This window comes from Aestuariivivens sediminicola (assembly GCF_022662015.1).
GTDB lineage: Bacteria > Bacteroidota > Bacteroidia > Flavobacteriales > Flavobacteriaceae > Aestuariivivens > Aestuariivivens sediminicola.
In genome coordinates, this window is the sequence record NZ_JAKMCM010000001.1 from 288,358 (window position 1) to 403,700 (window position 115,343).

Here is a 115,343-nt window from a genome sequence, read left to right on the forward strand (position 1 = left end):
GAAAACATGATCCGGTTCCACACTTTTTCCGGAATAATGACGTGTACAATACCAGAGCCCACAAACCCCAATAATAAGGTCATTAATAATCATGACTGCACACTCATAATTCTGCACTACCATCTCCGAAAAACGCTCTTCCAGCACATCAAAAGGAATCTCTTTCTGGTTTAGTTTGTACACTAACGGAATAATTTCATTAATCCGCTCTTTTTCTAAAATTTTAAATTCAAGCATATGGCCTATTTTAATACGTTACCAATTACAATACGAAAGGCAGAAGCAGCAATTTTAAAATTATAGCATTATCGTTGTATTAACAAATAATATTTATGAATACAAGGCCTATAAAATTCTGGTTCATAGTTGGAATTGCCACAGCCTATATATTTCGTTAAATCATGGCGTCAGCGAGACGTAAACCCGTATTCCGGAGGAAAGCAGACCATTTACATGACTTCTGATAAATAAAAACAGATCTGAATTATAAAAAAAAGGCCCTTTAATAAGGGCCTTTCTCAGAGTGACTAGCTCTAAACTAATTATAACTAATAATTATTCTTATTTTTTCTTCGACATAGCTTCTTCTAAAATCGCATGTGCTTTTTCAGCTTTATGAATTTCCGCATATTTCAAAGCGGTCATCCCTTTATCCGATTTTACTTTCAGTTCAGCACCATTCGCTATCAACAGTTTTAAGATTTCACATCTGTTAAACTTGGCGGCATACATAACCGGTGTCATACCGTTAGACTTGGCATTGACATCAGCTCCTAAATTGATAAGTTTTCTCACGGTCTCTATATCGCCTTTAGCAATAGAAACGCAGAAAGGGCTGACCTTATAGACAGCTGTTTTGGTGTAAAGATCTGAATTTGTGTTTACGGATTTGGCATTCGCGGTTACAACCGAAAAACATAATGCCATAGCAGAAATGATTAACGTTTTTTTCATGATGAAAGATTTAAATTGATTAATGATTCGTTTTTTGATACAATAAAGAGACGACAATATTTTTAATCTGTTACATAAAAAATAGAAAATAACATGTTTTTAACGTTTCTTTTGCATTTCTTTAATACAACCAAATCATTATTAGCAATATCAAAAAAATCTTTGAAACACTATATTCCTTAAGCCTTTAAAGAGGTATCTGGTGTATCTTTCTTATCTTTGTTGTATAAAATAATGGCATCAATTATGAATAAAAAAGTTATCCTGATGATTCTTGATGGATGGGGGCATTCTCCAGATCCTAAGGTATCTGCTATCGATAATGCTGACACACCATTTATAGATTCACTATATAAAAAATATCCCTCTGCTCAATTACGAACCGATGGTTTGAATGTAGGTCTTCCGGAAGGCCAAATGGGCAATAGCGAGGTCGGACATATGAATCTGGGAGCCGGAAGAATTGTATATCAGGACTTGGTTAAGGTGAATTTAGCCGTTGAAAAAAATACGCTTGAAAAGGAACCTACCTTGATTAATGCCTTCAAATATGCCAAAGAAAACGGGAAGCAGGTGCATTTCCTTGGTCTTTTAAGCGATGGCGGCGTTCATTCCCATATTAATCATTTATTAGGGCTAATTGATGCTGCTAACGAGTATGGCCTGGACCAAACTTTTGTGCATGCCTTTACTGATGGTCGCGATGTAAGTCCAACATCCGGTTCTGGTTTTGTAAGGCAGCTGGAAGACCATATTAAAAACAGCAATACCAAGTTAGCCAGCATTACCGGCCGCTATTATGCCATGGACAGAGATAAGCGTTGGGAGCGGGTGAAATTGGCATATGATGCCATAGTTAACGGATTAGGAGAACACTCCAGTAATGCCGTTCATACGATTGAGCAGAATTATAAAGAGGGGATCACGGACGAATTCATTAAACCAATAATTATGGTTGATGCTAATGACGAGCCTGTTGCTACAGTTAAAGATGGCGATGTTATTCTATTTTTCAACTTCAGAACAGACAGGGGTCGAGAACTTACGGAAGTGTTATCTCAAAAGGATTTTCATGAGTATAATATGCATAAATTGAATTTACACTATGTAACGCTGACCAATTATGATGACACCTATGAAAATATTAAAGTCATATTCAATAAGGAAAACTTAACCGAAACCTTGGGAGAAGTCCTTGAGAAGCATCATAAAACACAAATTAGAATAGCGGAAACTGAAAAATACCCTCATGTTACGTTCTTCTTTTCAGGTGGTAGAGAAACACCTTTTGAAGGTGAAAAACGCATTTTGAGAAACTCTCCGAAAGTAGCGACTTACGATCTTAAGCCCGAGATGAGCGCTTACGAATTGCGTGATGCGCTAATCCCTGAACTACAAAAAGGTGAAGTAGATTTTGTCTGTCTTAATTTTGCTAACGGCGATATGGTCGGACATACGGGAGTCATGGAAGCGGCCGTAAAAGCGTGTGAAGCCGTAGACGCCTGTGTTAAGGATGTGATTACTGCAGCCTTAGAAAATGATTATGCAACTTTATTAATTGCCGACCATGGTAATTGTGAAACAATGATTAACCCCGACGGATCGCCTCATACAGCACATACAACGAATCCCGTTCCGTTCATTCTGATTGATAATGAATTAAAATCTATAAAAGATGGAATTTTGGGTGATGTCGCCCCTACTATCCTCAAACTCATGGGTATCGAGCAACCAAAAGCAATGACGAGGCATTCCTTAATTTAAAAATTTGTAGCTTTACTTATACAAAATGAAGCTCCATATTTATGCTTTTGAACCAATCCATAATTATTGCAGTCGATTTTGATGGTACTATAGTCGAAGATGTATACCCAAAAATTGGAAAACCTGTACTATTTGCTTTTGAAACATTACGAAAATTGCAGGATCAAGGCCATAGACTGATACTTTGGAGTTATCGCTCCGGAAAACGTCTGGAAGAGGCTGTGGCCTTTTGCGAAAACCATGGCATTGTATTTTATGCCGTAAACAAGAGCTATCCGGAAGAACAATATACCCATGACCAAAGCCGAAAAATTCACGCTGATATATTTATAGACGATCGCAATATTGGAGGGTTCATGGGATGGGGGAAGGTCTATCAAAAACTTGTTGGTGCCGAAATTCCTGCCTTTAAAAAACAGAAAAAAAGACACTTTTTGGATTTCTTCAGATGATCAATTATCAAAAGGGTTTATAAGGAGAACTGTTTATTTTAAGTATCTTTGCCATTATTTTAATAGGATGATTGTAGTTAAAACCAAGGAGGAAATAGAGTTAATTCGAGAAAGCGCCTTAATCGTCTCAAAGACGCTGGGTCTTTTAGCCGCAGAAATTAGGCCCGGGGTGTCTACACTGCAATTGGATAAAATCGCAGAAGAATTTATAAGAGATCATGGTGCGGTACCTGGATTTTTAGGTCTTTATGATTTTCCGAATACGCTATGTACAAGTCCAAATGACCAGGTGGTCCATGGCATTCCCAATAATGAGCCCCTAGAGGAAGGGGATATCATATCAATAGATTGTGGTGCCCTCAAAAATGGTTTTTACGGTGATCATGCCTACACGTTTGCTGTTGGTGAAATTGACCCCGAGACTCAAAAACTATTAGACATCACCAAGGAATCCTTATACATTGGCATTCGCGCTTTTAAGAAGAATAATCGTGTCGGCGATGTAGGTTATGCCATTCAGAACTATTGCGAATCTCATGGTTATGGGGTCGTTCGCGAATTGGTGGGACATGGTTTAGGAAGGAAAATGCATGAAGATCCGGAAATGCCCAACTACGGTAAACGTGGAAAGGGCAAAAAGTTCATCGAAGGCATGGTGGTGGCAATTGAACCTATGATTAATATGGGAACCCATCGTATAAAACAACATTCCGATGGTTGGACCATTACGACTTTAGACCATAAACCCAGTGCCCATTTTGAACATGATGTCGCTTTAGTAGACGGTAAACCGGAATTGCTCTCCACCTTCGCTTACATTTATGAGGCATTGGGCATTGAAAGTAATGAAGAAGCGGAATTTAGACAACAACAACTTGTTTTATAGTTATGAATCATCTGTTTTCAGAGATCCCGGAAAAACAACTTGCCAAAGGCATATCAGGAAAATATATTCATACCGAAAATAACACGGTGGGACTTATTACTATTGAAAAGGGGGCCGTGTTACCTGCACACGCCCATATTCACGAACAAATAACCCAGGTCATTTCGGGAAAATTAGAAATGACAATCGATGGGAACACACTTGTTCTTGAACCAGATTCCATAACGGTCATCCCCTCAAACGCTGTTCACAGTGCAGTCGCACTTACGGATTGTACAGTCATCGACACTTTTCATCCCGTTCGTGAAGATTATAAATAACCACCTTTGAAAACACTTTTTAAAGCGATTCTTAACTCTATTCCCAGACCTCTTCTCATTAGGTTGAGCTATGTGGTACGCCCGGTATTGGTTCTGCTTTTAAGAGGTAAAACCGTTACAGACCCCATTGACAATAGAAGTTTTAAAAGCTTTTTACCCTATGGGTACGCGACCCAAAGAAATAATGTTTTATCGCCTTCAACATTTTCCCTGGAGCGTCACAGGCTATTGTGGTTATATTTGAAAAATGAAACCCATTTTTTTAAGTCCCATCTCAAGGTATTACATTTTGCACCGGAGCAAGCGTTCTTCAAACGATTTAAATCGCTGAAGAATATAGATTACACGACAACCGATCTCAACTCTCCATTAGCTAGTGTTAAAGCGGACATCTGTAATCTTCCCTTCGCAGATAATTCGTTTGATGTGATCTTATGTAACCATGTTTTAGAACATATCCCCGATGATCAAAAGGCATTACAGGAACTTTATCGTGTCATGAAAGTCGGTGGTTGGGGTGTGTTTCAAGTTCCGCAAGATATGTCCGGAGAAACCACCTTTGAGGACAACAGCATTACCGATAAAAATCAACGAGCCGAACTGTTTGGTCAATATGATCATGTACGCATCTACGGGATGGATTATTTCGACACACTAAGATCCGTTGGATTCGAGGTTGAAGAGGTTGATTATACCCGCACTATGACCGATGAGATGATATCGAAATACCGTCTTGCCAAGGGTGAAATACTCCCGGTGGTACGGAAGAAATAAGCAAGGCAGTAAGGTTCAGTGGACATCAGATGACCATTAACCACAATTAATTAAAAGCCATCCCGTATCCACCAGAGATTAGATTGCCCTTAACTCTCAGGAAAACCATTTAAAGACAAGGTTTCCAGACCCTGTTGTTCATTCTCAAAAATTAAAAACACCTTTAATTCCGGATGAGCGCTCAAAAAGGTCCTTATTCTTTCAATTCCCATGGTTTTAAAAGCCGTGGCATAGGCATCTGCAGTCATACAATCACCGGCTATAACGGATATACTCAACAAATTGGTCTTACTTGGATATCCTGTTTTTGTATCTATAATATGGGCATACCTATTTCCATTGTCGTCCACTTTAAATTTTCGATACGTCCCCGATGTTGCCAGAGCCTCATCTTTTAAAACAACGATCCTGTTTATGGACTGGGTGCCATCAAAATTTGGATTTTCAACACCCACTCTCCAGTTCTTTTCCTTTTCAACATTCATACCTCCGGCTCTTATTTCACCTCCAATATCAACCAAATAATTGGCAATTGATCGCGATTCCAAAAACTCCGAAATGACATCAACAGCATAACCCTTGGCGATGGCATTAAAATCTAAAAACGTTCCCCTGGGCTTCAGTAAACGACCAGAATCAAGTTTCACCTTATCCATGCCCACCCACATCATTAAACTGTCAATTTTAAGACTGTCTAAATTTGAAATACTGCCTTCCGGACCAAAATCCCAGGCATTGACTACCGCACCAATCGTAGGATCGAAAGCCCCCTGGGTGGCCCTATAGATGTCTTTGGCGGCCTGAAATACCTTAAAAAAATGTGTATCTACACGATTTGATTCATTTCTATTCAATTTAGAAATATCCGAATTCACCTGATAGGTAGACATCGATTTATTGATTCTGTAAAACAAACTATCAAACTGTTTCTGATAATCCTTTTCTGAGGCATAGGTCACTCTGTAATAGGTTCCAAATACAGCACCCTGACTTATGGTGTTTGAGGTAGGTTGTTGACACGATACACATAATAAGATCGTGCCGAAAACAATTATAAACCGATGCATTTTTTTAAAAGCTATTAATTTAGATGCGTTTCAATAACTTGAATCCCGTTGTATTCCAGTAAATATTCTTCATTTAAGTAAATGGGTAATCGCTTTCCATTTACATTCCCCAGACCAACACCAGCATAAAGTACTTTAGCATTCTGCTCTCTCGCATGCTTTTTGAAGGACTCCATCCATACGACATCATAGTTATTCGGGTTATCCGGCAATATGACCACACGAACGATAACAAAATAATATTGATTGTCCTTATCTACGCACACAAATTGCGGATGTTTTTTAAGCTTACTGTTAACGGCAATAAATTCGTATCCGCTCTCTTCTAATTCCTTGCCCACATGGTTCATGGCAAGGTTATGGAGTTCCTGTTCTGTAAGTGGTTTTCCCATATCACAAAATTACCATATATATCTGTTGAATTAAAATCGTGTACCTCATTATTAGCATCCCCAGGTTTAAGAACTGACAAACCCCAACAATTTCATGCCGGGGTTTGTTATATTAAGATTCCTGGAGCAACCCTTGGAAAACCATTTAAATAAGGTTGGTTTTATCTAACCTCCAAAGTCGTCAAATCGAATATGCTCATCAGGGATACCAAAATCTTCACCCATTTTTTGAACTGCCTTATTCATTAGCGGCGGCCCACAGAAATAGAGTTCGATATCCTCCGGCGCATCATGCTTACTCAAGTAGTTGTCGATAACACAATTATGGATGAAGCCCACGAAGCCATCCCCTTCTTTATCATCAATATCCTTCTTCACTTTCCAATTATCTTCCGGTAAAGGCTCGGATAAGGCCAGGTAAAACTTAAAATTTGGAAAATCTTTTTCCAATTGTTTGAAATGGTCCAAATAAAATAATTCACGTTTCGAACGACCACCATACCAATACGTCACCTTCCTGTTGGTCTTCAAGGTCTTGAACAGGTGGTATAAATGCGAACGCATCGGGGCCATACCTGCTCCACCACCAACATAAAGCATCTCACTTTCAGATTCGTTTATAAAGAATTCGCCATAGGGCCCTGAGATGGTTACTTTATCTCCCGGCTTCTGTGCAAATATGTAAGAAGAAGCAACACCCGGATTCACATCCATCCATCCATTTTTAGCCCGATCCCATGGTGGTGTTGCAATACGCACATTCAACATGATTTCACGCCCTTCGGCCGGATATGAGGCCATCGAATAGGCCCGCTCAACCGTATCGTCATTTTTCATCACCAATGGCCAGAGTCCAAACTTATCCCATTCGGCCTGAAACTTATCCGGTGTTTCATGCTCCTTGGGATGTGCTGTAATATCAATATCGGAATATTTGATTTCACAAGGTGGTATTTCAATTTGAATATAACCTCCGGCTTTGTAGTTCATATCCTCAGGAATTTCAACTACAAATTCCTTGATAAATGAAGCTACATTATAATTTCTTACCACGACAGCTTCCCACTTCTTGATACCAAACACCTCCTCAGGTATGGTAATATTCATATCTTGCTTTACCTTGACCTGACAGGCCAATCTGGCACCATGCTGTAATTCCTTTCTAGTAAAGTGCGGTGTTTCTGTAGGTAATGCTTCGCCTCCGCCAGATAAAACATGACACTCACATTGAATGCAGGTACCTCCACCGCCACAAGCCGATGGCAAAAATATTTTCTGGCTTCCCAGAGTAGACAGTAAACTCCCTCCAGAGGCAACTTCTATTTCCTTCTCACCATTAATGGTAATTTTAACGGGTCCTGATGGTGATAATTTTTCTTTTACAACCAACAATAAGGCCACCAACAGCAATGTAACGACTAAAAACGCTACTACAGTTATGGCTATTGTTCCTCCTGTACCTACGGCTAAAATCATATTACTCATTTCCTTTTGTGTTGTTAGCTATTTTTTGACTATCCTCAGTATTCGTGTCTTTATTCTCCTGAATCGCGCTGGCTAAATTCTGATCTAAATCAGTCTGCTGTTTAAAATCGGATTGAACCATCGTTTGTTCTTCTTTCGCTCCACCGTCATCACCCCCGGTAAGCATGCCTCCAAAACTCATAAATCCAATAGCCATTAATCCTGTGATGATAAATGTAATACCCAATCCTCTTAAGGCTGGCGGCACGTTAGAATAACGAATCTTTTCGCGAATGGCAGCAATTGCCAGAATGGCCAAAAACCATCCGATGCCCGAACCTATCCCGTATGTTGTTGCCAATCCTAAGGTAGGGATCTCACGTGATTGCATGAATAAAGACCCCCCTAAAATAGCACAGTTCACTGCTATTAGGGGTAAGAATATGCCCAAAGAGTTATACAGAGCGGGTGAAAACTTTTCGACCACTATTTCTACCAACTGTACCATGGTAGCTATGGTGGCAATAAACATAATGAAGGACAAGAAACTCAGATCATAGGAGGCATAAGATTCCCCCAACCAGGCTAAGGCACCCGGTTGCAACAAGTATTGATCAAGCAACCAGTTCAATGGCACTGTTATTGCCAAGACAAAAATAACCGCGGCACCAAGTCCGACAGCCGTACTCACTTTTTTGGACACAGCCAGGTAGGAACACATTCCGAGGAATGTGGCGAATACCATGTTATCTATAAATATCGATTTAAAAAATAATTCTATATGTTCCATACGTTTTATTTTGATGCTATCCTGATTCAGGATCAGGCCGGCAAATCAATTAATGATCTTCTACTAATGCTTTATTTCGTGTACGTTGCACCCAGATAATAATACCAACTACAATCAGGGCCATGGGAGATAATAACATGAACCCGTTGTTTTCATAACCAATGGCATATATCCCGGTTTTCTCTATTGGATCTCCAAGAACTTTAAAACCGAGTAATGTTCCTGAGCCCAATAGTTCCCTAAAGAACCCTACGATAACTAATATGATACCATAGCCGGCGGCATTTCCAACACCATCCAGGAAAGAACGCCATGGTCCATTCCCCAAGGCAAAGGCCTCAAAACGACCCATGATAATACAATTGGTAATAATCAACCCGACAAAAACCGATAAGGTTTTACTTAATTCATAGGCAAAAGCCTTTAAAACCTGATCTACTATAATTACCAGGGTAGCCACTACCACCAATTGAACGATAATTCTAATTTTGGAAGGAATGATATTTCGCATCAGGGAAATAACCACATTACCCAGCCCCAATACAAAGAGTACCGAAATAGCCATAACGATAGAGGCATTTAACTCTGCAGTAATGGCCAGAGCAGAACAAATTCCCAAAACCTGTATGGTAATCGGGTTGTTATCCGTTAACGGGTCTAATATTAACTTGCTGTCCTTCTTAGATAAAAGTGCCATATTTTAAAGTGTTTACAATTTTAAGTACTTGAAATGCCTAGAGTTTATTAGCAATCGATGTGAAAATAGCCATAAATTCTTTTATCTCTTTCCTTATAAAGTCCATTTTATTTTTATTTATCCAATTAATTTCTTCTATAATTTCCAACCAATATTCGGTCTCACTGGCTTCTCCCAAACAAATTTTAATCTTATTCTTAAAATCTTTTTTACTCCTACTTCTATTGGCTTCTCTATAATTTGCACCTATACTTGTTCCAGATTTGGTTAGTTGATTTTTAACAACTAGCGACTCTGTTGTATGCGGTAAACTTGCCGACAGATTAATGATCTGTATTGCAAATTGTGTTGTTCGCTTTTCCAATATTTCAGCGAATTCTTTATTCGTCATATTAACTTCAAGTATTCAAGGCACCTCAGTGCACTTTCAACTCAAACCTATTTTTTTAAATTGTTAAAGAATGGTACATAAAGCTTTAAATCGCTCTTAATCATAGCTGCTACACCGTTTCCTGTGATCGTAGCTCCCGCTATGGCATCTACCTCATTATCTGTCTTGTCTTCATTTTTAGGATCGGCATTACTTTTGGCAACATCTATTCCCACAAACTTTCCATCCGATTTTAGGTGCTCACCAATAAAGTCGTCCATAAAAAATCGCTGTTTTATATTCGCTCCTAAACCAGGGGTTTCCCCTTTATGATCAAAATAAGCCCCCTGAATAACCATATCTTCGTCCATAGCGACATAGGCCCAAATCGCATCCCATAATCCTTTTCCATAAATCGGAGCTATATAATAAGTCTTACCGTCCTTTTCACCAATGAACACAGGTAATTTCCTTTCTAATCCGGCCTTGGCATTGGCCTGTTCTTTTTTAACATCGATTAAGTAGGCCTGATCATCCTCTGTGATGTCATTGCCCTGAATGACCAGTTGTTTGGTAATGTATTGATCGAATAACTCCGGCGCAACATCCGTCGATACAAAATTGGCACTGCTTTCGTCATTTTCATTCACACCCATTGCATACAAGATGTTTTGTTGCTTCTCAAGGCGTTTATTCTCATCTATAGTGGGTTTTAACGCGGATGCCGCAAAGGCCAGCAGTGATCCAACGACAATCACCATTCCAATAGAAAACAATATAGTGTAGACGTTTTTTTCGGTTCTCTTTTCCATAGTTAAGCAGTTTTAACTTTTAATCGTTTCATTCTCTTCTTTACGTTTCCTCTAACGACATAATGATCTATTGTTGGCGCAAATACGTTCATTAACAATATCGCCAACATTACACCTTCCGGATAGGCAGGGTTGAAGACCCGTATCATTATAGAAATGAACCCAACTAAAAATCCATAGATCCATTTACCCTTATTCGTTTGAGACGCAGTAACAGGGTCTGTTGCCATAAACACCGTACCAAATGCAAATCCGCCGATAATTAAATGATGCCACCAAACGGTGCTCATCAAGCCATAAAATTTACTGCCTTCTGTAATGATACCGGCGTCAACGACACTATTAAATATCAATCCCATTGCAATTGCTCCAAGCACAGAGGACAACATGATTCTCCAGCTGCCAATTTTTGTAAATATGAGAAATAAACCGCCTAACAGAATCAGTATGGCCGATGTCTCCCCAACAGAACCAGGAATGAACCCAAGGAACATCTCACTTATGGAATAATCGTGTTGTAATCCTTGTGCTAAACTTCCTAAAATGGTTTCACCGGATACGGCGTCCAAATTAGCACCAGACGCAATCTCATTTGCACGTTCTACAGCGCCATGAACCCATACCTTATCACCACTCATCCAGGTAGGATAGGCAAAAAACAGGAACGCACGTATGGTTAGTGCTGGATTAAGGATATTCATTCCTGTTCCTCCAAAGACTTCCTTTCCAATCACCACACCAAACACAACGGCCACAGCCAACATCCATAATGGTGTATCCACCGGAACGATAAGAGGCACCAGCATACCGGTAACCAAATACCCTTCTTCCACTTCGTGACCCTTAATTATTGCAAATATGAATTCTATACCCAATCCGACACCGTAGGAAACAATGACCAGTGGTATTATTTTCCAAAAACCGACTAAAAAGTTTTCCATGGTCCAGAATTCAGGACTGAAGAATCCTTGTGATACCGCCTGAATTTCACCAAATGCCAAATGATGTTGATATCCGGCATTGAACATTCCGAAAATCAAACATGGTATCATCGCCATGATAACAATATTCATGGTACGCTTTAAATCGTCAGCCGCCTTTATATGGGTACCACCGTGGGTGGTTTCGTTAGGCATGAATAAAAACGTGTGAATAGCAGAAAAAGCAGGCAACCATTTTTTACTTCTATGCTTTTCCTTGAAATTATGTAACTTACTTTTTAAACTCATTATCCTATCTCTTTAAGCATTAAATCCAATCCTTCTCTTATTATTCTTTGATGTGGTTGTTTCGACACACAAATAAATTCCGTTAATGCAAAATCTTCCGGAGCCACCTCATACATGCCCAGAGCCTCCATCTCGTCAAGGTCTTTATACATACATGCTTTTAAAATTTGCATCGGGTAAATATCAAGCGGGAACACTTCTTCATAATTACCGGTGACTACAAAAGCGCGATGTTCCCCATTTGTATTGGTATTTAAATCGTATTTCTTACCGGGATTTAACCAGGAGAAGGTCAGCGCCCTAGACGTCGACACTTTATCGAATATCGGTTTATTCCAGCCAAAGAACTCGTAGTCATCGCCTTCCGGAATTACAGAAATAACATTACTGTAATAGTCTAATGCCCCATCCGGTGGCACCTGCTTGCCGGTCAAGACATTGCCGGAAATGACGCGCACGTGTGCATCTTTCGCAATGCCCTTATCATAAATCATGGTAGAAACTTCACTCCCTATGCGTGTTTTAAAATATCTGGGGCTTTCAACAGAAGACCCTGCCAAAGCCACAATACGCTCTGCATTAAATTTCCCGGTAAGCAGTAACTCTCCAATAATAACCAAATCTTGCGGATTTACAGTCCAAACAATTTCTCCTTTGTTTACCGGATCGATCTTATTGATTTGTGTCCCAACATTACCTGATGGGTGAGGCCCTGACACCTTATGTAATGTCATACCGGACAGTCCTTCGAACGGGGATTTTGATTGTTTACCCACTGAAACATGAACCTGACCTTCAGTAAGTTTGCCTAATGCCAAAATAGCTGTTTGCAATTCCTTTGTCTTACCCTGAAGTGCAAAATCCAGATCAGCAGCCAATGGTGCACTGGCATAAGCAGATACAAAAATGGCCTTCGGCGTCTTATCCGGTTTGGCAATAACATCGTAAGGACGTTGTTTTATGAATGGCCAGCATCCCGACGCCAACAAATGTGCTTTCAAAGCTTCCGGCTTAGCCGTGTTGACATCAAACACACCAAAATCGTAATAATCCTGGGTTTTATCTGCCTCAATTTTTATGGCATCAATACGTCTCTTTGGTCCACGAACCACTTCCATTACCTTGCCGGAGACCGGGGATGCAAATTTAATGGCTTCGTTCGCCTTATCATAAAATAAGGTTTCCCCAGCTTTTATTTGAGTCCCTTCTTTTGCAATAAGTTTTGGAATTGTTCCGTGAAAATCTTCTGGTCTTACGGTGCAGTAGTTACTGATTATAGCCTGTTCTAGTGTTTTCTCAGCTTCACCCTTTAGTTTAATATCCAGACCTTTTTTAATACGAATGTCGTTTGACATATTTATTATATTGAATATGAGTTGTCTAAAAATCGGTGCAAAAATACAAATTTAATATACAGTTATTATAATATTAACCTATAAATTTATTCTCAAATTTTCTCATTCGGCTTTCGGAATGAATTTTGTTTATATTTACCAAAAATCATCAGAATTAATGATTCTTAAATATGCCTTGTGTCTTATCCTGCTGTTCCCGTTGATCGTATTCCCTCAGGTGGAAGAAGTTGATCCACCGGATTATATTGGCACTGTGAATTTTAAAGGAAACACCCCTGAAAGCCAATTGCCAGTGCTGCGTTTAGGTGAATATCTGGTATTGGAATTTGACGCACTCAACGGCAACGAAGACGATTATTACTACAAGATAAAACACTACGATTTTGACTGGACGCCCTCTATTTTGGTTCAATCTGAATACATGGAAGGCTATGATAACCAGCGCATAAGAAATTACGAAAATTCATTTAACACTTACCAGATATACTCCCATTATAAACTTACCATCCCGAACAACCAAACTCGAAAACTAAAAGTCTCCGGCAACTATCTGATCAGTATTTACGATAGCTATGGTGATTTGGTATTCTCAAGAAAATTTATGATCTATGAGGATAAAGCTAATGTTGGGGTAACCTTAAAGCGCTCTAGAGATCTTGATTACATTGAGGAAAAGCAGAGGGTTGAACTGGTTATTTCGCCAATTAATATGCGACTTAATAACCCCAAGCAAACGGTAAAAACAGTAATCGTTCAAAATAACAATCTTAAAACTGCCATAACAGATCTGAGACCGCAATTTACTGTTGGCAACCAGCTCCTGTATAAATATGATTCGGAATCGAGTTTTTGGGGTGGCAATGAATTTTTATTTTTTGAAAATAAGGATGTCAGGGCAGCGAGTACAGGTGTTGAAGCCATTGATTTAAAAGAGATCTATCATAATTATCTATTCACCAATTTTGAAAGGGCATCGCGTCCCTACACCTATAACCCGGATATCAATGGCAATTATGTGATCCTTAATATGGACGCCGATAATCCTTCGATAGAGGCCGATTACGTTTGGGTGCATTTTTCATTGCTGCCCAATGAAAGCATGGAAGGACACGCGATACATGTTTATGGCAACTTCAATAATTATGCTATCAATGAAAGCACAAAACTGATCTACGACGAATACACCGATCGTTACCACTGTGCCCTATTGTTGAAACAAGGCTTCTACAACTACAAATATGTTGCAGTTGATAAGAGCGGCGCGCTAAATGAAGGCCTCATTAGTGGTAATTTTTATCAAACTGAAAACAATTATAAGGTTCTGGTTTATTACCGTGATTTGGGAGCGCGTTACGATAAAATTATAGGTTTGGGAGAGGGAAGTTCGGTTAACATCTCCAATTAACTGCATTTTAACGGTTTTTGTAATTTACTGAAGCTAAAATTTATTATTTTAGCCAACCTAAATGCATTGTTTATCAGTCATTAACATGGTTCAACAAGTTACTAAAGGCATAAAAATTTCGGTTGAAACAAACTATGAAGGGTCATTTTATAAAAATTATAAAATACAATTCGCCTTTGGTTATACCATAACCATTGAGAATCAGAGTAAAGATTCGGTGCAATTATTGGCGCGTCACTGGAATATATTAGATGCCTTGAATAATGTTGAAACTGTTAAAGGTGATGGCGTAATCGGCAGAAAACCTGTTTTAAAACCGGGCGAGTCGCATACCTATACCTCGGGCTGTTTATTAACCTCACCCTTTGGGGCCATGTTCGGACATTACAACATGGTTAACTTTACCACGACTAAAAAATTCAAGGTATCCATCCCAACTTTTAAATTAAGTGCACCCTTCGCCATTAACTGACGGGTAACGTTCGGGACTATGAGCTCCCATGACCCGGTTTTCCAAGTATCACTATACCAAGATTGAGCGTCCCTTTCTATCCTTTTAAGTTTTAATTTGCCAGGCAAGATGGCTCCGTTAACATTAGCTTAAAACGTATTTTCTATCGAATCGAAACACTTTTCCGTTTTGTTTGACATGGAAGAATTTACAATTAGAATAGTGTACGAATTCAAAATCTAAGCTGTAGTCAAAAGAATGATCACCTACAATAAAGGTATCCTGAACATCGATATTGCCATTAGGGGAAATGCGTTTAAAATCAAATTCCCTGTCATGCCCATTCTTGTGTAGCTCAAACCACGCTCCGGCAGCAATTCCAGAGAGCCATTGGGCCTTTACATGTAAGTTTTTTACGCTTTTAGGTTCCAGGGTCCCTACAAAATTAGGTTCATGGCTTTGTAATCTATCCAAAAAGCAGCGTATGTTTTCGCTGCTACGAGAACCTTGAAATTGCGAAATCACTCCAGTTTCGGAAACTTCATATACATAATTTTCGGTATCGGCCAGTACGACGTTACCAACCGTACTAGGCGTAAACCATTTCGATTTTTGTAGCTTTCTTTTAATGCCCATATCGGTGACTGAGGCAATCAAACTATCGGTAACGAAGCGCGCGCAATTACAGGCGTCCTTGATAAAAGCAGCATATCTTATGAAGTGTTTGTTTTGCATTTCGGTGATATGGTCTCGGGCTTTCTGGTAATTGACCGCACTGCACACGGAAGCGATTAGTTTTCCATCACCATGGGTGAATTTTGGATGCGTTGCCAAAAACTTTAAAATAGAATCAAGGTTTTTTATGACACCGTTTTCAATTTCTGCAGTTATCGGAAAATCCAATTCATTATCCGTATCCTTACCCCGAACCCTCCCTGTCGGTTCCGGAGTTATATAACGACCAAAATCATGATACTCCAGATGTCCGCTCGCCCTTTTAATCAGCACGAGGGCTGCATGTCCCGCTCTCACGTAATTTTTTTTGCCAATACCAAAATACCTGAGAAAAGGAGAAAACCATTCTTTAGATACCATGACAATCGTATCAGGGTAAGCCAGTGTTAAAATAATAGCATCATTGTTCATTAACTAATGTAGAAAGGGTGAATTCTTTTTGTGAAACTGACTGGTTTTGAAGATTTTCATAACGCATCGACACCTTCTCCTTTTGTTTTTCTATCTGGGTAATGCTGGTTGTTTTAACAATCTCTCTATCCATGATCACACCATAATCCTTGTTTCCATGTCCTGCCGTTTTATGAAAATCCAGTATTTTATGCGCATCTAATCCATGGGTGCTTCTGAATGCATCAAACCACGACAGACGTTCACGCTTCATTTTAGGTGTATATAGGGTTGTAGACGACCAAATTTTCGGTTGTAATGGCAACTCGGTAAAATGCTTCTGTTGCCCATCCCATATCAATTCAAAGAACTTTAAGTCCTCATTCCAGTCCACTAAAACCATGGTGAAGGGTTCAATATTGTAAAAATTATAGGTTTCTGTTTCGCTTTCTAAATCTTTAAAAAGCAGAAAGTCCATGGCCATAATGCCCCTACTCTTTCTGTAATCCGACCGTCTCATATGTGGTTCAATTCCTCCATTTAAAACACAAACGCTGCGATTCAATTCACTTACACCAATCCAGGTCCCTCCGGACAGCTCGTCCTTTGGAAAAAGTAAATTCGTATCGTTCATTCGATATAATGAAGGCGCCATAGAGGTCCTGCCAGGTGCTTCATCTCTATTTGAAGTCAGAATAAAATCACGTTTTCCTTTTGGAATTATGGTTACTGTGCACATAGGTTATTCAGTCTTGAAACCGTTTGGCAACTTACAAAAAATAAACAAATTTTAACGCGTATTTAGCACTTAGACCTCACCCTAATCATTTGAAAATTCGTAATTTTGCAGACCATTTAGTGATAAATCAATATTAAAAACCAAAAATTATGGGAAAAGGCTTTTTTAATGTGCCAATTGCAATGAATGAACCTGTTAAAAGTTATGCACCGGGCTCACCTGAGCGTGAAGCAGTTCTTGCTGCATATAAAGCAATGTTCAACAGTAAAGTTGATATTCCAATGTATATAAATGGTGAAGACGTTGTTACAGGAAACACGAGAACGATGTCTCCTCCCCATGACCATCAACACGTGGTTGGAACCTATCATGTAGCGGAGAAAAAGCATGTTGAAGATGCCATAGCCACGGCCCTGGAAGCGCGAAAAACATGGAGCCAGTTACCTTGGGAACAACGTGCCGGAATTTTCTTGAAGGCCGCCGAGTTAATCGCTGGTCCTTACCGCGCCAAAATCAATGCAGCAACCATGATTGCACAGTCAAAAACCATTCACCAGGCCGAGATCGATTCCGCATGTGAATTGATCGATTTCCTGCGGTTCAATGTACAATACATGACCGATATCTATGCGGAACAACCCGAAAGCACCAATGACGCTTGGAACCGCGTGGAATACAGACCACTTGAAGGATTTACCTATGCGGTTACACCGTTTAACTTTACGGCTATTGCCGGGAACTTGCCGTCCTGCATGGCCCTGATGGGGAATGTGGTGGTATGGAAGCCGAGTGACAGTCAAATTTACTCGGCCAAGGTCATCATGGATGTCTTTAAGGAAGCAGGAGTTCCTGCAGGTGTCATCAACGTGGTCTTTGGCGATCCCGTAATGATCACTGAAACGGTGTTATCCAGTCCCGATTTCTCAGGCTTGCATTTTACCGGTTCCACCTTTGTCTTTAAAGAATTGTGGAAACAGATAGGTAACAATATACACCACTATAAAACCTACCCGCGAATAGTAGGTGAAACCGGAGGAAAAGATTTTATCATCGCCCACAAAACGGCAAACCCGAAGCAGGTTGCTACCGCCATTGTTAGAGGTGCATTTGAGTTCCAGGGGCAGAAGTGCAGTGCGGCCTCAAGAGCCTACATCCCAAAAAGTTTATGGGATCAGGTTAAAAAGTATGTCCTGGAGGATATAGACTCGTTTAAAATGGGGTCTCCCGAAGATATGGGCAACTTTATTACGGCTGTTATACATGAAGGGTCCTTTGACAAATTGGCAAAGTATATCGATCAAGCTAAAGCGGATGCAGATGCCGAGATTATTGCTGGTGGTGGCTACGATAAAAGCAAGGGCTATTTTATCGAACCTACAGTAATTGTGACGACAAATCCGAAATACACCACGATGTGTACTGAGCTGTTTGGACCGGTAATAACCGTTTATGTTTATGAAGACGAGGACTATTCAGAAACCTTGAAATTAGTTGACAACACGAGTGAGTATGCCTTAACAGGTGCTGTTCTGGCAACTGACAGACATGCCATTTCGGAAGCAACAACGGCTTTACAGAACAGTGCGGGTAATTTTTACATCAACGACAAACCCACCGGAGCCGTGGTTGGTCAGCAGCCATTTGGAGGGGCCAGAGCTTCCGGCACCAATGATAAAGCCGGTAGTGCACAAAACCTGTTGCGTTGGGTGTCACCACGACTGATTAAGGAAACCTTTGTGACGCCAACTGATTATCGTTATCCGTTTTTAGGGGAGTAGCAAGTGAACGATGGACACGGAGTCAACGGCAATAAAATGAGATATTGATGAAGTTTCATTCACCTGTATCGTATATACCGATCGATGATTAAGGCATTTTCCAATGATAAGCAACCTTCATTTCTTTTGTCCTTATGACGTCATAATTTTATAAGCAGGGACCATAAAAATTGTCCTGTGAATTTTTCAAATTGTCCTGTGAATTTTTGAAATTCACAGGACAATTTTGTTGTAACATGCCTACAAAATGGCAAAGGCATAGGCAATACCCAATGACAATACAGGCACAATTTAATATGCTCCCGGTCACCACCCTTAGGAAGATTTAGACGCATTCCTGTAAACTGTATGTTTAGTAGGGACTATAGTTCTTGTTATCTTCATGCAACAGGCCGTCTCATACGGTTTAACTACACGATTTTTATCGCACTAACTTCTCATAGAACTACAACATCGCCTAACATAGGATAAGTTACTTTACTTTAATTAAAGCATTCTGCAATTGAGTCGGCTTTACTACATGATATCATTTTTTTACTTCCCTATTGTAGGAAACTATAGTTTTACAGACTGGTCCACGCGAAAAGCAATTAATTCTTTCCGCTTGTACATATTCTAAAAAATAATCCTACCTTTATTTTTCAAAAAAAAACGGCATGTTTTTTGTGTACTACACTGCAATGAAAAAGCTATTCATCTCCTTATTCATCATAGCACCCCTGCTTTCAATTGGCCAAGCGAATAAGGTCTATCGCCAGGCACTTCGAGCTACCGATTTAAATGAGAAAATTGAATTACTCGATCAGGTCATAGCAATGGAACCAAAAAACCTGGATGCTTATTTTTACAGAGGTCTGGCAAAGAATGATCTGGGGGATTTTCAGGGTGCTATTGTCGATTACTCGAAAATCATTCTTATTGAACCTGATGCCGACACCTACTTCAACAGGGGTAATTCAAGATATAATATGGAAGATTTCGAAGGCGCCAAGTTAGATTATGAAAAAGCCTATGAACTCGATAACAGCTTTATTGATGCCTTATACAGTTTGGCCTGTACGAAGTACGATTTAGGTGAATACGAGAGTGCGATTACAGATTTCAATAAAATAACCAAAGCTATTCCGGACCTACAGATCGCCTATACGCTTCGTGCATCGGCCTATGCTGCATTGGAAAACTACAAAGAAGCCTTAAAGGATTATTCCACTGCCATATTGATAAACCCGGATTCTGATGCCTTTTTTAATCGCGGGGTTTTATTTCTGGATATCAATTACTTTCAAAAGGCAAAGACCGATTTAATTTTAGCCATTCGACGGAATCCGGACAATTCCTTCCTCTATTTCTACCGCGGTGCTGCCAATTTATTTTTAGGAAAATTTGAGGAGGCCCTTCAAGATTTTTCAGTCGCCTTAAAATATGATGCCCAGGATTTCGATGCCCTGTTAGGTGTAGCCATGACTTACTTAAAAATGAACGATTCAGACAAGGCATCTACCTATTTCAGTAAGGTGAAGTCTATCACAGGATTTAATGCCAACCAAGAGCCCTTGGAACAGTTTTCGAAAACGTACTGGTACTCCAAACACTATTTCTATTTTAAAAGTGAGATTGCGGAATTAATGAAACTGTAATCATTCAAGGACAATCTTCCGTCTAACGGTGCCCTTATCGGTTTTCACATGCAATATATAAATGCCTTTATTGGCAAATATGGCACTGGATTCACTTTCTGATCCTGTGTGCTTTACCGATCCGACTTTCCTACCATCCAAATTGTACAATTCTAAAGTCTCAATCGTATAATCAGGCGTTACTTTCTTAACATGAAGCCATCCGTCCTGAACCTTATAGGCCATCTCCATTCCAAACGTATGTTCTTTTTTGTTTATCCGCTTTCCCCGAGCACGAAATACCAGAGAAAATCGCTCATCATAAGTGCCTGCTTCTAAAAACACCTTAAAAGGGGCATCGTTGATCCTATAGGACGCTTTGGCAACATGGTCATAGATATAAATTTCAAAATTCGGATCTAAATTCTCTGTACCTTTTATTCCTACAGCTATTTCCCCTTCCTTTCTTACAGTTATTCCTATTGGAAAATCCTTGTCGGTTTCAAAGCCCGAAACTCCTTGAATGACAAATGGACTATTTTCAAGAATCCAATACATATCATCCGGGTTGACATCAATCATAGGTGCGTCATATCCTAAGTTGAACCCATCTGTGGCATGTGTATCAACTCCTATTAACAGTTCTCGTCTGAATTGCGAAGGAAAACTACATTCCAGTCGGATCCTGGAGCGTTTATCGTCCGGTCTTGATGCCGTTTCGACTTTCTGTTTTTTATTCGTTCCTTTAAAAAACAATGAGCCCTCATTGATGCCGGTAACCCCTTCGGTTTCATATACGCGCTGGCTATTTTTAAAGGTTATTGTTCCGCCGTCTACTGTGGTTGTACTCCCACTGACACCGGAGGGTAATACTGTACTGACAAAGAACCCCTGATTTACCGGTATATACCTTTCCGGTACTTTTCCACCTCCCACCAAAGGCGTTGAATTATCAATTCGATCATCGGTAGAATAGGCCTCTGTGCCCCCCATTAAGGTGTAAGTTGCATATCCCCCAACATAATCCGATAAATAATGCGAATCGGTATCACCAAAGTGATGCCAGAAATATAACACCCCATTAAACACATTGACTGTATTTCTACCGGTCTCGCCATTTATGGTATCGGTAGATTTGATATGATCCAGAATGAATTCGTTGGCATCTATTGCTGATGGGTAAGGATTCCCTATTAAGCGTTGCACATCACCTGATGACTTATCTAATTGTAAAGCGATATCTCCATTATTGGGTACGCCCTTAAAAACATAATTTTGAAGCGTGCTTATATCTATGGATCCGGATGTGCCCTTCATGGTAAAACCTTCTCCGGGCAGCAAAGCCGAGGTTTCCGTAATTTTTGTCCAGGCATTGTAATCATCGGCTGCACCATAGAACTTGTATAGCCAGCGTGTACTAATGGTTACCGGTGAGGAGGGTGTTTCAGCGTCGGCAGCCGTTGTAGAGGAATCAAAATTAATGCTTTGGTAAGTGGCTGATGTGGTGCCATCATTCAAAATTCCAGAGATCGTATAATTCGTGTTTACATATTCTTCACCTGTTCCCCTTGTTGATGAACTACCGGATATAGGTCCTACCGAGGACGACCAGTAATTGTAATTGTAACTGTTTGCTGTACCCTGTTGATCCCGCTCTAAATAACCCCCACTGTCGGCATCAACTATACTGCCTTCACTTTGTATAAGCTGGGATTCGCCAACAAGATCAATAACCCCATCCAATTCCAAATAGTGGGAAATGGTTAAGGATTGCCCTGAATTCGTTTCATCCTGTGCTTCATTCGGATCGGCTATGGTTATGGTTCCCGACGTATTGACCAATCCAAGTAACGCTATGTTTCTGTCTCCTGAAGTAATGTCATGTGAGGTCTCGACTATATTCCAGTCAATGTAGGTTTCCCCGTCCAAGCTCAAGGCATTGGGCAACATAATTTCTGAACCATTCATCCACGTACTTTCGGAATCCCATGCGCCATCGGATGCCGATTGATAAGGTAATGGTGTTGTTTGTGAGGCAACAACCAATTTATCCTTTGTAAGGTATTTAATTCTTAAGAAATTGTTGTTATCGGAAAATCCTTCGGCCGTTGAACCACAAAACGAGTTGAAATTATAGTAGGCCTTTAACTTGCTCCATTCAATTGAAGCTACTTCATTACTTACCGCAGCCTGAGGCAATATGGTACCGTTAACATAATCTGTTCCACTCAAATCAACAGTTTCAATTTCCTGATTCATGAGATACCTTACCTGTTGCTCTGTAAGGGCTTGATCCCAAACATAAATTTCGTCTATGCGTCCGAGAAATGGATTTTGAATGGTGTTCTTATCAATATACAAGGCCCCTAATGAAAATTGGTTATAATTAGGGGATGGTGCCACAACATTTTGTTCAGATTTATCCAGGACACCATCGACATAAATAAATATAGTTCCACTGTTGTAGACAAATGTAAGTTGATGCCATTTATTGTCAGTTAAGGCCATTGACGAGGTAAATCTTGGTGTCACGGCATCATCCATCATAACTTCTATCTGATGTGCACTATTCAATCGTAATTGCAATTTATCTCCTTTGGACATGATGGTCCGGGTGGTCATCTGACTCGCATCGGCTTTGACCCACGCCGAAATCGTAAAGGCATTTATATTGAGGTTGAGATTGGATTCACCAACCATATAATCGTCGGAACCTATCATTACGGAATGATTTTCCTGAAGTTTAGGCGCTTTCCCGAAAGTAAAGTATAAGGTACCATCAAAATCGTACCAGGTCTGCAGATTTCCATTGCCATCAGATTTTAATGGAATGACATCGATAATATGATTGTTGGCAAAATTGGCATTATCAGCCACAATTAAGGCATATTCCTCATCGGCGCCCAATGTAAAACTGCTGAATGCCGCTGAAGGTATGGAAACATATACATTTTCCACATCACCGGATATATCTTCAACGGTTTCGACGATCTTCCAAACTCTGTCAATCCTCGTCAGGCTTGTTGTTATGCCCGTTGCCACAGTAACTGTATTAGTACTTGTACCACTGTAGGCTCCATTATTACTACCCCAAACCAAAAAGTCGCCATCTTTATTGAATTCGTTCACGTTGGAACTATTGGTTGAAAATAGTCCATTCAATCCTATGGTAACTTCATTGGTGGTGTTCAGGGTCTTGGATTGTTTTTGGTTGAGATCTGAGATGGAATCCCTTCCAATTCCTGCAACATGATAGTTAAATCCTGTATTGGCTGACACATCCCAAACTGAGGTGCCAAAAGAATTGATGTAATCTTTTTGAGCTTCGTTAGAACTCCCTAGGGTAATCCCATATTTTATGGCCAAATACGATTCTATCTTCTGTCTATCTGCATCCGGTACGCGCTCGGCGAAGGTGAATATTTCAGCGACGCGACCATTTAAACTTCCGGCCACATCATAATTTTTACCAATCCAGTATGGGGTACCCAAAGTAACATCAGGTTCCGGAATGGTATCGATAGAACCGACATTTTCAAAGGCCACATCGCTCACTGAAGACGTGGTTAAGATACTGGAGTTATAGAGTATCTCCTGACCCGTTGGAGTAGTGTCGGAATTATTCCTAATATTTATAATTCCGGCCGTAGCGTAAGAACTGCTTATTTCAGCTTCACCATTAAAACTTCCGCCTCCAGGTACATCCTGCTGATAGGATAAGGTTTCATCCGTAAATTCAGAAGAATAATCTCCAAAACCAACACCGGTCATATCGCCGGCATTGCCTGAATCTGTTCCGGCAAAGATGGTGTTTCTGGAAGATGCACTTGTCATGGCAGTATCCGGAACCATGACAATAAAAATATCCTGGCTGTAAAAGCCGTTGGAACTGTTGTACATGAATTGTTCGTTACTTCCACCATCGTTCTCAAATTGCAGTACTGGATTAAAGTTTATATTGTTACTCGCATCGTCTATGTAGGTTGGTTCTTTTCCGGAATCCGCACTGGCATCCTTGCTATTGGTACCGACATCGGCCCAATTGGATACCTTGGAACTCCCATCTTTTGTTATCCCTCTTGAGGCCTTCAACCATAATCTGAAATCGGCCGTTATACCCCCTGGACCAGGGATATTAAAATCGAACATCTCTGCACTTACATCAAAGGTAAACGTCGTATTATCGGAATTTGAAATACTAATGGTAGAGGTTAGCGTTCCTGTTGTTTGAGGATCTGTTATCGGAGCAGTGAATGTAATGATGAAAATAATATAGGATCCGGGATTGATACTTTGTGTTAAGGCGGTCGGTGTATAATCAGGGAGCAATACATAGGGTGCCACAGTAAAATCGCTTAAGGAACTGGTAATGGAGGTGACGTCTAAGGGACAACTCCCTGTACTGGCTACAATAAAGTTTCGAGTAACGGAGGCCCCTTCTTCGACCACACCAAAATAGGTGCCATTGGTTGCCGAAGTTACGGTTGAACCATGAGAAATATCGGCGAAAGGGGATCCTCCCAGGACGTTTATTTCCGGCGATCCCTCTAAGGTAAACTCAAAGGTAAAATCGCCATTATTACCGTTGAGGGCAATGGTTACCAAGGTGCTATTGGCACAACCCCCATTCACATTGGTTATGGTAAAATCGGTATATTTATCGCCATTACTACAGGCCTCCGGTTTAATGTTCTTGGGCAGATTTTCGTGACTCAAGGCAAAGCCGGTGGACGGATCCAAAGTAATATCCTGCACCTTTAAATTGGCACATTTCCCACCACCTGTAATCACATTTCTAATTCTAAAAGACAGGGCATTACCGGCCGTAATGCTTATTATATCGTACTCATATACACGCTGACCTCCTATAATCTCAACTTGTATATCGCCTTGTGAATTTCCATTAAAGTAAAAGATACAACAGATGAGGGCCGTTACAAATACCTTTACCTTTAAATTTGAGAGTGCATTCATAAATTTGTTACCAATAGCGTTTACTGGCCCAAAAATAGAATCTTTATTGATTTATTTACGATAAAGTGTACAAAATATCCGTTTAAATGCAATTTTTTTACCGTTTATCGATAAATAAACGTAAATACTTACATTATTTGTAGGTAATTCTAAACATTATGCCGCCAAAATAGCAAAACTATCAGAAAAAATACACAAAAAACGTCTTTATCCCGCTCAATAAAGCAACGCATGTCGTGTATCTCATGAATTATGCGATCAATTTTAATGGGTATACCTCAAAGGGAGGTGCACCACTTTCTTGGTTACAAAAAAATCTTCCTTGAAATAATCCTTCAAATTATATATTTGTGCGGATTGAAAATTCTGAAGTTCTGTACTCAGATCGCCGCCTTTCAAGTAGAGTATCCCGTTTTTTAAATCGTGCTTCTGTTGTTTTGCGATTTTACCTTCTACCCAATGCACGAAAGTCGGCATAACGGCCACCGCCCGACTCACAATAAAATCGTAATGTCCCTCTACGTTTTCCACCCGATCATGGCTCGTTCTGACATTTGTTAAGCCCAAACCGGCAACAACTTCATCAACGACCTTAATTTTTTTTCCAATACTGTCCACCAAGTGAAAGGAGGATTCCGGAAACATAATGGCCAAAGGTACTCCTGGAAAACCACCCCCGGTACCGACATCTAAAATTCGACTCCCGGGCCTAAATTGCACCACTTTGGCTATGCCCAACGCATGTAACACATGTCTTAAATATAACTCCTCTATATCCTTGCGAGACACAACATTAATTTTTAGATTCCAATCTTTATAGAGCGCTTCAAGACCTCGAAACTTATGAATCTGATCAGTTGTCAACTCCGGGAAATAGTTAAGAATAAGGTCCATCTTTGTTAAATTTTGAACAAAAATATAGTTTTTATATACATTTTTTTGCGTTAAAACGTTATTAGTTACATTCGTTTATAACTATATTTGCCTCAAAATTGGAGTCAATTAACACATTGTTAAATTCCATAAAAAATTAATAGCATGTTGAATAAGTCCCTTTCATTTTCTCGTAAAGATTCTGCAAATTTCTTCAGAACATTAAACAAGCGTGTCAACACCTATTTTAAAGAGAATGAAATTAAAAGAACCGGGAACTGGAAACTATGGGTAAAAACCATAGTGATGTTTTCTCTTTTTTTAACACCTTACTTCTTAATTCTGACCCTGGATATTCCGGGTTGGTTGCAATTGTTGTTAACCATAGTCATGGGAATTGGAATGGCCGGAGTGGGAATGAATGTAATGCACGATGGAAACCACGGCTCCTATTCCAACAAGGAATGGATTAACCGTCTTATGGGAAGCAGCATCTATATATTAGCCGGGAACGTTTACAATTGGAAAGTTCAGCATAACGTGCTTCATCATACCTATACCAATATCCATGGCCACGACGAAGATTTAGACGCCGGTCGAATATTGCGATTTACGGAGCATTCGGAATGGAAGTGGTATCATAAGTTCCAACATTACTACTCGGTATTGCTCTATGGGCTGCTCACTATAAATTGGGCTATTACTACGGACTGGACCCAAATGAAGCGTTACATGAAGCGTAAATTATCTTATGGAAAATTCCCTGATCCAGTTTGGAATTGGAGCAAATTAGTAATTTCCAAAGTGATTTATGTGGGCATTTGGATAGTGATACCCATGTTGTTTTTAGACATTGCCTGGTGGAAAATATTGTTAGGTTTCTTTGTGATGCACTACACTGCAGGATTAATATTAAGTGTTGTTTTTCAACTCGCCCATGTTATGGAGGATGCCGAAATGCCTAAACCGGAAAAAGATGGCACCATGAAAAACACCTGGGCTGTTCATCAACTTAAAACCACGGTTAATTTCAGTACCAAAAACAAAATTGTGAATTGGTTTACCGGTGGCTTGAATCATCAGGTGGAACACCATATTTTCCCCCACATCAGTCATATTCATTATACTAAGATTTCGAAGATCGTTAAAGAAACAGCCAAAGAATTCAATTTACCATACAACGAATACAAATCCACACGTAAAGCCATTATTGCCCATTTTAAACATTTAAAGGAGATGGGCGTGAAACCGGCCTTACACGTTTAACTATTACTTATTAAAAATACATGCAATTATTATCTGATAGAGTTTTAAATATGTCTACATCGGCTACGCTAGCTATGGCCGCGAAGGCGAGGGAATTAAGAGGCGAAGGTAGAGATATTATTGGATTAAGTCTTGGCGAACCGGACTTTAACACCCCGGATTTCATTAAAGACGCAGCCATTCAGGCGATCCATGATAACTATAACTCCTATTCTCCTGTGGATGGTTATGCCGATTTAAAGCAAGCCATCATTACCAAATTTAAAAGGGATAATAATCTAGATTACACCCCCTCTCAAATTGTTGTGTCTACAGGCGCCAAACAATGTCTGGCCAATATAGCCGGTGTGATGTTGAACAAGGAGGATGAAGTTATTTTACCATGTCCGTATTGGGTAAGTTATTCTGATATCGTCAAACTTAATGAAGGTGTTCCTGTGGAAGTACAGACGACGATCGATACAGATTTTAAGATGACTCCTGAACAGCTTGAAAATGCGATTACCCCAAAAACCAAGATGATTTGGTATAGCTCGCCCTGTAATCCGAGTGGTTCGGTTTATAGTAAAGAAGAACTCAGGGCCCTGGCCGATGTTTTGGTAAAATACCCCGATATCTATGTGGTGTCTGATGAAATTTACGAGCACATCAATTACATTGGCGGTCATGCGAGTATGGCTGGGTTCGAAGACATGTACGATAGAACCATAACTGTAAATGGTGTTTCCAAAGCCTTTGCAATGACTGGTTGGCGTATTGGTTTTATTGGAGCTCCCGAAAAAATTGCAAGAGCCTGTAATAAATTACAAGGTCAAATTACCAGTGGTGCCAATTGCATTGCACAGCGTGCTGTAATAACTGCTTTAAATGAACCTCCCTCGAGAGTCCAATATATGATCGATGAATTTAAAGAACGTCGGGATTTGGTATTGGAATTATTAAACGGAATTGAAGGTTTTAAGACCAACATTCCTGATGGTGCATTTTATGTTTTCCCGAATGTGTCCTACTATTTTGGAAAAACCTTGCATGGTACACCTATCAATAATGCGACCGATTTTTCTCTTTACCTGTTGGAAGAGGCTTTGGTGGCCACTGTAACGGGTGATGCCTTTGGTAACCCGGATTGTATTCGGATATCGTATGCAGCCTCCAAAGCGCAAATTATAGAAGCCATAAAGCGGATTAAGAACGCCGTTAGCTAAAGAAATAAAGGTTTAAAACTTTAAGGCCTGTTGGGTTGTCGCGAATAATTTTGTTGTAATAAAGTGGCACACTAACAGGTCTTTTTTTTACAGAAATACGATTTTAATTCAAGGTATGGGCTAAAAACACCTTATCGGTTTCTCCAGAAGAAAGGGGTAAATAAGATCAGTACCGTAAACAATTCCAACCGGCCTATTAACATCAAGAAAGAACACCACCATTTTCCAATTACAGGCATGGCAGAAAAATTATTAACCGGACCAAAATCGCCTAAAGCCGGACCCACATTCCCCAAACTCGAAGCTGCTGCTCCTATAGAGGACTGAAAGTCCAAACCCAACATGGAAAAGCCCAACGATCCTACGATAAAGCTCAGCATATACAGAATAAAAAATGCCAGAATATTAAATACAATATCCCCGGAAATAGCCCTTTTATTATATCTTACCGGAACGATCGCACTTGGATGTAATGTGCGTTTGAATTCTAAGAATCCATTTTTAATCATGAGTAAATGTCTCACCACCTTAACGCCGCCCGCAGTACTGCCGGAGGATCCACCCAAAAACATTAATCCAAAGAAAAATACCACCAAAAACGGTGTCCACATGGTGTAGTCCGCAGAGACAAAACCTGTTGTGGTTACTATGGCTACGACCTGAAACAAACCATGCCTAAAGGCACTTTCGGCTTCACCCCAAACCATGGGGTGTGCTACTGTTGACCTTGTAGGGTCCGCAAATAGGTAAATCGTCAATGCCGCCACAACTGTAAATACAGCAACAAACCAAAAATAGAGTTTAAATTCTTCATCCCTCAGTATCTTTTGGATTCTTCCTTTAAAGGCAAAATAGCTCAAAACGAAGTTCATCCCTGCCAGGAACATAAAGAGGATAACAATATATTGAATGACAGGCTGTCCGTTATAAAAGGCCAAACTTGCATTTTTTGTAGAAAATCCACCGGTAGAAAGTGTTGCCATTGAATGGTTTATGGCATCAAAAAAAGGCATTCCGGCCACGCTTAACAAGAAGGTTTCTATTGCGGTAAAACTAAAATAAATCAACCATAAGCGTTTAGCCGTATCGGTAATTCGAGGATGCAACTTATCAGCACTTGGACCCGGAGCCTCGGCAGCAAATAATTCCATCCCTCCAATACCTAACAACGGCAATATCGCTATGGCCAAAACAATTATACCCATACCACCAATCCAATGTGTCAGACTTCGCCAGAACAGCACGCCATGGGGAACAGCTTCGATATTGTTTAAAATGGATGCGCCGGTTGTCGTATAGCCTGACATGGTCTCGAAAAAGGCATTTGTAAAACTGGGTATCGTCCCCGAAAGGAAATACGGCAGGGTTCCTGAAAGTGCCATTATGATCCAACCGAATGACACCACGATATACCCCTCGCGTTTGTTCATTTCTTTCTTATGATCCAATGAGGAGAGCATAAAAATGGCACCGATCACAAGGACAGACAGGCCGGACATAAGCAACCTAAAGGTAACACCATCCTGGTAAATGAAACTAACCAAGGTTGAGATTAGCATGAATCCGCCATTGAATAATAATAACAGACCAAAAAAATGAATGATTATTTTTAGATTAAGTTTCACTGAACTAATTTCTTAGGCTAAAAGAAAAAGCTTTCCACTTTTTTAATAGACTCAGGTAAACAACACACCACAACTCTGTCTTTTGCCTGAATCTTAAAATCGCCAAGAGCAAGCATACCCTGTCCATTTCGTATAACCCCACCTATAATGGCTGATAATGGAAAATTCAATTCTTTAATTATCTTATTGCAAATTTTAGAGTTCGCATTCACCACAAACTCAAGTAACTCCGCATCCATACTGCTTAATTTGGTCATGGCTACCACATTACCCTTTCTTATATATCTAAAAATACTGTTTGCAGCTAGGAGCTTTTTATTTATCAATGTATCGATCCCTATTGAATGAGAAAGCTCAAAATAATCAATATTCTCAACAAGGGCTATGGTTTTCTTTACACCTTTATTTTTAGCCATGAGACTTGAGATGATATTGGTTTCAGAATTTCCAGTAACTGCGATAAAAGCATCCATTTCTTCAATATTCTCTTCCTCCAGGAGTTCTACATTTCTTCCATCTGCATTAATGATTAAGGTATTAGGTAAGCGATCAGCAAGTTCGAAGGCGCGTTCTTTATTATTTTCGATAACTTTAATGTTAAACCTGCCATTTGAAAGACTTTTTGCAGTTTTCCTGCCAATGCGACCCCCACCCAGAATCATCACATTTCTGATTTCAGTCTTAAATAAGCCTGCTAACCGGCACAGCTCATCATCCCCCCCTTTAGAGGTAATAAACACGACATGATCACCTTCTAGAAATAATGTATCTCCGCGCGGTATGGTTGTGAGATGGGAGCCATAGCGCTGAATAGCTATGGGAACAAAGTGCAAATTAGGAATTAATTTGGCCGCATCCTTAACCGATTTTCCAACAATCTGAGCATTTTTGGTAAGGTTTAATCCCAACATGGTTAGTGCGCCATCTTCAAATTCATAGGTATCATTGAATACGGATTGGTTTAAAAGTAATTCTATTTCCTTTGCTGCTAATTGTTCCGGTGAAATTAACTCGTCTATTCCAAATTTTGTGAAACCGACCTCGTCTTTGAAATCGATAAATTCGGTATTTGATATACGTGCAATCGTTTTATTGGCACCCAACTGCTTGGCCAATACACAAGCAGTTATATTGGTAGTTTGTGACGATGTTACCGCAATGAACAATTCGGCTGAGGACACCCGTGCTTCATTCAACAATCGTATGGACGTCGCATCGCCATTTAAAACCTTGATATCTAAATGTGTTTCGGCATAAACAAGATTATGTTTATTCGGATCGATTAAGGTAATTTCCTGAGATTCGTAGGATAGTAATTTTGCCAAATGAAACCCAACTTCTCCAGCTCCAGCAATAATTATTTTCATAATGTATTTCTTATTGTTCTTTGACGGTCATGATATTCCTGCTTCAGGGCAGTTTCATAGAATAACCTGGCTAATAAGAAAAACAAAGATATACATTTTAACCTTACGCAATTATTCGTTGTCAAGTTTCTTAATGCCCTGCAATAGTTTATATTTGTCAAAAAAAAATAAGTTTGACCAATATCAAGCCATACAAAGACAGCGTTCTCGGGAAAAAAGAACAGGTGAAAAAAATGTTCGATAATATTTCCGGTGATTATGATGGTTTGAATCGTGTCATCTCTTTTGGAACTGATGTAAAATGGCGCAATAAAGTCGTTAATCTTCTTAAACGAAACCATCCGGAGACCATTTTGGACATCGCCACGGGAACCGGAGACCTGGCCATTAACTTGGCAGAAACCGGAGCAGAAAAAATTATTGGTCTCGATATCAGCAGCGGCATGCTTGAAATAGGAAAGACAAAAATACAACGCAAGCACCTGGAGTCGAAAATAGAGATGGTTCTCGGTGATTCTGAGAACATCCCATTCGAAAATAATACCTTCGATGCCATTACCGTGGCCTTTGGTATTCGAAATTTTGAATCTCTTGAGCAAGGGTTGAAGGAAATTCTTCGCGTATTGAAACCAGGCGGTTCGTTTGTTATTTTAGAAACATCAATCCCTAAAAAAACCCCTTTCAAGCAAGGCTATTTTTTATATACGAAAAACATCTTGCCCTTGATTGGGCGTATTTTTTCAAAGGATAAGAGTGCCTATAAGTATTTATCTGAGTCGGCATCGAATTTCCCATATGGCGAGGATTTAAACAATATTTTACGTAAAATCGGGTTTATTAATGTTACAGATTTTCCGCAAACCTTTGGGGTGGCGACCATCTATACATCATCTAAACAGTAATATGAGACTATTTTTTATTGTTATAAGCTTCTTTTTTGTTTCATTTCAAGTTCAGGGGCAGTTATTTACCAAAAAAAAGGTGACGTACGATGCCAACCAAGGCAGACGATCTACAGATAATGACTTTCTAAGATGGGGGTATTTTCTCGGTTTTAACAGCTATGATTTTAATTTTGATTACAACGAGGACCTTCGGGATATTTATGTAAAAAGAAGTCCGGGATTCAGCGTTGGTCTTATTGGTAATTTAAGGGTCAATAATTTTATCGATCTGAGATTAGAACCCGGTTTAATAATTACCACAAGGGAATTGCACTACAGCACGAGTTATTTTAATGGTACATCTTATAACAACTCGGATTTGATGCGCGAGGTGAAATCGACTTACATCCATATTCCATTCCTGGTTAAGTTTTCAACTAAACGCATTAATAACTTTAAACCATTTGTTGTTGGGGGTGTCTCTACAGCCCTGAATCTTTCCAGTAATGAGAATAACCCAAATGACAACAGTAACGGCCAATTCAGATCTAAAAAAAATACCTTGTTTTACGAAATGGGGTTTGGAATAGATTTCTATCTGTACAATTTTAAATTTACACCTTCCATCCGAGGTGTTTTTGGAATCAATGATGAGTTAGTACGGGATAATGACCCCAACAGTCCATGGACCAGCAACATCACCAGCATGAAAACAAGAGGTCTGTTTGTTAATTTCACCTTTCAGTAAGGCCGCTTAAACGAATCACCGAAGCACAATACCTCAACCTTATTCTCATAAGATAATCATATTATCAATTCGTACATCATTTTATAGCAGCGTTTGATTTTATTGTCTTCTCCTGAATTCACTCAGTAAGACAGCTGCTGCCGTGGCCACGTTTAAACTTTCTGTTTTTTGAACCGAACCAAACTGAGGAATTGCAATCTTTTTAGATAGCAACCCTTCAATCTTTTTCGAAATTCCGTTGGATTCGTTACCCATTACCAAAATACCGGATAACGGAAGTTCAGTCTTATACACATTTTCGCCATCCATAAATGCACCAAACACCGGTTGCTGTCTCGCACTTAAAAATACCTCCAAATTCGTATAGTTAATATTTACACGAGACAAAGAACCCATTGTCGCCTGTACCACTTTAGGGTTGTAACAGTCTACCGTTCCGGGACTACAAACCAAATCGCTTACGCCAAACCAATCACAGAGTCTGATAATGGTACCCATATTCCCCGGATCTCTTATGTCATCCAAGACAACAATTAAACCTGAATCCCTCACGTCTTGCATTTTGGGTATTTTAAAAATGGCCACTGCGCTGTTGGGTGATTTCAAAAGGCTAATACGTCTTAATTCAGATTCCGAAATGATTATTTCATCTATAAAATTATCAGGATTGGCATCACTATTGAAGGTCTGTGTCGTATATAAGGCGTAAAGCTCCAAATGGGACATTAATAGTTCGCGGATAAGTTTAATACCCTCAACTAAAAAAAGACCATGTTGTATTCGGTATTTTTTTTGCTTTAAACTGGAGATTAATTTAATTTGATTTTTTGAAAGCATTGGTCCTTTTATTTATCATATAAAGAAAATGAAAATTTATGTGTCCTGATAATTGTACACTGAGATTATTTGTAAACAATTGAAATAATGTATTTTTGAATACATAAAGTCCGAAACGATATTTTTAATTTAAAGCATCCCTTAACTCATATCATAATCTATTTATTTGAAACTTCAATTATTCAAAATATCAATCACGATAGTTGTTTTCGCATTAATTAGCTCTTGTGATGCCGTAAAAAGAGTTTCCGAAAGCGATTATTTACTTACGGACAATACAGTTGTCATCAATGATAAAAAGGATAATTCTGAAACCATAGCGAATTTAATCTCTCAAAAGCCTAACAGAAAAATACTGGGTATCCCATTGCGGTTACATCTATACAATACCGCTCGCCCGAATATTGATTCCATTTTGCAAGTTAAAGTTTATGATAATGCCGAAAAAATGGCCTGGAAGACCAAGGTGTTGTCAAGAAAACAACTGGAAAAAGATATTGCAACAAGAAAGGGTTTTAATTCATGGCTTAAACGCACCGGTGAGGCCCCGGTCATATGGGAAGAAGAGAAAACAAGAAAATCGGTTACAAGACTTGAAAATTACCATATTAATAATGGGTGGTTCGACGTGACGGCCTCATATATTGCCAAACCGACTGACGACAAACGTATTGAGATTCAATATGAGGTGAATACAGGTCCGGCATTCATCATTGATTCCATTGCCAAAAAAATTGAGTCCCCTCTGGTAGAGTTACTTTATGAAGCAACCCAGAAAGATGCCTTAGTAAAAACAGGAGCGCAATACCGGACTGTTGATTTTGAACAAGAGCGGAACAGAATTTCCACAGAACTTCGCAATAGGGGACTGTTTCGTTTTGGTCAGGAGCATGTCTCTTTTGAGATCGATACCATTGGCACGAACAAGAAGGTCAATGTAGGGGTGCTAATTAGTAACCAGATCATAACCAATCCGGATACCACCATTACCAAACCTTTTAAAATTTTTAAAGTCGACAAAGTGAACATATATACGGATGACACCTTTGCGACCAGAGATCTACCCTATCAGAATACACTAACCTATAATGGTTACAATTTATATAGCCATGGTAAAATGCGCTATCGTCCTAAAGCCATTACGGATGCCGTCTTTATTGCTCCAAAAACCATATTCAGGGATATCGATCGCACAAGATCCTATCGCTATTTAAATGAATTACGCACCTTCAAGTATCCTGAAATTAAATACGTAGCAGAAACCGACTCAAGCTTGATTGCCAATGTTTATTTAACCCCTCTAAAAAAGTTCAGTTTAGGTTTTAGTGCCGAAGTTTCGCAGAGTAATATTCAGTCGGTTGGTTTAGCCCTAAATCCGAGCCTGCAGATCCGGAATATTTTTAGAGGTGCCGAGACCTTTGAAATTTCTGCCATTACCTCTGTTGGTGCATCGAAAGACAAAAATAATATTGATGATCCCTTTTTTGACATTAATGAATACGGTATTGACCTTAGACTACGTATCCCGAGATTATTTTCTCCTTTCAATACCGACAAAATAATTCCTAAATACATGTCGCCAAGTACCCGAATTAGTTTGTCTACAACAAGCCAGACGAATATTGGACTTGATAGACAAACGTTCACCGGTAACTTCAACTATAATTGGTCGCCATCAAATAAAATAACGAATAATCTCGACCTGTTTAATGTGCAGTATGTTAGAAATCTGAATGTTGAAAATTACTTTCGCGTCTATGAAAGCTCGTACAACTCATTGAATAATATTGCCAAAGAGATTGACTACATCCCGTCAGATTCCGACCTAAGTATTCCTAAAGACACGTATAAATTTTTAAATTATGCCCTTGCCGATCCAACGCCTAATGAGATAAACAGCGACCAACTGTCAACCTTAACGAGTATTAACGAACGTAAAAACAGACTTACAGAAAATAACCTCATATTTTCTACAAGTTTTGGATTAACCCGAGATGTACGAACGAATCTTTTCGATGAGGATTTTTCAATATTTAGGTTTAGACTGGAACTTGCTGGCAATATGTTATCTAACGCCTCTAAATTATTAGGCTTAGAAAAAGATGAAAATGACCGTTACGAAATATTTAATGTCGCGTTTTCGCAATATGTGAAAACAGAATTTGATTATATTAAGCATTGGGACTTAGGGAAAAAAAATGTCTTGGCCATGAGAACCTATGCGGGTATAGCCATCCCTTACGGAAATTCTACCAATATTCCTTTCTCAAAAAGTTTTTTTGCCGGCGGAGCGAATGACAACCGGGCATGGACCGCTTATAGCTTAGGTCCGGGAAGTTCTGAATCCCGTAATGAGTTCAATGAAGCCAACTTTAAACTGGCACTTGGCATTGAGCAGCGATTTAACCTATTTGAAAACTTAAATGCCGCAATTTTTATTGACGCCGGCAACATCTGGAACGTACTTGACGATGTTGAAGATGATAAAGCCACATTTACCAGTCTGGACGCTTTAAAAGATATAGCCATAGGATCTGGTTTTGGACTGAGATATGACTTTAGCTTTTTTGTTTTTAGATTCGATATCGGTTTTAAAACCTATGATCCCTCCTACACTGAGTTGAATAGATGGTTTAGGGATTATAACTTTAGTAATGCCGTTTATAACATAGGTATTAACTATCCTTTCTAATCTGTAACCGGCTATTCACATACTATAACGTTTTAGTGTAGTTTTATGTTTTCAACCTGTAAAACAACCGGTTATTATTCAAAATTTGATTATTTTTGGACCAAACTATAAATCACAAAAAATATCAAAAATGGGACACAATATAAAACCAGGGGTAGCTACAGGTAAGGAAGTTCAGGCTATATTTAATCATGCTAAGGCCAATAACTATGCCCTTCCGGCTGTGAATGTTATAGGTTCAGATACAATTAATGGTGTATTGGAAACAGCACGAGACCTCAATGCGCCTGTAATTATACAATTCTCCAATGGTGGGGCCCAGTTCAATGCGGGAAAAGGATTGAGTAATGAAGGACAAAAAGCAGCCATAGCCGGTGCGATTGCAGGTGCAAAGCACGTACATACCTTAGCAGAGGCCTATGGTGTTCCCGTAATTTTGCATACCGATCATTGTGCGAAAAAGTTATTACCCTGGATAGACGGTTTATTAGATGCAAGTGAAACACATTTCGCCGAAACAGGAAAATCCCTTTTTAGCTCCCATATGATCGATCTTTCTGAAGAACCGCTTGAAGAGAATATTGAAATTTGCAAGCAATATCTTGAACGCATGAGCAAGATGGGTATGACCCTTGAAATCGAATTGGGCATTACAGGAGGCGAGGAAGATGGAGTTGATAATACCGATGTGGACGATTCCAAACTATACACCCAACCCGAAGAGGTGGCTTATGCCTATGAAGAATTGAGCAAGGTAAGTGATCAATTTACCATTGCAGCGGCATTTGGTAATGTTCACGGTGTTTATAAACCAGGAAACGTCAAGTTAACACCTAAAATCTTAAAAAATTCACAGGAATACATTTCGGAAAAATACGGGGTTGAACATAATCATATCGATTTTGTCTTTCATGGTGGTTCAGGTTCCACTGTTGAAGAAATTAGAGAAGGTATCAGCTATGGCGTCATTAAAATGAATATAGACACGGATTTACAATATGCCTTTATGAGTGGCATTCGCGATTATATGAACAGTAAGACGGACTACTTACAATCACAGATTGGCAATCCCGAAGGGGAAGATGCTCCAAACAAGAAATATTACGATCCGCGTGTATGGTTGAGAGAGGGAGAAAAAACATTTGTTAGCCGTTTGAAAAAGGCCTTTGAGGATCTTAATAATGTGAACACCCTTTAAGCAAGGCATTCATATCTGGCATTTGAAATTCACAAATCCTGTTTTTTTAAGACAGGATTTTTTTATTCTTTATCCCTGACAACAATAATTTTTCGAGCCTTCACTGTGAATTTAAAATAAAACTTTAATTTTGTGATCCGAGTTTATGCAGAGCTGTTCTGTTTAAACTTGGTTAAATTAACGCACTCTTTAAATTGTTAAAGGGTTAAAAAAACAACCATATGTCTTGGTTTAAACGAAAAGATAAAGGAATACAAACGTCGACCGAAGAAAAAAAGGATACCCCAAAAGGCCTTTGGTATAAATCCCCAACCGGGAAAATAGTTGACACTAAGGAACTAGAACAAAATTTTTATGTGAGTCCTGAGGATGGATACCACGTAAGAATTGGCAGTAGGGAATATTTTGAGATCCTGTTCGATAATAACACATTTGAGGAATTGGATGCAACCCTAGAATCTAAGGACCCTTTAAAATTTGAGGATACCAAAAAATATCCGGAACGTCTGAAAGCGGCACAGGATAAGACCAAGCTTAAAGATGCGGTACGATGTGCTGTAGGAAAATCTAAAGGAAAAGACCTCGTCATAGCCTGTATGGATTTTAGTTTTATCGGGGGCTCAATGGGAAGTGTTGTTGGTGAAAAAATAGCACGGGCTGCAGATTATTCGCTGAAGTACAACATTCCTCTTTTGGTCATCTCCAAATCGGGCGGTGCACGTATGATGGAAGCGGCATTATCCTTAATGCAATTGGCAAAAACATCAGCAAAACTCGCACAACTGGCAGATGCAGGTATTCCTTATATTTCATTGTGCACCGATCCAACCACCGGAGGCACTACAGCCTCGTTTGCCATGCTCGGTGACATTAATATTGCAGAACCTGGCGCTTTAATAGGATTTGCAGGACCTCGTGTTGTAAAAGATACTACAGGCAAGGATCTTCCAGAGGGCTTTCAGACCTCAGAATTCTTACTGGAACACGGGTTTTTGGATTTTATTACACATAGAAAAGATCTTAAGGACAAAATAAATCAGTATATCGACTTAATAACCAATCAACCTTTAAGAGCTTAAAATATCGCATTTATATGGATGAGTTGGCCATGTTTACGCGATGCATGTGTTATCGTTTTCTTTAACGTTATTTAGGTGAAATGGCTAACCTATGGATGCATCCGGTTCCTTATTGCCATCTCCTGACAAAAAGATGGAGACTGTCCTATTATTAGTGCTTCAAAGGTCTTTTAAATTATGTGTTGCAAATCAATAAAAAAACGTATATTTGCCGCTCGAAAGACGGTCTTTCGTATACATAACAATCATTTACAATAATATTAGCATGTATTTAACTAAAGAAGTAAAAGAAAAGATCTTCGCGAAGTACGGTAAGGATAAAAACGATACTGGAACCGCCGAAGCTCAGATTGCGTTATTCACGCACAGAATTAATCACTTGACGGAGCACTTAAAAAATAATCGCAAAGATTATAATACCGAGCGTTCATTAGTGAAACTGGTAGGAAAGCGTCGCGCTTTGCTGGATTATTTGACTAAGAAGGATATCTTAAGATATCGTGCCATAGTAAAAGAATTAGGTTTAAGAAAATAAGAAAAGAGGGGCTTATAGCCTCTTTTTTGTTTAAAACAGAGCTATTGCGTCATTAATAAAAATGTAGCTCGTCCGTTGATGCACAGTAAAATGTGTATTGGATCGCAATGACAATTAGAAGAAGCTTACGAAGTTTTTCATTGGTCTGGACTTTCAAAGTCCCAATTAACATCTACACACAACAACACAACCTTGTCCGTTTATCAAAACGGAGACCATTGTTTAACATAGATCTGGCATATTGGTATGTGTCAGAGTTTGAATTAAAAAATTATGATGCCACAAACATTTAGAGAGGTCATAGACCTCGGTGACGGTAGAGAAATCTCTATTGAAACCGGAAAATTAGCGAAACAAGCACACGGTAGTGTTGTAGTACAATCGGGTAAGACCATGTTGCTTTGTACAGTCGTTTCAAATTATGAAGCGGCCGATGTAGACTTTTTACCCTTAACCGTAGATTATCGCGAAAAATTTGCCGCTGCAGGACGATATCCGGGTGGATTCTTTAAGAGAGAAGCACGACCAAGTACAGAAGAGATACTGGTGATGCGTATAGTAGACCGTGTTTTACGTCCTTTGTTCCCAAAAGACTATCATTCGGAAACTCAAGTTATGATACAGTTAATGTCTTTGGATAACGACGTTATGCCTGACGCCTTGGCCGGATTGGCTGCCTCTGCGGCTATACAATTATCGGATATTCCCTTTGAGACCCCTATTTCTGAGGTTCGTGTTGGCCGTATTAATGGTGAATTCATCATTAACCCCAGTTTTTCACAATTAGAACAATCTGAAATCGATATGATCATAGGCGCCTCGGAAGACTCTGTAATGATGGTTGAAGGCGAAATGAGTGAAATTTCAGAGGAAGAAATGGTTGAGGCCATTAAAGTAGCTCATGAGGCGATTAAAGCTCAAATTGAAGCACAAAAACGTCTTGTTGAAAAAGTAGGCAAGAAAGAGACCCGTGAATATGAACCCGAAGCAGAGGATGAAACCCTCTATGAAAAGGTTAAGGCCTTCGCTTATGAAAAGTGTTACGGCATCGCCAAACAAGGATCCGCGAAGCAGGATAGAAGTGCAGCTTTCCATGAGTTAAAAGAAGCCTTGACTGCTGAATTTACGGAAGAAGAATTGGAAGAAGTTGGTGATATGGTTTCCAAATACTTTGGGAAAGTTCAAAAAGAAGCCGTTCGAGACGTGGTATTGGAAGAAGGCATTCGTTTGGATGGTAGAAAAACAACTGACATACGTCCTATTTGGTGTGAAGTTGATTATCTGCCATCAACCCATGGTTCGTCCATATTTACCAGAGGTGAGACTCAAGCTTTAGCGACGGTAACCTTAGGAACATCGCGTGAAGCCAATATGGTGGACAATCCGTCCTTGGAAACCGAAGAACGTTTTTATTTACATTATAACTTTCCGCCATTCTCTACCGGTGAAGCGCGTCCAATAAGGGGGACCTCTCGCCGTGAAATAGGACATGGAAACTTAGCCCAGCGTGCTTTAAAAGGCATGGTACCTGAAGATTGCCCGTATACTGTAAGGGTCGTTTCGGAGGTATTGGAATCCAATGGATCTTCCTCTATGGCAACGGTTTGTGCCGGTACTATGGCACTCATGGATGCGGGAGTTCAAATTAAAAAACCTGTTTCGGGTATCGCTATGGGACTCATATCCGATGGTGAACGTTATGCGGTACTTTCCGATATTCTTGGTGATGAAGATCACCTGGGGGATATGGATTTTAAAGTGACTGGTACCCAAGATGGTATTACTGCCTGTCAGATGGATATAAAAATAAAAGGTCTGAGCTATGAAATTTTAGTCAAGGCCCTGAAGCAGGCTAATGACGGCCGCATGCATATTCTTGAAAAATTAACAGAGACCATCGCTGTTCCAAATAGCGATGTGAAATCGCATGCACCTAAAATGGTGACCGCTACCCTACCGAACGATCTTATCGGTGCTTTTATCGGACCAGGAGGTAAGGTCATTCAGGAATTACAAAAAACGACTAATACAACCATTGTAATTAATGAAGATCCGGTAACCGGAGAAGGTATTGTGGAAATACTAGGGACCGATCAAGAGGGGATTGATAAGGTTTTGGCTGCTATTGAAAGCCTTACCTTCAAACCTGAAGTTGGTAGTGTATATGAAATGAAGGTGACTAAAATATTGGATTTTGGAGCCGTATTGGAATATGTTGAGGCTCCGGGTAACGATGTTCTCATTCACATTTCGGAGTTAGCCTGGGAACGCACCAACAATGTAACCGATGTTATCAATCTAGGTGATACTTTAGACGTGAAATACTTTGGTTTTGATCCAAAGACCAAACGTGAAAAAGTATCAAGAAAAGCCCTTTTACCTAAACCGGAAGGGTATCAGGAGCGTCCTCCAAGAGATAACAACAGAGGAAACCGGGACAACCGTGGCCGCAATAATCGTGGTGGCAGAGATAATAGACGGGATAACAGACGTTCTGGAGATGACAAAAAAGAAAGGTAATTGTTCCTTTTAATAAAAAACAAAAAGCCTATCCACTGCAATGGATAGGCTTTTTTTATTTACGCGATAACTAAAAATGGGCTCTGAATAAGGTCCAATTTTCTTCTCTTCCATTGATTATAAAAGTGTCATTCATTATTGGTTGCACTGTACGGGCATCAACAGCCACTACCTCTTTAACAGCTGGTATACCAGACTCAACCGCACCTTCACCTGCCATATATCCCCACCGCTTTTCAGGTGCCGAGCTGACGGCCTCAATTAAAATGCGTAAGGAGGCCCGAAAATGGGATCCCAAAGGACTATTCTTTAAACCAGATGGTTTCGTCTTAATTGAACCAATGCGGTTGGCATTTATGGTGATGCACTTACCATTCTTTATGAGCCCTAGTGAGGAATCATTGACGAAAATGACCTTCCCTTTGTGAATCTTTTTACCCTGGTAATTATATACGACAAGAACCATATCTTTATGTTTCACATCAGCTTGGGAATGTATCTCACAATGTGTCGAAAGCAGCAAGCAAAGTCCAAAGAACATTAAAATTTTAAGATGACAAACACGTGATTTCATTATACTTTAAACTGTTTTATTACAGGAGAATAATTGTTTTAATGGAATTAACATTAAGCATCATTTTTCTTATTTCGCCCTTGATCCTTCTGAGTCCATAAAAACCATCAGATTCCTTTATAATTTTCTTAAATGTTTGAGCCTCCTTCTTATGGTTTAAAACTTGAACTGAATTTGAATGGACACAGGCCTTTTGAAGTTGATCACAATTCGCTTTATACGTGTTGATTTGTGATAAACTGGGTACAGACCAAAAGAGAATAATTCTTGGGGTGCTATTTTTGCTTGATGTTTTCATTTTCCAGACTATTTAGATTTGATTTACAATCCAAATATCGTCTCAATTAAAATGATTTGTATCCCGTATATTATATCATGGAAGAATTAGGATGTCCAACGATAATCTCGGACAAAAATCACGGCAAAACGCTTTAAATGGGTCTGTTTTTGGAGCTACTTTTTCCAAACCAATCAATAGCTTCCTTGATACCGGTGTCAATCGGATTAAAGCTTATGCGTAATTCTTCACGGGCCTTTCTATTGTCGTAGAAATTATTAATACACACTGCCCTGGTGTTTGAAATGGAAATGGCTGTTTCAATTCCAATAAATCGAGCGATATTGCCGAAATACCCGATACCAAGAATTACCCATCTCGGTAGTTTAATTATTACGAATGCTTGTTTCGAATGCAACCTCACTTTTTTATAGAACTCAAAAAAACTCAAATTCTCATTGCATAACAAATACGCTTCACCTCGTTTTCCAAATCTCAATGCATTTACTATACCTCCGGAAACATCTTTAACACAAACAAAATTTTTACCGCCTGGCGGACAGAACACAAATTGTTTGTTCAGGCAATTTAAAATAATTCTACCCGAACTGGGCTTGCTATCATAGGGACCAATCATAAAAGTAGGATTAACTACCGTGACATCCATTGCGTCAGATTGAGACAAAACAAATTCTTGCCCCAATTGTTTACTCTTTGCATAAGCCATTTTATTAAAAGGAGATTGCATTTCTTTTCGTTCATTCCCCAAATCATCTTTAGATCCGTATCCAAATACATTTGCCGTACTCACATAGATAAACTTTAAAATCTCAAATTCCCTCGCCATCTCGACGACATTTCTTGTTCCGGTTACATTTATCTTTTCAAATGCGTGGTAATCTTTTATTTTTAGATCTGTCAATGCGGCTATATGAATGACATATTGACAACCATTCATTGCTTTTTTTATACTTTCGATATGCATAATATCGCCAAAAACATACTCTAAAGAAGGATGCTTAAACTTTGACCTTTTATCTACAGAACGTATAAATGCCCTCACCTGAAAACCCTGTTCCAACAAATCTAAAATTGTATTGGTTCCAAGAAGACCGTTAGCTCCAGTAACTAAAACCTTAAACTGGGAATTCAACATTTTTATATTTTATGCAATTCACAATGGAATAACGTTAAATTGTTTTTTAAGGTAGCTAATTCTCTTGTCTTTAAATACTATTAAAAACACTTTATTTCTTTAGGTATTTTAAAATGATGCGATGGAAATAGATTGGACACTTTTTTAAGGTTTTGTTGCTCTAAATTAAGAGGAACAAAAATACCTGTTTACATCCTTAACATCAATGACCTCCTCCACAGTTAAATTACGGGTTTCGGGAATTTGTTGATCTCCCTATTCGTCAACCAATCTTTAATAGCCTCAGGTAATAATTTGTCCAGGACCATTAAACATTTATTTATAAATCCCGGAACAATCACTTTCTTTCCGGTCAACATACTGTCTATTGCTATTTTAGCAGCATCTTCGGGATTCAGAACCGCCTTCCTGCTGATCAAACCCAATATTCGGTTTTGATAGCATATTCGAGTTGAAGTATTTAAACCACCGGGACATAGGGTTGTCACGGTTACATTGTCGTTTATCAATTCCTTATTCAAACTTTTTGAAAAGGAGGTGAGATATGCCTTGGTTGCACCATACACCTGTTTTTTGGGAATGGCGAAAAACCCTGCCATACTGCTTATGTTTAAAATAGCAGCAGGTGCATTTTGTTTTAAATTGTTGAGCAAAAGCTTTGTTAACAAGGTAGGTGTTGCTACATTGACTTGAATTTGTTTAATTACAAACTGATCACTAAGTTCACTAAACATCCCTCTGCTTAAAACACCGGCATTATTGACTAAATATTGAATTTGAAGTCCGTTATCACTGACATATCTGGAAATCTCATAACAGTTTTTGGTACTGCTCAAATCCATTTCCAGATAGTGTACCTCCACTTCAAAATTAACCCTGATGAAATCAGATAGGACTTCCAAGCCGGAATTGGGTAAGGCTATTAAGAATAGATTCATCTTTCTTTTGGCACATTCGAACGCCATGGCTTTTCCAAAACCTTGACTCGCACCGGTTATTAATATAAAAGTTCTCATATTTACTGATTTATACCTTTTATAAGGAATATGCTTATTCGCTTCTTAGAATTATCCTTCTTTGAGATCGCAATAAAATAAACTCTACCAATTTCGGCGCAATTGATTGAATTACAGCATTTAATTTTCCTAGAATACTTAGCGTTGATTTATATTTTCTTTTTTTTATGTTCGATATAATAGAACTTGCAACAGAGTTTAACGACTGAACTTTTAATTTTGACCGATCTTTTAAATATTTTTCAGACCCATCACTTCCAATTGTCTTCTTGCCTTTTTCTATTTCCGTTATTCCTACATAAATCAAACCAATATGAATTTTTGATTTGAACTCCTCTATTCTCAAAGACTCTGCAATGGCCTTTAAAGCCATTTTAGATGAACTATATGCCGAATTCCCAGGCAGACCTCTTATACCTGCAACACTCGAAATAAAAACCAGGCTACCATGGGACTGTTTTATATAAGGAAGTGCATTAATAGAAACATTTGCAACCCCCAAAACATTAATATCAAATACCTTCTTAAATACTATTGGATTTAAGTCCTTAAAAGCTCCCCTCATTGACACTCCAGCATTATTAATTAAAATATCAAGTTGGCCATAAATACCAATTGTATAATCAATTAGGTCTTTCGCTTGATCCGGATTGGTGATATCACAACTAAAAGAAACCACAGTCCCTCCTAATGCCTTTAACTCCTCCTCTACTGCTCTCAATCTTTTCGGGTCGCGTCCATGTATCACCAGACGAGCTCCTTCCATGGCCATTTTTTTGGCTGTTGCCTTACCTATACCCCGACTTGATCCGGTAATTAATACGATCTTATCTTTTAATATATATGAATTCATTTTATTAAACTAATGGTTTTTAGTAATCCCTCATCTATAGGAGTAATGTTGTAGTTCAGATCTTTTTTAGCCTTCTGTGATGTTGATAATTGATTGAAGCCAAAAGGCTTGAATTGCTTATAATCTATACGAGAAACACCCCTGAGAACCTGCCAATAAAAATTTGATAAAAGGAAAATCATCTTAAATACAAATTGGTTAACTCTGAATATTTTAAGTCTACCATTTGATAATGATTTAATCTTCGCTATCAGAGTCCAAAAGTCAATATTTGTGCCTCCAATAATGTATTTCTTTCCTACGTTTGATTTAAGTGAAAGTAAATGGGCATGAATCACGTCATCGATATAAACATAATTCGCCTGAACATTCAGTTTTCCAGGAACAAATAAAATATTGCCATATTTAACCCGCTTCACCAATCCTCTAAAAGCAGTAGAAAAATGATTTAATCTTGGGCCGTAAACTCTTGATATATTTAAAATGGTAACAGGAAGCCCCTTTTTATTGTAGCTGACTATTAGTTCCTCAGCCATACTTGTTGTAAGTTCATAATCGTTCGCATAGGTCGTCATTCTGGGTTGATCTTCCGTTATGGGAACTTCCTTAAATGAGGGTCCATAAACCGATAAGGTACTGGTATAAATAAACTTTTTTACCCGTTGTTTTAAAGCTGCCTTCAGCACATTTTCAGTACCCAACACATTGGTGTTGTAAAAATTGGCAATACCATTATACTTTAAGTTTGTATAGGCCGCCGAATGAATCACATAACAACATCCTTCAATTGCTTTTAAAACAGAATCATAATCACATACGTCACCCTGATAAACTCTTATATTATTGTGGATTGGAATTCTTTTTGATTTTAAATCTCTTATTAGAGCATGAACTTTTATGTTATTTCTGGCCAAGGCGAGTGCCAGTTCATGTCCAATATATCCTGTAGCGCCGGTTAAAAAAACGTTCATGACAGTGTTGTTTTTAAAGTTATTCGATAAAAAATTGAAATCTCGTAAACTGCAGATAGTGTTAAATGCATTATAAATGCATACCATATGCTCTGCGTTATATAGGTCAATACGCACAATAGGATACCAAAAGGTATGGCTCCAAGAATTTCTTTTTTGGAATCGAAAATATGAATTAATACATAAGCCAGTATACTCAACCCTATAGCCATTGGTATTTCCATGATATGCAATAAGGTAAATAACAATACACCTCTAAAGAAAAACTCGTAACATAATAGAAAACCAAAACGTATAACAAAATAGGTCCATGCATTTGAAAACCCATAAGCACTCACGACATCGTTCCGTGCCATCGCGCTGTCTGATGATCCCTTAGAGATATAGGCCAATGCTATAACTGATAGAATATACGGAATCAGAATATGTAATCGAGGTATTTCAATACACGCTATTAAATGAGTGAATTCTGAATAATTAACATAAAATAGGACCCCAAACAAAACCATCCCCAGTATATGCTTTAAGTTTAAAAACCGCAGACCATTTCTAAGAAACAAGGCTTTTTCGAGATTGGTTATACCTAATTTGTAATACGCCCAAGTGATAACAAAGTAGGTCGCAAAAACCAGGGTAATGAGCATGGCTATGGCTTCTTCTCCTCTCATGACTATACTGGTATTAAGGTGACATTAAATAATGAACTGTTGGCCTCGACTTTTACGCAACGTCCTTTGCTGTAATGGTAAACATTGTATTTCCCGTCGGAAAAACGAACCTGATATTTACCAAAACCTATATCCTTTATGTTGACCATTTTGGTGTCATTATCAACATAAATGGTGCTTATGCCCTTGGGTTCGGTAAAATATAAGGTGACTAAGTTCCTATGAATTTCATTAAAGCCAATTGGCTCTACCTTCCCGGACTTCTCTAATTGATATTTCTGGTTCTTGTAACTAAGACTATGATTACTTTTTATTTTGTTATTGACCTTTCTAAATACTGATGAATAGATGAGAAGATCATCCTTGAAGACCGTTTTTTCCTTTCCTTTAATATTGAAAGCTAATATATACTTTGCTTTAATTTGACTTTCCAAGACATAAATAGTGGAATCATTCTGAGTTTCACATCTTATATCAATACTGCCTATAATCTTATTATTTCTAACCACATTAAAACTGATCTGGTGAACGGGCTCCTCGTTTATTCCATAAGAAACAGTGGTGATAAGAACAGTTAACCCAAGCTTTAATCTTAGCAATAGCCTTTTAAATCCAAAAAACCTTTTAAAGTTAAATGTGCGCTCTTTGGCCTTTTTAATGAGGTATAGAATTAACATTGGGATCATAACTTGATGGATTAAATTGTTTTACCATGGTAAAATTATCAGCCATGAGTGATACCCATATCCTATATGGTCTATGAAGAAAAAATTGGGATGTCCAACGATAATTTAGGACTTAATGCGCCCTTAAAACTCAGCCCTGAAGGCTGTTGGTGTTTGGTTGGTAAATTTTTTAAAGGCAGTATAGAAGGTAGACTTCGAGTTAAATCCACATTCTAAACCGATGGATACAATAGTGTAGTCACTAAATTCATCATTCGCCAAAAACTTTTTGGCCTGAGCAACGCGCAGCGAATTTATATAATCTGAAAAATTATAATCACTATAAGAATTTATAAGTTTCGAAAAATAGCTTTTACTCATACCCATATCCATAGCTAATGCTTCCATACTCAAAAGGGGATCCAGGTACAGTTTATTTTTTATAATGTGGTCTTTTATTCTTTCAAAATCTTTGTCATGCTTCGCGTTGAAAAAATCATCGTCTTCCTTCTTAGAATCCTCTATCTCATTTGACGCAATTGATACGTTTTCGCTCTCCAAACTACTTCGAAGTATAATGCGATCTCGAAGCACATGATATTTGTACATCCCCTGGTAACCTATCCAGTAAATCAATATTGAAGTAAAAAGGTTTAAAAATTTGTAAGCATCCTGATTTCCCGTTTTTACTTTGATGGCAAGGGCGACAGCAAAAAAACCGATGTTAATTACGCCGAATCTAAAGAACCATTTTATCCAATTCAAATCATCATAAGATAAAATATAGGCCAATAAATGATGACGCCTGAAAACAATTAAACTCGCATTACCGAAGAGAAATATCATGTAAAACAAATTAAAAATATCCTCTACATTGGTATAATTGTATATGACAGTCACATCACGATCTGGTACTTCATAATATACATAGGATATCAGGCAAAGTCGAATAATGAGTTCAGAAATAAAAATAACTGCCGAGGTTTTTAAATAGTTATTTACTTTCTGCTCTATTTTAATAAAATAAATTAAAAAAGCATAAAACATGGGTACAATAAAGAAGTACCACGGTATGAGTAACTGTCGAATGAGGAATAAGTCGGAGACATAGCCATGGGCAATGAGCCAACGCTGTAAATTGTTTAATGAAATAAAAAATACAATAAGATTGAGAAATACGATGACCCTGTCGAATTTCTTTTTAACAAATAGGGTTACAAGATTAAACACAAAACCCTGAACAACTCCTGCAATCAATAAAAAGTTGACTATGGAAACAAAATTCATTTATAGTACGCTATTTTATGAAATCATGTGTTTTTGAATTTTAAATGTAAGAAAAAAACACCTTCCAAAACAGGTACTACAAAAAAAGTAAGAAATTAAATACTCAGGACGAGGAGAAAGAAACTAGAGAAGACTGTAATTCAGAAAATAGAAAAACCCGTAAAACCAAACTTAAAGAAATTCCAATGAAGTGATAAAAGCTTAGGCTGCTTTTAGGTGACTTTCTTGAGTTAAATTATAGGAATACGTAGTATTGAGACTTTTTTTGTATTCGCTGTTAATTAATACATTGTACATATACGTATCTATAATGTTATTAATAAGATTTTGAAGTGAATAGGCGTGGGTATTGGTTCTGGTTTTCATGATTAAAGATTTTAATTATTTAACTTCTCTGCATGCTTGAAAGCAACAGGATAAAATTAAGTACTATTTATTACAAACGCTTAACAGAATTTGCTTAAAACTTCACTTTTTTTTCTTAAATTTCACAAAATCTACCGTCACACTACTTGCAATTTTTAAAAAATGCAAGAACAGTTTATAAAATTTCTTAAAGGAAAAACTCAGGATAACACCTCATTTGTCGACGAAGTCGCAGGCGTTTTGGATATCGGTTATGATGCAGCCTACAGACGCATAAACTTGAAGACCAGTCTCACTCTGGAAGAAGGTGTCAAGTTGGCCAGGCATTATAAGGTTTCATTGAACAAACTTTTTGAGGTTGGCAATACAAACACTTTGATTGCCGAATTGCCTCCACAACCAAAAGACGAATTGGGCCTGGAAATGTGGTTAAAAGCCTCCTTGGATAATGTTTCAACCCTCATAAAGCTTAAAAATTGTGAAATCATTTATTCGGCAAAAGACATTCCATTTTTTCACACTTTAAATGATTCAAATCTTTCTCGCTATAAGATGTATGTATGGCTTAAGGATCTAAATACAGATATGGCAAAAAGTAAAATTACTTTTGACGATTGGGTCGAAACCATACCTGATTCTCTTTTACAAAGTGCCTATAACTTAAGTGCTGCTTACAAATATATTGATATCACAGAATTATGGAATGACAATACGGTTACCGGTACCTTACAGCAAGTTTTGTATTATTTTGAGGCTGGTCTCGTTTCAAAAGAAATGGCGCTCTCCATTTGCGAAGATATCAATGATGTTATAAACCATACCGAAGAACAAACGATTCAGCAGAGTCTATTTGGTGCCAAAAATAAAAATTCTTATCACCTCTATAAATGCGACCTTCATATGTTGACCAACACGGTTATGGTAAAAACACCTTTTCAAAAAGTATTTTTTTCACCATTCACTGTGTTAAGCTATTTTAAGATAGAACACCAGGAAACCTGTGAGATGATGCATGATTTTTTACAAAAGCAAATGTCTATTTCAAAACTTTTGGCCACTGCGGGAGAACGTGATAGAACCTTATTTTTCAAGACCATTCATCAAAAAATAAATACGGTTAAAGCATTTATCAACCTAGACGATAAGAGGACTTTTCTGTAGCTTGGTTTTTTGTTAAATCTTGTTAAAAACTTGATTTTCTTTATTTTTCGACTATATTATAGGTTATGATTTATACGGACAAAGAAAAATATTCTGATATTTTAGTTGACTCCATTGCGTATTTGGAAAATAGAGGATTCGAAAATATTAAAGCAGACATTGACGGTTACGAAACACCGAAATCTTACATTAAAAAAGGAAGCGACATTGCAGTAACGCCTGACATAGTAGCAACAAAGGAAGGCAGAAAGCATGTTTTTGATGTAAGCTTAAAATCTGAAAAACCTAAACTGCTTAAATCCAAGTGGCTATTCCTAAATACCTTAAGTAATTTAAAATCGTATCGGTTTAAATTAATTACCACGAGAGGGCATTACAAATTCACTAATGAAATGTTGGAAGCCATTAACTTAAGTGATAAAAATCTTATCAAAATTTAAATTTATTTTAAGCTTTTGTAACATTTTTGGTTATTCTTCCGTATAACTAAAGTAAAAGAATTGCAATCCCTCTAAAATAAGAACAGCATTACATGAGACAACTTAAGATTACGAAGCAGGTTACCAATAGAGAAACTGCGTCGTTAGACAAGTATTTACAGGAAATTGGTAAAGTAGATTTAATTACTGCTGACGAAGAAGTTGAATTAGCACAGCGCATCAAAGCAGGTGATCAGGTAGCTCTGGAAAAATTAACCAAGGCGAATCTGCGCTTTGTGGTTTCTGTTGCCAAGCAGTACCAAAATCAAGGCTTAACCTTACCGGATTTAATTAATGAAGGAAATTTAGGGCTTATTAAAGCGGCTCAGCGTTTCGATGAGACTCGTGGATTTAAGTTTATTTCCTATGCCGTGTGGTGGATACGTCAGTCCATTCTTCAAGCTTTAGCCGAACAATCGCGTATTGTTCGTTTACCACTTAACAAGATCGGATCGATAAATAAAATCAATAAGACTTTTGCCTTCTTAGAGCAGAGTCATGAGCGTCCGCCAAGTGCTGAGGAGATTGCCAAAGAACTGGACATGACCATTAATGATGTAAAGGAGTCCATGAAAAACTCTGGACGTCATGTCAGTATGGATGCTCCATTAGTTGAAGGTGAAGATTCAAATTTATACGATGTATTAAATAGTGGAGAATCACCAAATCCAGATAAGGAGCTTTTACACGAATCCTTGCGTACCGAAATAGAGCGTGCTTTGGAAACCCTTACACCTCGTGAAGCCGATGTGATTCGTTTGTATTTTGGCTTGGGTAATCAGCATCCTATGACGCTTGAAGAAATTGGAGAAACATTCGATTTAACGCGAGAGCGTGTCAGACAGATAAAAGAAAAAGCAATACGCAGGTTAAAACATACGTCCAGAAGTAAAATATTAAAAACCTATCTGGGCTAAAGACAACCAAATTATTATCAAAAATCTTGTAATTGATGTGGGATTTTGAACGAACTATTTAATTTATATATTTTTGAGTATATTTGGGTAGTTTAAGTTTTTGTAAAAGAAATATTAATATAAAGTTATTTTCTGGTGGATAATAGAATATCAGCCAGATTAAGGTTACAAACAGTTTCACATAACTGTTCGTTTTTTGATTGATGAAAGAACCCCCGGCTGATTACCGGGGGTTTATTTTTTTATACTATTTTTGTCCAAACAATTTCAACATCCATAAATGAGTTCAAAATTAATAGCGCCTTCCATTTTAGCGGCCGATTTCGCAAACCTACAACGCGATGTAGAAATGGTCAATCGAAGTGATGCCGATTGGATTCATATTGATATTATGGACGGCGTATTCGTTCCCAATATTTCTTTTGGTATGCCTGTCCTTAAGGCCATAGCAAAGCACGCTGAAAAACCCTTAGATGTGCATTTAATGATTGTGGACCCGAATCGATACATCAAAACCTTTGCCGAACTGGGAAGCCATGTATTAACCGTCCATTATGAAGCGTGCACCCACTTACACCGAACCTTACAAGCTATTAAAGCAGAAGGCATGAAAGCGGGTGTTGCCCTGAACCCTCACACGAATATTAACGTTTTGGAAGACACTATAAATGATATCGATTTGGTATGTTTAATGAGTGTAAACCCGGGGTTTGGAGGACAAAGTTTTATTGAGAATACGTACGCTAAAGTATCACAATTAAAAACATTAATAACACGAAAAGGAGCTAAAACCTTAATTGAGATTGATGGGGGTGTAACCAATACCAATGCAAAAAAATTAATTTACACAGGTGCTGATGTTTTAGTTGCCGGAAGCTTTGTATTTAAAAGCAAAGATCCCAAAGCAACGATTACAGATTTAAAACATATTGCAAATACTTAAGCCTAGAGATATTGGTTTAACATATATTTCATCATATCAGTGGTTGTAACAATACCTACTAAAATAGAATCATCAACGATAGGCAAAGCGTGAAACTCCCTCTCCGATAGTATTTTGGCTACTTCTTTAATGCTGGTGTTACTTGTAACTGTAACGACATTTTTTGTCATAACCTGCTCTATAGAAAACATGTTGTAGACAACGGTATCGACATCTCGATCATCCTCGGAGGCGTCGGCCAAGCTAATCTTTAACAGATCTGAATAACTCAACATACCAATAATAGACTCTTCCTGTACTACTGGGATATGCCGAATATTATATTGCTTGAACAGCATCTCTGCTGTAGTTAAATCATCACTGCGATCTAAGGCAATGATATGCTTGGTCATTATTTCTGATACTGGAATTAAATCTTTCATTGTTTTACTTTTTAAAAAATCAAAATTATGTCTTTAACACGAATCTACACGAGATAGTTATTGGTAACTGATAACACTAAAATTGACTCAGTAGATACCGTATGACATCCGTAGTCGTGACAATACCTACCAATTGATTATTATCAATAACGGGTAAGGCGTGAAATTCTCGGGTTGCAAATATTTCGGCCACATCTTTAATCGAATTCGATGAGGTTACCGAAACTATTTTCTGTCTCATAACCTGTTCAACTGTAAACATTTTATACACAAACACATCGGTATCCTGATCGTCATTATCACTATAATCCGCAAACTTAAGCCGAAGTAAATCCGTTTTGCTCAGCATCCCAATGACCACATTATTCGTAACCACGGGCAAATGTCTAATATTGTATTTTTTAAAAATCTGCTCTGCCTTTTCCAGACTATCTTTTTTCTTCAAAGTAATGACATTTTCTGTCATTATCATTGAAACAGGTGCTTTTCGTATCATTACATTTTGATTTTGGTTTACTAAAGACTAAAAATATTAAACTGATTGTTAATTTAGTATGACATTCATCATATAATAATCCAGAACAATTAAAAGGTTTTTAATCGAATATATATACCTCTTACAGGTAAATTGCCATGAATTGACTTAAATTATTCGTATCTTAGAATACACCCTTCTCATAGCCAGCATTTTACATACTTCTGTTAGGAAAATCATTTGTTTATTAACTTTAAAAAATGTTTATGAAAACACTAACCAGATTTTTGATGCAGGTTGGGCTATTGGTCGTCCTTTGTTTTGTCTTCACAAAATGTTCAAACGAGCAATTAGGCCTTGAATCCGATTTACAGAACAACACCTTAATGTCTAAGAGCGCTAACTCAAAAGCATCTGTGCAGGTGAAATTTAATTTTAACACGCATTTATCGCCCGACAATGAAGTTTCTCTAATTATACGGACTAATGCCACGGGTCAGGCTAATATAAAGATCAACGAAGATGAAACTATGATTTACTATAAAATTATTGTGGCAAATATTGAAAACGTTCGGGCATCTCATTTCCACAAAGCGCCTCCAGGCGAAAATGGAGGTGTCGTGGTTGGCTTGTTCCTTGGCCCTAAAAAAGAGGGCAGATTTAATGGGATCCTTGCTGAAGGTTATATAACATCCGAAAGCTTTTCTGAAGACGGTGAAAATAAATTAGCTATGCTCATCCAGGACATTAGAGACGGTAATATTTATATTAATGTTCATACCGATAAAAACCCTCCAGGGGAGTTAAGGGGGCAATTATAGAAACACAGAATATAAAAAGAGGTCAAAATTTGACCTCTTTTTTTCTCAGTACCCTGCATAGTTAAAATTGAGCATTTGCCGCACCTTGGCATAAACCTGTGGGAATTCAGATTTAAAATCCTGTGGGGTCTCAATAAAATGTTCTATGGCTACGGCCAAAAATTCAAATTGATTGGTATAGGCATACTTTCTGAAATATTTCGAAGAGGTAATACTATCCCTGAGTGCATCATCCTTGGATAACATTTCGGAGAGTTCTTTAAAAGTATCGCTAAATATTGTTGAACTAATATCGCGTTCCTTGATACTATTGATATGAATGGCATGAGTGAATTCATGGATCCCTAGATTTAAATTATCATCCTCGACGTCAAAGCCTTTTAAAAAATCCTCCCATGAGAGTACCAGGGCCTTAAGTTTAGGATTAAATTCTCCTTTATGGTAACTAGCGTTCGATTTCGAATAAAATTTCTTGGGATACACTACAATCTTGGAAATTAGTCCAATGTAAAAATCCCGAAATCCAAAGGTCAGCATGACCGCTGTGGCGGCGAGCAGGACTTTCATTTCCTCAGTAATAACTAATCCTCCTCTTCCAATAAAATCTTTATCAATGATAAAAGAAGCGACCCGATGCTCGAAATAACGCTTGTTCTGTTCCGATAATTTATTATAAAATCGGAACTTATCCTTTAAGATTTGTTTTTGTAATTCACTGAGTTTTCGCTTAAAAAAATAAAAATGCACATAATATGGTTTTCTTTTTTTAAGCACATAACCCATTTCAACTAATTTAATCGCAAAATAAAAGAACATAAAGGTCATTGCCGCAAAGAAAATACCCAGTATGATTTTACTTCCTAAATTATATTTTATGATGAGTAGCAGTAACACCTATTATTAACGTATTAGGTCGATTCGAAATTACATTAATACTTTCTAATAATGTAATTTAATAAATAAAAAGTGTTGCTTAAACCCATAATTATGATTTAAACTTGGTCAAGTTACACTGTGACATCGATCAGGAATTAAGGTGCTTCGCCCCTTTTTCCCTCAAAGCTCAGCTTTGAAAATAGTCCAAACAAAAAAACGCTCTTTTATGAATAAATAGGGAATAATATATTCTTATTGATCAGGAATGAAGGTGCTTCGCCCCTTTTTCCCTCAAAGCTCAGCTTTGAAAATAGTCCAAACAAAAAAACGCTCAAGTAAACTTGGCGTTTTTTCTTATTGAACAATTTATTCGTGACCACGGAGGGATTCAAACCCCCGACCGCTGGAGCCGAAATCCAGTGCTCTATTCAGCTGAGCTACGTGGCCTATTGTTATGTTAAATTCCCTTTTACTATGCTCGATATGGTCTTGCCATCGGCTTTACCAGCCAACTCCTTGCTAACTAAACCCATAACTTTTCCCATATCTTTCATACCCTCTGCTCCAATGCGTTTAATAGTTGCTAAAACAACCTTTTCTATTTCTGCATCAGATAGCGCCTCCGGTAAAAACCGTTCAATTATTTTTGCCTCTTCCAATTCTGGAGTGGCCAAATCCTCTCTACCTTGTTCTAAATATACTGCAGCACTATCCCGACGCTGTTTTACTTGCTTTTGAAGAATTTTGAATTCTTGTTCTTGTGTTAATTCAGCTTTAGCACCACTTTCTGTTTGTGCCAGTAAAATAGCGGATTTTACAGCTCTTAAAGCGGTAAGGGCCCTCTGATCTTTGGATCTCATTGCATCCTTTAATGCTGTCATTACATCCTCTTGTAAGCTCATACTGTTAAATTAATGTAGATACAAATAATTAGTCCCTAGATATTAGGAATGCAAAAATAATGAAATAACTTAAGTGATGTCAAAAAAAAATCCCGAAAAGCTGAGAGATTCTTTTCGGGTTCATAACAAAGTATGGCAAAAGTAGCTTTTAAGTACTAATCCACATTATCATGTAGAAATGAATTGTTATTTCTTAATTGGATATCATCATTGTCATCCAGACCAACACTTGTTCTGGATCTATCCGTTTCCGAAGAATGTTTAACTTCACTTAAATCCACACCTTGTCTTTTATATGCCGGGACTCTTTCGATATCATCAATTTTAGCATTGTTAAACTTATAATTGAAATCCTTCATTTTTCGCTTTCGCTCTTCAGCACGCTCTTTCAACATCTGGGATATTGGCGTATTCATTGGATCTATTTCACCTTCTTGAATGTCTTCTTCAACAGAATCTTCGACAATTACCTTTTTTTCAAAAACTATGTCCTCATCTAGCTCCTCAACATATTCCACGTTTCTTTCATTCTTACTGTTCATGGATGACTCTAATTCAATATAATCATCGAGTGCGTAACGCACCTCTCCCTCCTCATTAGCCTCTGTTACAGTAATGAGTTCAATATAATCTTTAACAGCAATTTTTTTAATATTGTCGTTTGATAAAGGTTCTGTAGCATCATCTTCGCTATCCTTACCATCGGAAGATATTGGCAAATCAAATGTCAATGTTATTTGCTGTTCCTCTTCAATTGGAAAATCCTCATCTTTGGATTCAACGGTTACCGGTTTGATAATAAAATCATCTTCCTCATGAACTTTGGATTTGATTTCCTGATATTCAACATCAATGTCTCTAATATAATCGGAAGTTTTAATCAAATTGATATCGTAATCATTGGAGATGGTGACTTTTTTAGATCGTTCCTTAGAAGCCCTTATTTCTTTTCTATTGATTACTTCAGATTCATCTTCTTCCATATCGAGAGTATGTCGTACAACATGAGTCTCCTTTTTCTCCTTCTTTTCTTCCATTTCTATGACCGGTGTAATAATAACAGGGTCTTTAGCCTTTGCCGCAAAATCGTGTTCATCCTCTAAAGAATGGACCACTTTCTTAGTTTCCGTATTGGAGATCTCATCTTGCTGCTCTACATTAAATCCAGTTGCAATAATGGTTACCGCTATTGATTCTTCTAAGGATTCATCTTCTCCAACCCCCATGATAATATTAGCCCCATGACCAGCCTCATCCTGAATATGGTCATTGATGTCTCCAATTTCATCGATGGTAATTTCATGCGATCCAGAAACGATAAGCAGCAATACATTTTTAGCACCTGTAATTTTATTATCATTTAGCAGCGGGGAATCCAGTGCTTTTCTTATGGCCTCCTCCGCACGATTTTGTCCGGATGCAATGGCCGAACCCATAATGGCAGTACCACTATTACTCAATACTGTTTTTGCATCACGCAGATCGATGTTCTGAGTGTAATGATGTGTAATAACCTCAGCTATACCACGAGCAGCTGTGGAAAGCACTTCATCCGCTTTTGAGAACCCAGCCTTAAAACCAAGGTTGCCATAAACTTCACGAAGTTTATTGTTATTTATAACTATTAGAGAATCGACAACATCTCTTAATTTTTCAATACCTTTTTGCGATTGTTCCAAACGCATCTTCCCTTCAAACTGAAACGGCATGGTAACAATTCCAACAGTTAAAATATCCTGGTCCTTGGCCATTTTTGCAATTATAGGTGCCGCTCCCGTACCTGTTCCACCACCCATTCCGGCAGTAATGAAAACCATCTTGGTATTCGTATCCAACATTCTTGAAATTTCCTCAAAGCTCTCTACTGCAGACTGCTCTCCAATTTCCGGATTTGCACCCGCTCCGAGACCTTCAGTTAAATTTACACCCAATTGGATCTTATTTGGTACACCACTGTTCTGCAACGCTTGGGCGTCTGTGTTACATATGTAAAAGTCTACTCCTTTAATACCCTGTTGGAACATATGATTGATGGCATTGCTGCCACCACCGCCAACACCAATAACCTTAATAACATTTGATTGGTTTTTGGGTAGATCAAATGAAATGCTTTCGAATTCTTTTTTGCTGCTCATAAATTCTTGTTTATTGGGTTTTTAATTTTTTAATATTTATTTGGGTTGTTTTTGATTGTTCGTCACTCTGCATTATCCAGAAAATCTTTAACCCGTTCTGTTAATTTATCCAAAAAGGAACGTCGCTCCTTTATATTTTTTGTGTCTTGAGTTTCTTCCAAAACATCTTCTTGCTCTTCGATTTTTTTACTTTCCTCTATTTTTCTTCGCTCTTGTCGTTTTAATCCATCCAAGACCAAACCTACCGCCGTGGCATACAGGGGACTCGTAATATCTTCATCACTGTCGCCGGCCAAATGCTCATTTGGATAACCTATTCTCGTGTCCATACCTGTTATGTATTCGACGAGTTGTTTGAGATGCTTTAATTGGCTACCCCCTCCGGTAAGAACAATACCCGCTATCAATTTTTTCTTTTGTTCTTCGTGTCCGTAATTTTTGATTTCAACATATACCTGTTCAATTATTTCTACAACACGTGCATGAATTATTTTTGAAAGATTTTTAAGTGTAATCTCCTTTGGCTCGCGCCCTCTTAAACCGGGTATGGAAACAATTTCATTATCTTTATTTTCTCCAGGCCATGCGGAACCAAATTTTATTTTTAGTAATTCGGCTTGCTTTTCAATAATGGAGCACCCCTCCTTTATGTCTTCTGTAATAACATTACCTCCGAAAGGTATGACTGCAGTATGTCTAATAATACCGTCTCTAAAAATGGCAAGATCTGTAGTCCCGCCTCCAATATCGATAAGTGCCACTCCAGCCTCTTTTTCTTCCTGACTTAATACAGCATTCGCTGAGGCCAACGGTTCTAGAGTTATACCTTCTAAGCTTAATCCCGAACTTTGAACACAGCGTCCAATGTTTCTTATGGACGAAACCTGACCTACTACAACGTGGAAATTGGCTTCCAATCTACCACCATACATTCCAATAGGCTCTTTTATTTCACCTTGTCCGTCTACCTTATATTCCTGTGGCAGAACATGTATAATTTCTTCTCCAGGTAACATGACCAGCTTATGCACCTGGTTTATAAGTCTATCTATATCAGATTCATCTATAACGTTTTCTGAATTTGGTCTGGTAATATAATCGCTGTGTTGCAGACTGCGAATATGCTGGCCGGCTATACCGACAGTAACACCGTCAATCTTCAATTCGGCGGAAGCCTCTGCCTCCTGTGCTGCCTGCTGGATAGACTGAATGGTTTGGGTAATATTGTTTACAACACCTCGATGAACCCCCAAACTTTTCGATCTGCCAATACCCAAAATCTCGACTTTACCATACTCATTCTTACGACCTATCATGGCCACTATCTTTGTAGTTCCTATATCTAACCCTACTGCTAAATTATGTTCCATGTTCTATGTTTTGGTACAGACGACTTGATTATCGAATTGTAAATTGATTTGACTGTAACTATTAAGCGTATGTTCTTTTAATTTCTTTTTATAAAACACTTTTAGGTTATTAATTTTTTTATCCAAAGATTTTTCCGTTCCCAGTTTAACTAAAAAATCACAGCGCCTCAATCTGAAAAAGATCTCCATCCTATAGTTCTGATAAATTTCAATAACATTCTTTTTTAAAAATTCATCTTCATTGACCTTTTTGGCAACCTTATAAATCGTATTTAAATTATTTTTTTCAACGAACCCTGTAATTAGCGGTACTCTGGCCGAATAGTTGTTTGACAATGGCATAAAAACACCTTCATCATCTATATAATATGACGCATTGGTTGTGACACGTGCAATTGGTGTTTTTTGTTCAACATCGACATTAAGTGTACCATTTACAGACACATACACTTCTGCCGATTTTATCATTGGGTTAGAGTTCAGGGCCCGCTCTAATTGATTCAAATCTAAAGTTTCTTTAATCACATTTTTAACATCATGTTGATTTTGTATTAACAATTTACTAACAGCTTGACTGGTTATAAAAAGATTGTTTTCACCAATGAATTTTATATTTGGATGCGATACAATTCGCGTAGTATTCCTGTGTGACGCAAAGGCATAAAGAAAGATTACCAATCCAAATAAAAACACCATTTTTATGTAATTCCAATTAACTCGCAATGCTAAATTCTTTTTTTATGAGTTTTACTTCATCACTAATGTCTCCCGCACCCATGGTTATGACAATCTGAGCCGAACTTTCATGAATTTTGTCTATTAGCTCGTTCTTGTCCACCAACTGTTTATTGGCCAGACCAATTTTATCAAGTAACCACGCCGATGTAATGCCGTTTATTGGTACTTCCCGAGCCGGATATATGTCCAGTAACAATAAGGCATCAAACTGTGCCAGGCTTCTTGCAAAATCGTTTGCAAAATCACGTGTCCTGCTATAGAGATGAGGCTGAAATATTGCCAAAACTTTCTTTTTTGGATACATTTCCCTCACCGCTTGATATACAGCATTAATCTCTTCGGGATGATGCGCATAATCATCTATAAGAATAAAATCTTCTGTATTTATATGATAGGTAAAACGACGCTTTACGCCTTTAAAGGATGCTAAAGCTTTGACGAGCTGTCGGGGAGGGCAACCATACTCCACAGCCATCGCCAAAGCTATTAATGCATTCGACAAATTATGTCTACCAGGTAGGTTAAATCTTAAGCGTTCCAGAACTGTTTTCGATGTTTTAACATCAAAAACATAGGTTCCATTTTCAATCTTTATATTTATAATACTATAATCTGAATCATCTTCAATACCGTATGTTATCCCTTTTAATGGTAGTCCATTTCTAACAAACAGTTTCCCATTAGGTTTTAAACATAATGCGAATGCCTTAAAGGAATCTCTTAATACTTCGGCCTCACCATAGACATCGAGATGATCGGCATCCATTGAAGTTATACACGCCATATCTGGCTTAAGGGATAAAAATGAACGATCGAACTCATCAGCTTCAACTACGGTTACCTCGCTCCCTCTAAGAATAAAATTTGTGTTGTAATTTTCACTAATTCCCCCAAGAAATGCTGTGAAAGGGATATTACATTCGTACAATAAATGTGCTAATATACTTGTAGTGGTTGTTTTTCCATGCGTCCCAGCCACGGCAAAACAATAGGATTTTTCCGTTATTAAACCTAAGATCTCTGAACGTTTGTAGACCTTAAATCCGAGCTCTTGAAAAAAAGTCAATTCCCGAAGGTCTTTCGGTACTGCCGGGGTATATATAACTAATGTGCTTTTCTTGTCTAAAAATATCTTGTCTATTTTTTTAACATCATCTTCAAAGTGAATGCTCGCACCAAGCTGAGATAATCCATAGGTTATTTCAGAAGGTGTTTTGTCGTATCCGGCAACATGTTTATTCTTGGTCAAAAAATAACGTGCCAACGCACTCATTCCTATGCCGCCAATACCTATTAAATAAACATTATGTATTTCCTTTAACACCATTACTTTTTTAACAGTTTTTCGACTTCGTCAACTATGCTTGATGTGGCATTGATATAAGCCATCTTTCGAATGTTTTCACCCAGTTGTTTCTGCCTTTCTGGAGAGGCCAATAGCTGCCCAAATTGGTTTTTAAAGTCGACCTCCAAATCCTCTTCTTTAATTAAAACAGCAGCATTTTCATTTACAATAGCCATAGCATTCTTTGTTTGATGGTCTTCGGCAACATTCGGTGATGGAATGAATATTACGGGCTTACCAACAATACACAATTCTGAAACTGAACTCGCTCCCGCCCGTGATATAATGACATCTGCAGCTGCATAGGCCAGATCCATATTATTGAGAAACTCATAAACCTGAACTCCGCTCGTGTTGTTATATATTTTATATTGCGGATAGTATAGTTTTCCACATTGCCAAATAATTTGAACGTTCAGTGTATCAAAGAAATCCAGCTCTTGTTCAATCAATTCATTTATACGTCTGGCCCCTAAACTTCCACCCAAAACCAGCACAGTATATTTCCCATGCTTTAAATTGAAAAAGTTTTTCGCTTCTACAGCTTTGGCATCCACATCCAATAGATCTTGCCTTACAGGGTTCCCTGTTAAAATGATCTTATTTTCAGGAAAGAATCGCTCTAATCCACTGTAGGCAACACATATTTTCTGAACTTTTTTAGCCAATAATTTGTTGGTGATTCCGGGATATGAATTTTGCTCTTGAATTAAACATGGAATTCCTTGAGATGAAGCGGTATACAATAATGGGCCACTGGCAAAACCTCCAGTACCGATAACAACATCAGGTTTAAAATCTTTAATAATATTTCGGGATTTCAATAAGCTTGAAATCAGTTTAATTGGAAACAAAACATTTTTTAAAGTCAATTTACGCTGTATACCCGAAATCCATAACCCAATAATTCGATATCCCACCTGTGGAACTTTCTCCATTTCCATTCTATTTTTAGCACCAACAAATAGAATCTCAGCCTTGGCCAGCCTACGTTTTAATTCGTTAGCAATAGCAATAGCAGGATAAATATGTCCTCCAGTTCCTCCCCCGGATAAAATTATTCTATATGCATTTCCCTTTTCCACTAATTCAGCGTTATATGTTTTTAAACTTTTTCACTTACAGTTCAAATAGCTTCAGATAAAATTTCTAACGGGTTATCGTCATTTATTTCTTGTTCTTTAAGGTCATGTCTATGAGCGCTTACACTTAGAATGATCCCAATGGCCAAACAAGTCATCCATATAGATGTCCCTCCACTACTTATTAATGGTAATGTTTGTCCTGTTACCGGAAATAGTTCAACTGCTACTGCCATATTTATTAGAGCCTGGAAGACAATGGGTAAGCCAACACCCAAGACTAATAATTTACCAAAAACTGTATCGCTATTTTGAGATACTATTACAATTCGAAACAGAAACCACAGGTATAAGACTATAATAAAAAACCCGCCTAATAATCCATACTCCTCAATGATGATCGCGAAAATAAAATCTGAGGATGATTGAGGCAAAAAGTTTTTTTGAATGCTTTTCCCTGGTCCGACTCCCTTTATACCTCCTGATGCAATTGCAATTTTAGCCTTCTCAATTTGATAATCAGCTTCAGTATCCTCTCCATTAGAATAATTTTTAATCCGGTTTTCCCAGGTTGTCACTTTTACATTTAAGGGTCCCTCAGTTAATTTGGCTGCCATAACAAATAGCGCTAATGCTGCAATGCCTAAGACAATGATAACCCCCAGATAACGAATCGGATAACCCCCAATGAATACCAAAATTGTAACCATTAAAAAGATGATGGCTGCAGTTGAAAAGTTTGATGGCAAAACAAATCCCAATACTAAAAATACCGGTAACCAGAGCGGCAAAATTGATTCTTTAAAAGAAATATGTTTGTCTTTAATTTTCGACATGTATCTCGCCACATAAACCATTAAAACAACCGATGCAAAAGTGGAGGTTTGAAATGACACACCAACAAATGGTATCTGGATCCAACGACTTGCACTGGCTCCCTCTATAGTAGTTCCTTGAATTACCGTAAGTCCTAATAGCACCAATATCACAGGAATCATGATTAATGATAGCCCCTTAAAGTATCTATAAGGAATTTTATGTATGCCGTACATAATTGCAAAACCCAAAAATAAGTGCATGAAATGCTTGACAAAAAAGGCAAATGTATTTCCATCTCCACCCCTGTAGGCCAAATTACTCGCAGCACTGTACACGGGCAAAAATGATACAATAGCCAATAGTGCTACAATGGCCCAAATTAATCGATCTCCTTTTATGTTGTTGAATACTTTACGCATTGTCCTGAGGACCTTTATGACTTAGTTTTTAAATGGTTAATCTTTACTCATTGGATCATTTATATGAAAAGTCTTGATTATAAGTTTCTAACTGCTGCTTTAAATTGACGTCCCCTATCTTCATAATTTTCAAATAGATCAAAACTGGCACAGGCCGGTGATAACAGAACATTATCTCCAGGTTCTGCTATCTTATAAGCAATCTTTACGGCCTCACTCATAAATTGCGTCTCTACCATGATGTCTACCATACCATTAAATGCATCTATGATTTTACTGTTATCAATACCAAGACAAATAATCGCTTTAACCTTTTCATTCACATAGGGGTACAACTCACTGTAGTTATTACCCTTATCTTGTCCACCTACAATCCATACTGTAGGAGCCTCCATACTTTCCAAGGCATAATATGTCGCATTTACATTCGTAGCTTTTGAGTCATTTATATAGTGCACTTTATTTATCTTAAGCACATGCTCCAAACGATGTTCTACACCTTGAAAGTTCTCCAGGCTTTCACGTATGGTTTGTTTTCTGATTTTTAACAAATGGGCTACGGTCGAAGCCGCCATTGCATTTTTAATATTGTGCTTTCCTTCTAAGGTTAAGTTTGTCGTTGGCATAATTATCTTTTGGTTATCTATTGTTATTATTATGTTTTTATTTTTATAGTACGCTCCATTTTCAATGACCCGGCTTAACGAAAATGGCAGCATTGTAGATTGAATCGGATTCCTTTTTAAATGCTCGACGATCACCTTATCGTCTGCATCATAAATCAGATAATCACTTCGTGTTTGGTTCATGGCAATTCGAAATTTTGAAGCGATATAGTTTTCAAATTTGTTATCATACCTATCCAAATGATCTGGTGTTATGTTAGTAATCACGGCAATTTTTGGTTTGAAATAAACAATATTATCAAGCTGAAAACTGCTGATCTCGAGCACGTAATTTTTAAAATCGTATTCCAAAACCTGTTTGGCAAAACTGTCGCCAATATTTCCGGCTAAACCAACATCTAACTCCTGTTTCAACAGGTGATATGTTAAAGACGCCGTAGTCGTTTTACCATTGCTACCGGTAATTCCAACAATGGTTGCATCAGTAAACCGAGATGCAAATTCTATTTCGGAGACTACAGGAACCTTAGCGGTTATTAATCTTACCATTATAGGCACACTATCAGGAATCCCAGGACTTTTCATCACGACATTAGCATTCAGAATTTTATCTTCGGAATGTTTTCCTTCCTCCCATTCAATCTCATTATGTTTAAGAACTTTTTTGTATTTATCTAATATTTTACCCTTATCTGAAACAAAGACATCATATTTTTTTGCCTTTGCTAAAAGCGCCGTCCCAACGCCACTTTCTCCGCCTCCCAATATGACTAACCGCCTTTTCATGCACGTTCTATCTAATTTTCAACGTAACAAGACTTATAATGGCCAGTAATATCCCAATAATCCAAAATCGTGTTACAATCTTACTTTCATGATATCCAGATTTTTGGTAATGATGATGTAAGGGAGACATTTTAAATATGCGTCTACCTTCACCATATTTTTTTTTTGTGTACTTAAACCAACTCACTTGCATTACCACAGATACATTTTCTGCTAAAAAAATGCCGCATAACACTGGTATTAACCATTCTTTGCGAACTGCTATGGCAATAACAGCGATAATTCCTCCTATGGTTAAACTTCCAGTATCACCCATAAATACCTGAGCCGGATAGGTGTTATACCATAAAAATCCAATCAGCGCCCCTACGAATGCGGCGATATAAATGATGATTTCCTCGACACGAGGGATGTACATGATGTTCAAGTAATCTGAAAAAATAATATTACTGGATACCCAAGCAAATATGCCTAATGTAAGAACAACGATCGCTGAAGTCCCGGCTGCCAATCCGTCAATGCCATCCGTTAAATTGGCCCCGTTGGATACCGCTGTGATAATGAAAATTGAGATGAGAATAAAAATAACCCATGCATATTTATCCAAACTTGCGTCAATCCAGGTAATTAAAGATGCATAATCAAATTCATTGTTCTTGACAAAGGGAATAGTAGTTTTAGTCGATTTCGTTTCGTCCTGAAACAACTTAGAAGGTGAAATGTTTGGGTTCTGTTGGAGTAATTCATGCTGCACAGTCTCCGGCAACTTTTCTTTTATGGTGACATCTTGATTGAAATAAAGTGTTAAACCCACTATTAAACCTAATCCTACCTGTCCTAAAACCTTAAATCTGCCTTTTAAACCTTCCTTATCATTTTTAAATTTCTTTAGATAATCATCAACAAAACCAATAGTACCCATCCAGATGGTCGTCACCAATAATAAAACGATATAGATATTGTCCAGTTTTGCCAATAAAACGACCGGAACTAAGGTGGCCAAAATAATGATGATTCCCCCCATTGTTGGTGTCCCTGCCTTCTCTGACTGTCCTTTCAAACCAAGGTCTCTTATTGTTTCCCCCATCTGTTTCTTCAACAAAAATTTAATGATACGTTTACCATAAATTGTTGAAATTAACAACGACAGAATTATAGCGAACGCAGCTCTAAAGCTGATAAATCCGAAAAGGGAAGCCCCTGGGAATTGAAACTGTTTCTCTAAATATTCAAATAAGTAGTATAACATTTAACTGGTTTAAAAGGATTCTGTGGTTATCACCTGAAGCCTTTATTTTTGTAATTGCTTTAAATATTCCTGTACTATTTTATAATCATCGAAATCAAAGCGCTCTCCGTTAATTTCCTGATATGTTTCGTGGCCTTTTCCGGCCAATAATATGATATCATTTGTTTTGGCCATTTGACATGCTGTTTTAATGGCTTGCCTTCTATCGGTAATAGAGAGTACCTTTTTGAAATGTTGTGGCTCGACTCCCTTTTCAATATCTTCAATTATGGCCTCTGGGATTTCACTTCTTGGATTATCACTTGTAAAAATGACCTTCGTACTTAATGCTGACGCAATGTTGCCCATCTTCGGACGCTTGGTTTTATCACGGTCGCCACCGCAACCTACCACTGTAATTAATTGCTCGTTTTTTGTCCTTATGCTATTAATGGTTTCCAAAACATTTTTTAAAGCATCCGGTGTATGTGCATAATCGACGATAGCTGTAATTTTTTCATCTGAAATTAAATACTGGAAACGGCCACTTACACTGTTTAATTCACTTATTAATCGCAGTATCTCCTCCTTTTCAAGACCCAAAAGTTCGGCTGTCGCGTATATAGCTAATACGTTATAAGCATTAAAATGCCCAATTAACTTAGTCCATAACTCACTTTCATTTATTTTAAGTAACAGTCCGCTCAATTGATTTTCTAATATTTGAGCCTTATAATCCGCATACCCCTTTAATGCATAAGTGAATTTTCTGGCCCTAGTATTTTGGAGCATAAACAACCCATTTTTGTCATCGACATTCACCAGGGCAAAAGCGCCGGAAGGTAAGCCATCAAAAAAATGTTTTTTTACATCTCGATATTCAGCGAAAGTTTTGTGATAATCAAGGTGATCATGAGTAAGATTTGTGAATATACCCCCTGCAAACCTTAAGCCTTCCGTTCGTTTTTGATGGATCCCGTGAGAGCTGACTTCCATAAAACAAAACTCTACCCCCGTATCGTTCATGTCTTTTAAATACTTATTAATGCTAATTGAATCTGGCGTCGTATGAGAAGCCTTTAATACCTTATCATCAATCATGATGTTCACTGTTGATATGAGACCTACCTTATAGCCTGCTTTTTTAAATAATTGATACAAAAGCGTAGCAACTGTAGTTTTGCCATTAGTCCCGGTAACACCAACTAACTTTAGGTTTTCTGATGGTAAATCATAATAATTGGAAGCCATAACAGCTAAAGCCATATTACAGTTCTCAACTTCAATAAAGGTCACGCCTTCAGTAAGTTTCAGAGGTAGTTCTTCACAGATAATAGCAATTGCTCCATGTGAAATTGCCTGAGCAATGAAAGTATGCCCATCGGCTACATGACCTCGAATGGCTATAAATGCAGAACCTTTATCCACCTTTCGTGAATCAAAAGTTAAGGCCCCGATAGAAATTGAAGTACTGCCCACAACAGCATTGATTGGTACTCCATATAATATGTCTTTCAATACCATCATGAAGCCGTCAGTACTATTGTTTGATTATCACTTAATTTTATATGTTCTCCAACCGATTGTTTTTTTACAATACCGTTGCCATACAATTTTACATTCACCTTGACTTGCATGTTTTCCAACAGACTAAGGGCATCCATAGCTGGTAATCCAACAACATTAGGCATGATCGTCTTATATTTTTGGGCTATCTTAAAATAATGTTCATACTCCTGTTCTGCCAATTCACTTTTTACTTCCAGAGTTTTGACTTCATCTATTATCGGGGTATCTGTAAATATCTTCTGAGCAATTTTTTTGAATACGGGGCCAGAAACATCAGCCCCATAATACCCTACACTTTTATCGGGCTCGTGAATTACAACAATGCATGAATATTTGGGATCATCAGCTGGGAAATAGCCTACAAAAGATGAAATGTAATTCAGTTTATCCTTATCTCGATAATCTTTTTGGCATGTGCCTGTTTTACCAGCCATGGAAAAATTCTTAGAATATAATCGATGTCCCGTGCCATGCTCTTTGACGATAACATTTTTTAATAACTGCTGCAGTTTAAGAACCGTTGTTTTGGAGCATACTTGCTTATTAATCACTTCTTTTTTGAATGGTACGATCACCTTATCAAATTCCTTGACTTCCTTTAAAAATTGAGGTTTGACCATTTCACCATCATTCGCTATGGCATTATAAAAAGTTAAAGTCTGTAATGGTGTAAAAGAAACGCCGTAGCCATAAGCCATCCATTGCAGGGCGATACCGCTCCAACGCCCATTTTTAATCCTGGGATCAGGAATAATCGGTTTACCCTCTCCAATAATGGGAATGCTCAGAGAGTCGTTCAAATTCATACTGTACAGGCGATCGATAAACTTACTTGGCTGCTGCCTATAAGCTTGATCAATGGCTTTTACAATACCTGTATTTGAGGACACCTCGAAGGCTTTGGAAACAGAAATCTTGCCGTATCCTCCATTTTTTGAATCCCTTACTTTTTTTCCATAAAAAGAAATAATTCCTCTTTCCGTGTCTACGACATCACTGGTATCGACCAACTTATCTTCGATAGCAGCCGCTAATGCCATTAGCTTAAATGTTGATCCCGGCTCATGGCTTTCTCCAACAGCGTAGTTCAACCGTTCATAATACACGCCTTTTGAACTTCTTCCTAAATTGGAAATAGCTTTAACTTCACCTGTTTTAGTTTCCATAACCACAACACATCCATGATCGGCTTTATATTTATCTAACTGCTCTAAAAGTGCATGATGCGCGATATCTTGAATATTAACATCAATTGTTGTATAAACATCATAACCGTCCTGAGGCTCTATTTGATTGTAATCCGTTAATGGCTTCCATTTATCTTTTCCTATCTTTTGCTTCCAACGTTTCCCATCAATTCCTCGTAAATACTTTACTCCAAATGCGCCGTCAATTCCTGGTCTAGTCACATTTCCAAAATCATCTATGTGCTCATAACCTATAGTTCTTCGAGCAATACTTCCCATAGGGAATTCACGTTTAGTGTTTTGCTCCACAATCAATCCACCCGGAATAGCGCCTTTATTGAGCAATGGAAAACTTCGAAATCGGATATAATCCGAATACGCCAGGTTCCTTGCCAATAACAGGTATTGATTTTTATTAGCGCGGGCCTTTCTTATCAGTTTTTCGTAGTACGAGGAGGGTCTGCCTGTAAAATCAGATAATGAATCGCACAAGTCCTCAATATGTGCCTCAAAAAGCTTACTTGAAGAAATTACAGCATCAATTGCAATATTATATTTAGGAATCGAAGTAGCCAATAAGCTGCCATCATCTGCGTATACATTTCCTCGGTTGGCAGGAATAGTGACGTTTTTTACGGCTTGTTTTTCAACCAAACTCTTGTATTTATCCCCTTGCAAAAATTGAATGCTTACCAATTTAAAAATGACAGCCAGTCCAAAGATGAACATACATCCTGCTATAAAATACAAACGGTTTAATATGTTTTTCTCTTTTACGGCCAATTTAATGTACTACTTCTGAGATTTGACTTTTATTTTTTTTGGTGGAATTATGGAGGGTTCCAATCCTTTTTCCTTCATTTTTAGAGCAACCGCAGATTCCATTTTGAGTTGCATGAGTTGCGATCGACCATCGAGAAACTTTGAGCGCAATTCCTTGACCTCATTATTCAATCTCGCTATTTCATAGACCTTTTTATCAGCACTATGTGAACTTGCAATCATGACTATAGCCAGTACTGACAAAAAAATGATAAACCTCCAATTTTTAAAGGAGTCATCACTTACTAAAAAAGTGCCCTTCAGTATGTTGTAAATATTTTTTTTCATCTGAATATGTCCAATTTCAAAATGCACACCATTTGCTGTGCAGTACCTGTAACCCTAATACTTCATGATTTACCTCCAAATACGCGAGTAAATCAAAACAACACTCTCGCAATTCTATATCTTCTCAGCAATGCGTAACTTAGCACTTCTAGCTCTGTTATTCATTGCTATTTCTTCTTTGGTCGGTGTAATCAGGCCATTAACTTTTTTTAATGGCACTTCATAATTTCCAAAAATATCGCGCTTCGGTTCACCCTCAAACATGCCATTTCTTATAAAACGCTTCACCAACCTATCTTCAAGTGAATGGTAGGATATAACACTTAACCGCCCACCTACCTTCAGCAATTCCGGAACTTGAAGTAAGAACTCCTTCAGCACTTCAATTTCCTGATTAACTTCTATGCGTATGGCCTGATAGATCTGCGCCAATATTTTGTTTTCATATCGTGGTGGTAAAAATTTATGTAACACCGCTTTTAATTGATTACTGGTGACTATTGGGCTCTGCGACCTGGACTCTACAATACACCTTGCCATCGCAGGAGCCATTCGTAATTCACCATATCTATAAAACATCTGTTTTAACTGCTCTTCGCTATATTGGTTAACCACATGGTAAGCGGACAATTTGTTTTCCCGATTCATCCGCATATCTAAATCGGCTTCAAATCGCGTTGAAAACCCTCTTTCAGCTACATCGAACTGATGCGAAGACACTCCAAAATCCGCTAAAATACCATCCACTTTAATGACACCATGAAATCGTAAAAAACGTTTCATATATCTAAAATTTTCATTTATGAACGTGAAACGCGGATCACTGATTATATTTTTAAGAACGTCCCGGTCCTGATCGAAAGCAAACAGTCTTCCTTTTTCTCCTAACCTATTTAATATTTCTCTGCTATGTCCACCTCCACCAAAGGTGACATCCACATAAACTCCATCTGCTTTAATATTTAAACCATCAACAGTTTCCTTTAATAGCACCGGATTATGATACTCCATAATCTTCATCTTGTCCCATTACCTCTTCTGCTAAATCAGCAAAATCTAAAGCCGCATCACTGATAGCTTGCTCATAGAGCGCCTTATCCCATATTTCAACTATATTAATAGCCGATGCCACAACGATATCTTTTGAGATACTTGCAAAAACCGTTAAATCCTTTGGTATTAATAAACGACCGTTTATATCGACTTCAACCATTTTAACCCCGGCTGTGAATCGTCGAATAAAATCATTGTTCTTTTTTTTAAACCTGTTAAGCTTATTTACTTTCTGCATTAAAACCTGCCATTCCTTTAAAGGATACAGTTCCAAACACTTTTGAAATACTGAACGACGCAATACAAAACCCTCTTGTAGTATGGGAGAAAGTTGTTTCTTTAACGCAGCAGGCATCATTAAACGTCCCTTCGCATCGACTTTACACTCGTATGTTCCAATTAATGATTCCAATTAGGTTGGTTAGGATTTCGCTGTTTAAGTTTCAAATATATTGAAAATTTTACCACATTTTACCACTTTATACCACTTTGTTAATAATTTTTTGTTGCGCTCTGTCTTAACAAGGATTTTATTTATCGCAATTCCACGCAGTACTTAACAGTTAAAATATCCCAAATGAAAAGCAAAACATTTATAGGATTGTCGAGATCACATGCCTTGAATTGTTTGTGATAATCGATTAAAATGATTGAAATATGAATGATTTAATTATATTTGTTTTTATCGTAATGACCATTTGATTAATGACAAAACATTTAAAAAAGGAAAAGAATTACAGTTATGTTGAAGTAGGTGAAGGCACTCCCATTATTGTACTACACGGTCTTATGGGTGGATTGAGCAATTTTAGTTCAGTTTTAGATTTTTTCAGTAAAAGAAACTATAAAGTCATCATTCCTGAGCTTCCTATTTATACCATGTCTTTAATTAAAACCAATGTAAAAAGTTTTGCAAAATACCTTCACGAGTTCATCAATTTTAAAGGTTTCAGTGAAGTTATTTTACTTGGAAATTCATTGGGTGGACACATTGGCCTCTACCATACCAAACATTATCCTGAGAAGGTAAAAGGGCTTGTTATTACGGGTAGTTCCGGTCTATACGAGAGTGCAATGGGTGGTGGCTACACCAAGCGAAGTGACTATGAGGTTATTAAAAAGAAAGCCCAAGAAGTATTTTACGACCCCGCCATCGCCACAAAAGAAATTGTTGATGAGGTTTATGCTTCCGTTAACGACCGTAATAAACTCATAAAAACACTTGCAATAGCTAAGAGCGCTATTCGGCACAATATGGCGCATGATCTTCCAAAAATGTACACCCCAACATGCATCATTTGGGGTAAGAACGACACCGTTACACCTCCTGAGGTTGCCACAGAATTTAACGATCTGTTGCCAGATTCCGATTTGTATTGGATTGATAAATGTGGCCATGCTGCAATGATGGAACATCCGGATGAATTCAATAGAATAATGGAAGCCTGGCTTAAAAAAAGAGGTTTTTAATTGCAATTAAAAAATAGTTGCCATTAGCAGTAATTTTCAGGAAAATAGTTCAAAGCAATCCTCTATAAATTAATTATTTATTTATTTTTTATCCGGGGTCCAACAACGAAAAACAATTCCTTTTCTTTGCTCCAAATAAGATTGGCAAGTTCTGAGATTGTACGCCATATTTGAACGCTTGAAATTTGAAACGACACTATCATGCAAATAAAATCGGCCGAATTTGTGATGAGTAACTCCAATGTTGCTAAATGTCCAAAAAGCATGCTCCCTGAATATGCTTTCATTGGACGAAGTAATGTTGGAAAATCTTCTCTTATTAATATGTTGACTGGCAGAAGAAATTTAGCAAAAACTTCAGGACGGCCAGGAAAGACTCAGCTCATCAATCATTTCTTAATTAATAAAAATTGGCATTTAGTAGATTTGCCAGGCTATGGCTATGCACGCGTTTCAAAATCTGCTAAAAAAACGTTTCAAAAATTTATTACACAATATTTTCTTCATAGGGAGCAGTTAATTAACGCTTTTGTCCTGATTGATATCCGTCACGAACCCCAGACCATTGATTTAGAATTTATGCAATGGCTTGGTGAAAATGACATTCCTTTCTCCATCATCTTTACCAAAGCTGATAAATTAAAAGCTAATGCAATTACAAGGCATATTGAAGATTACAAATCTGTACTTTTAAATACCTGGGAAGAGATACCTAATTATTTCATTACATCATCTTCCAAAACTATTGGAAAAGAAGAGGTTTTGAATTTTATTGAAGACATCAATGCAAATATGTCAATGACATGATGATAAGTTCATTAAATTAGGTAATATCAATAAACACATTTAGAACCAGTCATCATGGAAAGAAAGCGTATTGCATATCATTATTTAAACTATTTAGAAGAAGGCAATATGTCCGCGATAATCACTCTTTTCGACATAAATGGAACTGTTAATTCACCTATTTATGGTATTAAGAAGGCCTCCGATTTCTATACTCAGTTAAATGAAGATACCTATAGCTCGGAATTAGAATTGAAAGGCTTGTTTGAGGAGGCTAACACGTCCCGATTAGCACTTTATTTTTGCTATACCTGGATCCTCAAAAATAAGGAGCGTGTGACCTTTGATGTGGTTGATATTATCGAATTCACTAAACAAGGAAAAATAAAAACGCTGAATATCATCTATGATACTGTTGTTACCAGAACATTAATTGAAAAATTAAACAGTTAAATTTTTTTTAATGATTTCATTATGCTTGAAACGAGTTAACTAAGCACTGTATGGGCTTATTAATAAAGAACGTATCGTCATGTCTACAGGACCTTTCTAACCCTTGACATCAAGAGCATCTCGCAAAGCATTTCCGATAAGCATAAAAGCCATTACCAAAGTCATGATGCATAGGCCCGGGATAATGGCCAAATACGGTTTTCCCAAGATAATATAATTGTAGTGATCTTTAATCATGGCGCCCCAACTAGCCATAGGGGGTTGGGCACCAATTCCCAAAAAACTCAATCCACTTTCTATCAATATGGCTGCGGCAAAATTGGCGGCCGAGATAACAATAACCGGAGCCATAATATTAGGTAAAATGTGCCTGATGATAATCCTAAAATTACCAAAGCCAAGGGCCCTGGCAGCCGTAACATATTGCATTTCCTTAACACTCATAATCTGACCACGAACCACTCTCGCTACCTCTACCCACATGGTCAGTCCAACAGCAATAAACACCTGCCAATATCCTTTACCCAAAGCCAGGGTAATGGCTATGACCAATAGCAGCGTCGGAATAGACCATGTAACATTTATGATCCACATAATGATGGCATCCACCTTTCCGCCAAAATAGCCTGCAATGCTGCCCATAAAAATCCCAATCACCAGAGATATAAATACAGCTATAAATCCTATAAAAAAGGATATTCTAGCCCCTACCAGAATCCTACTAAGTAAATCCCTGCCATATTTATCTGTGCCAAACAAAAACCTCTTTTCCTTGATATATTTATCCACTGATTGTTCAGGGAACACATCAAGATTAACGGACTTTTCCACTCCAACTAACCCATCTGAGGCGTATTCAGTATAGGTCAATAAGCTGTCCTCGACACGGAAAGTTGAAATTGGAACTTCGGTATCAGCATTTAACTTACCAAAAAACATTTTATCAAAAGCAGATTGCTCCCTGGATTGCCTTGAGGGTATAGTAAGCATGAGTACCTTAAATCCGGGTTTTTTCGAATGAATTGCCAAATGCATTTGATTGGCATGCTGGGAATTATCAGGAGCCAGGAGGTAGGCAAATACAGAAATCAGACCAACAAAAACAATAAAAATAAAACTAAAAACGCCCCAAATGTTCTTTTTAAACTTTTGAAGCGCTAATTGTTTTAATGAGTTTGACTGAGAACTCATGTATAATTTTAATTCTTTATTTTATCTGCTGTTGAAACCATTCTTTTCACACCAAATGACCGATTTAAATCCTCCAGTACGTTGAGTGCTTCCTCTATATAAACATCTTGACTCAAATTCTTATGCCATCGCTCACGTTTCTCACGTAAATTCGTGGTATCCGACTCAAATAATGCGCGTTCATATGCCAAAGAGTTAAAACTCAAGTTCGTCTTATAATCTTCTATTGCATCAAATTTTTTAGATTCCTCTTCATTCAATTCCAACTGCGCCTTATACGTCTCATAGTTCAAAGAATAAACCGTCTCATCTATCTTGCTTTTTACCCACTTCGCATTTTCTTCAATTAACCTGAGCTGCTCATTATTTTTCATTCGCTCGTTACTTTTGCTTATCGCTTCATCGTAATCAAAATAATGATCCCAAACATCATAATTGGCCGGGTCAATTTCATCATATGGCAACGGATTATCTTTATCCTTTTCACCCACTTCTATAAAACTAAAACGACCAGGAACCTTGACATCACTTTTCACCCCCTCCAACTGCACAGAACCTCCATTTATCCTGTAATACTTTTGTGTGGTCAATGCCAGGGCACCTAAATCACCCTGGGTGTTATTTCTGAGTATATTGTTTAAGTTGATTACATTTTGAACAGTTCCTTTACCATAGGTTTGTTTACTACCAATAATTATCGCCCTTTTATAATCCTGCATAGCCGCTGCCATGATCTCTGAGGCCGAAGCCGAAATTTCATTAACCAAAATTACCAGGGGACCATCCCATACTACTGACCTGTCCCTATCACTGAGAACTTCTTTAGATTTTCCTGAGGAACGTACCTGAACTATGGGTCCTTCCTTAATAAAAAGGCCTGCCATATCAACAACTGCAGGAAGCGATCCACCCCCATTGTTTCTCAAATCCAATACAAGCCCTTCCATACCTTCAGCTTTAAGACGTTCTATTTCCAACTTTACGTCTTTGGCTGCATTTAAAGTTTTATAGTTTTGGAAATCGACATAAAAACTTGGTAAATTAATGACACCAAATTTATGATTATCCTTTTCCACAATTGATGCCTTCGCATAGGTTTCATTAATTTCAATTATATCGCGAATCAAGCTCACATCTTTAATAGTGCCATCGATTTTTTTAATCGTCAAGGTAACTTTGGTTCCCTTAGGCCCCTTGATGTACTTGATCGCGTCGTTTATACGCATACCAACAATGTTAACCGGAACATCCTCATCTTCCTGTTTCACCTTCAAAATAACATCCTCGACTTCCAATTCATTACTTCGCCATGCCGGCCCACCAGAAATGAGTTCAACAATTTTAATATAGTCCATTCGTTTTTGTAATCGCGCTCCAATACCCTCCAGTTTACCAGACATACGTTCATCAAAATTCTCTTTGTTCTTCGGTGCCAGATAGTAGGTATGCGGATCGAACTCACTCACAATAGCATCAACATAAAGTGCAAACCACTCTTCTCGTGTTAAATCGTCTACATTATCATTGAAATAAACCTCTATAGAATTTAAAGTGGCTTCTCTAGCCTCCTTTTCAATCTCAGTTTCTGTTTTCATGACATAAGACGGATCTCTTTCCTTTGTAGCTTTTTCCTCCATCATTAAGTCATCGTAGTTTGTCAACGTCGAAAATTTCAGTTGTTTTCTCCAACGCTCTTTCATATCCTTTTTGTTCTTAACAAACTCTACATTGTCATAGTTGGTTTCAAATGTTTCATCTTTGGTATAATCAAACGGTGTTGATAATACCGCTTTATAAATTTCCTTCGCTTCTGCTATGCGTTGCAATAAACGTTCATGTACCACATTAAAAAAAGTAATGTCTACGGCTTTTAACTGATCGTCCAAGCTCCATTTATAGCGTTCAAATTCCCTGATATCGGCATCATAGAAATAACGTTTAACAGGATCAATAGTTTCAATGTAATCATCGAACAATTCCACTGAAAAATCATCATTAATCTCAATAGGATCAAAATGACCCTGTTCTAAGACATAACTAATAATGCGAACCAACAATTTATCTTTATCCGGGTCATCAAAAGTTTTGGCCGTAAAACTACAGGAAGCAAATGCCAGTAATAACACTAATAATAGCACCTTATAATTCCTCTTCATCATATTTTTCATTGTTTTCTTGTTTCTTTTTGTACGCTCAGCAATATATTTTCCACTAAAATAAAGAAAAAACCATGCCATGGCGTTTTATCCTCGCTAATTTTTTGTTAAACCAAAGAAATAAAAGGTTTACATAGGAAATTATGTATTTTAGCGATGTTAAAATTAACATTAATGATTAAAAAGCCCTTAATTTTAATCACCAACGACGATGGCATAAATGCGCCCGGAATACGCACTTTAATTAGTATTATGAAGCCTCTTGGCGACATTATTGTTGTTGCTCCTGACAGTCCTCAGAGCGGTATGGGACATGCCATTACCCTGGACGCTACACTTTATGCTGAAGAACATAAATTTAACCATGCGACACATAGGGAATACAGTTGTTCAGGTACCCCTGCGGATTGTGTAAAATTAGCTATCCGGCAGTTAGCAGACAGAAAACCGGATTTATGTGTATCCGGAATTAATCATGGATCGAATTCATCCATCAACGTGATTTATTCTGGTACCATGAGTGCTGCTATCGAGGCCGGAATTGAAGGCATTCCTGCCATTGGATTTTCATTGCTCAATTATAAATGGAATGCCGATTTTGGTGCATGCAAAGAGTATGTGAAAATCATAACCGAAAATGTTCTTACCCATGGGCTTCCAGACGGTGTGGTTTTAAATGTGAACATTCCGGATATTCAAAAACATGAAATTAAAGGTGTGAAAATTTGCAGACAAGCACGAGCAAATTGGGTTGAAGAATTTGACAAACGCATCAATCCTCAGGGAAAGGATTATTATTGGCTAACAGGGAAATTTGTTAATTTAGATGAAGGTGATGATACTGATGAATGGGCCTTAGCCAATAATTATGTATCGGTAGTTCCCGTTCAATTCGATTTAACGGCTCACCACTATATTGATAATTTAAAACGTTGGAATTTTAAAGTATAACTATTGACATAAAAGGATGAAGAAGGATATTTTTATTGGTATTTTTGTTGGACTAGTTGCTAATCTCATGGGGTTGTTTTTTACGGCCACATTATTAGGTCGGGGCGACGATTTCACATCGGTTATAGAAGCTGCATATCAAGAAGGATTTCTAGGAAAACTAATTAGTTTGGGTGCTATTTTAAATCTGGTAGCCTTTTTTGTTTTTATTAAGAAGAAACAGGATTATCGTGCCCGTGGCGTACTATTGATAACCGTTTTTATTGCTGTTTTTACTTTTGTTTTTAAATTATTTTAATTTAGGGTTCCTCGTTGGTTAGGTTGCAATTATTAATTATGGACTCGTCCGCTGACATAGATGAAATATTATATTATAGCCGGTGAAGCTTCTGGAGATCTTCATGGCTCCAACCTGATGAAGGCATTGCAAAAAAGGGATGTCAACGCCGACTTTCGGTTTTGGGGCGGTGACCTTATGGCTGCCGTTGGCGGTCATCTTGTAAAGCACTATAAGGAGCGGTCATTTATGGGGTTTTTCGAGGTCATTAAGAATTTGAGGCAAATTTTTAAAGATTTTGCCCTTTGTAAAAGCGATATTGCGAGCTACCAACCTGATGTCATTATTTTTATTGACAACTCGGGCTTTAATTTGAGGATTGCCAAATGGGCAAAACAAAAAGGCTATCGAACCAACTACTACATATCACCGCAAGTATGGGCCTCGAGAGCAAAAAGGGTACATGACATTAAACGTGATATCGATGCCATGTATGTTATACTTCCCTTTGAAAAGGCATTTTACAAAACTTATAATTATGATGTCACCTTTGTAGGCCACCCCTTGATTGACGCCATTTCGGATAGGGTTCAGGTGGATGAATTTGCTTTCAGAAGAAAGCATCTTCTAAATGACAAACCAATTATTGCTTTATTACCTGGAAGCAGAAAGCAAGAAATTACAAAAACGCTTTCAGTCATGCTCAGTATAATTGATAAATATCCCGATTATCAATTCGTTATTGCGGGTGCACCCAGCCAGGATTTTGAATTCTACAGACCGTTTATTACCCATCCGGATGTCAATTTTGTAAATAATAAGACCTATGATCTATTGAGTATTTCCTATGCCGCCATAGTAACTTCCGGAACGGCTACTTTAGAAACTGCTCTTTTTAAGGTGCCCCAGGTAGTTTGTTATAAAGGAAGTAACATTTCCTATCAGATAGCAAAACGCATTATTACATTGAAGTACATTTCTTTGGTGAATTTAATTATGGACAAAAAGGTAGTTACGGAGCTCATACAAAATGATTTCAACTCCAGAGAATTGAAAAAGGAATTGGATATCATATTAGATGCAGACGAACGTAAAAAGCTCTTTTTGCATTACTACGAATTGGAACAAAAACTGGGAGGCAGAGGTGCCAGTGAAAAAACGGCAGATTTAATCTTTAACTCTATCCAATCCATAGCATAGGAATGCAAAAAGTTTTGCTATTACTTCTTTACATTGCATTTTTTACAAGTTGTAAATCGACAAGCCGAGTCAGGGCCTCCAGAAACAAAGCACCGGAAACTGTAAATAAGAACATCAGGGACAGTTCTAAAATTTTTACTTTACAGGACAGTATAATTCAATACGCAAAAAGCTTTGAAGGTGTTCAATATAAATGGGGTGGTACGACTCAATCGGGCATGGATTGTTCAGGTTTGATTTATGAATCGTTCCGGGAACACCATATTTATTTACCCAGGATTTCTCGCGATATGGCTAAAAAAGGGAAAAAGGTAAACATCAAAAATGTGCAGGAAGGAGATCTGCTTTTTTTTAAAACCGGAAAAAGTAAACGGCAGGCCATAAACCATGTAGGTCTGGTTGTTGAAGTGGCCCATGATGGTATCAAATTTATTCACGCAACGAATAGAAATGGGGTAATTATAACGCGACTCTCTGAATCCTACTGGAGCTCTGCTTTTCAGGAGGCGAGACGTTACCTATCCCCTAAATTATAAAGACGTACTTGTAGGTGAATTCATAAGAAAACTTATTTTTGAAAGGTATTACCTTAAAAATAAGAAAGCAATTTCTTATTTTTATCCGGAATGCCCCTATTGAACTTTTCCATTATAAAACTTACCATTTGCCTAATTACAGGTATTGTAATAGGCTATTATCATCCCTTAAACCATGACCTTGTTATTTATGTTCTATCGCTGTTGTTGATACTATTAGTTTTAGTAGGAGTCATTTCAAACCAAACATTAAAAAAGACCATCTGGTTCGCAGTTATTAGTTATTTATTATTCATTTTTATTGGTGTTTTTATTGTACTAAACTATAGCCTAAAGGAATCAAAACATCACTTTTTAAAGCATATAAGCAGTTATCAGGATACCTTACCTACTATTACCTTTTGCATAAACAAGGTGTTAAAACCGAATGCTTATAACACCAAATATGTCGTCGATATATTAAAGGTGAATGAGACAAAAGTAAGAGGCAAAGCTTTATTGCATGTGAAGAAAGACAGCCTAATTCATGCTTTGAAAGTTGATGAAGTATACCTTTCTCCAGGTAAATTCAAAGCCATTTCTCCCCCGTTAAACCCGTATCAATTTAATTACAAGGCCTATTTAGCAAGACAACATATTTACATGCAGCTATTCACAGAAAACCAAAACCTGTTCAAAGCCGGCCAAATGTATACTGTATTCGGATATGCAGAACGGGTTAGAAGTTATATCCATTCAAAACTAAAAAAATACGACTTTAATTCGGATGAATTAAGCATTATCAGTGCTTTGCTATTTGGACAACGGCAAAATGTAAGTAAAGACATGCATGAGCATTATGTTAATGCCGGGGCTGTACACATACTTGCAGTATCCGGTTTACATATTGGTATCATATTGTTAATTTTAAGCCAGGTCTTTAGACCATTAGAGTATCTCAGATATGGCAAAATTCTCAAAGTAATTTTGCTCATTACCTCGCTTTGGTGCTTTGCGATTATTGCCGGCCTTTCGGCTTCTGTAACCCGCGCGGTGACTATGTTCAGTATTGTTGCCATTGCTTCATCGTTAAAACGTCCTACAAATGTTTACAACACCCTGGCCATTAGTATGTTTTTTATCCTCCTTTTTAAACCACTGTATCTTTTTGAAATTGGATTTCAACTGAGTTATCTGGCTGTTTTCTCGATTGTTTCCATCGATCCCTTGTTATACAAATTACACCGGTCAAAGTATTGGCTCATCGATAAGTTATGGCGCATACTCACGGTCACAATCGCCGCTCAATTAGGCATACTCCCTCTAAGCTTATTTTACTTCCATAAATTTCAAGGTCTGTTCTTTTTTTCAAACCTGGTTATAATCCCTGTTTTAGGATTGATTTTGGGAATGGGGATGCTCGTCATTATTTTATCCGTTTTAAATGTCTTACCCTCATTTGTGGCTGATTCTTACAACACTATTATTTACAGGATGAATCAATTCGTAACATGGGTTTCAAATCTGGATACATTCTTTTTTACAGATATCCCATTTAATCATTTTTGGCTTATTGCAAGTTATATCACCATTATCGCACTCGTGCAACTTCTTATAAAAGCAACTTATCATACCATTACATTCACCCTTGTGGGATTGCTTGCCATACAATTAGCTCATATCATAACCGATCTAAAACGAACACAAAATACATTGATCATATTTCACGAGTACAGGCATACGTTGATTGGTGATTTAACCCATAACGAACTAAAAGTAGCCCATACTAATAAGGATATTGAACCCACTCAAATAAGCACCATATCGGATTTTGCCGTTGGTAATTTTGTGAAAACCATTACAAAGGACAGCTTGCGACCCCTCTATATGTTCAACGATAAATCCCTGCTCGTTGTAGATAGCCTTTGTGTTTATAATATATCATCTTTTCATCCTGATTACGTTTTATTGAGAGCATCACCAAAACTTAATTTAAACCGTTTAATAGATACTCTGAAGCCAGGGTATATCATAGCTGACGGCAGCAATTATAAATCCTATGTGTCGCACTGGAAATCGATTTGTAGAAAAAGAAAACTCCCATTTCATCATACTGATGAAATGGGAGCGTACTTTATAGCTTATTAATTTATATCACCCCTGAAACTCATATTTAAACGCCTTGTAATACGCATTAAATTTTTCCTGGGTGTCTAATGTCTTATGGTCATCCTTATGGAACATTTTTAGATACAATTCCAACTGAGATGGTGTTTTATACCCTCGTATCGGGGCAATAACTGAGGCATCTTCATCAAAAAAAACAATTGTTGGATAAGCACTAACCTGCAAATAACCAGTTAACTGATGCGGTGCATTGCGTCTATTGGCATTGGCAGGATTATAGTTTGGATTATCAAACGTTTTATTGTCAAAGGTGACCACTTCATTTCCCTCACCATTAAATTTCACAGCATAATAATACTTGTTCACATAGTCGATGACATCCTTATTTTTAAAGGTGTTTTTATCTAACATTTTACACGGGCCACACCAATTGGTGTATACATCCATCATTATTTTTCGGGGTGATTTCTTTTGGAGCGCCAGGGCTTCGTCTAATGTGAGCCAATTAATTTCCTGGGCTTTAGCATCTATTGAGATACAAACCAAAGATAAAATCAATATCAACATGTTTACTTTCATACTATTTTTTTATAAAATTATTTGCCACAGCTAGCCATTCCTGGGCTCCACCTCTTATGTAACCTGTCCTGCCCAGACTGTTCAAATTCATTCTGCCATCCGATTTTTTCTCGGGGTTTACAAAGAATACGGTGGGATAGCCACTAACTTTAAAAATTTGTTGAAGTTGGTAATTCTGAACTTTAACAGATTGGTCCTGGGGTGTTCTTCTCGGGAAGTCCAATTCCATTAAAACCACATTATTTTTAGCCCATCTCTCGAAATCCTGGGTTTGAAACACTTCTTTCTGAAGTCTTTTACACCAACCACACCAATCGGATCCTGTAAAGAACATGAGCACCGGTTTACGTTCTTGAATCGCAATTTCAGATGCCTTTTTCATATCAGTATGCCATGTTACCTCCTGGGTAAACCCAAAGGCACATGCCAAAATAATCAATAAAGGCACAAGTAGTTTTCGCTTCATAGTCGTTTTTTATTAAGTAAATACACTTCGGTATTTACAAAATCCATACCTAACATACAAAAAAAGCACTTAAAGAAGTGCTTTTTGAGTTTACTTTAACGTTTTTTTCGATTAACGCACCCCATGCATTAGTTTTTTGATCACTGGATATAAAATAGCCGACAATACCGCCAATGCTAAAGAAATACCGGTAAGAATCCAGAAAAAATAACTAATACCATGCTCTAAAGCAATGGCTTCCGAGGATTCGGCAAACATACCAGCCATTTTCATACCTATGGCAATAGCCAAATACCATATCCCGAACATGGTTGCAATCATTCGAGCAGGCACTAACTTACTCACGTAGGACAGGCCAACAGGAGAAATACAAAGTTCGCCCATAGTATGAAACAAATACACCAAAATCAACCATATCATACTCACCTGTGCGGTTTTAGCTCCCGGTTCTATACCCCCGGCACCAAAGGCCACACATGCCATTCCCAATCCCAAAAGTGCCATTCCTATAGCCCATTTCATATTCGCGTTGGGGTTATACTTACTCTCCCACCACTTAGAGAATAAAGGTGCCAACGTAATAATAAATAATGAATTTAAAACAGAGAACCATGAGGCCGGTACTTCTGTCTGATCCTTTTGAAATTCGGCGGAAAGCATCCAGATAGCAATACCCCAGACAATAAGAAAACTCAGTGCTAAAAACAGATTGGATATTGCATATTTAGAAAATGTTTTTTTAAAGAGCATGACTAGGACCCATGTAATAACACCCAGGGGTATTATGGTCATCAGGGAATTTACAATTTTGAAAGTTAAGCCGGCGCCACCCTCCAATGTGCGTTGCGTATAGTCCCTGGCAAAAACGGTTAAAGAACTTGGAGATTGTTCGAAAATAGCCCAAAAAAACATGGTCACAAACGCAAAGAAAATAATAGCGATCATCTTTTCTTTTGTAGTTTTTACATACTTCGGTATTCTGATTATCAACAAAAGTACAAACAAAGCTAAGGCGAATAAAATGGCCACTGTTGGTCCGGACAGGCCAAATATTTCAAAATTAAAAAGATTGTAATTTCCTTCCGATATTTTGGATATAGGATCATTTAAAATCCAGGCTAACCCAAGCAGCGCTGCTACAACGATCATTATCCTTTGTAATTGAGTAAACGGATTCCTTCGATCTTCTGAGTCTTCAGAAACCGATGCTGTTTCCGAGGCAGCCTGACTAGGATCTTCAATCTTCTTTTTGGGTTTGAGGGCAATATTCCCAAAAATGCCCTGAGCGAACCAAAATTGCAACAGACCAAAAAGCATAAATATCCCGGCAATACCAAAGCCCCATGACCAACCCACTTTTTCCCCTAAATAACCGCATAAGAGTATACCGAGAAAAGCACCTGCATTGACACCCATATAGAAAATGGTGTAGGCTCCATCCTTTTTCTCCGGTTTTTCCTTATACATTTCGGAAATTATGGAGGTCATATTAGGTTTGAAGAAACCACTGCCAAAAACTAAAAGGGTTAACCCCGAATAGATAAAGAAGGTGGTTTCGAGGGCCATACAGGCATGTCCTAAAGTCATTAATAAGGCTCCCACAACAACAGCCTTTCGGATACCGATAACATTGTCGGCAAAGTATCCTCCGAGCATCGTTGATAGATACACCAGAGAGGTATAGGTTCCGAATATGGCATAGGCCCATTCCTTAGGCCATCCCCATCCACCTTCTCCCATAATGGAAGCCGTAAAAAACAGGATCAGCAGAGCCCGCATTCCATAATAAGAGAAACGCTCCCACATTTCGGTAAAAAATAATACGAACAAACCTGCCGGATGTCCTAGTACCTTATCTTTAAAAAGATTTTCTACATCTGTAGTCATATATAAAATTTATTAGTTAGTCTCTGTCATACCTCGGTCTCAGGAAGCATCATTTTGCACACCTTCCAGCTCTTCTGCACCATGTGTTAAACGTTTTAATGGTTTCAGGATGGCAATTACCAGTATCCCAAAAATGGTACAGAATATGGCTATTCCCGTAAAGATGTTAAACTCACCATATTCAGAAGCCGATTCACCCAACAGACCGGCTACCTTGTTACCTAAGCCAGTTGCCGCAAAATAAGCACCCATCATAAACGCCATCCAACGTTCCGGTGCCAATTTAGTAATAAAGGATAATGCCACAGGTGAGGCACATAGCTCTCCCAAGGTGTGAAATAAATAAGCGAGAAGAAGCCAGATCATACTCGATTTCTCAACCACTTCGCCAACAGCGTCGTAACTTACTTCTTTACTGGCGATTGACATAAAGAAAAAGCCCCATCCCATAATAATCACGCCTATTGCCATCTTAAACAAAGAAGACGATTCCTTTTTACGATTCTTCCACCATACCCAAAAACTTCCAACCACAGTCGCAAAGATTAAGATAAAAATAGCATTTACAGATTGAAACCAACTTGCCGGAATATCGAAACTTCCCAACCTCAAATCCGTTTTCTGATCGGTATAAATATTCATTAATCCTCCAGCCTGTTCGAAGGAACCCCAAAAGATGATGATGATCAAGAAGGACAAATAGGTTACCAAAATGCGGTCTTTCTCAACTTTATTGCCATCATTATAGACTACTATACCCACCCCCACAGCAAAGGCCAGGGCAATGATTAACAACCCATAGGACCATGAATCCAATCCAAACCACACAAGTAATCCCAGCACAGTCATTATTACAAAACCTACAATGGAGTTTGTATGATGAAAAATGGACATGAAGAGGTTTTTGCTTTCCTTCTTTTCCTCTTCAGTTCTATCATCTATTACCAAATTACCCACATGTCTAATATGTTTCTGTCCCAGCCAATACGTGAGTTGTCCGATACCCATACCGATCCCTGCCAGACCAAAACCATAATGCCATCCTATAGTTTCACCAACGTAACCCACTATAAGTGCTGCCGCCGCAGCTCCCAGATTAATCCCCATGTAGAAAATATAGAATCCCATGTCCCTCTTATTCTGCTCATTTTTCGGATAAAGTCCGCCAACCATAGTTGAAATATTCGGTTTAAGCATCCCTACTCCCATAACAATCAGAATCAATCCCATATAGAACGCCCAAAGCTCCTCAATAGCCAATATGCTATGACCTGCTACCAGCAACATTCCACCGACAAAAACTGATTTTCGCTGTCCCAAAAGTTTGTCCGCAATAATTCCTCCCGGAATAGAGGCCACATAAACAAACATGGTATACCACCCGTAAAGGGCAATCGCGCTATCATTAGCCCATCCAAGTCCTGGATTGTCAACTGCGGTTTCAGCCACAAGGTATAAAACCAAAATAGCGCGCATTCCGTAATAGGAAAAACGTTCCCACATCTCTGTTAAAAACAAAATAAACAGTCCTACCGGATGTCCGAATAGGGTTTTTTGACTAATCGTAGCTGAATCTGACATAATATTCTCTTGTTAGTTAGTTATCCTTTAAGTTCTGATTGCGATTTAACCTTTTCCTCATGTTCTTTTGAACGTTTGTCTCCAAGTTTTTCATGGATAAAACGCGTCATTTTTTTATACAGATGCAATCGTGTATTGCCACCATAAATACCGTGATTATCATCGGGATATACCGCCCAATCAAATGGTTTATCGGCCTGGATCAAGGCCTCAGCCAAACGCATGGCATTTTGTAAATGCACATTATCGTCTGCCGAACCATGCACCAATAAAAAATCACCTTTAAGTTTATCGATATGGCTTAAAGGTGAATTATCATCATACCCACTCGGATTTTCCTGTGGGGTCGACATATATCGTTCGGTATAAATCGTATCGTAAAAACGCCAGCTGGTCACAGGTGCGACAGCAATGGCCATCTTAAACACATCATTTCCCTTAAACAAACAATTGCTACTCATAAAACCACCATAGCTCCATCCCCAGATTCCAATTCTACTGGCATCTATATAGGGTAATTCCCCAAGTTTTTTTGCTGCTGCTATCTGATCCTCGACCTCATATTTACCTAATTCGTTCTGGGTTATCTTCTTAAACTCAGCCCCTTTAAAACCGGTACCTCGACCATCCACACAGGCAATAATATAACCTTCTTGCGCTAAGTGTTGAAACCAATAATCGTTTGAATTGTTCCATTGATTCGACACCTCTTGAGATCCCGGTCCTGAATATTGGTACATGAGTAATGGGTATGTCTTGGTATCATCAAAATCGGAGGGCTTAATCATCCACATATTCAAATCATAACCGTTAACATGTATGGTACTAAATTCCTTTTTGGAGGTCTTATAATTTGAAAGCTTCTGAGAAAGCACATCATTATCTATAATGCTCTTAATCAGATTACCGGAAGCTGCACTGTTTAATGTAAATTCAGGAGGCGTTGTCGCACTGGAAAACGTATTGATGAAATAAGAATAGTCCGCACTGAAAGCGGCACTGTTGGTCCCATCACTTTTTGTTAACCGCTTTTTATCGCGACCGTTCAATTTTATGGCATATACATCCCTGTTAATGGAGCCGTTCTCCACTGATTGATAAAAAATGGTATTTGTCTTTTCATCATAGCCGTAATAGTCGGTTACCTCCCAATTGCCCTTGGTAATCTGGTTGATTAATTGTCCATCGCTATTATAGTGGTATATATGATTGTAGCCATCTTTCTCACTGGTCCAAATAAAACTGTTATCCTTTAAAAATGTAAGGTCATCGGTCACCTTTACATAGGCCTTATCCCTCTCCTCCAAAGCAAGTTTGGCTGAATTGGATCTGGCATTAATAAACCAAAGGTCTAATGCATTCTGATGTCTGTTGAGGTATTGGGCACTTAAAATATCCGGATCGTTAGTCCACTTCATACGTGGAATATAAAAATCATTATAGGATTTGTTAACTTCAACGGTTTTGGTGGTTTCCTCTTTAAGATCATAGATGTGAAGCGATACCTTCGAATTGGCTTCACCGGCCTTGGGGTATTTAAAAACCTGCTGTTCAGGATAAAGTCCCGTACCATAAAGATCCATTGAAAATTCCGGAACATCCGATTCGTCAAATCGTATAAAGGCTAGCTTATCACTATCGGCATTCCATTCAAAAGCACGTACAATCGCAAATTCTTCTTCATAAACCCAGTCGGCTATCCCATTAATAATCTTATTGAATTCACCATCATGAGTCAACTTTAGGGACGCTCCGGTCCTTAAATCCTTAATATAAAGATTGTTGTTATAACCATAGGCTACCTTATTCCCATCAGGAGAAAAGGTAGGTTCCTGGATTTTCTCATCAGCTACTGGAATCGTGGATTCATTGCGTATATCATAAACGAAGTAGTGGCCTAAGGTCGAGCGTCTGTAAATAGGTTCTTCATGCGTTACCAACAAGACTTTGGATTCATCTTCACTAAAGGTATAATCCGTGAAGTACTTCAAAGCTTCAATATCTTCCGAACTTACCAGGGTTTTCACCTTACTTAGGGTTTTATAATCATAAATATCTACTGAAGTACTTCGCGTGGACCGGTCAAAATTAAGCACGGCATACTGTTGTCCATTTCTCATGGAATGCAAGACATCCATGGTTTCGGTTCTAAAGGTCCCGTTCCAAATATCCTGAATGGCTATCGGCTGGTCCTGTGCCGTTATTATCGAAGTTATAAAAAGATAAACTAAAAGTGCATATTTATGAAGATGCATTCCACTATTGTCGATCTTTGTTGAGCTCAAGTACTGCAATAAAAAGGAATTTAAGTTGTGTTGAAAATTACAAATCATATGCAAACAGACAAAAAAAATATTTTTTTCTTAAAATGACGTCAAGTTTACTAAAAATTATGCAAAATCCTAAATTATTAACACTTAAATAAGCTGTCCTTGATAGTGATATCCGATATTCCTGTCAAGAGTAGTATCTTTGCCTAGAAATCGACCAATTTATGAGTAAATCTATTTCAGGCTTTTCCAAGTTGTCCAAGGCAAAAAAGATTGATTGGATTGTTACCACTTATTTTTCAGACTCTGAGGATGCTAGAAAAATTATTGAGCAGTATTGGAATACGGATGCTAAGGTCCAGAAATTACATGATGAGTTCATTGAGAATACCATAACGAATTATTATTTACCCTTAGGGGTAGCACCGAATTTTTTGATCAACGACAAACTTTACACCATTCCAATGGCTATTGAGGAAAGTTCGGTTGTTGCGGCAGCAAGCAAGGCCGCAAAATTTTGGTTGAATCGCGGGGGTTTCAAAACCAAGGTCTATTCAACGATTAAAATTGGACAGGTACATTTTATGTTCCATGGAGATTTCAATAAGCTTAGGACTTTTTTTAACAACATCAAACCCCGACTATTAAAAGAGACCGCTTCCATAACCAAAAATATGGAAGCGCGCGGTGGTGGTATCCTTGACATTGAATTACGAGATAAGACCACTGATATAAAGGGTTACTATCAACTGCACGTGTCATTTGAAACCTTAGATGCCATGGGGGCCAATTTCATAAACTCCTGTTTAGAGCAATTGGCTAAAACCCTACAGACTGAAGCGCTGAATTTTGAATTGTTCTCCGAAACAGAACGTCGGATAGACGTTATTATGAGCATTCTCAGTAATTATGTGCCTGAATGTCTGGTTCGGGCAGAGGTGAGCTGTACGGTTGAGGAATTGACTGAAAACGACGCTATTTCAGGGGAAGCTTTTGCTCGTAAATTTGTTCAGGCTGTCGCTATTGCAGAAGTGGAACCCTATCGTGCCGTAACTCACAATAAAGGAATCATGAATGGCATTGATGCGGTTGTTCTGGCAACAGGAAATGATTTCAGGGCTGTTGAGGCAGGGGTTCATGCCTACGCCTCAAGAACCGGACGTTACAGAAGCCTTACGCATGCTAAGGTAGAAGATGGTCGATTCTATTTTTGGATTGAAATTCCTTTAGCTCTTGGCACTATTGGCGGATTGACACAATTACATCCCCTGGTAAAATTGGCCCTGGAACTATTGCATCATCCCACTGCAAGAGATTTAATGCAAATTGTTGCCGTTGCCGGTTTAGCTCAGAACTTTGCAGCGCTTCGATCCCTAACCACTACGGGCATACAAAAGGGGCATATGAAAATGCATCTCATGAATATTCTCAATCAATTTGGCGCTAACGAAGATGAAAAGCAGGCACTCACAGAATATTTTAAGTCACATACGGTATCCCATAACGCAGTTTCGGATGCACTTCATATTTTAAGATCAAAGACTTAAGTGATGAAAACCTATTTTAGCCATGGCAAACTGCTTCTCTCTGGGGAATACCTTGTTTTGGATGGTGCCAAGGCACTGGCGCTACCTACGATACCAGGACAATCCCTGAAGGTTGATGCTATTGATGAGGAAAAAATTATTTGGAAAAGCTTAGATCACCAAAACAGAATTTGGTATGAAGCCGATTTCGAATTCATCCATCAAGAAGATCAATCCTTACAGTTCGTTCCATTTGGAAATAGCAATAAGATAACCAAAAGATTAATTGAAATATTCGAGGCCATCAATACACTGAATCCAGCGATCTTCAGAGATTCTAAAGGTTATGCCCTCACCTCAGCCTTGTCTTTCCCCAAAGATTGGGGCTTAGGCAGCTCGTCTACATTAGTTAATAATATGGCCCAATGGGCTCAGGTTGATGCATTTCAACTCTTAGAGCTAACATTTGGAGGCAGCGGCTATGATGTCGCCTGTGCCCAACATCACAGGCCTATCACTTACCAGCTGCAAAACTCGAAACCCAAAGTCGAGGAAGTCGAATTCAACCCTTCTTTTAGTGCGCATTTGTATTTTCTTTATCTCAATAAGAAGCAAGACAGCCGTGAGGGAATTGCACGCTATAAAAAGTTAAAAACAACATTAAAGGACCGCATTGATCGTATTACTCAGATTACGGAAGCCATGATTAATTGTGATTCCTTACAGGCATTTGAGTCCTTAATGCAGGATCACGAGACTATTATCACTGAAATCATAAGACAGCCAAGAGTAAAGGAGCGCTTATTTGAAGACTTTGAGGGCTCAATTAAAAGTCTGGGAGCCTGGGGTGGTGATTTTGTTCTTGTGGCCTCCGAAGAAGACCCCAGGTCCTATTTTGAAAAAAAAGGATATCCTACCGTATTGCATTATTCAGACCTTATCCGGTTTTAACCTAGTAATTCCAGAAGATCGGAGTGTTGAACTCTGCTGAGGGCTTGTTCTGCCAAGTCCATAGCAATGCAGCTAACTGCTATCGGTAAAAAAACTTCAACATAAAAAATGCTCCATTCGATGGAGCATTTTCTAAGCTGTATTTAATTCCCTGTTTATTGTACTTGAGTTCTGGCACGGTTATCCTCAATCTCGGCAGCCTCTTTTAAGGCATTATAGACCTTTGAATTCACTGTTCCGGATTTACGCTGCTCCACCCTGTTGGCTGCTGCCTGATAATTATCCAGTTCTACAGCAGGTGTCACCTTGGTCACCTGAACCATATAAACTCCTTTTTCACCTACAATCAATCCTGAGGTCTCCCCTTCATCCAAACCAAAAGCCGTACCTACTACCAAAGGTTCTCTTCCGGCGCCTGAGATGGTCGGTGTTTTCATATTGATGGCCGATGCCGATCTGACCGAAGTGTTTTCGGCTGCAGCCACATCCTCCAAAGTTGTGGCCGTTATACGATCCTTAATCATCTGTGCTTTCTTCTCTTTACGTATCAAAGGCAACACGGTGGCAGAGGCATCTTCAACCGCCATAAGACCTTTGTCATGCCTGGCTACCAATTGCACAATAGCATAGCCCGAAGGAATGGTAAAGCGCTTGATATCCCCGACTTTAGATTCATCTTCAAAAGCCCAGCGCACAATTTGTCTTTGGCTACCAATTCCCGTGATGTTCTCATCTAAGACCTTGATCCCATTGATGGGTCTCACTGTGTAACTGCTTTCATTGGCGACCTCTTGAAAATCATTTTTATCCACCTCGACCTCAAACTTCGATGCATCTCTAAAAACCTTGTTTATGGTGGCTTCCGAAGGTTCGATCTTTTTGGAAATCGTTCCAACATCTACGGCACGTTTTTTATCTGTCTGTCCTTCAATTTCAATGATATGGAATCCGAAAACCGTTTTCACCACATCCAAATCGCCAACTTTGCCCTCAAACTCAAAATCATTGAATTCCGGTACCATGGTATTGTAAGGATGCCAATCATAACGGCCCTCGTTCTGAACACTTCCCTGATCTGACGAAAAGGCCGTAACGAATTCTGGAAACTTAGATCGGTCCCTTTTAAGAACTGCCAATAGGCTGTCTGCAGTTGCCTCGGCTTCAGCCTCAGTACGGGTTACTTCAGGTGTTGCACTTCTCGCTCCCAGATAGGAGATCAATATATGTCTTACTTTAGCCGAGTCGGGAATATTCTTTTCTGCTATTAATTTTGTCAGCTTATAATGGCCATCATGTTTATATGGTCCGAAAACCGCACCTACTTTCAAATTATAAATACTATCGGCAAAGGTTGTCGGCAAACTGTTCTTAAACACAAATTCCTCTTCATATTTTTCACTTGAACCGGCAATAATATTAATGTATTCGGCATTTTTATTTACTTTAGAAAACGCTACAATCGTATCTTTTCTGCCAGTTTCATCAACCAAACGTCCGTTGAGATACATATTCAGTTCTGCTTTAATCGCTTCTTCGTCCTCTAATGTGGCTTCCTCCTTGAATTCAACATAGCGGATGTCTCGTGAAGCCTCAACTTCATATTGTTTTTTATGCGCTTTTATATAGGCCGAAATATCCGATTTAGATACTGAAACCGTACTGTCGGGTATGGCGGTAAAGGGTACCTGAACATATTTAATATCTACTTTATCGCCCTCTAACTTATGGTCCAGCTCACCCTCGGCAAGTGTACCTGTCAACCCTGCTTTTACCAAATTATTATAGTTTTGCTGTAACGCGTTTACGGCAATGTTTTGCTCATAATTGGTCCAATCGGCATAGGTTATGGGTTGTCCATTGAAAAATCCGGGTTGCGGTGCAATATCTTTCAAATTGGCGATAAACTCATTCAACTTATTTTCATCAAAAAGGCCGGCTTCATTTAAAAATTGTGGATTCGTTGCCAACGCCGTTTTTATTAAATCCCTCATTTTGTCCTTTTCAACTGAAATACCCAACTCCTCATATTGCGATTCCATGACTGCCTTTCTTACCTCTTGATCCCAAACCCGGTTAACCACCTGGGTATTCGTAGCATTAGGCCCGGACTGTCTCTGGGCGACTTCAACTTTTTGTAAAAAATCCTCTCTTGTGATATCCTTACCATTAATGGTTGCCACAATATTCTGTGACTTTGAAACTAACGCATCGCTATTTCTAAACAAATCTGCAAGGACAAAAGAGAATAAAGCCAATGCAATAATCAATATTAAAAAAAGCGAACGTTGTCTGATCTTATTTAAAACTGCCATTTTTAAAAATTTTATTTTAAAACCAAATGTACTGGTATGTTGTTATTCTAAATAGTTCATCTTCGTCGTGTTGACAAAAATACCGTGCGCGAAAATACCATTTTATAATAAATAATAAAAGTAGAATGATGCAATTATTAGTATGATCCTCATTACTATTAATCCGAGTCCAGTACCTTCAGTTCCACAAGGTCGATTTTCGTATGAGACACTTCTAGGATAGTGAACTGAAATGCATCAATAGAGACCACCTCATCACGTTGTGGAATCTCTTCGGTATGATTCACGATCAATCCCCCCAGGGTTTCATAATTTTCACTTTCGGGAAGGTTTAACTTATAGGTTTCATTAATCTGGTCGACTTCCATACGTGCAGAGAACTTAAAGGTTTGATCATCTATGCGCTCCTCAATTAAAACTGCTGTATCGTGCTCGTCCTCAATTTCGCCAAACAGCTCTTCAACAATATCTTCGACCGTCATGATACCGGAAGTACCGCCATATTCATCTATGACGACAGCAATACTTTTATGCTTTTTGGTAAGCACTCCTAAAACATCCTTAATTAAAACGGTCTCCGGCACGAACTCAACGGGCACCATTACAGATTTAATGGTTTTCGGCTTTTTAAACAGCTCAAATGAATGCACATAACCCAAAATATCATCAATAGTGTCTTTATACACTAATATTTTCGTACAACCGGTTTCGGTGAACAAGGTATTTAACGCCTTAATGGATTCGTTAATCTCAACCGCAATTATTTCAGTTCTCGGCACCATGACTTCCCTTGCTTTGACTTCTGAGAATTCCAGGGCATTCTGAAATATCTGTATTTCCGAATCAATATCATCATGCTCTTCTACGGATTCCATTTGTTCACTGATATAGTTACCCAATTCCACTTTCGTAAAGGCCAGTTGTATCTGATCACCTTCGGTTTTGAAAAAGGTCTTTAATACCGTATCCGAAATCCAAATCACAAAATCAGAAATAAAGTTGAACAACACATAAAACAAATACGCAGGAATAGCCAGGGCTTTAATCAAGGTATTGGCATAGACTTGAAAAAATACTTTTGGCAAAAATTCAGCGGTAATTAAAATGATTATGGTAGAGATAATGGTTTGTGACAACAAACTCAAATCGGTAATCATATAGTTTAACACATCCGATTCGGTAGGTAAAAAAGACTGAAACCAGGCTACCAGCATATCCCCCATAAAAAGGCCGTAAACCACCAGGGCGATATTGTTACCGATAAGCATGGTAGCTATAAATTTTGATGGTTTGGCGGTTATCTTCCCTAATATGGTAGCTAACAGACCCTCCTGCTTTTTCTCGATCTCAATATGGATTTTATTCGAAGAGACATAGGCAATCTCCATACCTGAAAAAAATGCGGACAGCATTAAAGAAACAATAATAACAGCAAGTTCGATACTCATCCTGGCTATTGATCTTTATTTTCCATTTTTTTGGCAAAACGCCTTCTGAAGAAAAACATGAATACGGCCGTAGCAGCCAACAAAATGGACGTATATGCCACGGTACCCTCATTTGCATATTTTACGATGGCATCATAAGCGAATAAAACAGCAAATACGAGATATGCATATTGAAAGAATTTTGAATATTTCATACAACAGTCGGATACAATTATACAGGGTGTAAAGATACTTAAAATTAATCGAGTAGTGTAAACATTATTGAGAGGTCATTTCTAAAGTTTGAACTTTTGGGGTTAATGGATTCCTGCTTCCGCAGGAATGACAAAAAAATTCCTATTTCATAATGTACACAAAGAACATAAGGTATGAATTTCTAAACAATAGCGTTTAACATCATCTACTTTTAAGGGCAGTCCATTCACGCATATCCAAAGTCACCACTTTACTGTCATTCCTGCGCAGGCAGGAATCCACAATGATGCATTTATTCTAATTGTAATGAAATGAACTTATAAAAAGACGGATAATCCAATGATGAAACGCTTCAATACTGCGCGTTGTTCGGAAATCAATTCGTCCTCAGCTTAAGGGAGTACTTATTCCTCTACAGTAATATTACCCGTAGGTTCCAGCACGCTCGCATTGTTGAATTTCGTGTCGGAGTCGAATATATTGCCATGAATAACATCAGTCGTGGTTTTAAAGGTCACGGGGTAGTTGGTAAACAACCATTCTTTATCCTGATCGTAATACAACTGTTCCGCAAATAACGTGTCCTTATTATGGGTGGCAATCCGAACGTTACCCTGCAAATCAATAATATTGGTTTTATCGTAATTAATGGCATAGTCTGCCACAACAACACTTTTATTCTGATATTCATCGAACAGGTCCAGAACAATCCCTTCAGGGAATTCACTAAAAGCAAATGTCCTATTGGAATAATCCAACATTTTAGGACTCACCAGTATGGCTTTTATTCTACCGGAATCGGTATATTTTAAATGGATATCCTCTGCGACCCCAATAGGTTCGTTTTCCGATATACCGATATTCTGCACATCACTAAAATTGTCCTTACATGACACGTGCACGACCAAAAGAACGACGACAAAAAGACATCGATTAAACAACTTATAGTGCTGTCCTAAATACTCCTGAAACATGATCCTTTAAAAAGAAAAAATAGCCTTTGAAAAAAACATAGTCACCATAACTATGGTGACTATGATGGATTACTATTATGTTATATGCGCTTGCATTAAATATTTGGTACGGTAACCGAAGACCCAATCCAACAACTTATTTTTATGGATTGACCACTATTACCTTCTGTAAATATCTCAGATTTCGTCGGGGCCTTGGCTGTGTAGTTAGCAACAGACTGTGCTGCGGCTTTCTTTAAGGTCGGATCTACGCGAGCTGCTTTAGCTGCTTCGTCGGCTGCCAACCAATATACGGCTCTCTTATTAAAGTTCGTGTCGCCGCAGTCCTTGGCACTGGCAGCATACATCGCTGCAATTGATAAGTGCGGACGACCATTTGATGGATTCAGCTTAAGCGCTTCTCTGAAGAACCCTCTTGCAGAGGCATAACTGCCTCTCGCTTTTAACTTTAAGCCAATTCTATTGTTAAGCTTGGCCTTTTTATAGCTATCTGTCTCCAATTCAATGGCTTGCTTGTAAAATGAAATCGCCTCACTCGATTTCCCTTCCTTATCTTTTAAGATGCCCAGATAGTAGGCCGAATTAGCCGATGGACTCAGGTCATGGTAGGCGTTAACGAGTTTAAAGAATAAGGGGTGATCGGTACATTCCTTTTCAGACATTTTACCCGCCGCACGCTGTAACCATACCGTACTCGTTTTATTCTCATCGAAGCCTTTTTCGTAAAGCGGAATCAGGTTCTCACAATTGGCCCGGTCTCCCAACTTCGAATCTATACTGCTCGCTATCTTGTCGTAAGCATTGAGATAACTTTCGTAAAATCTTTTGTATTTCCCTTCCTTACTGCTTAACTGAGCTCCTGCATCTTCTTTTTCAATGAGCTTATTTAATTTTTCAGAATAGTTCTGCACCTCGTCTTCAACCTTTTCAACAACGTCGTCATATTTATTGAATAACTCACCGGCACTCTTTTTCTTGGCATCATATAAATCCACCATCAAAGAGAAATAGGTATATAGGCTTTTGGGATTGGTAAATGTTGCTTTATCTAATTTATAGGCATCATCAAAGCATGCATACAGGTCTGAATCCGATAAATTCAGTTCTTTTCTGTAATCGTACTTTAACTGACAGGCCTGTGCAGCATATTCACCCTTAGGGGTTTTACTCGCAAAATGCACGCCTCGTTCTTCCCAAACTTTTAAAAGGTCCTTGATGTAGTTCACTTTCTCGGCACCAGAAGATTTTTCGATTTTGTGCTCCAATATTTTCTCCCCGTCAATATAAATCGCATTGTTAAACTTTGGGCACTTGTTTCTGACTGCCATCCAAGGTTCGTAAGCCGCATCAAAATTCTTAGCTTTCACATATTCATGGAAAATAGAAAGCTTGGTCATACATTCTTCATCCTGTTGCGCAAAACCTATGTTAAGAACAAAAAGTAAGAGTGTCACTAAGGTAATTTTCGTCTTCATGATAATAATTCTACTGTTAGTTATATTTTCGTTTCATAAACCATCTATCGTTCAAAGATAAGCTTAATTGAACATTTATAAAATTCTCTTCAATAAGATTATTCGATGTCGTACCACGTTGTCCTATTTCAACACCGATATTGGCATTGGAAAAACTGGTAATCTCACCTACTGGCAATCCTACTCCAAAAGATATGCCAAACTCCTTAATAGATTCATCGTTAATCCGCAGGCCTGTTTTCTCGTAACGCATACCTGCTCTATACACCCAACGTTTTAAAAAGCCATTGAAGGCACTGTACTGCGGTATATAAAATCCACCTACTGAAATTAAAGAGGCATCTTCATAGGCAGTAGCGCCTCCAGTATACAGCGGATTGGAAAACTCGCTGATCTTCTGAGAGGTATATTCCGCACCAAAGAACCACTTTCTTGGCTCCCCAATACCAGCCCCAAATGAGAATTTCGAAGGCAGTGTCAGCTTGGTTTCCAGCAAACCAAGGGCTTCCAAATCGGTTTCTATCCGATTCACCACAATCTCATTATCATTCGAATTTACAAATATAGTGGAAAATGAGCGTTCATTTTGTGAGGTCAGGTTACTCTTTGGCGTAAAGGTAGCACTGGAAACGAATTCCAGCTTTTCACTGAACATACTTCTAAAGTACAGGCCCAAATTAAAATTCAGGCCGCTTAAATCGGAACGGTTATTTTCCCTGGTCTGATATTGAAGGGGTATGTCCTGTTCATCATATTGAAATTCAATAACACTGTTTTGGATATTACCGAAATTATAATGGGCGTCGACTCCAATACTCAGCCCTTTTGTAATCTGATAGCCCAAACCAAGAAAAGCCATATTGAGCCCTCCTTCTCCTTTAAAACGATTCTCTAAATCCCCATTGTCATTGAGTGATTCCAATCTATATCCCACCGCCGTGTATGGCAAAAGACCAAATCCCACACCGAATTTACCGATGGGGACATTCAATGCGAGATAATCAAATGTCGTGGAAGAGGCCTTATCGGTGCTCGATTCACTTTTCAGATTTATGTTGGAATAACTCCCTCCAACCGTAAACTTCACCGGTCTGCTCTCATTACCCCAAAGCTCGAGATTATTTCCTGTGAAGGTCGCAGGATTTCGGAGATTCACATGGACACTGTCCGCATAGACACCCAATCCTCCCATACTCCTGTTCTCCACCGTACCCTTAAACTTCAGGCTGCCAATACCGTAAAACGAATAGGGTGAGGCATTACCTTCCTGGGAATACCCATGAAAGGCGATAACCGCAATAAAAACTACTACAAGTTTTTTTAACATTAAATCGTATTAAATTGTAATAAATAATTCAGTCCCTCTAAAAGAAAATTAGAGTTGGCAAATATGCTACTTTTTAATTGTTTAGACAAGAATTTAGCATCTCCACCTGTTAAAATTACTGTTAAATCGGGATATTTTTGTTGATATGCCTGAATAACACCATCGATTTCCTTTAAAACCCCATGTACCACCCCGGAGTGCATGGCGCCTTGGGTTGAGTTTCCTATGAGGCTATCAGGCTTCTTTACGTCCAGCAAGGGTAAATTGGCCGTTAGGTTATGTAATGCTTTATAACGCATGTCAATTCCCGGTGAAATGGCTCCTCCCAAATACGCATTCTTGTTGTTGATAAAATCGAAGGTGATACAGGTCCCTGCATCTATGATCAGCACATCCGTATTTGGGTAGGTCTTAAACGCGGCACCGACCAGAGCCAACCTGTCAACGCCCAGGGTTTCCGGTGTTTTATAACAATTCTCAAAGGGGAGTTTAGAGCTGTGATCCAGTTTAAAGAGCTTAAATCGTTCCTCTAAAGCCATCATACGGCTGGTTTCCAATCTCGCAACGGAAGATATAATGGCCCATTCAATTTGCGGATAGTCCAATGAAATCGTATGAATGTTGCGATTCAGACGACCTATTGGTACGGTATCCTTAAAGACCATCTGGTCCTTGTCGAATACGGCGAGCTTTACCATTGAATTCCCTACGTCAATTACTAAATTCATAGTGGATGTAAAGTGTAAATCTACAAAATGAAGACTAGTTTAATCTTAAATATTCTATAATTATTATTCTATTCTTTTTTTTAATTTTTCTTTTGGCAAATGCCAAAAATGAATATATTTGCACCCGCCTGAATCCCACTTAAGATATTTGGTATTCGGGTGCGCTTTTGCGGCGGTACCTTAGCTCAGTTGGTAGAGCAAAGGACTGAAAATCCTTGTGTCCCTGGTTCGATTCCTGGAGGTACCACATTTAAACCCTGAAACAGAAATGTTTACAGGGTTTTTTGTTTTTACAGCCTGGCTCTGTTCCCCAATAAAATAAACTCAGACCTCAAATTACCTATTCAGCATGAGGGGCAAAATAAGGTCTTAAACTGTTTCTGAAGGGGCATTTAATTTTTTTATTGGTCTTTCGGTTGACTGTAATATCCACCAATCATGTGATGTCATTGTATTCTTTCATTAATTGTCTGATTTTTAGTATCTTTATTAAAGTTTGATATTTATTGACAAACCATATACTTCATCTAAACTATACAGAGATCATGAGAACAACTTCCAATCAAAACTTCCGTCCTCTAAGATTTTTTAAAGACCATAAAAGTATGACTTCGTTTTTATCGATTTTATTAACGATTGCCTTTATGAACCTTATTGTAAGCTGTTCATATTATAATGTTAAAAGTGTTACTACGACCCCCGATACAATAGCGAACAGCATCGATAGTTTTGCCAAATCACAAAAATATGCAGTCATACATTCGGGAATGACGATTTGGCATTTAAGTCAGCTGGAAGTCAACGAACAGCAAAAAACAATGTCGGGGATTGCAAAAAGGTTAGACGTAATACATATTCCCAAAAAACCCAGAGAATCAAAAACGACTCATCGATATAATGGTAAAAAAGAAGTTTTAAATGAAGTTCATTTTTATGTCACTACGAAAAGCACTGTCAATTATGGTGAACGGATTACCATTCCCTTCTCTGAAATAAACTCTATTTCAATAAACGATTTAAACAGTGGAAGAACGATTATAAATATAGTTTTAGGTACAATTGGAGTTTTGGCGGTTCTTGCAATTATTGTTGCTTTGACAAAAAGTTCCTGTCCCTTCATTTATGTAAATGATGGAGGCGAATACATATTTACCGGTGAGCTCTATCCAGGTGTGTTAACAGCAAATCAACAACGCGATGATTATTTGTTATTGCCCAAAATAGACGAAACAAATGGCACCTATTGTATTAAAATTACCAATGAATTAAAGGAGATTCAGTACACCGATTTTGTCCAGTTACTGGAAGTCAATCATCCTAAAAACACTAAGGTATTACTGGACAAAAATGGTAATCCACATAGCTATACTGATATCATATCACCTATACATGTATCCCTCGACAATTTAAAATCTGATAGCGCTCCAGCACTTTTGAAAGACAATAGCTCTTTTATGTTTGACACGAAAATATCTGGCACAAGCAGTACAAGATACATCGAATTACAATTTAAAAAACCGCCACAAGCCGATCAAGGTAAATTATTTTTAACAGCAAAAAATTCGTTGTGGTTGGATTATGTTTTTGGAAAATTTAATGCGCAATTTGGCACCTATTACAATCAATTTCAAAAAGATCAGCAAAAAGCGTCTAAGGAAAAAAGCACAAAATGGATGAATGACCAAAACATTCCATTGTCCGTTTATTTAAAAACTAACAACGGCTGGGAATTGGTGGAAAGAATAAACACCGTAGGTCCAATGGCTTTTAGAGATTTAGCCGTGCCAATCGATTTAAAAGGTGTCAAAGGAGAGGACCTTACCATAAAACTTGAATCCGGATTTATGTTTTGGGAAATAGATTATGTTGGTATGGACTTTACAAAGGATCTGCCATTGCATATTAACTATATTAATCCTGATGAAGCTGTTGATGGAAACAATAATATTGTAACCAAACTGCTTTCATTTGAAGATCAAAATTATTTTGTTCAACCTCATATAGGCGATGAAGTTATCGTTAATTTTAAAATACATGAACCCCAACCTGAATTAAATCGCACCTTTTTCTTAAAGAACAGAGGCTACTATAACTATATCAGAAACTATACGGATGAACCCAATTTTCAAAATCTTAAACTATTCAGGAAAGCAGGTGCTTTTACTGATTTTTCAAAATTTGAATACGATGCCTTAATGGATTATGAGAGTCAATTTGACTTGGCATCTCAATCCAATTAGACCATAGTTATGATTGTCAAAATTCAGGATAAAAAGGTTAAAACTAATTTAATCTCCAGAACAATTGATACCTCTGTTCCACCGAAAATGGTGACAGGTCTGAGATTGCGTTTTATTCAATTGAGAATACGACTTACCTTTTTAAAAGTCATTACCGCTTGTTATCGCAACCCTGTTGAATGGATACGCTGTATTCGCTATTTAATTCGATTAAGAAGACGTTTTCTGGGAAATAACAAGGTCCATAAAATGGTGTATATAAATGGCAAATACCACATCGGATTGTATACACCAGGATGGAACAGCAACGTATATGAACACTATATTGCCGCTCATCTTAACGACTATAAACCGATAAAATATTTTAAGGTGAACAGGTTTAATAACGTATTTATGGCCATTACTAAAAAATGCGCCTTACAATGCGAGCATTGTTTTGAATGGGAGAATCTAAATAAGAAAGACATTTTAGGACCGGTTGAATGGCGGGCTATCGTTAAAAAAATTCAAGAGAGGGGCGTCAGTCAGATTCACTTCTCAGGAGGAGAACCATTACTTAAAATGGATACCCTGGTACAGCTTTTAAATAGTGCTGATAAATCAACTGAATTTTGGTTAGTGACTTCCGGATTTAAATTGAATCATAATAATGCGCATCGTTTAAAACAGGCAGGTTTAACAGGTGCTGTCATTAGTTTAGATCACCATGATCCGGCGTTGCATAATCAGTTCAGACATTTTGATGAGGCCTATTACTGGGTTGAAGAAGCCGTTAAAAACGCAAATAATAACAAAATCATAACTGCCCTTTCCTTATGTCCTACAAAATCCTTCATATCTGAAGAGAACCTGATGTCATATATGGAATTAGCGAAGAAACTTAAGGTATCCTTTGTCCAATTTTTAGAACCTAAAGCCGTTGGACATTATGCCGACAGAGATGTGAAATTACATCAAGAACACATAGAAATATTAGAAAGATTTTTCAGAAGAATGAACTTTTCAAAGGACTTCAGTTCCTATCCGATTATTATTTACCATGGCTACTATCAACGCAGACAGGGTTGCATGAGTGCAGGTAAAAAAGGCATTTATATAGACACCGACGGCGCCATGAATGCCTGCCCCTTTTGTCATAAAAAAACTGGATCTATTTTAGATTCGAATTTTGATCAAAATGTTGAGATCTTAAAATCTGAAGGCTGTCCTACTTATAAGTAGATTAGTTTAACACTTCATAAACTTTTCAAATATGTATATGGTTTCCTATGGCATTCTTTAAAATCTATAAATCCTCGATCATTATAATTTAACCAAGGTAATTCCTTCCGACTATCTTACATGTAGCCATCTTCATTTTGATTGATGAAATATCGTAAATCACTTATGATATATCATGAATTTACGAAATATCGTTACTAATTCTAATACTATTTTTTCTTTCATATACTTGTTTATCAACGTTTTATATGTTTTGGCATAGCCTTTGGCTCATTAGAACCGAACATGCACAACAAGCTCAAAAAATACAATAAAAACGTATAAATAAAATTATCATGGAAGTACTGGAAATAATCGGATATGTGGGTGCACTCATCGTGGGTGTCGTTTTAGGCTTAATGGGCGGTGGCGGCTCCATTATCACCATTCCCATATTAACTTATTTGTTTCAGCTCAATCCCATAACCACAACGGCCTATTCCCTATTTGTCGTAGGCACCTCCTCCTCAATTGGAACACTGAGCAACTGGAATAAAGGGTTGATCGATTACCGCGTGGCCCTGGTATTTTCGATACCCTCTTTCCTGGCCGTTTACGCGGTGCGCAAATACATCATGCCCCAGATTCCGGCAGAGATCCTAACCTTAAACGAACTCGTTATCACAAAGGATATGGTCATTATGGTGTTCTTTGCGGTCATTATGATCGCGTCGGCCGTTTCGATGATCAAGAAAAAGAAAGGATTCACTACTCATAAAATGACTAATCAGCTGAATTACCCTTTGATTATTCTTGCCGGTATTGGGATTGGCCTGTTAACCGGGATCATTGGGATTGGCGGTGGGTTTCTCATCATCCCTACTCTGGTGTTATTACTGAACATTGACATGAAGAAAGCCGTGGCCACCACCTTATTCATCATTGCCATAAAGTCATTGGTCGGTTTTCTGGGCGATATTGGCCATACCGAGATCAACTGGACCTTTTTAGTCCTGTTCACCGCCCTCTCAACCATCGGCATCTATTTCGGGACTTACCTGTCCGCCTTCATTAAAACCGTGAATCTTAAAAAATCATTTGGATGGATGATCCTACTGGTATCCGTTACCATTCTGTATAAAGAGCTGTTTGCATAAGGGGACATATTATGGTACGCACATCTCTAAAACAAATGAGCTGCACAATACCCGTATCGTTTAATCGCTTTCTATCCGATTATAAATGCGTTTTTCTCGTCCTCTTTAAACCGGTCCATTACCAACCAGCCTGTTGCAAAATACAGGAATGCCACTCATCAAGGGCACAACATAACTTTAGTAAGAATTTTAAGCGGATATTAATTTATTTGTAATATATTTACTTCATAAATCGTTATCAGCACGATTAAAAATATGATTTCGGTCCGACAGCATAGGTAAGTACTACATGTTTTGCTATCGCACCATTGACAGACTTCTCTCAAAATTAAATAATCGGCAACATTATCTTAAAATGTATACAGCAGCAACTACTATTATAAATTCTGAACACCCTTAAAATCAATGTAATAAAAAGCATGTCGTAACAAGCCTCAATTATACTATGAATACCTTTATTGCTGCCTTTAAAAAAGAGATCGATACCATAACCACCCAGGAATCCGATATTATCTCCCGTACAGAGAAAATCCTACTCTGCTGCCAAAACGCACTAACCCGATTAGAGCACATGGTGATGACTCAATCATTTAACAGCCTGGAGGAGGAAATCCGTATTTTTAAGGAATACAAGCCCCTTATCGTCTCAGAATGGCTGTTTACCAACCAGTACTTCCTCGTGCACAGTCAAATGCCCATGGGTAGCAGAAAGACCAGGCTCAAATACCTGAACAGGTACCTTTGCAATTATCAAAAATACATTACGGACAACCTGGAATTCTATAACCATTGTCAGGGGAAGAATACCGACCTGGATACCCTTTACTTTACGCGACAGCATTATAAGCCCTGTCTGAGAGCCGAACCCCATGTGTTCATATCAAATCCGGCTTTCTCGACCTCTCACGACATTACCCTTGCTACCTTTATGGCCTATAAGCGATTGAGCGAAGCGCTGCAGGAAGACATCAGGAACTTAAAGGACGAAAACCACTCGGGTAAAACGGATGCCCTCAAACCGCCATGTGCACTAAAATGGACCGGTACCAAGACAGAGCTTGTGGAAATTATATATGCCCTGCATATCTCCGGGATGATGAATCATGGCAATGGGGAGCTCATCCAGTCTGTGCGCCAGTTTGAAGCCTTCTTTAGCATCGACCTGGACCATTTTCACCAGCTGGTCTCGAATATCCGAAATCGCACAAAGTCCAGGGCTATTACTTTGGACAAGCTGGCCAACACCCTGGAACAGCATTTTGGTCTGTCTGAGGCCTAGTTAGCTATGAAGTTTATTTAAAGAAAAAGCTATAAAAGTGTTAGCTAACACCAACTAACAGAAGTGAATCCGCGCCATTAAAAATGCCCTTCACAAGCGCTTTAACCATTCCATGGACCCAATATCCTCCATTGCATCTCATAATAATCTCCGGGCAGCATTCTAACGTCCTTCATAAGACTTGATTTTTCAAGGCTTTTAGAAAAAAATAATAAAAAATGAGTGTTACCTAACACCGACTATACAGTTATAATTAAAAAAGTGTTTGATATTCGTCACCGTTAAACAAATTTAAACACTTATGTATCTTTTTTTACACATTATGACATCAAGGCATTATTCACTAGGGCGGTACGAGGTCCCTTATTTCATTCTCTTTCTGCTATGCCATTACAAAAGCATGCCCTCCCGGTAAGGATCTGAAATCCGACACCATTTATAATCGCGAACCCATTTATACCGAACTTCAATCTAAACGAAAATTATGAATTTCAGACCCCCGAACACCATCATTAACCGTCTGCCCACATGGCGCCGTGGCCTTTATAAGGTCCTTGGCATAGGCCTCTCACTGGCCATGTTCGTGCTGAACCTCTATCAATGTCAACAAGGCAAACGTTTGGCCGAAAAACACATGTACACTCAACAGCGCATTGAAGCTGTGAAAAGCCACCTCATGCAGGCCAGAAGAACCATGGATACCCTGGAATATGATCTCTCAAGCTATACCCAAAAGGATAGCCAACTCGGTCGTACGACCGATAGTCTGATACAGCATTGGCGAGACCATCTGTTATATCTGAAGTTGTTGCTAAAGTCCCATGAAACCCCATGACCGTGTTGACGTCGTCTGCTTAACCGGCGAAGAGCCCTTTACCATAATCCTAACCACAACCCATGAACGCATCGCCCTCTCCAACATCATCAAATGTATAAACCGTTGTGCCAATGTAAGGCTTCAGCAGGCGCATCAGGAGGCATCACAGGTCACACTGCAGCTTAACACGAATACCTATAGTCTATTCTGTGTGCTACACCGTATGGAATCACTGCCGTATGTCGAACATATCCGCTTTGGCCTCACAACACATAATCCCTAAAAACACCATATACCATGAACTACATGACAACCATTCTACTGCTACTTCACGGCCTGTTTATCCTTACGGCCCAGACCACCGATGATTCCACCCAGGTGGTCCGGCATGACCGGGGGATGCCTACCGATACCGCTTTAATAAAGAGGCATCCCTTGCATGCCATGCATGCTATGGCCAATTACAACCTGGATATGCTCGACATCCTGGAGCCCCTTTTACAGGAAAAGCACACCCATTCGCGGGACCTTATCGCCCGCTTACAGGCCAGGCATGCCCGGATACAAAGCCAAATCCTCTCGGCGGACATCAAACTCAGTGAGACACAACTGGCACTGCTTAAAACCCAGGAATTATTAAAGGCGACACGTAAAAAGGTCTTCTGGCGTACCCTTGGAGTAGGTGTCGGAGGCCTGGCTATTGGCATTCTCACCGGGATCTTCATACAGCCTTAGTCGCTATTCCATATGTCGAATACCCACATCACAGCGCTACCCCAACACATCCTTATATTCTCAAAGCCGGTATGGGAATACAAATACGTTACCGGCAGTTTATCATCTTTAAAACCTCAATATTATGAGTATTAAATTTAGAGCCATTGAACGTGGCGAACCCGGCGTAGCCGGCGGTGGTGTTAAAAAATGGTATGCATCCCCTGTGACACAGGGTGAAAGCGACATTGAACGCCTTACCAAAAACATTGAAAAGATCAGTACCGTTAGTGGTGCCGATATCAGGGGCGTCCTTTATGCCCTGGTGGACGTGAGTATCGATGCCCTGGAGCACGGTCAGATTGTCCGTATTGGTGGATTGGGAAGCTTGAGAGTGAGCTTCAGCAGCACCGGTGTCGACAACGAAGCCGACGTTGTGGTCGGAAACATTAGAAAAGGGAGAATCCTATTTTCTCCCGGACCACGACTAAAACTCATGTTGGATCAATTAAGTTTTGAAAAGGCTTAAGCGTTTCCTGTTTCCTTTGATTTTTAACGGTAGTATCCTCGAAATGAGGTGCTACCGTTTTTAATTTAAATCATGTGATGGAAATGAACTGCCTAAGCACCTGAAAATTCATCGGCATAAAATCAGGAAACCATAGGCATAACATTGAGAACCCATAAGCATAAAATGACCATTTCATAGGCATCCTTCTTAGCCCCTGTAAATACTGGTGTTTTCAAATGTTTTTTTGATATTTCTTGTTCCCCTCTTGAGTTATAAAAGTCCATAATAGCTGGCAGGCGAGTGTCAATCAATTGCAAAAGACGTCAAAATCAATGCTGTTTGACGACCTTTGGGAGGAGTTCATTGATTTTAGTCTTCAAAATTTGAATTGACCGCCGAAGCTATAAGGACTAGACCTTCCTGCCTGCCATCCGCCAGGTAGGCAGGTTTGGTTCTTTTTACGGCAATGGTAAAAAGAACAATTAAACATAGTATCCTATTATCCAAAACCCTCCGACCCCGATCCCGAGCATTCGGGAGGGGCCACCTCCCTTAAGCTCAAGGGAGGAGCAAGATCTATTAATATTTCTTGTTCCCCTCTTGAGACCAAGAGGGCGACCGAGCGTTCAAAATACATCCGGTGGATGTATTTAGCAAAGGGGCGAGATGGCGAGTTGGCATAATGCGTGACGGGGAGTTTGACAAAATTAAATTACAGAATCAAACTAAAACATCTGTCTGGATTCCTGCCTTCGCAGGAATGACAAAAGAGAATAGATGCGTATTAGGCATAAAAAAATGAACCACAAGTTCCGCCAATAAATGATGCTTTTTATTTATTTTTTTAAGACGTAAATTAGTACTCCTATATTTCCATTCAATACCTGATTGTCATTCCTGCGGAGGCAGGAATCCATTTTTCAATCAAAGTATGTCCAATCCTTAGAAAGATCTTCCCATTCATAGTTGTCTTCCTCAATTAATTTAATTTTCCATTGTCGTTTCCACTTTTTCATGTTCTTCTCTCTTTTTATTGCATCGTTCACATAGGGGTAGATCTCGAAATAAATCAACTTATTCAGACCATATTTTTTTGTAAACCCTTCGACCAGTTTGTTTTTATGTTCGAACATTCTTCGTTCCAGATTATTAGTGACGCCTATGTACAGCGTTCCGTTTTTTTTATTGGAAAGGATATATAGGTAGTATTGGTGTATTGTTTTGTACATCGAAGGATTTAAAGGTAAATGTGGATTCCTGCCATAGTTTATCTTGAGCGATAGTCGAAAGGCAGAAATGACAACTCCTATCATTTCAAGATTGTATAATCTATCTTGAGCTTCAAGTCAAATCAGATGCGGCCTCTGGTCGGAAGACAGGAATGACAAATTCCAGGAGGGAAAGGTAAATTATTAATTCAAAAACCGACTACAAATTCTGTATGTTTATATGAATTAGGGCTTCATTAAAACTTGTGGATTCCTCCCGTAGTTTATCTTGAGCCATAGTCGAAAGGCAGGAATCCATAATTAACTACGGTTCTATAGCGCCCAAACTGGGTCTTCCGGAAACAGGGTTTCCTAAAATATCCTCTTTTAAATGCAGTGTTGGCCATACCCCAATCGTATCTTCTGGCAACAACGGAATGTGAATCCCTTTTTGCTTTATCAAATCCACATTTTGTGGCATGTAATCTTTCAAAGCCATACCCCCTTTTTTAACAAACTGCGGATTTCCGAAATGGGGTTGCGCATCTTCTATACCTGTTTCCACTGGCCATGTACTGCCATTGAGGAACAGGTTGTTCTCAAAGAATACATTTTTAGCCGATTTATCGGATAATACATCGGGTTTGTACTGATCGCCTAAAACGGTTTTGGCAGGCCCTTCGAAGTAAAAGATATTATTTGCTATACAGATACCCCTGCTCGTATTGTCAATAGCGATTTTTGCCACAATATCAGCATCTGTATAAATGGTATTGTTGTAAATATAACTGTTAACCGGACCCTTTCTCGCTTTGTTCCGACCTTGATAGCCGCTTAACCAGAGTACCTTCCCTTCCTGAAAGGCACCATCGATCCCTTTTACGCGATGGCCGTCATTAATACTGATGTTGTAGCGGTAAGCACAATTGTAATTGTTTCCCAGAATTTCACAGAATCCCCCGGCATTATGCGCACTTAAATTGTACTGCAATACGATATTATCGCAATTAAAATCGATATGCGCCCCTGCAGAATCGCCGGGACCATTGGCGTGCAGAAATCTGTTTTTTTCAATCAGGACATGTGAAGCACCCCAGGTCCAGAGACCGCTGCCCCTGCCCCATTTTCTGCTGTCGTCGGTGCTCCCTGAATGGGACACCGAATTATGAGCCACGTAAACGGAAGACACGCCTGACATTTGAATTCCTGGACCACCGGTCCTGGTAACACTATTGTTAAGGATGGCCACATCTGAAATGTTCTTTGAACTGCCGGTTAACTTTATCCCCGTATGAGCGACATTGCTGACGGAACAGTTGGAAATAGTTACCTGTTTTATGATCGCGTCATTCCTATTTATAACACGTATCCCCCATCCATATCTTTGAGTTCCGTTGGCCGTTCGAACCTCATCCTTTCCTCTTTGGAATCCTTTATTTTCATAGTAAACGGCATCGATCACCAGGTCCGTGAGATCAATGTGCTGCATCATTTGCTTCCCGGTGTTCATCACCAGCACACCACAGCGCATATCAGAGGGATTAGGATCTGCTCCTGCATAGCCGTTCCCTTTTAGCCTTAGGTTTGATAGCCTTATAAAACTGACGTTTTCCAGAAACACCCCATTGGGATGCCCTTTAAAGTCGATTATTGGCGGTTCGGTGCGTTCTTCATCATCCCAAACCCTGCCAGTCACCACAATGGGATGGTCTTGCGTTCCTGCAATATCGGACACGTTCAGTGCTCCCATATACCTTTGACCGCAAGCTAAAAACAAGGTGTCTCCGGGCTTAAAGACGATTTCAGAGGCTTTCTGCAAGGTCCTGAATGCCAGGGCCTGGGACAAGCCATTATTCGCATCCGACCCCTTCGTGGGATGCACGTAATAATTCGTGGCTAAAAGAGGGGATTGACCTAATATTAGAACTCCCCATACAAGGGATCGGATCAGAGAAGCCATAATAACCTTAATAATGGAAATAGATAAATTTTTCATGCTGTTGTTCCAACCTTTGACCATACATCAAACGATCTTTATACACTTAATCGGATACACCATCCACTGCTGCCGTAGCGGCGTTCATTTCCGATGGCTGGGTATACAGGGCCTCCTTGTTTTCCATAAGCCGTTTGTGAATGTGATAGGTGACCTCCATCCATGATTTTTCCTCCAGCCATAGCGGCTCCATGAGTTGGTCTTCCCATTGTGACAATCGGTCTGACAGCATACTGAACGATTCCGGATCGTTATTCATGAGGTTCCTTGTCTCCCCAAGATCATTCTCTAAATTGTATAGCACGGAACCGTACCCATCAAGATGAATGAGTTTAAAATCCCCCACCCTGGCAGCCGATTCCTCCAGCTTTCTCCAGTACAGATCTTCATGCGGATCTCCGTTCATCTCGCCTTCCAGGTAGGGCAGTAAATTCACCCCATCTAAAAGCAGGTCTTCCTGCTTTGTAATACCGGCCGCAGCCATTGAGGTGCTGAAGATATCCAGTGAAGAGGTCAAGCCATCAAATTTTTGGTTGGCCGTAATGCGATGGGGCCAACTGACGACGAACGGTACGCGGTGTCCCCCTTCAAACTTATTGCCCTTCCATCCTTTTAAATCCCCATTAAAGGCATCGTTGTTATTAGCGCCCCCGTTATCACTTAAAAAATAAATGAGGGTGTTGTCCAAGAGACCATGCACCTCTAATGTCTTTTGAAGTTTCCCGATATTCTCATCCAGACTCCAGGTCATTGCCGCCAGGCGCTGTCTCGGGTGATGCTCATATTTTTTCAGATCGTCCTCCTTGGCATGCATAGGGGTATGCACGGCATTATAGGCCAGATACATAAAAAAGGGCTGATCCTTGTTTGCTTCTACAAAACCTACGGAACGATCGCCGAATACATCGGTGAGGTAACCCGTAAACTCCACCCGCTTTCCATTGTGCTGCAAGGCATGGGTTGGGGAAGGGTTTTCCATAGGAAAATACGACCGCCCACCGGCCAAAAAGCCGAAAAACTCATCGAAACCCCGTTGATTCGGATGATCGGAGGCGGTTTCTCCAAGGTGCCATTTTCCAATAGCGATAGTCTTGTAGTCATGTTGTTTAAACACATCGGCCATGGTGAGCACATCATCGGACAAACCGATATCCCCGGACACCTCATCACCTGTATGGTTGGCCTCAAATCCAAAACGCTGCTGGTATTTACCGGTCAGCAGTCCCGCACGCGAAGGCGCACAAACCGTGGCACTCACATGAGCATCTGTGAAGATCACCCCTGATTCCGCCAGGCGATCAATATTAGGGGTGTCTAAATCTTGGCTTCCCATAAAGCCGAAATCCACAAATCCAGCATCATCAAGCAGAATCACAATGACATTTGGTTTTCGCTGTTCAGCCAGATTTGGCGCCTCTTGATCAGCCAGAGCGTTTTGATCCGGCTTCGACTTCGAATTCACACAAGAGAGCATCACCAATGCAACCCCATATAAAAAGACGTTTTTTACCATTTTCGTGTTTGTTAGCCGAAGGCTTAGCTTATCGTTACAGTTTTATTTTAGATTTCCATCAATAGTCTAAGTTCCGTTCAAGAGCCTTATACATGTCATCGTCTTAAATCCTTTTGTCATCGCCCTGGTCCAAGAGGGGAAGGGTTATTGCTTTATGAATTTATAGGTCCCCACCGCATCTTCAATAAAAGCCTTTACGAGATACACGCCATTCGAAAGTCCTGAAACCCCTATCTGCCCCCTGTCATCTTTGAGCATCTGACCTAAAACCTGTTGCCCGAGGAGGTTGTACACTTCTATCCTGTCGATGGTTTTGGAGGCCGATACATTCAGGATATTCTTCACCGGATTGGGAAAGGATTTAAATTGGTATCTGGCTAAGTCCACTATTGAGGCAGTTGCTTCAGATACATTTACATTATCCATTCTTAATGGACGATTTCCTGTTCCTTTATAATATAGCAATCTAACTGAAGTAACTCCTGAAGGAACTAAAAAAGAAAATGAAACATTATACCAAATATCAGGTGTTGTATTTAACGCATATCCATCAGTTGTAGTTCCGTCTATAAGGTCCAAATTAGGCTTTCCTGCAGCATTATCATCCTTAACCCGAACAGTCATAACATAATTCCCCGATCCACTTACCCATCTATAGTCAAAACTCACATTATATGTTTTTCCTTCTGTAACCGGAAATACTTGAAAGATTGAACCTTCACCATTATTTACATTACCACAAGATGAACCAGTAATATTGTCACTTACTATTACTTGAGAATTAAATCCGGCCCAGGGTGAAGTCGAACTGGTAATTCCTCCTGTTTGAGTATCAAAGTTACCATCAGAAATCAAATTTTGTCCATTAGTTATTATCGTGTATAGTAAAGTAATTATAAATGTAATTTTTTTCATGATTTAATTCGTTTAGGATTAATTATTTTATGCGTTTTACCTTTCATGGCCTATCAGCCATGAAAGGCATTGTCCTGCATTTATTCTTTTAGTTTCAGGGAGACATCATCCAAATAGAATGGCGGGAAGGTAGGGTTTACCTGTCCTTTATAGAAGACCACCCTGAGTTGTGTAACCCCATCGGGTACCGTGAATTCGAAGGTCGTCTCCTCCCACTGGTCGGTCATGGGTACTCCGGGCTCAACCCTGAACAGTAATCCCGCACCACCGCCTACTTCATTGTTTCGCAATACCGGCTTGAAGGTATTGGGCACCGTCTGGCTCCATCTGGACCAGAATTTCAGGATATAGGTACTACCCGGCTCTACAGTGGTTACGGTAAATAAGGAGGCATCGTTATTCTCCAATT

105 protein-coding genes and 2 tRNA genes (2 of these 107 only partly in view) are annotated in these 115,343 nt (G+C 38.6%); 42 read left to right on the forward strand and 65 right to left on the reverse strand.

Annotated features, from left to right (window positions below; genetic code table 11):
• On the reverse strand, positions 1 to 237 hold the 5' portion of the coding sequence (locus MR041_RS01260; protein ID WP_242091766.1) for a GNAT family N-acetyltransferase. 186 nt of this gene lie to the left of the window's left edge; 237 of the gene's 423 nt are visible here — the first part of the coding sequence; its start codon is at positions 235 to 237; the stop codon falls past the left edge of the window.
• Positions 238 to 561: 324 nt separating this feature from the next.
• Positions 562 to 954: an ankyrin repeat domain-containing protein gene (locus MR041_RS01265; protein WP_242091767.1), complete on the reverse strand. Its 393-nt coding sequence runs from the start codon at positions 952 to 954 to the stop codon at positions 562 to 564.
• Between the two features lie 246 nt (positions 955 to 1,200).
• Here MR041_RS01265 and gpmI point away from each other — a divergent pair, with 246 nt between their 5' ends.
• From gpmI to MR041_RS01290, 5 genes are all read left to right on the forward strand, one after another.
• Positions 1,201 to 2,718, forward strand: coding sequence for a 2,3-bisphosphoglycerate-independent phosphoglycerate mutase (gpmI, locus tag MR041_RS01270; protein WP_242091768.1), 1,518 nt, complete (start codon positions 1,201 to 1,203; stop codon positions 2,716 to 2,718).
• A 41-nt stretch (positions 2,719 to 2,759) separates the two neighbouring features.
• Entirely contained in the window at positions 2,760 to 3,170 is a 411-nt protein-coding gene (locus MR041_RS01275; RefSeq protein ID WP_242091769.1) for a BT0820 family HAD-type phosphatase, read from the forward strand.
• A 67-nt stretch (positions 3,171 to 3,237) separates the two neighbouring features.
• Positions 3,238 to 4,056 carry a type I methionyl aminopeptidase gene (gene map, locus MR041_RS01280; protein ID WP_242091770.1) on the forward strand — a complete coding sequence of 273 codons (819 nt, stop codon included), beginning with the start codon at positions 3,238 to 3,240 and terminating at the stop codon, positions 4,054 to 4,056.
• Positions 4,057 to 4,058: 2 nt separating this feature from the next.
• On the forward strand, positions 4,059 to 4,376 hold the full coding sequence (locus MR041_RS01285; RefSeq protein WP_242091771.1) for a cupin domain-containing protein: 318 nt from the start codon (positions 4,059 to 4,061) through the stop codon (positions 4,374 to 4,376).
• Between the two features lie 6 nt (positions 4,377 to 4,382).
• Entirely contained in the window at positions 4,383 to 5,150 is a 768-nt protein-coding gene (locus MR041_RS01290; protein ID WP_242091772.1) for a class I SAM-dependent methyltransferase, read from the forward strand.
• Between the two features lie 89 nt (positions 5,151 to 5,239).
• Here the strand turns inward: MR041_RS01290 and MR041_RS01295 are convergent, their stop codons facing one another.
• The 9 genes from MR041_RS01295 to MR041_RS01335 form a co-directional block, all read right to left on the reverse strand.
• Positions 5,240 to 6,217, reverse strand: a complete 978-nt coding sequence (locus MR041_RS01295) for an FAD:protein FMN transferase (RefSeq protein WP_242091773.1) — start codon at positions 6,215 to 6,217, stop codon at positions 5,240 to 5,242.
• Positions 6,218 to 6,231: 14 nt separating this feature from the next.
• Positions 6,232 to 6,609, reverse strand: a complete 378-nt coding sequence (locus MR041_RS01300; RefSeq protein WP_242091774.1) for a Na(+)-translocating NADH-quinone reductase subunit F — start codon at positions 6,607 to 6,609, stop codon at positions 6,232 to 6,234.
• A 165-nt stretch (positions 6,610 to 6,774) separates the two neighbouring features.
• Positions 6,775 to 8,085, reverse strand: coding sequence for an NADH:ubiquinone reductase (Na(+)-transporting) subunit F (gene nqrF / locus MR041_RS01305; protein ID WP_242092485.1), 1,311 nt, complete (start codon positions 8,083 to 8,085; stop codon positions 6,775 to 6,777).
• 1 nt (position 8,086) lies between these two features.
• Positions 8,087 to 8,863, reverse strand: a complete 777-nt coding sequence (gene nqrE / locus MR041_RS01310; RefSeq protein WP_242091775.1) for an NADH:ubiquinone reductase (Na(+)-transporting) subunit E — start codon at positions 8,861 to 8,863, stop codon at positions 8,087 to 8,089.
• Between the two features lie 49 nt (positions 8,864 to 8,912).
• A complete protein-coding gene (locus MR041_RS01315; protein ID WP_242091776.1) occupies positions 8,913 to 9,560 on the reverse strand; it encodes an NADH:ubiquinone reductase (Na(+)-transporting) subunit D in 648 nt (215 codons plus the stop codon).
• Positions 9,561 to 9,597: 37 nt separating this feature from the next.
• Positions 9,598 to 9,951, reverse strand: a complete 354-nt coding sequence (locus tag MR041_RS01320; protein WP_242091777.1) for a four helix bundle protein — start codon at positions 9,949 to 9,951, stop codon at positions 9,598 to 9,600.
• A 47-nt stretch (positions 9,952 to 9,998) separates the two neighbouring features.
• Positions 9,999 to 10,742, reverse strand: coding sequence for a Na(+)-translocating NADH-quinone reductase subunit C (locus MR041_RS01325; RefSeq protein WP_242091778.1), 744 nt, complete (start codon positions 10,740 to 10,742; stop codon positions 9,999 to 10,001).
• Between the two features lie 2 nt (positions 10,743 to 10,744).
• Positions 10,745 to 11,971: an NADH:ubiquinone reductase (Na(+)-transporting) subunit B gene (locus tag MR041_RS01330; protein WP_242091779.1), complete on the reverse strand. Its 1,227-nt coding sequence runs from the start codon at positions 11,969 to 11,971 to the stop codon at positions 10,745 to 10,747.
• Positions 11,971 to 13,326, reverse strand: coding sequence for a Na(+)-translocating NADH-quinone reductase subunit A (locus MR041_RS01335; protein ID WP_242091780.1), 1,356 nt, complete (start codon positions 13,324 to 13,326; stop codon positions 11,971 to 11,973). The genes MR041_RS01330 and MR041_RS01335 overlap by 1 nt, the downstream gene beginning before the upstream one ends.
• A 157-nt stretch (positions 13,327 to 13,483) precedes the next feature.
• Here MR041_RS01335 and MR041_RS01340 point away from each other — a divergent pair, with 157 nt between their 5' ends.
• Both MR041_RS01340 and apaG read left to right on the forward strand, forming a co-directional pair.
• Positions 13,484 to 14,731 (forward strand): type IX secretion system plug protein, encoded by a 1,248-nt coding sequence (locus tag MR041_RS01340; RefSeq protein ID WP_242091781.1) that lies wholly within the window; start codon positions 13,484 to 13,486, stop codon positions 14,729 to 14,731.
• Positions 14,732 to 14,816: 85 nt separating this feature from the next.
• Entirely contained in the window at positions 14,817 to 15,203 is a 387-nt protein-coding gene (gene apaG, locus MR041_RS01345) for a Co2+/Mg2+ efflux protein ApaG (RefSeq protein WP_242091782.1), read from the forward strand.
• A 123-nt stretch (positions 15,204 to 15,326) separates the two neighbouring features.
• Here the strand turns inward: apaG and MR041_RS01350 are convergent, their stop codons facing one another.
• Both MR041_RS01350 and MR041_RS01355 read right to left on the reverse strand, forming a co-directional pair.
• On the reverse strand, positions 15,327 to 16,328 hold the full coding sequence (locus MR041_RS01350) for a DUF6695 family protein (protein ID WP_242091783.1): 1,002 nt from the start codon (positions 16,326 to 16,328) through the stop codon (positions 15,327 to 15,329).
• A complete protein-coding gene (locus MR041_RS01355) occupies positions 16,318 to 17,046 on the reverse strand; it encodes an NRDE family protein (protein WP_242091784.1) in 729 nt (242 codons plus the stop codon). The genes MR041_RS01350 and MR041_RS01355 overlap by 11 nt, the downstream gene beginning before the upstream one ends.
• Positions 17,047 to 17,195: 149 nt before the next feature.
• On the opposite strand from MR041_RS01355, the gene pruA reads away from it, so the two are divergent.
• Positions 17,196 to 18,824: an L-glutamate gamma-semialdehyde dehydrogenase gene (pruA, locus tag MR041_RS01360; protein WP_242091785.1), complete on the forward strand. Its 1,629-nt coding sequence runs from the start codon at positions 17,196 to 17,198 to the stop codon at positions 18,822 to 18,824.
• Between the two features lie 680 nt (positions 18,825 to 19,504).
• Positions 19,505 to 20,461 (forward strand): tetratricopeptide repeat protein, encoded by a 957-nt coding sequence (locus MR041_RS01365; RefSeq protein WP_242091786.1) that lies wholly within the window; start codon positions 19,505 to 19,507, stop codon positions 20,459 to 20,461.
• On the opposite strand, the gene MR041_RS01370 is transcribed toward MR041_RS01365, so the two are convergent.
• Together MR041_RS01370 and rsmG are read right to left on the reverse strand one after the other, a co-directional pair.
• On the reverse strand, positions 20,462 to 25,414 hold the full coding sequence (locus tag MR041_RS01370) for a DUF8202 domain-containing protein (protein WP_242091787.1): 4,953 nt from the start codon (positions 25,412 to 25,414) through the stop codon (positions 20,462 to 20,464). It abuts the gene before it with no gap.
• Between the two features lie 264 nt (positions 25,415 to 25,678).
• Positions 25,679 to 26,308 carry a 16S rRNA (guanine(527)-N(7))-methyltransferase RsmG gene (rsmG, locus tag MR041_RS01375; RefSeq protein ID WP_242091788.1) on the reverse strand — a complete coding sequence of 210 codons (630 nt, stop codon included), beginning with the start codon at positions 26,306 to 26,308 and terminating at the stop codon, positions 25,679 to 25,681.
• Between the two features lie 144 nt (positions 26,309 to 26,452).
• On the opposite strand from rsmG, the gene MR041_RS01380 reads away from it, so the two are divergent.
• Positions 26,453 to 27,553: a fatty acid desaturase family protein gene (locus tag MR041_RS01380; RefSeq protein WP_242091789.1), complete on the forward strand. Its 1,101-nt coding sequence runs from the start codon at positions 26,453 to 26,455 to the stop codon at positions 27,551 to 27,553.
• A 20-nt stretch (positions 27,554 to 27,573) separates the two neighbouring features.
• Positions 27,574 to 28,758: a pyridoxal phosphate-dependent aminotransferase gene (locus tag MR041_RS01385; protein ID WP_242091790.1), complete on the forward strand. Its 1,185-nt coding sequence runs from the start codon at positions 27,574 to 27,576 to the stop codon at positions 28,756 to 28,758.
• 131 nt (positions 28,759 to 28,889) lie between these two features.
• Here MR041_RS01385 and MR041_RS01390 read toward each other — a convergent pair whose 3' ends face one another.
• Entirely contained in the window at positions 28,890 to 30,317 is a 1,428-nt protein-coding gene (locus MR041_RS01390) for a TrkH family potassium uptake protein (RefSeq protein ID WP_242091791.1), read from the reverse strand.
• Between the two features lie 83 nt (positions 30,318 to 30,400).
• Complete coding sequence (gene trkA / locus MR041_RS01395; RefSeq protein ID WP_242091792.1) at positions 30,401 to 31,750, reverse strand: Trk system potassium transporter TrkA; 1,350 nt, start codon at positions 31,748 to 31,750, stop codon at positions 30,401 to 30,403.
• A 173-nt stretch (positions 31,751 to 31,923) separates the two neighbouring features.
• Between trkA and ubiE the strand changes: the two genes are divergently transcribed.
• The gene (gene ubiE, locus MR041_RS01400) at positions 31,924 to 32,652 is read left to right on the forward strand and encodes a bifunctional demethylmenaquinone methyltransferase/2-methoxy-6-polyprenyl-1,4-benzoquinol methylase UbiE (protein ID WP_242091793.1); all 729 of its coding nucleotides are present in this window, start codon (positions 31,924 to 31,926) and stop codon (positions 32,650 to 32,652) included.
• A gap of 1 nt (position 32,653) precedes the next feature.
• Complete coding sequence (gene porT, locus MR041_RS01405) at positions 32,654 to 33,382, forward strand: type IX secretion/gliding motility protein PorT/SprT (RefSeq protein ID WP_242091794.1); 729 nt, start codon at positions 32,654 to 32,656, stop codon at positions 33,380 to 33,382.
• Positions 33,383 to 33,481: 99 nt separating this feature from the next.
• Here the strand turns inward: porT and MR041_RS01410 are convergent, their stop codons facing one another.
• Positions 33,482 to 34,219 carry a TrmH family RNA methyltransferase gene (locus MR041_RS01410; RefSeq protein ID WP_242091795.1) on the reverse strand — a complete coding sequence of 246 codons (738 nt, stop codon included), beginning with the start codon at positions 34,217 to 34,219 and terminating at the stop codon, positions 33,482 to 33,484.
• A 166-nt stretch (positions 34,220 to 34,385) separates the two neighbouring features.
• On the opposite strand from MR041_RS01410, the gene tamL reads away from it, so the two are divergent.
• From tamL to MR041_RS01435, 5 genes are all read left to right on the forward strand, one after another.
• Entirely contained in the window at positions 34,386 to 36,911 is a 2,526-nt protein-coding gene (gene tamL, locus MR041_RS01415; protein WP_242091796.1) for a translocation and assembly module lipoprotein TamL, read from the forward strand.
• Between the two features lie 130 nt (positions 36,912 to 37,041).
• Entirely contained in the window at positions 37,042 to 38,109 is a 1,068-nt protein-coding gene (fbaA, locus tag MR041_RS01420; RefSeq protein WP_242091797.1) for a class II fructose-bisphosphate aldolase, read from the forward strand.
• A gap of 221 nt (positions 38,110 to 38,330) precedes the next feature.
• Positions 38,331 to 39,188 (forward strand): acetyl-CoA carboxylase, carboxyltransferase subunit beta, encoded by an 858-nt coding sequence (gene accD / locus MR041_RS01425; RefSeq protein WP_242091798.1) that lies wholly within the window; start codon positions 38,331 to 38,333, stop codon positions 39,186 to 39,188.
• Between the two features lie 265 nt (positions 39,189 to 39,453).
• Complete coding sequence (gene rpsO / locus MR041_RS01430; protein WP_242091799.1) at positions 39,454 to 39,723, forward strand: 30S ribosomal protein S15; 270 nt, start codon at positions 39,454 to 39,456, stop codon at positions 39,721 to 39,723.
• Between the two features lie 273 nt (positions 39,724 to 39,996).
• Positions 39,997 to 42,243, forward strand: a complete 2,247-nt coding sequence (locus MR041_RS01435) for a polyribonucleotide nucleotidyltransferase (protein WP_242091800.1) — start codon at positions 39,997 to 39,999, stop codon at positions 42,241 to 42,243.
• Between the two features lie 70 nt (positions 42,244 to 42,313).
• On the opposite strand, the gene MR041_RS01440 is transcribed toward MR041_RS01435, so the two are convergent.
• From MR041_RS01440 to MR041_RS01485, 10 genes are all read right to left on the reverse strand, one after another.
• Complete coding sequence (locus MR041_RS01440; RefSeq protein WP_242091801.1) at positions 42,314 to 42,709, reverse strand: hypothetical protein; 396 nt, start codon at positions 42,707 to 42,709, stop codon at positions 42,314 to 42,316.
• 127 nt (positions 42,710 to 42,836) lie between these two features.
• Positions 42,837 to 43,115, reverse strand: a complete 279-nt coding sequence (locus tag MR041_RS01445; protein ID WP_242091802.1) for a hypothetical protein — start codon at positions 43,113 to 43,115, stop codon at positions 42,837 to 42,839.
• A 133-nt stretch (positions 43,116 to 43,248) separates the two neighbouring features.
• On the reverse strand, positions 43,249 to 44,250 hold the full coding sequence (locus MR041_RS01450; protein ID WP_242091803.1) for an NAD-dependent epimerase/dehydratase family protein: 1,002 nt from the start codon (positions 44,248 to 44,250) through the stop codon (positions 43,249 to 43,251).
• Positions 44,251 to 44,471: 221 nt separating this feature from the next.
• Positions 44,472 to 45,266: an SDR family NAD(P)-dependent oxidoreductase gene (locus MR041_RS01455; RefSeq protein WP_242091804.1), complete on the reverse strand. Its 795-nt coding sequence runs from the start codon at positions 45,264 to 45,266 to the stop codon at positions 44,472 to 44,474.
• Positions 45,267 to 45,300: 34 nt separating this feature from the next.
• Positions 45,301 to 46,119: an SDR family oxidoreductase gene (locus tag MR041_RS01460; RefSeq protein ID WP_242091805.1), complete on the reverse strand. Its 819-nt coding sequence runs from the start codon at positions 46,117 to 46,119 to the stop codon at positions 45,301 to 45,303.
• Positions 46,116 to 47,090, reverse strand: a complete 975-nt coding sequence (locus MR041_RS01465) for an NAD-dependent epimerase/dehydratase family protein (protein WP_242091806.1) — start codon at positions 47,088 to 47,090, stop codon at positions 46,116 to 46,118. The genes MR041_RS01460 and MR041_RS01465 overlap by 4 nt, the downstream gene beginning before the upstream one ends.
• Positions 47,087 to 47,758, reverse strand: a complete 672-nt coding sequence (locus MR041_RS01470; protein ID WP_242091807.1) for a CPBP family intramembrane glutamic endopeptidase — start codon at positions 47,756 to 47,758, stop codon at positions 47,087 to 47,089. The genes MR041_RS01465 and MR041_RS01470 overlap by 4 nt, the downstream gene beginning before the upstream one ends.
• A gap of 2 nt (positions 47,759 to 47,760) precedes the next feature.
• Positions 47,761 to 48,444, reverse strand: a complete 684-nt coding sequence (locus MR041_RS01475) for a DUF6134 family protein (protein ID WP_242091808.1) — start codon at positions 48,442 to 48,444, stop codon at positions 47,761 to 47,763.
• A gap of 123 nt (positions 48,445 to 48,567) precedes the next feature.
• Positions 48,568 to 49,710, reverse strand: coding sequence for a helix-turn-helix domain-containing protein (locus MR041_RS01480; RefSeq protein WP_242091809.1), 1,143 nt, complete (start codon positions 49,708 to 49,710; stop codon positions 48,568 to 48,570).
• A gap of 201 nt (positions 49,711 to 49,911) precedes the next feature.
• On the reverse strand, positions 49,912 to 50,076 hold the full coding sequence (locus MR041_RS01485) for a hypothetical protein (protein WP_242091810.1): 165 nt from the start codon (positions 50,074 to 50,076) through the stop codon (positions 49,912 to 49,914).
• 162 nt (positions 50,077 to 50,238) lie between these two features.
• On the opposite strand from MR041_RS01485, the gene MR041_RS01490 reads away from it, so the two are divergent.
• The 4 genes from MR041_RS01490 to rpe all read left to right on the forward strand — a co-directional run bounded on the left by MR041_RS01490 (position 50,239) and on the right by rpe (position 53,576).
• Complete coding sequence (locus tag MR041_RS01490; protein ID WP_242091811.1) at positions 50,239 to 51,237, forward strand: hypothetical protein; 999 nt, start codon at positions 50,239 to 50,241, stop codon at positions 51,235 to 51,237.
• A gap of 65 nt (positions 51,238 to 51,302) precedes the next feature.
• A complete protein-coding gene (locus tag MR041_RS01495) occupies positions 51,303 to 51,677 on the forward strand; it encodes a hypothetical protein (RefSeq protein WP_242091812.1) in 375 nt (124 codons plus the stop codon).
• 92 nt (positions 51,678 to 51,769) lie between these two features.
• Positions 51,770 to 52,633 carry a sigma-70 family RNA polymerase sigma factor gene (locus MR041_RS01500; RefSeq protein ID WP_027137161.1) on the forward strand — a complete coding sequence of 288 codons (864 nt, stop codon included), beginning with the start codon at positions 51,770 to 51,772 and terminating at the stop codon, positions 52,631 to 52,633.
• Between the two features lie 280 nt (positions 52,634 to 52,913).
• Positions 52,914 to 53,576: a ribulose-phosphate 3-epimerase gene (gene rpe / locus MR041_RS01505; protein ID WP_242091813.1), complete on the forward strand. Its 663-nt coding sequence runs from the start codon at positions 52,914 to 52,916 to the stop codon at positions 53,574 to 53,576.
• Between the two features lie 2 nt (positions 53,577 to 53,578).
• Here rpe and MR041_RS01510 read toward each other — a convergent pair whose 3' ends face one another.
• Together MR041_RS01510 and MR041_RS01515 are read right to left on the reverse strand one after the other, a co-directional pair.
• A complete protein-coding gene (locus tag MR041_RS01510) occupies positions 53,579 to 53,998 on the reverse strand; it encodes a CBS domain-containing protein (protein WP_242091814.1) in 420 nt (139 codons plus the stop codon).
• A 76-nt stretch (positions 53,999 to 54,074) separates the two neighbouring features.
• Complete coding sequence (locus MR041_RS01515; RefSeq protein WP_242091815.1) at positions 54,075 to 54,494, reverse strand: CBS domain-containing protein; 420 nt, start codon at positions 54,492 to 54,494, stop codon at positions 54,075 to 54,077.
• Between the two features lie 245 nt (positions 54,495 to 54,739).
• Between MR041_RS01515 and MR041_RS01520 the strand changes: the two genes are divergently transcribed.
• The gene (locus MR041_RS01520; protein ID WP_242091816.1) at positions 54,740 to 55,294 is read left to right on the forward strand and encodes a CHRD domain-containing protein; all 555 of its coding nucleotides are present in this window, start codon (positions 54,740 to 54,742) and stop codon (positions 55,292 to 55,294) included.
• A 45-nt stretch (positions 55,295 to 55,339) separates the two neighbouring features.
• On the opposite strand, the gene MR041_RS01525 is transcribed toward MR041_RS01520, so the two are convergent.
• From MR041_RS01525 to mraZ, 16 genes are all read right to left on the reverse strand, one after another.
• Positions 55,340 to 56,188, reverse strand: a complete 849-nt coding sequence (locus tag MR041_RS01525) for a zinc-dependent peptidase (RefSeq protein WP_242091817.1) — start codon at positions 56,186 to 56,188, stop codon at positions 55,340 to 55,342.
• Positions 56,189 to 56,543: 355 nt separating this feature from the next.
• A tRNA-Arg gene (locus MR041_RS01530) sits at positions 56,544 to 56,617 on the reverse strand.
• Between the two features lie 5 nt (positions 56,618 to 56,622).
• A complete protein-coding gene (locus MR041_RS01535; protein WP_242091818.1) occupies positions 56,623 to 57,072 on the reverse strand; it encodes a GatB/YqeY domain-containing protein in 450 nt (149 codons plus the stop codon).
• 155 nt (positions 57,073 to 57,227) lie between these two features.
• Positions 57,228 to 59,207: a cell division protein FtsZ gene (gene ftsZ, locus MR041_RS01540; protein WP_242091819.1), complete on the reverse strand. Its 1,980-nt coding sequence runs from the start codon at positions 59,205 to 59,207 to the stop codon at positions 57,228 to 57,230.
• A gap of 62 nt (positions 59,208 to 59,269) precedes the next feature.
• Positions 59,270 to 60,577, reverse strand: coding sequence for a cell division protein FtsA (ftsA, locus tag MR041_RS01545; protein WP_242091820.1), 1,308 nt, complete (start codon positions 60,575 to 60,577; stop codon positions 59,270 to 59,272).
• A gap of 3 nt (positions 60,578 to 60,580) precedes the next feature.
• The gene (locus tag MR041_RS01550; RefSeq protein WP_242091821.1) at positions 60,581 to 61,102 is read right to left on the reverse strand and encodes a cell division protein FtsQ/DivIB; all 522 of its coding nucleotides are present in this window, start codon (positions 61,100 to 61,102) and stop codon (positions 60,581 to 60,583) included.
• A 187-nt stretch (positions 61,103 to 61,289) separates the two neighbouring features.
• Entirely contained in the window at positions 61,290 to 62,642 is a 1,353-nt protein-coding gene (gene murC / locus MR041_RS01555) for a UDP-N-acetylmuramate--L-alanine ligase (RefSeq protein WP_242091822.1), read from the reverse strand.
• The gene (gene murG, locus MR041_RS01560) at positions 62,642 to 63,745 is read right to left on the reverse strand and encodes an undecaprenyldiphospho-muramoylpentapeptide beta-N-acetylglucosaminyltransferase (RefSeq protein ID WP_242091823.1); all 1,104 of its coding nucleotides are present in this window, start codon (positions 63,743 to 63,745) and stop codon (positions 62,642 to 62,644) included. Before murG ends, murC begins: the two co-directional genes overlap by 1 nt.
• 41 nt (positions 63,746 to 63,786) lie before the next feature.
• A complete protein-coding gene (locus MR041_RS01565) occupies positions 63,787 to 64,980 on the reverse strand; it encodes an FtsW/RodA/SpoVE family cell cycle protein (protein ID WP_242091824.1) in 1,194 nt (397 codons plus the stop codon).
• A 77-nt stretch (positions 64,981 to 65,057) separates the two neighbouring features.
• Complete coding sequence (gene murD, locus MR041_RS01570; protein ID WP_242091825.1) at positions 65,058 to 66,392, reverse strand: UDP-N-acetylmuramoyl-L-alanine--D-glutamate ligase; 1,335 nt, start codon at positions 66,390 to 66,392, stop codon at positions 65,058 to 65,060.
• A 7-nt stretch (positions 66,393 to 66,399) separates the two neighbouring features.
• Positions 66,400 to 67,641 carry a phospho-N-acetylmuramoyl-pentapeptide-transferase gene (mraY, locus tag MR041_RS01575; RefSeq protein ID WP_242091826.1) on the reverse strand — a complete coding sequence of 414 codons (1,242 nt, stop codon included), beginning with the start codon at positions 67,639 to 67,641 and terminating at the stop codon, positions 66,400 to 66,402.
• 42 nt (positions 67,642 to 67,683) lie between these two features.
• Complete coding sequence (locus MR041_RS01580) at positions 67,684 to 69,147, reverse strand: UDP-N-acetylmuramoyl-L-alanyl-D-glutamate--2,6-diaminopimelate ligase (RefSeq protein WP_242091827.1); 1,464 nt, start codon at positions 69,145 to 69,147, stop codon at positions 67,684 to 67,686.
• Positions 69,144 to 71,105 carry a penicillin-binding protein gene (locus tag MR041_RS01585; RefSeq protein ID WP_242091828.1) on the reverse strand — a complete coding sequence of 654 codons (1,962 nt, stop codon included), beginning with the start codon at positions 71,103 to 71,105 and terminating at the stop codon, positions 69,144 to 69,146. The genes MR041_RS01580 and MR041_RS01585 overlap by 4 nt, the downstream gene beginning before the upstream one ends.
• Before the next feature lie 63 nt (positions 71,106 to 71,168).
• Entirely contained in the window at positions 71,169 to 71,486 is a 318-nt protein-coding gene (locus tag MR041_RS01590; RefSeq protein WP_242091829.1) for an FtsL-like putative cell division protein, read from the reverse strand.
• Between the two features lie 114 nt (positions 71,487 to 71,600).
• A complete protein-coding gene (rsmH, locus tag MR041_RS01595) occupies positions 71,601 to 72,497 on the reverse strand; it encodes a 16S rRNA (cytosine(1402)-N(4))-methyltransferase RsmH (protein WP_242091830.1) in 897 nt (298 codons plus the stop codon).
• Entirely contained in the window at positions 72,484 to 72,951 is a 468-nt protein-coding gene (mraZ, locus tag MR041_RS01600; RefSeq protein ID WP_242091831.1) for a division/cell wall cluster transcriptional repressor MraZ, read from the reverse strand. The genes rsmH and mraZ overlap by 14 nt, the downstream gene beginning before the upstream one ends.
• 293 nt (positions 72,952 to 73,244) lie before the next feature.
• Here mraZ and MR041_RS01605 point away from each other — a divergent pair, with 293 nt between their 5' ends.
• The 3 genes from MR041_RS01605 (at position 73,245) to MR041_RS01615 (ending at position 75,248) form a co-directional block, all read left to right on the forward strand.
• Positions 73,245 to 74,009 carry an alpha/beta fold hydrolase gene (locus tag MR041_RS01605; RefSeq protein ID WP_242091832.1) on the forward strand — a complete coding sequence of 255 codons (765 nt, stop codon included), beginning with the start codon at positions 73,245 to 73,247 and terminating at the stop codon, positions 74,007 to 74,009.
• A 201-nt stretch (positions 74,010 to 74,210) separates the two neighbouring features.
• Positions 74,211 to 74,816: a ribosome biogenesis GTP-binding protein YihA/YsxC gene (gene yihA, locus MR041_RS01610; protein ID WP_242091833.1), complete on the forward strand. Its 606-nt coding sequence runs from the start codon at positions 74,211 to 74,213 to the stop codon at positions 74,814 to 74,816.
• 54 nt (positions 74,817 to 74,870) lie between these two features.
• Complete coding sequence (locus tag MR041_RS01615) at positions 74,871 to 75,248, forward strand: nuclear transport factor 2 family protein (RefSeq protein ID WP_242091834.1); 378 nt, start codon at positions 74,871 to 74,873, stop codon at positions 75,246 to 75,248.
• A gap of 96 nt (positions 75,249 to 75,344) precedes the next feature.
• On the opposite strand, the gene MR041_RS01620 is transcribed toward MR041_RS01615, so the two are convergent.
• Positions 75,345 to 76,439 (reverse strand): ABC transporter permease, encoded by a 1,095-nt coding sequence (locus MR041_RS01620; protein ID WP_242091835.1) that lies wholly within the window; start codon positions 76,437 to 76,439, stop codon positions 75,345 to 75,347.
• Between the two features lie 8 nt (positions 76,440 to 76,447).
• On the reverse strand, positions 76,448 to 78,595 hold the full coding sequence (locus MR041_RS01625; protein ID WP_242092486.1) for a carboxy terminal-processing peptidase: 2,148 nt from the start codon (positions 78,593 to 78,595) through the stop codon (positions 76,448 to 76,450).
• A gap of 174 nt (positions 78,596 to 78,769) precedes the next feature.
• Between MR041_RS01625 and surE the strand changes: the two genes are divergently transcribed.
• The 5 genes from surE to MR041_RS01650 all read left to right on the forward strand — a co-directional run bounded on the left by surE (position 78,770) and on the right by MR041_RS01650 (position 83,686).
• Positions 78,770 to 79,546 (forward strand): 5'/3'-nucleotidase SurE, encoded by a 777-nt coding sequence (gene surE, locus MR041_RS01630; RefSeq protein ID WP_242091836.1) that lies wholly within the window; start codon positions 78,770 to 78,772, stop codon positions 79,544 to 79,546.
• Positions 79,547 to 79,562: 16 nt separating this feature from the next.
• Positions 79,563 to 79,844: a hypothetical protein gene (locus MR041_RS01635; RefSeq protein WP_242091837.1), complete on the forward strand. Its 282-nt coding sequence runs from the start codon at positions 79,563 to 79,565 to the stop codon at positions 79,842 to 79,844.
• A 60-nt stretch (positions 79,845 to 79,904) separates the two neighbouring features.
• Positions 79,905 to 81,023, forward strand: coding sequence for a lipid-A-disaccharide synthase (gene lpxB / locus MR041_RS01640; protein ID WP_242091838.1), 1,119 nt, complete (start codon positions 79,905 to 79,907; stop codon positions 81,021 to 81,023).
• Between the two features lie 2 nt (positions 81,024 to 81,025).
• Positions 81,026 to 81,559 carry a C40 family peptidase gene (locus MR041_RS01645; protein ID WP_242091839.1) on the forward strand — a complete coding sequence of 178 codons (534 nt, stop codon included), beginning with the start codon at positions 81,026 to 81,028 and terminating at the stop codon, positions 81,557 to 81,559.
• A 90-nt stretch (positions 81,560 to 81,649) separates the two neighbouring features.
• Positions 81,650 to 83,686 carry a ComEC/Rec2 family competence protein gene (locus tag MR041_RS01650; RefSeq protein ID WP_242091840.1) on the forward strand — a complete coding sequence of 679 codons (2,037 nt, stop codon included), beginning with the start codon at positions 81,650 to 81,652 and terminating at the stop codon, positions 83,684 to 83,686.
• Positions 83,687 to 83,692: 6 nt separating this feature from the next.
• Here MR041_RS01650 and MR041_RS01655 read toward each other — a convergent pair whose 3' ends face one another.
• From MR041_RS01655 to MR041_RS01675, 5 genes are all read right to left on the reverse strand, one after another.
• The gene (locus tag MR041_RS01655) at positions 83,693 to 84,244 is read right to left on the reverse strand and encodes a thioredoxin family protein (protein ID WP_242091841.1); all 552 of its coding nucleotides are present in this window, start codon (positions 84,242 to 84,244) and stop codon (positions 83,693 to 83,695) included.
• A gap of 1 nt (position 84,245) precedes the next feature.
• Positions 84,246 to 84,710 carry a thioredoxin family protein gene (locus MR041_RS01660; protein ID WP_242091842.1) on the reverse strand — a complete coding sequence of 155 codons (465 nt, stop codon included), beginning with the start codon at positions 84,708 to 84,710 and terminating at the stop codon, positions 84,246 to 84,248.
• Between the two features lie 111 nt (positions 84,711 to 84,821).
• On the reverse strand, positions 84,822 to 86,597 hold the full coding sequence (locus MR041_RS01665; protein WP_242091843.1) for a peptide MFS transporter: 1,776 nt from the start codon (positions 86,595 to 86,597) through the stop codon (positions 84,822 to 84,824).
• 39 nt (positions 86,598 to 86,636) lie between these two features.
• Complete coding sequence (locus MR041_RS01670; RefSeq protein ID WP_242091844.1) at positions 86,637 to 88,178, reverse strand: peptide MFS transporter; 1,542 nt, start codon at positions 88,176 to 88,178, stop codon at positions 86,637 to 86,639.
• Between the two features lie 20 nt (positions 88,179 to 88,198).
• A complete protein-coding gene (locus MR041_RS01675) occupies positions 88,199 to 90,433 on the reverse strand; it encodes a S9 family peptidase (RefSeq protein WP_242091845.1) in 2,235 nt (744 codons plus the stop codon).
• Between the two features lie 239 nt (positions 90,434 to 90,672).
• Between MR041_RS01675 and MR041_RS01680 the strand changes: the two genes are divergently transcribed.
• Both MR041_RS01680 and MR041_RS01685 read left to right on the forward strand, forming a co-directional pair.
• On the forward strand, positions 90,673 to 91,995 hold the full coding sequence (locus MR041_RS01680) for a hydroxymethylglutaryl-CoA reductase, degradative (protein ID WP_242091846.1): 1,323 nt from the start codon (positions 90,673 to 90,675) through the stop codon (positions 91,993 to 91,995).
• Positions 91,996 to 91,998: 3 nt separating this feature from the next.
• The gene (locus tag MR041_RS01685; protein ID WP_242091847.1) at positions 91,999 to 92,925 is read left to right on the forward strand and encodes a GYDIA family GHMP kinase; all 927 of its coding nucleotides are present in this window, start codon (positions 91,999 to 92,001) and stop codon (positions 92,923 to 92,925) included.
• Between the two features lie 155 nt (positions 92,926 to 93,080).
• Here MR041_RS01685 and MR041_RS01690 read toward each other — a convergent pair whose 3' ends face one another.
• From MR041_RS01690 to MR041_RS01720, 7 genes are all read right to left on the reverse strand, one after another.
• Positions 93,081 to 95,237, reverse strand: a complete 2,157-nt coding sequence (locus MR041_RS01690; protein ID WP_242091848.1) for a peptidylprolyl isomerase — start codon at positions 95,235 to 95,237, stop codon at positions 93,081 to 93,083.
• A 158-nt stretch (positions 95,238 to 95,395) separates the two neighbouring features.
• Positions 95,396 to 96,685 (reverse strand): hemolysin family protein, encoded by a 1,290-nt coding sequence (locus MR041_RS01695; protein ID WP_242091849.1) that lies wholly within the window; start codon positions 96,683 to 96,685, stop codon positions 95,396 to 95,398.
• A 5-nt stretch (positions 96,686 to 96,690) separates the two neighbouring features.
• On the reverse strand, positions 96,691 to 96,879 hold the full coding sequence (locus tag MR041_RS01700) for a hypothetical protein (protein ID WP_242091850.1): 189 nt from the start codon (positions 96,877 to 96,879) through the stop codon (positions 96,691 to 96,693).
• A gap of 405 nt (positions 96,880 to 97,284) precedes the next feature.
• A complete protein-coding gene (lptC, locus tag MR041_RS01705) occupies positions 97,285 to 97,854 on the reverse strand; it encodes an LPS export ABC transporter periplasmic protein LptC (protein ID WP_242091851.1) in 570 nt (189 codons plus the stop codon).
• A gap of 95 nt (positions 97,855 to 97,949) precedes the next feature.
• Positions 97,950 to 99,329, reverse strand: a complete 1,380-nt coding sequence (locus tag MR041_RS01710) for a tetratricopeptide repeat protein (RefSeq protein WP_242091852.1) — start codon at positions 99,327 to 99,329, stop codon at positions 97,950 to 97,952.
• A 16-nt stretch (positions 99,330 to 99,345) separates the two neighbouring features.
• Positions 99,346 to 100,656 (reverse strand): BamG family beta-barrel-assembly machinery protein, encoded by a 1,311-nt coding sequence (bamG, locus tag MR041_RS01715; protein WP_242091853.1) that lies wholly within the window; start codon positions 100,654 to 100,656, stop codon positions 99,346 to 99,348.
• Positions 100,656 to 101,384 carry a type III pantothenate kinase gene (locus tag MR041_RS01720; protein WP_242091854.1) on the reverse strand — a complete coding sequence of 243 codons (729 nt, stop codon included), beginning with the start codon at positions 101,382 to 101,384 and terminating at the stop codon, positions 100,656 to 100,658. Before MR041_RS01720 ends, bamG begins: the two co-directional genes overlap by 1 nt.
• A 174-nt stretch (positions 101,385 to 101,558) precedes the next feature.
• On the opposite strand from MR041_RS01720, the gene MR041_RS01725 reads away from it, so the two are divergent.
• The 9 genes from MR041_RS01725 (at position 101,559) to MR041_RS01765 (ending at position 109,320) form a co-directional block, all read left to right on the forward strand.
• Positions 101,559 to 101,631 (forward strand) — tRNA-Phe (locus MR041_RS01725).
• Positions 101,632 to 101,929: 298 nt separating this feature from the next.
• Positions 101,930 to 103,624, forward strand: coding sequence for a hypothetical protein (locus MR041_RS01730; protein ID WP_242091855.1), 1,695 nt, complete (start codon positions 101,930 to 101,932; stop codon positions 103,622 to 103,624).
• A 9-nt stretch (positions 103,625 to 103,633) separates the two neighbouring features.
• Positions 103,634 to 104,845: a radical SAM protein gene (locus MR041_RS01735; RefSeq protein ID WP_242091856.1), complete on the forward strand. Its 1,212-nt coding sequence runs from the start codon at positions 103,634 to 103,636 to the stop codon at positions 104,843 to 104,845.
• A 335-nt stretch (positions 104,846 to 105,180) separates the two neighbouring features.
• Positions 105,181 to 105,981, forward strand: a complete 801-nt coding sequence (locus MR041_RS01740) for a sulfite exporter TauE/SafE family protein (RefSeq protein WP_242091857.1) — start codon at positions 105,181 to 105,183, stop codon at positions 105,979 to 105,981.
• 445 nt (positions 105,982 to 106,426) lie between these two features.
• Entirely contained in the window at positions 106,427 to 107,260 is an 834-nt protein-coding gene (locus tag MR041_RS01745) for an RteC domain-containing protein (RefSeq protein ID WP_242091858.1), read from the forward strand.
• Positions 107,261 to 107,744: 484 nt separating this feature from the next.
• On the forward strand, positions 107,745 to 108,095 hold the full coding sequence (locus MR041_RS01750; protein WP_242091859.1) for a hypothetical protein: 351 nt from the start codon (positions 107,745 to 107,747) through the stop codon (positions 108,093 to 108,095).
• Positions 108,082 to 108,360: a hypothetical protein gene (locus MR041_RS01755; protein WP_242091860.1), complete on the forward strand. Its 279-nt coding sequence runs from the start codon at positions 108,082 to 108,084 to the stop codon at positions 108,358 to 108,360. The genes MR041_RS01750 and MR041_RS01755 overlap by 14 nt, the downstream gene beginning before the upstream one ends.
• Before the next feature lie 14 nt (positions 108,361 to 108,374).
• A complete protein-coding gene (locus MR041_RS01760; RefSeq protein ID WP_242091861.1) occupies positions 108,375 to 108,812 on the forward strand; it encodes a hypothetical protein in 438 nt (145 codons plus the stop codon).
• A gap of 124 nt (positions 108,813 to 108,936) precedes the next feature.
• Positions 108,937 to 109,320 (forward strand): HU family DNA-binding protein, encoded by a 384-nt coding sequence (locus MR041_RS01765; RefSeq protein ID WP_242091862.1) that lies wholly within the window; start codon positions 108,937 to 108,939, stop codon positions 109,318 to 109,320.
• A gap of 902 nt (positions 109,321 to 110,222) precedes the next feature.
• Here the strand turns inward: MR041_RS01765 and MR041_RS01770 are convergent.
• The 5 genes from MR041_RS01770 to MR041_RS01790 form a co-directional block, all read right to left on the reverse strand.
• Positions 110,223 to 110,531, reverse strand: coding sequence for a GIY-YIG nuclease family protein (locus MR041_RS01770; RefSeq protein ID WP_242091863.1), 309 nt, complete (start codon positions 110,529 to 110,531; stop codon positions 110,223 to 110,225).
• A gap of 304 nt (positions 110,532 to 110,835) precedes the next feature.
• Positions 110,836 to 112,506, reverse strand: a complete 1,671-nt coding sequence (locus tag MR041_RS01775; protein ID WP_242091864.1) for a right-handed parallel beta-helix repeat-containing protein — start codon at positions 112,504 to 112,506, stop codon at positions 110,836 to 110,838.
• A 46-nt stretch (positions 112,507 to 112,552) separates the two neighbouring features.
• Positions 112,553 to 114,019 carry a sulfatase-like hydrolase/transferase gene (locus tag MR041_RS01780; protein ID WP_242091865.1) on the reverse strand — a complete coding sequence of 489 codons (1,467 nt, stop codon included), beginning with the start codon at positions 114,017 to 114,019 and terminating at the stop codon, positions 112,553 to 112,555.
• A 144-nt stretch (positions 114,020 to 114,163) separates the two neighbouring features.
• Positions 114,164 to 114,934 carry a T9SS type A sorting domain-containing protein gene (locus MR041_RS01785; RefSeq protein WP_242091866.1) on the reverse strand — a complete coding sequence of 257 codons (771 nt, stop codon included), beginning with the start codon at positions 114,932 to 114,934 and terminating at the stop codon, positions 114,164 to 114,166.
• An 80-nt stretch (positions 114,935 to 115,014) separates the two neighbouring features.
• Positions 115,015 to 115,343, reverse strand: partial view of a glycosyl hydrolase gene (locus MR041_RS01790; RefSeq protein WP_242091867.1) — the final stretch only. The gene runs 1,042 nt beyond the window's last position; 329 of the gene's 1,371 nt are visible here — the last part of the coding sequence; its start codon lies off the right edge, out of view; the stop codon is at positions 115,015 to 115,017.

Bases quoted from the DNA above. Each gene is read 5' to 3' on its own strand.
- MR041_RS01265 (WP_242091767.1), bottom strand. From the start codon at position 954: ATGAAAAAAACGTTAATCATTTCTGCTATGGCATTATGTTTTTCGGTT.
- gpmI (WP_242091768.1), top strand. From the start codon at position 1,201: ATGAATAAAAAAGTTATCCTGATGATTCTTGATGGATGGGGGCATTCT.
- MR041_RS01275 (WP_242091769.1), top strand. From the start codon at position 2,760: ATGCTTTTGAACCAATCCATAATTATTGCAGTCGATTTTGATGGTACT.
- map (WP_242091770.1), top strand. From the start codon at position 3,238: ATGATTGTAGTTAAAACCAAGGAGGAAATAGAGTTAATTCGAGAAAGC.
- MR041_RS01285 (WP_242091771.1), top strand. From the start codon at position 4,059: ATGAATCATCTGTTTTCAGAGATCCCGGAAAAACAACTTGCCAAAGGC.
- MR041_RS01295 (WP_242091773.1), bottom strand. From the start codon at position 6,217: ATGCATCGGTTTATAATTGTTTTCGGCACGATCTTATTATGTGTATCG.
- MR041_RS01300 (WP_242091774.1), bottom strand. From the start codon at position 6,609: ATGGGAAAACCACTTACAGAACAGGAACTCCATAACCTTGCCATGAAC.
- nqrF (WP_242092485.1), bottom strand. From the start codon at position 8,085: ATGATTTTAGCCGTAGGTACAGGAGGAACAATAGCCATAACTGTAGTA.
- nqrE (WP_242091775.1), bottom strand. From the start codon at position 8,863: ATGGAACATATAGAATTATTTTTTAAATCGATATTTATAGATAACATG.
- MR041_RS01315 (WP_242091776.1), bottom strand. From the start codon at position 9,560: ATGGCACTTTTATCTAAGAAGGACAGCAAGTTAATATTAGACCCGTTA.
- MR041_RS01320 (WP_242091777.1), bottom strand. From the start codon at position 9,951: ATGACGAATAAAGAATTCGCTGAAATATTGGAAAAGCGAACAACACAA.
- MR041_RS01325 (WP_242091778.1), bottom strand. From the start codon at position 10,742: ATGGAAAAGAGAACCGAAAAAAACGTCTACACTATATTGTTTTCTATT.
- MR041_RS01330 (WP_242091779.1), bottom strand. From the start codon at position 11,971: ATGAGTTTAAAAAGTAAGTTACATAATTTCAAGGAAAAGCATAGAAGT.
- MR041_RS01335 (WP_242091780.1), bottom strand. From the start codon at position 13,326: ATGTCAAACGACATTCGTATTAAAAAAGGTCTGGATATTAAACTAAAG.
- MR041_RS01340 (WP_242091781.1), top strand. From the start codon at position 13,484: ATGATTCTTAAATATGCCTTGTGTCTTATCCTGCTGTTCCCGTTGATC.
- apaG (WP_242091782.1), top strand. From the start codon at position 14,817: ATGGTTCAACAAGTTACTAAAGGCATAAAAATTTCGGTTGAAACAAAC.
- MR041_RS01350 (WP_242091783.1), bottom strand. From the start codon at position 16,328: ATGAACAATGATGCTATTATTTTAACACTGGCTTACCCTGATACGATT.
- MR041_RS01355 (WP_242091784.1), bottom strand. From the start codon at position 17,046: ATGTGCACAGTAACCATAATTCCAAAAGGAAAACGTGATTTTATTCTG.
- pruA (WP_242091785.1), top strand. From the start codon at position 17,196: ATGGGAAAAGGCTTTTTTAATGTGCCAATTGCAATGAATGAACCTGTT.
- MR041_RS01365 (WP_242091786.1), top strand. From the start codon at position 19,505: ATGAAAAAGCTATTCATCTCCTTATTCATCATAGCACCCCTGCTTTCA.
- MR041_RS01370 (WP_242091787.1), bottom strand. From the start codon at position 25,414: ATGAATGCACTCTCAAATTTAAAGGTAAAGGTATTTGTAACGGCCCTC.
- rsmG (WP_242091788.1), bottom strand. From the start codon at position 26,308: ATGGACCTTATTCTTAACTATTTCCCGGAGTTGACAACTGATCAGATT.
- MR041_RS01380 (WP_242091789.1), top strand. From the start codon at position 26,453: ATGTTGAATAAGTCCCTTTCATTTTCTCGTAAAGATTCTGCAAATTTC.
- MR041_RS01385 (WP_242091790.1), top strand. From the start codon at position 27,574: ATGCAATTATTATCTGATAGAGTTTTAAATATGTCTACATCGGCTACG.
- MR041_RS01390 (WP_242091791.1), bottom strand. From the start codon at position 30,317: ATGCTAATCTCAACCTTGGTTAGTTTCATTTACCAGGATGGTGTTACC.
- trkA (WP_242091792.1), bottom strand. From the start codon at position 31,750: ATGAAAATAATTATTGCTGGAGCTGGAGAAGTTGGGTTTCATTTGGCA.
- porT (WP_242091794.1), top strand. From the start codon at position 32,654: ATGAGACTATTTTTTATTGTTATAAGCTTCTTTTTTGTTTCATTTCAA.
- MR041_RS01410 (WP_242091795.1), bottom strand. From the start codon at position 34,219: ATGCTTTCAAAAAATCAAATTAAATTAATCTCCAGTTTAAAGCAAAAA.
- fbaA (WP_242091797.1), top strand. From the start codon at position 37,042: ATGGGACACAATATAAAACCAGGGGTAGCTACAGGTAAGGAAGTTCAG.
- accD (WP_242091798.1), top strand. From the start codon at position 38,331: ATGTCTTGGTTTAAACGAAAAGATAAAGGAATACAAACGTCGACCGAA.
- rpsO (WP_242091799.1), top strand. From the start codon at position 39,454: ATGTATTTAACTAAAGAAGTAAAAGAAAAGATCTTCGCGAAGTACGGT.
- MR041_RS01435 (WP_242091800.1), top strand. From the start codon at position 39,997: ATGATGCCACAAACATTTAGAGAGGTCATAGACCTCGGTGACGGTAGA.
- MR041_RS01440 (WP_242091801.1), bottom strand. From the start codon at position 42,709: ATGGTTCTTGTCGTATATAATTACCAGGGTAAAAAGATTCACAAAGGG.
- MR041_RS01445 (WP_242091802.1), bottom strand. From the start codon at position 43,115: ATGAAAACATCAAGCAAAAATAGCACCCCAAGAATTATTCTCTTTTGG.
- MR041_RS01450 (WP_242091803.1), bottom strand. From the start codon at position 44,250: ATGTTGAATTCCCAGTTTAAGGTTTTAGTTACTGGAGCTAACGGTCTT.
- MR041_RS01455 (WP_242091804.1), bottom strand. From the start codon at position 45,266: ATGAGAACTTTTATATTAATAACCGGTGCGAGTCAAGGTTTTGGAAAA.
- MR041_RS01460 (WP_242091805.1), bottom strand. From the start codon at position 46,119: ATGAATTCATATATATTAAAAGATAAGATCGTATTAATTACCGGATCA.
- MR041_RS01465 (WP_242091806.1), bottom strand. From the start codon at position 47,090: ATGAACGTTTTTTTAACCGGCGCTACAGGATATATTGGACATGAACTG.
- MR041_RS01470 (WP_242091807.1), bottom strand. From the start codon at position 47,758: ATGAGAGGAGAAGAAGCCATAGCCATGCTCATTACCCTGGTTTTTGCG.
- MR041_RS01475 (WP_242091808.1), bottom strand. From the start codon at position 48,444: ATGATCCCAATGTTAATTCTATACCTCATTAAAAAGGCCAAAGAGCGC.
- MR041_RS01480 (WP_242091809.1), bottom strand. From the start codon at position 49,710: ATGAATTTTGTTTCCATAGTCAACTTTTTATTGATTGCAGGAGTTGTT.
- MR041_RS01485 (WP_242091810.1), bottom strand. From the start codon at position 50,076: ATGAAAACCAGAACCAATACCCACGCCTATTCACTTCAAAATCTTATT.
- MR041_RS01490 (WP_242091811.1), top strand. From the start codon at position 50,239: ATGCAAGAACAGTTTATAAAATTTCTTAAAGGAAAAACTCAGGATAAC.
- MR041_RS01495 (WP_242091812.1), top strand. From the start codon at position 51,303: ATGATTTATACGGACAAAGAAAAATATTCTGATATTTTAGTTGACTCC.
- MR041_RS01500 (WP_027137161.1), top strand. From the start codon at position 51,770: ATGAGACAACTTAAGATTACGAAGCAGGTTACCAATAGAGAAACTGCG.
- rpe (WP_242091813.1), top strand. From the start codon at position 52,914: ATGAGTTCAAAATTAATAGCGCCTTCCATTTTAGCGGCCGATTTCGCA.
- MR041_RS01510 (WP_242091814.1), bottom strand. From the start codon at position 53,998: ATGAAAGATTTAATTCCAGTATCAGAAATAATGACCAAGCATATCATT.
- MR041_RS01515 (WP_242091815.1), bottom strand. From the start codon at position 54,494: ATGATACGAAAAGCACCTGTTTCAATGATAATGACAGAAAATGTCATT.
- MR041_RS01520 (WP_242091816.1), top strand. From the start codon at position 54,740: ATGAAAACACTAACCAGATTTTTGATGCAGGTTGGGCTATTGGTCGTC.
- MR041_RS01535 (WP_242091818.1), bottom strand. From the start codon at position 57,072: ATGAGCTTACAAGAGGATGTAATGACAGCATTAAAGGATGCAATGAGA.
- ftsZ (WP_242091819.1), bottom strand. From the start codon at position 59,207: ATGAGCAGCAAAAAAGAATTCGAAAGCATTTCATTTGATCTACCCAAA.
- ftsA (WP_242091820.1), bottom strand. From the start codon at position 60,577: ATGGAACATAATTTAGCAGTAGGGTTAGATATAGGAACTACAAAGATA.
- murC (WP_242091822.1), bottom strand. From the start codon at position 62,642: ATGGTGTTAAAGGAAATACATAATGTTTATTTAATAGGTATTGGCGGC.
- MR041_RS01565 (WP_242091824.1), bottom strand. From the start codon at position 64,980: ATGCGTAAAGTATTCAACAACATAAAAGGAGATCGATTAATTTGGGCC.
- murD (WP_242091825.1), bottom strand. From the start codon at position 66,392: ATGAAAAGGCGGTTAGTCATATTGGGAGGCGGAGAAAGTGGCGTTGGG.
- mraY (WP_242091826.1), bottom strand. From the start codon at position 67,641: ATGTTATACTACTTATTTGAATATTTAGAGAAACAGTTTCAATTCCCA.
- MR041_RS01580 (WP_242091827.1), bottom strand. From the start codon at position 69,147: ATGATGGTATTGAAAGACATATTATATGGAGTACCAATCAATGCTGTT.
- MR041_RS01585 (WP_242091828.1), bottom strand. From the start codon at position 71,105: ATGTTCATCTTTGGACTGGCTGTCATTTTTAAATTGGTAAGCATTCAA.
- MR041_RS01590 (WP_242091829.1), bottom strand. From the start codon at position 71,486: ATGAAAAAAAATATTTACAACATACTGAAGGGCACTTTTTTAGTAAGT.
- rsmH (WP_242091830.1), bottom strand. From the start codon at position 72,497: ATGGAGTATCATAATCCGGTGCTATTAAAGGAAACTGTTGATGGTTTA.
- MR041_RS01605 (WP_242091832.1), top strand. From the start codon at position 73,245: ATGACAAAACATTTAAAAAAGGAAAAGAATTACAGTTATGTTGAAGTA.
- yihA (WP_242091833.1), top strand. From the start codon at position 74,211: ATGCAAATAAAATCGGCCGAATTTGTGATGAGTAACTCCAATGTTGCT.
- MR041_RS01615 (WP_242091834.1), top strand. From the start codon at position 74,871: ATGGAAAGAAAGCGTATTGCATATCATTATTTAAACTATTTAGAAGAA.
- MR041_RS01620 (WP_242091835.1), bottom strand. From the start codon at position 76,439: ATGAGTTCTCAGTCAAACTCATTAAAACAATTAGCGCTTCAAAAGTTT.
- MR041_RS01625 (WP_242092486.1), bottom strand. From the start codon at position 78,595: ATGAAGAGGAATTATAAGGTGCTATTATTAGTGTTATTACTGGCATTT.
- surE (WP_242091836.1), top strand. From the start codon at position 78,770: ATGATTAAAAAGCCCTTAATTTTAATCACCAACGACGATGGCATAAAT.
- MR041_RS01635 (WP_242091837.1), top strand. From the start codon at position 79,563: ATGAAGAAGGATATTTTTATTGGTATTTTTGTTGGACTAGTTGCTAAT.
- lpxB (WP_242091838.1), top strand. From the start codon at position 79,905: ATGAAATATTATATTATAGCCGGTGAAGCTTCTGGAGATCTTCATGGC.
- MR041_RS01645 (WP_242091839.1), top strand. From the start codon at position 81,026: ATGCAAAAAGTTTTGCTATTACTTCTTTACATTGCATTTTTTACAAGT.
- MR041_RS01650 (WP_242091840.1), top strand. From the start codon at position 81,650: ATGCCCCTATTGAACTTTTCCATTATAAAACTTACCATTTGCCTAATT.
- MR041_RS01655 (WP_242091841.1), bottom strand. From the start codon at position 84,244: ATGAAAGTAAACATGTTGATATTGATTTTATCTTTGGTTTGTATCTCA.
- MR041_RS01660 (WP_242091842.1), bottom strand. From the start codon at position 84,710: ATGAAGCGAAAACTACTTGTGCCTTTATTGATTATTTTGGCATGTGCC.
- MR041_RS01665 (WP_242091843.1), bottom strand. From the start codon at position 86,597: ATGACTACAGATGTAGAAAATCTTTTTAAAGATAAGGTACTAGGACAT.
- MR041_RS01670 (WP_242091844.1), bottom strand. From the start codon at position 88,178: ATGTCAGATTCAGCTACGATTAGTCAAAAAACCCTATTCGGACATCCG.
- MR041_RS01675 (WP_242091845.1), bottom strand. From the start codon at position 90,433: ATGCATCTTCATAAATATGCACTTTTAGTTTATCTTTTTATAACTTCG.
- MR041_RS01680 (WP_242091846.1), top strand. From the start codon at position 90,673: ATGAGTAAATCTATTTCAGGCTTTTCCAAGTTGTCCAAGGCAAAAAAG.
- MR041_RS01685 (WP_242091847.1), top strand. From the start codon at position 91,999: ATGAAAACCTATTTTAGCCATGGCAAACTGCTTCTCTCTGGGGAATAC.
- MR041_RS01690 (WP_242091848.1), bottom strand. From the start codon at position 95,237: ATGGCAGTTTTAAATAAGATCAGACAACGTTCGCTTTTTTTAATATTG.
- MR041_RS01695 (WP_242091849.1), bottom strand. From the start codon at position 96,685: ATGAGTATCGAACTTGCTGTTATTATTGTTTCTTTAATGCTGTCCGCA.
- MR041_RS01700 (WP_242091850.1), bottom strand. From the start codon at position 96,879: ATGAAATATTCAAAATTCTTTCAATATGCATATCTCGTATTTGCTGTT.
- lptC (WP_242091851.1), bottom strand. From the start codon at position 97,854: ATGTTTCAGGAGTATTTAGGACAGCACTATAAGTTGTTTAATCGATGT.
- MR041_RS01710 (WP_242091852.1), bottom strand. From the start codon at position 99,329: ATGAAGACGAAAATTACCTTAGTGACACTCTTACTTTTTGTTCTTAAC.
- bamG (WP_242091853.1), bottom strand. From the start codon at position 100,656: ATGTTAAAAAAACTTGTAGTAGTTTTTATTGCGGTTATCGCCTTTCAT.
- MR041_RS01720 (WP_242091854.1), bottom strand. From the start codon at position 101,384: ATGAATTTAGTAATTGACGTAGGGAATTCAATGGTAAAGCTCGCCGTA.
- MR041_RS01730 (WP_242091855.1), top strand. From the start codon at position 101,930: ATGAGAACAACTTCCAATCAAAACTTCCGTCCTCTAAGATTTTTTAAA.
- MR041_RS01735 (WP_242091856.1), top strand. From the start codon at position 103,634: ATGATTGTCAAAATTCAGGATAAAAAGGTTAAAACTAATTTAATCTCC.
- MR041_RS01740 (WP_242091857.1), top strand. From the start codon at position 105,181: ATGGAAGTACTGGAAATAATCGGATATGTGGGTGCACTCATCGTGGGT.
- MR041_RS01745 (WP_242091858.1), top strand. From the start codon at position 106,427: ATGAATACCTTTATTGCTGCCTTTAAAAAAGAGATCGATACCATAACC.
- MR041_RS01750 (WP_242091859.1), top strand. From the start codon at position 107,745: ATGAATTTCAGACCCCCGAACACCATCATTAACCGTCTGCCCACATGG.
- MR041_RS01755 (WP_242091860.1), top strand. From the start codon at position 108,082: ATGAAACCCCATGACCGTGTTGACGTCGTCTGCTTAACCGGCGAAGAG.
- MR041_RS01760 (WP_242091861.1), top strand. From the start codon at position 108,375: ATGAACTACATGACAACCATTCTACTGCTACTTCACGGCCTGTTTATC.
- MR041_RS01765 (WP_242091862.1), top strand. From the start codon at position 108,937: ATGAGTATTAAATTTAGAGCCATTGAACGTGGCGAACCCGGCGTAGCC.
- MR041_RS01770 (WP_242091863.1), bottom strand. From the start codon at position 110,531: ATGTACAAAACAATACACCAATACTACCTATATATCCTTTCCAATAAA.
- MR041_RS01775 (WP_242091864.1), bottom strand. From the start codon at position 112,506: ATGAAAAATTTATCTATTTCCATTATTAAGGTTATTATGGCTTCTCTG.
- MR041_RS01780 (WP_242091865.1), bottom strand. From the start codon at position 114,019: ATGGTAAAAAACGTCTTTTTATATGGGGTTGCATTGGTGATGCTCTCT.
- MR041_RS01785 (WP_242091866.1), bottom strand. From the start codon at position 114,934: ATGAAAAAAATTACATTTATAATTACTTTACTATACACGATAATAACT.